This is a genomic window from Curtobacterium sp. YC1 (assembly GCF_016267665.1).
Lineage (GTDB): Bacteria > Actinomycetota > Actinomycetes > Actinomycetales > Microbacteriaceae > Curtobacterium.
Map to the genome: position 1 here is coordinate 3,142,759 of NZ_CP066341.1, position 111,818 is coordinate 3,254,576.

General features: G+C 72.5%; 117 protein-coding genes (2 of these 117 only partly in view). 44 read left to right on the top strand and 73 right to left on the bottom strand.

Going from position 1 to position 111,818, the window contains the following annotated elements; all coding sequences use genetic code 11:
- The 3 genes from I8920_RS14860 to I8920_RS14870 form a co-directional block, all read right to left on the bottom strand.
- Positions 1-1,418, bottom strand: the 5' portion of a protein-coding gene (locus tag I8920_RS14860; protein WP_198657036.1) for an APC family permease. The gene continues 58 nt to the left of window position 1, outside the view; 1,418 of the gene's 1,476 nt are visible here — the first part of the coding sequence; the start codon lies at positions 1,416-1,418; its stop codon lies off the left edge, out of view.
- 256 nt (positions 1,419-1,674) lie between these two features.
- Positions 1,675-2,547 (bottom strand): hypothetical protein, encoded by an 873-nt coding sequence (locus I8920_RS14865; RefSeq protein WP_198657037.1) that lies wholly within the window; start codon positions 2,545-2,547, stop codon positions 1,675-1,677.
- An 18-nt stretch (positions 2,548-2,565) separates the two neighbouring features.
- Positions 2,566-3,387, bottom strand: coding sequence for an alpha/beta fold hydrolase (locus tag I8920_RS14870; RefSeq protein WP_198657038.1), 822 nt, complete (start codon positions 3,385-3,387; stop codon positions 2,566-2,568).
- A 201-nt stretch (positions 3,388-3,588) separates the two neighbouring features.
- Here I8920_RS14870 and I8920_RS14875 point away from each other — a divergent pair, with 201 nt between their 5' ends.
- Positions 3,589-4,158: a hypothetical protein gene (locus tag I8920_RS14875; protein ID WP_198657039.1), complete on the top strand. Its 570-nt coding sequence runs from the start codon at positions 3,589-3,591 to the stop codon at positions 4,156-4,158.
- Positions 4,159-4,167: 9 nt separating this feature from the next.
- Entirely contained in the window at positions 4,168-4,761 is a 594-nt protein-coding gene (locus I8920_RS14880) for a TetR/AcrR family transcriptional regulator (protein ID WP_198657040.1), read from the top strand.
- A gap of 9 nt (positions 4,762-4,770) precedes the next feature.
- Here I8920_RS14880 and I8920_RS14885 read toward each other — a convergent pair whose 3' ends face one another.
- From I8920_RS14885 to I8920_RS14900, 4 genes are read right to left on the bottom strand one after another with little or no spacing between them, the layout of a single operon-like run.
- The gene (locus I8920_RS14885; protein WP_198657041.1) at positions 4,771-5,031 is read right to left on the bottom strand and encodes a type II toxin-antitoxin system RelE family toxin; all 261 of its coding nucleotides are present in this window, start codon (positions 5,029-5,031) and stop codon (positions 4,771-4,773) included.
- A complete protein-coding gene (locus tag I8920_RS14890; protein ID WP_225558252.1) occupies positions 5,028-5,288 on the bottom strand; it encodes a type II toxin-antitoxin system prevent-host-death family antitoxin in 261 nt (86 codons plus the stop codon). The genes I8920_RS14885 and I8920_RS14890 overlap by 4 nt, the downstream gene beginning before the upstream one ends.
- 28 nt (positions 5,289-5,316) lie before the next feature.
- On the bottom strand, positions 5,317-5,829 hold the full coding sequence (locus I8920_RS14895; RefSeq protein WP_198657042.1) for a methylated-DNA--[protein]-cysteine S-methyltransferase: 513 nt from the start codon (positions 5,827-5,829) through the stop codon (positions 5,317-5,319).
- Positions 5,826-7,406, bottom strand: a complete 1,581-nt coding sequence (locus I8920_RS14900; RefSeq protein WP_198657043.1) for an AlkA N-terminal domain-containing protein — start codon at positions 7,404-7,406, stop codon at positions 5,826-5,828. Before I8920_RS14900 ends, I8920_RS14895 begins: the two co-directional genes overlap by 4 nt.
- Before the next feature lie 226 nt (positions 7,407-7,632).
- Here I8920_RS14900 and I8920_RS14905 point away from each other — a divergent pair, with 226 nt between their 5' ends.
- Positions 7,633-8,211, top strand: a complete 579-nt coding sequence (locus tag I8920_RS14905) for a molybdenum cofactor biosysynthesis protein (RefSeq protein WP_232832759.1) — start codon at positions 7,633-7,635, stop codon at positions 8,209-8,211.
- Positions 8,212-8,324: 113 nt separating this feature from the next.
- Here the strand turns inward: I8920_RS14905 and I8920_RS14910 are convergent, their stop codons facing one another.
- The 5 genes from I8920_RS14910 to folE form a co-directional block, all read right to left on the bottom strand.
- Complete coding sequence (locus tag I8920_RS14910) at positions 8,325-8,867, bottom strand: type 1 glutamine amidotransferase domain-containing protein (RefSeq protein WP_198657044.1); 543 nt, start codon at positions 8,865-8,867, stop codon at positions 8,325-8,327.
- 88 nt (positions 8,868-8,955) lie between these two features.
- Positions 8,956-9,609, bottom strand: a complete 654-nt coding sequence (locus I8920_RS14915) for an HAD-IA family hydrolase (RefSeq protein WP_198657045.1) — start codon at positions 9,607-9,609, stop codon at positions 8,956-8,958.
- 72 nt (positions 9,610-9,681) lie between these two features.
- A complete protein-coding gene (locus tag I8920_RS14920) occupies positions 9,682-10,431 on the bottom strand; it encodes a pyrimidine reductase family protein (RefSeq protein ID WP_232832760.1) in 750 nt (249 codons plus the stop codon).
- The gene (folP, locus tag I8920_RS14925) at positions 10,428-11,345 is read right to left on the bottom strand and encodes a dihydropteroate synthase (RefSeq protein WP_198657046.1); all 918 of its coding nucleotides are present in this window, start codon (positions 11,343-11,345) and stop codon (positions 10,428-10,430) included. The genes I8920_RS14920 and folP overlap by 4 nt, the downstream gene beginning before the upstream one ends.
- Positions 11,342-11,953, bottom strand: a complete 612-nt coding sequence (folE, locus tag I8920_RS14930; RefSeq protein WP_198658789.1) for a GTP cyclohydrolase I — start codon at positions 11,951-11,953, stop codon at positions 11,342-11,344. Before folE ends, folP begins: the two co-directional genes overlap by 4 nt.
- A 157-nt stretch (positions 11,954-12,110) precedes the next feature.
- Between folE and I8920_RS14935 the strand changes: the two genes are divergently transcribed.
- Complete coding sequence (locus tag I8920_RS14935) at positions 12,111-13,586, top strand: NCS2 family permease (protein ID WP_198657047.1); 1,476 nt, start codon at positions 12,111-12,113, stop codon at positions 13,584-13,586.
- Positions 13,587-13,852: 266 nt separating this feature from the next.
- On the opposite strand, the gene I8920_RS14940 is transcribed toward I8920_RS14935, so the two are convergent.
- Complete coding sequence (locus I8920_RS14940; protein WP_198657048.1) at positions 13,853-14,305, bottom strand: hypothetical protein; 453 nt, start codon at positions 14,303-14,305, stop codon at positions 13,853-13,855.
- Between the two features lie 134 nt (positions 14,306-14,439).
- On the opposite strand from I8920_RS14940, the gene I8920_RS14945 reads away from it, so the two are divergent.
- Positions 14,440-14,703 carry a hypothetical protein gene (locus I8920_RS14945; protein WP_198657049.1) on the top strand — a complete coding sequence of 88 codons (264 nt, stop codon included), beginning with the start codon at positions 14,440-14,442 and terminating at the stop codon, positions 14,701-14,703.
- A gap of 58 nt (positions 14,704-14,761) precedes the next feature.
- Here I8920_RS14945 and I8920_RS14950 read toward each other — a convergent pair whose 3' ends face one another.
- Both I8920_RS14950 and I8920_RS14955 read right to left on the bottom strand, forming a co-directional pair.
- Positions 14,762-16,006, bottom strand: coding sequence for an MFS transporter (locus tag I8920_RS14950; protein WP_198657050.1), 1,245 nt, complete (start codon positions 16,004-16,006; stop codon positions 14,762-14,764).
- Positions 16,003-16,575 carry an ArsR/SmtB family transcription factor gene (locus tag I8920_RS14955; protein ID WP_198657051.1) on the bottom strand — a complete coding sequence of 191 codons (573 nt, stop codon included), beginning with the start codon at positions 16,573-16,575 and terminating at the stop codon, positions 16,003-16,005. The genes I8920_RS14950 and I8920_RS14955 overlap by 4 nt, the downstream gene beginning before the upstream one ends.
- Positions 16,576-16,661: 86 nt before the next feature.
- Here I8920_RS14955 and I8920_RS14960 point away from each other — a divergent pair, with 86 nt between their 5' ends.
- The gene (locus I8920_RS14960; protein WP_198657052.1) at positions 16,662-17,177 is read left to right on the top strand and encodes a DUF1697 domain-containing protein; all 516 of its coding nucleotides are present in this window, start codon (positions 16,662-16,664) and stop codon (positions 17,175-17,177) included.
- The gene (locus I8920_RS14965; RefSeq protein ID WP_198657053.1) at positions 17,174-17,560 is read left to right on the top strand and encodes a VOC family protein; all 387 of its coding nucleotides are present in this window, start codon (positions 17,174-17,176) and stop codon (positions 17,558-17,560) included. The genes I8920_RS14960 and I8920_RS14965 overlap by 4 nt, the downstream gene beginning before the upstream one ends.
- Before the next feature lie 50 nt (positions 17,561-17,610).
- On the opposite strand, the gene I8920_RS14970 is transcribed toward I8920_RS14965, so the two are convergent.
- From I8920_RS14970 to I8920_RS14980, 3 genes are all read right to left on the bottom strand, one after another.
- Positions 17,611-18,378 (bottom strand): SDR family NAD(P)-dependent oxidoreductase, encoded by a 768-nt coding sequence (locus I8920_RS14970; RefSeq protein ID WP_198657054.1) that lies wholly within the window; start codon positions 18,376-18,378, stop codon positions 17,611-17,613.
- Positions 18,379-18,558: 180 nt separating this feature from the next.
- Positions 18,559-21,069, bottom strand: coding sequence for a glycoside hydrolase family 65 protein (locus I8920_RS14975; protein ID WP_198657055.1), 2,511 nt, complete (start codon positions 21,067-21,069; stop codon positions 18,559-18,561).
- Between the two features lie 52 nt (positions 21,070-21,121).
- On the bottom strand, positions 21,122-21,883 hold the full coding sequence (locus tag I8920_RS14980; RefSeq protein WP_198657056.1) for an HAD family hydrolase: 762 nt from the start codon (positions 21,881-21,883) through the stop codon (positions 21,122-21,124).
- Positions 21,884-22,085: 202 nt separating this feature from the next.
- On the opposite strand from I8920_RS14980, the gene I8920_RS14985 reads away from it, so the two are divergent.
- Positions 22,086-23,441, top strand: coding sequence for an APC family permease (locus I8920_RS14985; protein ID WP_198657057.1), 1,356 nt, complete (start codon positions 22,086-22,088; stop codon positions 23,439-23,441).
- 72 nt (positions 23,442-23,513) lie between these two features.
- Here the strand turns inward: I8920_RS14985 and I8920_RS14990 are convergent, their stop codons facing one another.
- From I8920_RS14990 to hxlB, 4 genes are all read right to left on the bottom strand, one after another.
- Complete coding sequence (locus I8920_RS14990) at positions 23,514-24,236, bottom strand: alpha/beta hydrolase (protein WP_198657058.1); 723 nt, start codon at positions 24,234-24,236, stop codon at positions 23,514-23,516.
- Positions 24,233-25,321, bottom strand: a complete 1,089-nt coding sequence (locus tag I8920_RS14995; RefSeq protein ID WP_198657059.1) for a bifunctional GNAT family N-acetyltransferase/class I SAM-dependent methyltransferase — start codon at positions 25,319-25,321, stop codon at positions 24,233-24,235. The genes I8920_RS14990 and I8920_RS14995 overlap by 4 nt, the downstream gene beginning before the upstream one ends.
- Positions 25,322-25,457: 136 nt before the next feature.
- Entirely contained in the window at positions 25,458-26,081 is a 624-nt protein-coding gene (hxlA, locus tag I8920_RS15000; RefSeq protein ID WP_198657060.1) for a 3-hexulose-6-phosphate synthase, read from the bottom strand.
- An 11-nt stretch (positions 26,082-26,092) separates the two neighbouring features.
- A complete protein-coding gene (hxlB, locus tag I8920_RS15005; RefSeq protein ID WP_056072118.1) occupies positions 26,093-26,656 on the bottom strand; it encodes a 6-phospho-3-hexuloisomerase in 564 nt (187 codons plus the stop codon).
- Between the two features lie 111 nt (positions 26,657-26,767).
- Between hxlB and I8920_RS15010 the strand changes: the two genes are divergently transcribed.
- On the top strand, positions 26,768-27,613 hold the full coding sequence (locus tag I8920_RS15010) for a helix-turn-helix transcriptional regulator (protein ID WP_198657061.1): 846 nt from the start codon (positions 26,768-26,770) through the stop codon (positions 27,611-27,613).
- Here I8920_RS15010 and I8920_RS15015 read toward each other — a convergent pair.
- The 8 genes from I8920_RS15015 to I8920_RS15045 all read right to left on the bottom strand — a co-directional run bounded on the left by I8920_RS15015 (position 27,597) and on the right by I8920_RS15045 (position 36,589).
- Positions 27,597-28,295, bottom strand: coding sequence for a response regulator (locus I8920_RS15015; protein ID WP_198657062.1), 699 nt, complete (start codon positions 28,293-28,295; stop codon positions 27,597-27,599). The two genes, I8920_RS15010 and I8920_RS15015, sit on opposite strands and share 17 nt — an antisense overlap.
- Positions 28,292-30,784: an ATP-binding protein gene (locus I8920_RS15020; RefSeq protein WP_225558274.1), complete on the bottom strand. Its 2,493-nt coding sequence runs from the start codon at positions 30,782-30,784 to the stop codon at positions 28,292-28,294. The genes I8920_RS15015 and I8920_RS15020 overlap by 4 nt, the downstream gene beginning before the upstream one ends.
- Before the next feature lie 130 nt (positions 30,785-30,914).
- The gene (kdpC, locus tag I8920_RS15025) at positions 30,915-31,511 is read right to left on the bottom strand and encodes a potassium-transporting ATPase subunit KdpC (RefSeq protein WP_198657064.1); all 597 of its coding nucleotides are present in this window, start codon (positions 31,509-31,511) and stop codon (positions 30,915-30,917) included.
- Complete coding sequence (kdpB, locus tag I8920_RS15030) at positions 31,508-33,607, bottom strand: potassium-transporting ATPase subunit KdpB (RefSeq protein ID WP_198657065.1); 2,100 nt, start codon at positions 33,605-33,607, stop codon at positions 31,508-31,510. The genes kdpC and kdpB overlap by 4 nt, the downstream gene beginning before the upstream one ends.
- Positions 33,604-35,295, bottom strand: coding sequence for a potassium-transporting ATPase subunit KdpA (kdpA, locus tag I8920_RS15035; protein WP_198657066.1), 1,692 nt, complete (start codon positions 35,293-35,295; stop codon positions 33,604-33,606). Before kdpA ends, kdpB begins: the two co-directional genes overlap by 4 nt.
- Positions 35,296-35,303: 8 nt before the next feature.
- Positions 35,304-35,393 (bottom strand): potassium-transporting ATPase subunit F, encoded by a 90-nt coding sequence (locus I8920_RS15040; protein ID WP_017887940.1) that lies wholly within the window; start codon positions 35,391-35,393, stop codon positions 35,304-35,306.
- Positions 35,390-35,515: a hypothetical protein gene (locus I8920_RS16310; RefSeq protein ID WP_263867284.1), complete on the bottom strand. Its 126-nt coding sequence runs from the start codon at positions 35,513-35,515 to the stop codon at positions 35,390-35,392. Before I8920_RS16310 ends, I8920_RS15040 begins: the two co-directional genes overlap by 4 nt.
- Before the next feature lie 129 nt (positions 35,516-35,644).
- Entirely contained in the window at positions 35,645-36,589 is a 945-nt protein-coding gene (locus I8920_RS15045) for a helix-turn-helix transcriptional regulator (protein WP_198657067.1), read from the bottom strand.
- A 62-nt stretch (positions 36,590-36,651) separates the two neighbouring features.
- Between I8920_RS15045 and I8920_RS15050 the strand changes: the two genes are divergently transcribed.
- The gene (locus I8920_RS15050) at positions 36,652-37,071 is read left to right on the top strand and encodes a VOC family protein (protein WP_198657068.1); all 420 of its coding nucleotides are present in this window, start codon (positions 36,652-36,654) and stop codon (positions 37,069-37,071) included.
- A 19-nt stretch (positions 37,072-37,090) separates the two neighbouring features.
- On the opposite strand, the gene I8920_RS15055 is transcribed toward I8920_RS15050, so the two are convergent.
- Complete coding sequence (locus I8920_RS15055; protein ID WP_198657069.1) at positions 37,091-38,128, bottom strand: putative RNA methyltransferase; 1,038 nt, start codon at positions 38,126-38,128, stop codon at positions 37,091-37,093.
- A 34-nt stretch (positions 38,129-38,162) separates the two neighbouring features.
- On the opposite strand from I8920_RS15055, the gene I8920_RS15060 reads away from it, so the two are divergent.
- The 3 genes from I8920_RS15060 to I8920_RS15070 are packed head-to-tail and all read left to right on the top strand — an operon-like array spanning position 38,163 to position 40,578.
- On the top strand, positions 38,163-38,918 hold the full coding sequence (locus I8920_RS15060) for an SDR family NAD(P)-dependent oxidoreductase (RefSeq protein ID WP_198657070.1): 756 nt from the start codon (positions 38,163-38,165) through the stop codon (positions 38,916-38,918).
- 49 nt (positions 38,919-38,967) lie between these two features.
- Positions 38,968-39,588, top strand: a complete 621-nt coding sequence (locus I8920_RS15065; protein ID WP_198657071.1) for a CG0192-related protein — start codon at positions 38,968-38,970, stop codon at positions 39,586-39,588.
- A gap of 51 nt (positions 39,589-39,639) precedes the next feature.
- Positions 39,640-40,578 carry an aldo/keto reductase gene (locus tag I8920_RS15070; RefSeq protein WP_198657072.1) on the top strand — a complete coding sequence of 313 codons (939 nt, stop codon included), beginning with the start codon at positions 39,640-39,642 and terminating at the stop codon, positions 40,576-40,578.
- 126 nt (positions 40,579-40,704) lie between these two features.
- On the opposite strand, the gene I8920_RS15075 is transcribed toward I8920_RS15070, so the two are convergent.
- The 5 genes from I8920_RS15075 to I8920_RS15095 all read right to left on the bottom strand — a co-directional run bounded on the left by I8920_RS15075 (position 40,705) and on the right by I8920_RS15095 (position 47,041).
- A complete protein-coding gene (locus I8920_RS15075; RefSeq protein WP_198657073.1) occupies positions 40,705-40,914 on the bottom strand; it encodes a hypothetical protein in 210 nt (69 codons plus the stop codon).
- A gap of 59 nt (positions 40,915-40,973) precedes the next feature.
- The gene (locus tag I8920_RS15080; protein WP_198657074.1) at positions 40,974-41,210 is read right to left on the bottom strand and encodes a hypothetical protein; all 237 of its coding nucleotides are present in this window, start codon (positions 41,208-41,210) and stop codon (positions 40,974-40,976) included.
- Positions 41,211-41,244: 34 nt separating this feature from the next.
- A complete protein-coding gene (locus tag I8920_RS15085; protein WP_232832761.1) occupies positions 41,245-44,391 on the bottom strand; it encodes a GH92 family glycosyl hydrolase in 3,147 nt (1,048 codons plus the stop codon).
- A 46-nt stretch (positions 44,392-44,437) separates the two neighbouring features.
- The gene (locus I8920_RS15090; protein ID WP_198657075.1) at positions 44,438-46,060 is read right to left on the bottom strand and encodes a serine/threonine-protein kinase; all 1,623 of its coding nucleotides are present in this window, start codon (positions 46,058-46,060) and stop codon (positions 44,438-44,440) included.
- Between the two features lie 162 nt (positions 46,061-46,222).
- On the bottom strand, positions 46,223-47,041 hold the full coding sequence (locus I8920_RS15095; protein WP_198657076.1) for a phosphatase PAP2 family protein: 819 nt from the start codon (positions 47,039-47,041) through the stop codon (positions 46,223-46,225).
- 103 nt (positions 47,042-47,144) lie between these two features.
- On the opposite strand from I8920_RS15095, the gene I8920_RS15100 reads away from it, so the two are divergent.
- Positions 47,145-47,690, top strand: a complete 546-nt coding sequence (locus I8920_RS15100) for a hypothetical protein (RefSeq protein ID WP_198657077.1) — start codon at positions 47,145-47,147, stop codon at positions 47,688-47,690.
- An 84-nt stretch (positions 47,691-47,774) separates the two neighbouring features.
- Here the strand turns inward: I8920_RS15100 and I8920_RS15105 are convergent, their stop codons facing one another.
- The 9 genes from I8920_RS15105 to I8920_RS15145 form a co-directional block, all read right to left on the bottom strand.
- Positions 47,775-48,044 (bottom strand): hypothetical protein, encoded by a 270-nt coding sequence (locus I8920_RS15105; protein ID WP_198657078.1) that lies wholly within the window; start codon positions 48,042-48,044, stop codon positions 47,775-47,777.
- Between the two features lie 23 nt (positions 48,045-48,067).
- Complete coding sequence (locus I8920_RS15110) at positions 48,068-49,753, bottom strand: bifunctional 3'-5' exonuclease/DNA polymerase (RefSeq protein WP_198657079.1); 1,686 nt, start codon at positions 49,751-49,753, stop codon at positions 48,068-48,070.
- Between the two features lie 53 nt (positions 49,754-49,806).
- Positions 49,807-50,001, bottom strand: coding sequence for a hypothetical protein (locus I8920_RS15115; protein ID WP_017887924.1), 195 nt, complete (start codon positions 49,999-50,001; stop codon positions 49,807-49,809).
- Positions 50,002-50,066: 65 nt separating this feature from the next.
- Complete coding sequence (locus I8920_RS15120) at positions 50,067-50,807, bottom strand: hypothetical protein (RefSeq protein WP_198657080.1); 741 nt, start codon at positions 50,805-50,807, stop codon at positions 50,067-50,069.
- Positions 50,804-51,712, bottom strand: a complete 909-nt coding sequence (locus tag I8920_RS15125; protein ID WP_232832762.1) for a carbohydrate ABC transporter permease — start codon at positions 51,710-51,712, stop codon at positions 50,804-50,806. The genes I8920_RS15120 and I8920_RS15125 overlap by 4 nt, the downstream gene beginning before the upstream one ends.
- Entirely contained in the window at positions 51,709-52,659 is a 951-nt protein-coding gene (locus I8920_RS15130; protein ID WP_198657081.1) for a carbohydrate ABC transporter permease, read from the bottom strand. The genes I8920_RS15125 and I8920_RS15130 overlap by 4 nt, the downstream gene beginning before the upstream one ends.
- 117 nt (positions 52,660-52,776) lie before the next feature.
- Positions 52,777-54,081 (bottom strand): ABC transporter substrate-binding protein, encoded by a 1,305-nt coding sequence (locus I8920_RS15135; protein ID WP_198657082.1) that lies wholly within the window; start codon positions 54,079-54,081, stop codon positions 52,777-52,779.
- A 23-nt stretch (positions 54,082-54,104) separates the two neighbouring features.
- Positions 54,105-55,325 carry a Gfo/Idh/MocA family protein gene (locus tag I8920_RS15140; protein ID WP_198657083.1) on the bottom strand — a complete coding sequence of 407 codons (1,221 nt, stop codon included), beginning with the start codon at positions 55,323-55,325 and terminating at the stop codon, positions 54,105-54,107.
- A gap of 212 nt (positions 55,326-55,537) precedes the next feature.
- On the bottom strand, positions 55,538-56,326 hold the full coding sequence (locus tag I8920_RS15145; protein WP_225558822.1) for a DeoR/GlpR family DNA-binding transcription regulator: 789 nt from the start codon (positions 56,324-56,326) through the stop codon (positions 55,538-55,540).
- A 132-nt stretch (positions 56,327-56,458) separates the two neighbouring features.
- Between I8920_RS15145 and I8920_RS15150 the strand changes: the two genes are divergently transcribed.
- The 5 genes from I8920_RS15150 to I8920_RS15170 are packed head-to-tail and all read left to right on the top strand — an operon-like array spanning position 56,459 to position 61,188.
- On the top strand, positions 56,459-57,337 hold the full coding sequence (locus I8920_RS15150; RefSeq protein WP_198657085.1) for an SIS domain-containing protein: 879 nt from the start codon (positions 56,459-56,461) through the stop codon (positions 57,335-57,337).
- Entirely contained in the window at positions 57,337-58,242 is a 906-nt protein-coding gene (locus I8920_RS15155) for an ROK family protein (RefSeq protein WP_198657086.1), read from the top strand. The genes I8920_RS15150 and I8920_RS15155 overlap by 1 nt, the downstream gene beginning before the upstream one ends.
- On the top strand, positions 58,239-59,360 hold the full coding sequence (locus tag I8920_RS15160) for an N-acetylglucosamine-6-phosphate deacetylase (RefSeq protein ID WP_198657087.1): 1,122 nt from the start codon (positions 58,239-58,241) through the stop codon (positions 59,358-59,360). The genes I8920_RS15155 and I8920_RS15160 overlap by 4 nt, the downstream gene beginning before the upstream one ends.
- The gene (locus tag I8920_RS15165; protein WP_198657088.1) at positions 59,357-60,355 is read left to right on the top strand and encodes a 1-phosphofructokinase family hexose kinase; all 999 of its coding nucleotides are present in this window, start codon (positions 59,357-59,359) and stop codon (positions 60,353-60,355) included. The genes I8920_RS15160 and I8920_RS15165 overlap by 4 nt, the downstream gene beginning before the upstream one ends.
- Complete coding sequence (locus I8920_RS15170; protein ID WP_198657089.1) at positions 60,352-61,188, top strand: class II fructose-bisphosphate aldolase; 837 nt, start codon at positions 60,352-60,354, stop codon at positions 61,186-61,188. The genes I8920_RS15165 and I8920_RS15170 overlap by 4 nt, the downstream gene beginning before the upstream one ends.
- 127 nt (positions 61,189-61,315) lie before the next feature.
- On the opposite strand, the gene I8920_RS15175 is transcribed toward I8920_RS15170, so the two are convergent.
- Both I8920_RS15175 and I8920_RS15180 read right to left on the bottom strand, forming a co-directional pair.
- Positions 61,316-62,722, bottom strand: coding sequence for an L-serine ammonia-lyase (locus tag I8920_RS15175; RefSeq protein ID WP_198657090.1), 1,407 nt, complete (start codon positions 62,720-62,722; stop codon positions 61,316-61,318).
- Between the two features lie 51 nt (positions 62,723-62,773).
- The gene (locus I8920_RS15180; protein ID WP_225558816.1) at positions 62,774-63,700 is read right to left on the bottom strand and encodes an NADP-dependent oxidoreductase; all 927 of its coding nucleotides are present in this window, start codon (positions 63,698-63,700) and stop codon (positions 62,774-62,776) included.
- A gap of 93 nt (positions 63,701-63,793) precedes the next feature.
- On the opposite strand from I8920_RS15180, the gene I8920_RS15185 reads away from it, so the two are divergent.
- The gene (locus I8920_RS15185; protein WP_198657091.1) at positions 63,794-64,612 is read left to right on the top strand and encodes a shikimate 5-dehydrogenase; all 819 of its coding nucleotides are present in this window, start codon (positions 63,794-63,796) and stop codon (positions 64,610-64,612) included.
- Positions 64,613-64,685: 73 nt separating this feature from the next.
- Here the strand turns inward: I8920_RS15185 and I8920_RS15190 are convergent, their stop codons facing one another.
- The 3 genes from I8920_RS15190 to I8920_RS15200 are packed head-to-tail and all read right to left on the bottom strand — an operon-like array spanning position 64,686 to position 67,288.
- Positions 64,686-65,129, bottom strand: coding sequence for an SRPBCC family protein (locus I8920_RS15190; RefSeq protein WP_198657092.1), 444 nt, complete (start codon positions 65,127-65,129; stop codon positions 64,686-64,688).
- 5 nt (positions 65,130-65,134) lie between these two features.
- Positions 65,135-66,580 (bottom strand): phytoene desaturase family protein, encoded by a 1,446-nt coding sequence (locus I8920_RS15195; RefSeq protein WP_198657093.1) that lies wholly within the window; start codon positions 66,578-66,580, stop codon positions 65,135-65,137.
- A gap of 39 nt (positions 66,581-66,619) precedes the next feature.
- Positions 66,620-67,288: a hypothetical protein gene (locus I8920_RS15200; protein WP_198657094.1), complete on the bottom strand. Its 669-nt coding sequence runs from the start codon at positions 67,286-67,288 to the stop codon at positions 66,620-66,622.
- 103 nt (positions 67,289-67,391) lie between these two features.
- On the opposite strand from I8920_RS15200, the gene I8920_RS15205 reads away from it, so the two are divergent.
- A complete protein-coding gene (locus I8920_RS15205) occupies positions 67,392-67,667 on the top strand; it encodes a hypothetical protein (RefSeq protein WP_198657095.1) in 276 nt (91 codons plus the stop codon).
- A 32-nt stretch (positions 67,668-67,699) separates the two neighbouring features.
- On the opposite strand, the gene I8920_RS15210 is transcribed toward I8920_RS15205, so the two are convergent.
- From I8920_RS15210 to I8920_RS15245, 8 genes are all read right to left on the bottom strand, one after another.
- A complete protein-coding gene (locus I8920_RS15210; protein WP_198657096.1) occupies positions 67,700-68,977 on the bottom strand; it encodes an ABC transporter permease in 1,278 nt (425 codons plus the stop codon).
- Positions 68,974-69,702 (bottom strand): ABC transporter ATP-binding protein, encoded by a 729-nt coding sequence (locus I8920_RS15215; protein ID WP_198657097.1) that lies wholly within the window; start codon positions 69,700-69,702, stop codon positions 68,974-68,976. The genes I8920_RS15210 and I8920_RS15215 overlap by 4 nt, the downstream gene beginning before the upstream one ends.
- A 156-nt stretch (positions 69,703-69,858) precedes the next feature.
- The gene (locus I8920_RS15220; protein WP_198657098.1) at positions 69,859-70,875 is read right to left on the bottom strand and encodes a glycine betaine ABC transporter substrate-binding protein; all 1,017 of its coding nucleotides are present in this window, start codon (positions 70,873-70,875) and stop codon (positions 69,859-69,861) included.
- Positions 70,872-71,636 carry an ABC transporter permease gene (locus I8920_RS15225; protein ID WP_198657099.1) on the bottom strand — a complete coding sequence of 255 codons (765 nt, stop codon included), beginning with the start codon at positions 71,634-71,636 and terminating at the stop codon, positions 70,872-70,874. Before I8920_RS15225 ends, I8920_RS15220 begins: the two co-directional genes overlap by 4 nt.
- Positions 71,633-72,904 (bottom strand): ABC transporter ATP-binding protein, encoded by a 1,272-nt coding sequence (locus I8920_RS15230; protein WP_198657100.1) that lies wholly within the window; start codon positions 72,902-72,904, stop codon positions 71,633-71,635. The genes I8920_RS15225 and I8920_RS15230 overlap by 4 nt, the downstream gene beginning before the upstream one ends.
- Positions 72,891-73,538: an ABC transporter permease gene (locus tag I8920_RS15235; protein ID WP_198657101.1), complete on the bottom strand. Its 648-nt coding sequence runs from the start codon at positions 73,536-73,538 to the stop codon at positions 72,891-72,893. Before I8920_RS15235 ends, I8920_RS15230 begins: the two co-directional genes overlap by 14 nt.
- Positions 73,539-73,746: 208 nt before the next feature.
- On the bottom strand, positions 73,747-74,352 hold the full coding sequence (locus I8920_RS15240) for a DUF6197 family protein (RefSeq protein ID WP_198657102.1): 606 nt from the start codon (positions 74,350-74,352) through the stop codon (positions 73,747-73,749).
- A gap of 37 nt (positions 74,353-74,389) precedes the next feature.
- Positions 74,390-75,289: a phosphotransferase gene (locus I8920_RS15245; RefSeq protein ID WP_198657103.1), complete on the bottom strand. Its 900-nt coding sequence runs from the start codon at positions 75,287-75,289 to the stop codon at positions 74,390-74,392.
- Positions 75,290-75,484: 195 nt separating this feature from the next.
- On the opposite strand from I8920_RS15245, the gene I8920_RS15250 reads away from it, so the two are divergent.
- Positions 75,485-75,928, top strand: coding sequence for a hypothetical protein (locus tag I8920_RS15250; protein ID WP_198657104.1), 444 nt, complete (start codon positions 75,485-75,487; stop codon positions 75,926-75,928).
- Between the two features lie 29 nt (positions 75,929-75,957).
- On the opposite strand, the gene I8920_RS15255 is transcribed toward I8920_RS15250, so the two are convergent.
- Together I8920_RS15255 and I8920_RS15260 are read right to left on the bottom strand one after the other, a co-directional pair.
- Positions 75,958-77,115, bottom strand: a complete 1,158-nt coding sequence (locus tag I8920_RS15255; RefSeq protein WP_198657105.1) for a GAF domain-containing protein — start codon at positions 77,113-77,115, stop codon at positions 75,958-75,960.
- The gene (locus I8920_RS15260; protein ID WP_232832763.1) at positions 77,112-77,888 is read right to left on the bottom strand and encodes a ThuA domain-containing protein; all 777 of its coding nucleotides are present in this window, start codon (positions 77,886-77,888) and stop codon (positions 77,112-77,114) included. Before I8920_RS15260 ends, I8920_RS15255 begins: the two co-directional genes overlap by 4 nt.
- A gap of 141 nt (positions 77,889-78,029) precedes the next feature.
- On the opposite strand from I8920_RS15260, the gene I8920_RS15265 reads away from it, so the two are divergent.
- Positions 78,030-79,472, top strand: a complete 1,443-nt coding sequence (locus I8920_RS15265; RefSeq protein WP_198657106.1) for a DUF4832 domain-containing protein — start codon at positions 78,030-78,032, stop codon at positions 79,470-79,472.
- Between the two features lie 79 nt (positions 79,473-79,551).
- Positions 79,552-80,007, top strand: a complete 456-nt coding sequence (locus I8920_RS15270) for a DUF3817 domain-containing protein (protein ID WP_198657107.1) — start codon at positions 79,552-79,554, stop codon at positions 80,005-80,007.
- Between the two features lie 182 nt (positions 80,008-80,189).
- Here the strand turns inward: I8920_RS15270 and I8920_RS15275 are convergent, their stop codons facing one another.
- On the bottom strand, positions 80,190-82,400 hold the full coding sequence (locus I8920_RS15275) for an NADP-dependent isocitrate dehydrogenase (protein WP_198657108.1): 2,211 nt from the start codon (positions 82,398-82,400) through the stop codon (positions 80,190-80,192).
- A gap of 177 nt (positions 82,401-82,577) precedes the next feature.
- Complete coding sequence (locus I8920_RS15280) at positions 82,578-83,072, bottom strand: hypothetical protein (protein WP_198657109.1); 495 nt, start codon at positions 83,070-83,072, stop codon at positions 82,578-82,580.
- A gap of 161 nt (positions 83,073-83,233) precedes the next feature.
- On the opposite strand from I8920_RS15280, the gene I8920_RS15285 reads away from it, so the two are divergent.
- The 5 genes from I8920_RS15285 to I8920_RS15305 all read left to right on the top strand — a co-directional run bounded on the left by I8920_RS15285 (position 83,234) and on the right by I8920_RS15305 (position 88,184).
- Positions 83,234-84,346, top strand: coding sequence for a M23 family metallopeptidase (locus I8920_RS15285; protein WP_198657110.1), 1,113 nt, complete (start codon positions 83,234-83,236; stop codon positions 84,344-84,346).
- A 144-nt stretch (positions 84,347-84,490) separates the two neighbouring features.
- Positions 84,491-85,765: a hemolysin family protein gene (locus I8920_RS15290; RefSeq protein ID WP_198657111.1), complete on the top strand. Its 1,275-nt coding sequence runs from the start codon at positions 84,491-84,493 to the stop codon at positions 85,763-85,765.
- Between the two features lie 91 nt (positions 85,766-85,856).
- Complete coding sequence (locus I8920_RS15295) at positions 85,857-86,768, top strand: helix-turn-helix transcriptional regulator (protein ID WP_198657112.1); 912 nt, start codon at positions 85,857-85,859, stop codon at positions 86,766-86,768.
- Positions 86,769-86,799: 31 nt separating this feature from the next.
- Positions 86,800-87,504, top strand: a complete 705-nt coding sequence (locus I8920_RS15300) for a class I SAM-dependent methyltransferase (RefSeq protein ID WP_198657113.1) — start codon at positions 86,800-86,802, stop codon at positions 87,502-87,504.
- Positions 87,505-87,701: 197 nt separating this feature from the next.
- A complete protein-coding gene (locus tag I8920_RS15305) occupies positions 87,702-88,184 on the top strand; it encodes an FBP domain-containing protein (RefSeq protein WP_198657114.1) in 483 nt (160 codons plus the stop codon).
- A 164-nt stretch (positions 88,185-88,348) separates the two neighbouring features.
- On the opposite strand, the gene I8920_RS15310 is transcribed toward I8920_RS15305, so the two are convergent.
- Positions 88,349-89,335, bottom strand: coding sequence for an aldo/keto reductase (locus tag I8920_RS15310; RefSeq protein ID WP_198657115.1), 987 nt, complete (start codon positions 89,333-89,335; stop codon positions 88,349-88,351).
- A gap of 110 nt (positions 89,336-89,445) precedes the next feature.
- On the opposite strand from I8920_RS15310, the gene I8920_RS15315 reads away from it, so the two are divergent.
- The 7 genes from I8920_RS15315 (at position 89,446) to I8920_RS15345 (ending at position 96,231) form a co-directional block, all read left to right on the top strand.
- Positions 89,446-89,679: a hypothetical protein gene (locus I8920_RS15315; RefSeq protein WP_198657116.1), complete on the top strand. Its 234-nt coding sequence runs from the start codon at positions 89,446-89,448 to the stop codon at positions 89,677-89,679.
- A 130-nt stretch (positions 89,680-89,809) separates the two neighbouring features.
- Positions 89,810-90,346 (top strand): acyl-CoA thioesterase, encoded by a 537-nt coding sequence (locus I8920_RS15320; protein WP_198657117.1) that lies wholly within the window; start codon positions 89,810-89,812, stop codon positions 90,344-90,346.
- 65 nt (positions 90,347-90,411) lie between these two features.
- The gene (locus tag I8920_RS15325; protein ID WP_198657118.1) at positions 90,412-90,999 is read left to right on the top strand and encodes a YdeI/OmpD-associated family protein; all 588 of its coding nucleotides are present in this window, start codon (positions 90,412-90,414) and stop codon (positions 90,997-90,999) included.
- A 74-nt stretch (positions 91,000-91,073) separates the two neighbouring features.
- Complete coding sequence (locus I8920_RS15330) at positions 91,074-91,955, top strand: aldo/keto reductase (protein ID WP_198657119.1); 882 nt, start codon at positions 91,074-91,076, stop codon at positions 91,953-91,955.
- Between the two features lie 150 nt (positions 91,956-92,105).
- A complete protein-coding gene (locus tag I8920_RS15335; RefSeq protein ID WP_225558797.1) occupies positions 92,106-92,690 on the top strand; it encodes a PadR family transcriptional regulator in 585 nt (194 codons plus the stop codon).
- The gene (locus tag I8920_RS15340; RefSeq protein ID WP_198657120.1) at positions 92,687-93,415 is read left to right on the top strand and encodes an ABC transporter ATP-binding protein; all 729 of its coding nucleotides are present in this window, start codon (positions 92,687-92,689) and stop codon (positions 93,413-93,415) included. The genes I8920_RS15335 and I8920_RS15340 overlap by 4 nt, the downstream gene beginning before the upstream one ends.
- Complete coding sequence (locus I8920_RS15345; protein ID WP_198657121.1) at positions 93,412-96,231, top strand: ABC transporter permease; 2,820 nt, start codon at positions 93,412-93,414, stop codon at positions 96,229-96,231. The genes I8920_RS15340 and I8920_RS15345 overlap by 4 nt, the downstream gene beginning before the upstream one ends.
- Before the next feature lie 88 nt (positions 96,232-96,319).
- Here the strand turns inward: I8920_RS15345 and I8920_RS15350 are convergent, their stop codons facing one another.
- Both I8920_RS15350 and I8920_RS15355 read right to left on the bottom strand, forming a co-directional pair.
- Positions 96,320-96,961 carry a hypothetical protein gene (locus I8920_RS15350; RefSeq protein ID WP_198657122.1) on the bottom strand — a complete coding sequence of 214 codons (642 nt, stop codon included), beginning with the start codon at positions 96,959-96,961 and terminating at the stop codon, positions 96,320-96,322.
- A gap of 178 nt (positions 96,962-97,139) precedes the next feature.
- The gene (locus I8920_RS15355) at positions 97,140-97,811 is read right to left on the bottom strand and encodes an SDR family NAD(P)-dependent oxidoreductase (RefSeq protein WP_198657123.1); all 672 of its coding nucleotides are present in this window, start codon (positions 97,809-97,811) and stop codon (positions 97,140-97,142) included.
- Positions 97,812-97,936: 125 nt separating this feature from the next.
- On the opposite strand from I8920_RS15355, the gene I8920_RS15360 reads away from it, so the two are divergent.
- The 4 genes from I8920_RS15360 (at position 97,937) to I8920_RS15375 (ending at position 101,594) form a co-directional block, all read left to right on the top strand.
- The gene (locus tag I8920_RS15360) at positions 97,937-99,094 is read left to right on the top strand and encodes a PQQ-dependent sugar dehydrogenase (protein WP_198657124.1); all 1,158 of its coding nucleotides are present in this window, start codon (positions 97,937-97,939) and stop codon (positions 99,092-99,094) included.
- 55 nt (positions 99,095-99,149) lie between these two features.
- Positions 99,150-100,028 (top strand): helix-turn-helix transcriptional regulator, encoded by an 879-nt coding sequence (locus I8920_RS15365; protein ID WP_198657125.1) that lies wholly within the window; start codon positions 99,150-99,152, stop codon positions 100,026-100,028.
- A gap of 133 nt (positions 100,029-100,161) precedes the next feature.
- Positions 100,162-100,404 carry a hypothetical protein gene (locus I8920_RS15370; RefSeq protein ID WP_198657126.1) on the top strand — a complete coding sequence of 81 codons (243 nt, stop codon included), beginning with the start codon at positions 100,162-100,164 and terminating at the stop codon, positions 100,402-100,404.
- A complete protein-coding gene (locus I8920_RS15375) occupies positions 100,401-101,594 on the top strand; it encodes an MFS transporter (RefSeq protein WP_198657127.1) in 1,194 nt (397 codons plus the stop codon). The genes I8920_RS15370 and I8920_RS15375 overlap by 4 nt, the downstream gene beginning before the upstream one ends.
- Positions 101,595-101,605: 11 nt before the next feature.
- Here I8920_RS15375 and I8920_RS15380 read toward each other — a convergent pair whose 3' ends face one another.
- Entirely contained in the window at positions 101,606-102,577 is a 972-nt protein-coding gene (locus tag I8920_RS15380) for an NAD-dependent epimerase/dehydratase family protein (protein WP_198657128.1), read from the bottom strand.
- A gap of 110 nt (positions 102,578-102,687) precedes the next feature.
- Positions 102,688-103,173, bottom strand: coding sequence for a DUF4126 family protein (locus tag I8920_RS15385; RefSeq protein ID WP_198657129.1), 486 nt, complete (start codon positions 103,171-103,173; stop codon positions 102,688-102,690).
- A 175-nt stretch (positions 103,174-103,348) separates the two neighbouring features.
- On the opposite strand from I8920_RS15385, the gene I8920_RS15390 reads away from it, so the two are divergent.
- Positions 103,349-103,999 carry an NAD(P)H-binding protein gene (locus tag I8920_RS15390; protein ID WP_198657130.1) on the top strand — a complete coding sequence of 217 codons (651 nt, stop codon included), beginning with the start codon at positions 103,349-103,351 and terminating at the stop codon, positions 103,997-103,999.
- Between the two features lie 77 nt (positions 104,000-104,076).
- On the opposite strand, the gene I8920_RS15395 is transcribed toward I8920_RS15390, so the two are convergent.
- On the bottom strand, positions 104,077-105,099 hold the full coding sequence (locus I8920_RS15395) for a matrixin family metalloprotease (RefSeq protein ID WP_198657131.1): 1,023 nt from the start codon (positions 105,097-105,099) through the stop codon (positions 104,077-104,079).
- 120 nt (positions 105,100-105,219) lie between these two features.
- Positions 105,220-105,921 carry an SDR family oxidoreductase gene (locus I8920_RS15400; protein WP_198657132.1) on the bottom strand — a complete coding sequence of 234 codons (702 nt, stop codon included), beginning with the start codon at positions 105,919-105,921 and terminating at the stop codon, positions 105,220-105,222.
- Positions 105,922-105,985: 64 nt separating this feature from the next.
- Between I8920_RS15400 and I8920_RS15405 the strand changes: the two genes are divergently transcribed.
- The gene (locus I8920_RS15405; protein ID WP_225558786.1) at positions 105,986-106,414 is read left to right on the top strand and encodes a MerR family transcriptional regulator; all 429 of its coding nucleotides are present in this window, start codon (positions 105,986-105,988) and stop codon (positions 106,412-106,414) included.
- Between the two features lie 82 nt (positions 106,415-106,496).
- Here I8920_RS15405 and I8920_RS15410 read toward each other — a convergent pair whose 3' ends face one another.
- From I8920_RS15410 to I8920_RS15425, 4 genes are all read right to left on the bottom strand, one after another.
- Positions 106,497-107,141: a response regulator transcription factor gene (locus I8920_RS15410; RefSeq protein WP_198657133.1), complete on the bottom strand. Its 645-nt coding sequence runs from the start codon at positions 107,139-107,141 to the stop codon at positions 106,497-106,499.
- A complete protein-coding gene (locus tag I8920_RS15415; RefSeq protein ID WP_198657134.1) occupies positions 107,138-108,481 on the bottom strand; it encodes a sensor histidine kinase in 1,344 nt (447 codons plus the stop codon). The genes I8920_RS15410 and I8920_RS15415 overlap by 4 nt, the downstream gene beginning before the upstream one ends.
- A gap of 129 nt (positions 108,482-108,610) precedes the next feature.
- A complete protein-coding gene (locus I8920_RS15420) occupies positions 108,611-109,303 on the bottom strand; it encodes a DUF6766 family protein (protein WP_225558783.1) in 693 nt (230 codons plus the stop codon).
- A gap of 97 nt (positions 109,304-109,400) precedes the next feature.
- Positions 109,401-110,123 (bottom strand): SDR family NAD(P)-dependent oxidoreductase, encoded by a 723-nt coding sequence (locus I8920_RS15425; RefSeq protein WP_198657135.1) that lies wholly within the window; start codon positions 110,121-110,123, stop codon positions 109,401-109,403.
- 134 nt (positions 110,124-110,257) lie between these two features.
- Here I8920_RS15425 and I8920_RS15430 point away from each other — a divergent pair, with 134 nt between their 5' ends.
- A complete protein-coding gene (locus tag I8920_RS15430; protein WP_198657136.1) occupies positions 110,258-111,652 on the top strand; it encodes a hypothetical protein in 1,395 nt (464 codons plus the stop codon).
- A gap of 129 nt (positions 111,653-111,781) precedes the next feature.
- A protein-coding gene (locus tag I8920_RS15435) for a DUF4190 domain-containing protein (protein ID WP_198657137.1) crosses the window boundary here: on the top strand, positions 111,782-111,818 show its start. The gene runs 287 nt beyond the window's last position; 37 of the gene's 324 nt are visible here — the first part of the coding sequence; the start codon lies at positions 111,782-111,784; its stop codon lies off the right edge, out of view.

Below are 111,818 nucleotides of genomic sequence, written 5' to 3' on the forward strand. Positions count from 1 at the left end.
AAGCCGATGGCCAGCCAGACGACGAACCGCAGCCAGGTCTCGACCTCGAGGTTCAGCATGAGCCAGAAGCACAGCACGGCCGAGATGATCGGCAGCACCGGCGACCACGGCACCCGGAAGGCACGCGGGGCGTCCGGCCGCGAGCGGCGCAGCACGATGATCCCGATCGACACCAGGACGAACGCCGACAGCGTGCCGATGTTGATCATGCCCTCGAGCTTGTCGACCGCGGTGAAGCCGGCGAGCAGCGCCACGACGACCCCGGCGACGACCTGGACGCGCACCGGGGTCTGGGTCTTCGGGTTCGTCTTCGAGAACCAGCGCGGCAGCAGGCCGTCGCGGCTCATCGAGAACACGATGCGCGACAGACCGAGCAGCAGCACCATGACGACCGTGGTCAGGCCGATCAGGGAGCCGATGGCGATGATGCCGGCGGCCCACGGCAGCCCGACGATGTCGAATGCCGACGCCAGAGACGGCGCCTTCTCCTCTGCCAGGCGCTGGTAGGAGACCATGCCGGTGATGACGATGCTGACGCCGACGTAGAGCAGCGTCACGATGCCGAGCCCGATGAAGATGCCGCGGGGCAGGGTCTTCTGCGGGTTCTCGGTCTCCTCGGCGCTGGTCGCGACGACGTCGAAGCCGATGAACGCGAAGAACACCAGGGACGCCGCGGCGAGCAGGCCGAAGACGCCGTACTGGGCGGGCTCCGCACCGGTGAACCACGACACGAGCGACTGGGTCCACACGCTGCCCTCGGCACCCTTGGTGGGCTCGGCCGGCGGGATGAAGGGGGTGAAGTTCGCGGCCTTGACGAAGAACGCACCGGCGACGATGACGAACACGACGATCGCGACCTTGATGATCGTGATGACGGCCGACACCCGCGACGACAGACGGGTGCCGAACGCGAGCAGCACGGTGAAGATGCCGACGATGAGCACCGGGCCCCAGGTGAAGGGGATCGGGCCGAGCTGGATCGTGCTCGGCAGGGTCACGCCGAAGACGTCGAACGCGGTGCTGAGGTAGATGCCCCAGTACTTCGCGATCACGGCGCTGGCGGTGAGGGTCTCGAGGATGAGGTCCCACCCGACGATCCAGGCGAGCAGCTCGCCCATCGTGGCGTAGGTGAACGTGTAGGCCGAACCGGCGACGGGGATCGTCGACGCGAACTCGGCGTAGCACATGATCGCCAGGCCGCAGGTGACGGCGGCGAGCAGGAACGAGACGATGACGCCCGGTCCGGCGAAGTTCGCGGCGGCGTTCGCGCCCACCGAGAAGATGCCGGCACCGACGGCGACGGCGATGCCCATCGCGGCGATGTCGAACGTCTTGAGCGAGCGTTTCAGGGAGCGACCCTGCTCCTCGGAGTCGGCCAGTGAGGCCTCGATCGACTTGATGCGGATCTTGCTTGCCATGGGGTGGATCCCGTCATCGGCTGGCGGCGGACCTCGGAAGAGTACTGGTGTACCACCGCGTCACGCAAAGCGTCCGCCCGGACGGTGGTCCGGTCGGGTGCCGGACGGGAGGCGCGGTGCGGGTCCGGCGTGTGCCGCCCGTCCGGCGGCTGGGCGGGTCGGTGGGCTGCTGCTCGCGTCAGCGCGCTGCTGCTCGCGTCAGCGCGCTGCTGCTTGCGTCGGCGTGCGCTGCTCGCGTCGGCGCGCGCTGCGCGGGTCAGCGCGCTGCGCGCCAGTCCGCCAGGAACCGGGCGCCCGCCTCGTCGTGGATCACGCCGTCGGGAGCGGTGAGCACCGGGTACGGGGTCGCCGGCACACCGTCGGCCGGGCGGACGTCGACGTGCGCGACGTCGTGCCCGTTCGCGTGCAGCCAGTCCGCCATCGCGTAGTCGCTGCGGGAGTCCCCCACGGTGCGCCAGGTGACCGGGAGCGCACCGTCGTGCCCGAGGAGCTCGAGCGAGCGCTCGGCGCCGAGGTCCTTGCCGCTGCGGTCGGACTCCACGTCGGTCGAGATGATCGTGGGGTCGATGCGCCACTGCACCGCACCGTCGGCGTCGGGCCGGACGTCGTCGAGACGGCGGACACCGAGGCCCCGGCGCTCGAGCGCGGCCATCGCCTTCGCGTCGAACTCCGCCTGGCGGGCCAGGTAGGTGGCGTTCGGCACCTCGACGCGCTGCTCGATCGACACCATGGCGCGCTTCGTCTCGTCGAAGAACACCAGGTCGGCGTACTCGTCGCGGACGAGCTCGCGCATCTCGTCGGCGAAGTCGCGCGGGAGCGCCAGGTCGTCGGCGACGGTGAGCTCACCCATGCCGCCGTCGTACTGCGGGCCGATCGAGCACCAGACCGCGCCCTTCTCGCAGACCGCGTGCACCCGGCCGCCCTCGGCGAGACCGCCGGCGAGCAGCGGACCCACCACCTCGCTCCGGATGAACGCGTCGCTGCGTCCGGTGTTGAAGACGATCGGGATGCCCTCGGCGGCGAGCGCGACGAGGTCCGCCACGATGCTCGGGATCGCGATGGTGCGGGAGACGGGGCTCGCGATGGGCCCGTCGACGTCGAGCAGGAGGCCGAGACGAGGTGCGTTCACCCGCCCATCCTCTCGCAGTCAGCCGCGGGGCGAGACGGCGTGGGTGCGGACGCGGTCGACCAGGGCGAGCAGGGTGTCCGGGTCGGGCACGTGCCCCTGCCCCGGGATCTCGGCGAACTCCGAGCCGGGGACGGCGTCGGCGACGGCTGCGGCGGCCAGGCGCATCCACTCCAGGCTGTCACTGCCGGCCCCGACGAGCACGGGGACGCCGACGGCTGCCGCGACACGTTCGGGCACCGCCAGGCCGTTCATCACCCGGACCTCGCGGCCGAGCACGTCCGCGTTGGCGACGAGTGCCCGCCAGAGCACCGTCTTCAGCCGCAGCGCCGTGGCCTGCCCCATCGGCACGCCGAGCACCTGCGTCAGGAACGCGCGGACGGCCTGGGCGCGACGGCCGGCTGCGACGTGCTCGTCGAGCAGGTCGGCGAAGACGACGTCGTCGGCGTGCGGGTCGACCGATGCGCGGTACGGCGGCTCCCACAGGACCGCTCCGTCGGCACGGAGGCCCGTGGCGAGTGCCTGCAGGACCACCCCGGCGCCGACGCAGATGCCCACGACGGTGACGGGGGCGCCGACGCTCTCGACGACGGCACGCAGGTCGTCGACCTCGCGCTCGATCGCCCACGGAGCCGTGTCCCCGCTCGCACCACGACCGCGGCGGTCGTAGGTCACGACGCGGTGGGCCGCCCCGAGTCCGGTGGACACGCTGTCCAGGTAGGGCGTGCCGCGGTGGTCGAACGCGCCGCCCACGACGACGACCGCAGGACCGTCCCCCGCCTCGGACACGGCGAGGGCGGTGCCGTCGGAGGAGACGACCGTTCGGTCGACGAGAGGGAGCATGGGGTCCTTCGAGAGGTGGTCGACGGCGTTGCGTCGAGGCCTCGGGCAGGCCGTGCGGGTACCGGTCCCCCGAGTGTCCCAGTGCCGGTGGTCCGTGTCTCCCCCCGGTTCCAGGGGCAGAACCGTCCGAGTCCCCCTCGACAGGGCACTTCCGCATGCCCTACGTTGAGTACACCTGTACTCACAAAACTGGAGGAAGACGTGACGTTGATCGCCATCGTCGCCTGTGAGGTCGCGTTCTGGATCGCGATCCTCGGCGGCCTGACCACCCGGTACCTCCTGCGACGGCCGCGCCTCGGCGCCGCGCTGTTCGTGGCGGCACCGCTCATCGACGTGCTCCTGCTCGCGCTCGTCACGGTCGACCTGCTCGGCGGCGGGACGGCGTCGTGGCACCACGGGCTCGCCGCGATCTACATCGGCGTCTCGATCGCCTACGGGCACCGGATGATCGCGTGGGCCGACGCCCGGTTCGCCCACCGGTTCGCCGACGGGCCGGCTCCGGAACGGCTGTCCGGGTGGCGGTACACGGCCCGCTGCTGGGGCGACGTGCTGCGGACCACCGCCGCCGTCCTCATCGCGGGCGGGATCATCGGTGGACTCGTGCTCGTCGTCGGCGACCCGGACCGCACGGCCGAACTGCAGGGCACGGTCGCGGTGCTCGGGGTGATCCTGGGCATCGACCTGCTCTGGGCGATCAGCTACACGATCTGGCCGCGCAAGACCGCCGCCGCTGCGGTCGGTGGGCCGGCCGGACAGCCGGGCCGGTCGTAGGCTGAGCCGGTGCCCCGCCGCGTCGACCTCGAGGAACGAGGAGCCCTGGTGACCGCAGCCTGCCTGCGGATCCTGGAACGGGACGGCCTGGGCGCTCTGTCGGTGCGGAACGTCGCGGACGAGGCCGGCATCGCCCCCGCGTCGTTCCGACGCATGTTCCCGACGCAGGACGCGCTGCGCGAGCACTGCCTGACCGTCGTCGAGGAACGGGTGACCGCGCGGATCTCCGCGCTGCGCTCCACCGGCCGCGCGCTGGCGTTGGACACCCTGGCCCAGGTGCTGCCGCTCGACGCCGAGCGCACCGCGGAGATCCTGGCGCAGGTGCAACTCGGCGTGCTCTCGCGCACCGACGAGCACCTGGCCACCCGGGCCCGTCGCCTGAACGACGGGGTCCGTCGGGTGTGTTCCCGGGCGCTCGAGGTCCTGCGCGAGGACGGCCGCCTCGGTGCCGGTCGGGACCCGGACGACGAGGCCGACCGGCTGCATGCGCTGGTCGACGGACTCGCGGTCGGGCACACCTGGGACCCGGCCGCCCGGAGCCCGGAGCGGGTCCTGGCGCTCGTCGAGCTGCACGTGGACAGCCTGCGCGGCCCGGTCGGCTGATCGTTCCCGTCAGCGGTCCCGGTAGACCTCGCGCCGGTGCCCCGCGTCGACGACCACCACGATGAGCTTCCCGTCGTCGATCCGGTAGATCAGTCGGTAGTCGCCGGAACGGACGCGCCACCCGGGGCGGTTCACGAGCTTGCGGGCAGCGGGCGGGCGTGGTTGCTCGGCGAGGATCGCGAGGAGCCCCTCGATCCGCCGCCGCCCGTCGAGCGGCAGCTTGCGGATGACGCGTTGTGCAGCCGGGATGACCTCGACCGAGTAGCTCACCCGAGACCGAGTTCGCGCTTGAGGTCGTCCCACTTGACGTTGTCGCCGCCGATGCGCGCGCTCTCGGCAACGGCTTCGTCGTAGGCGACCAGGTCATCCAGGTCCTCCGCTGCCTCGAGCAACCGGTCGAGGACGGCTGCGTCGACCACGGCCGCGACGCGCTTGTTGCGCCGGGTCAGGTAGACGGGTTCGCGTCGGGCATCGTCGATGATCGACGCCAGTCGCCCGCGTGCTTCAGAGATCGACACTTCGCTCACCTGTACATTCTAGAGCGTTTTGTACAAGTCAGACGAGTGCCGTGGTGCCGACCGACTCCCGTTCGAGCAGCGACCGCTTGACGTCGAGCCCCCACGCGAACCCGCCGAGCGTGCCGTCGGAGCGCAGCACCCGGTGGCACGGCACGAACAGCGCCGGAGCGTTGCGGGCGCACACGCTCGCCGCCGCCCGCACGGCGTCGGGACGGCCCATCGCCGCCGCGAAGCCGGTGTAGGTCAACGTGCTGCCGGCCGGGATCCGGCGGAGCTGGCGCCACCCCTCGGTGAAGAGCTCCGTGCCGAACTGCCGCACCGGGACCTGGGCGGCGTGCTCCACCTCGCCCGAGTAGAAGGCGTCCACCGCGTCGGCCGATGCGACCGTCCCGTCGAGCACGCGGTCGGGCCGGTGCCGGTCGGCCAGGCGGGCGAGGATCCGCTCGGCGGAGTCGGTCCACCCCGAGGCGAGCACACGGCCCTCGCCGTCCTCGAGCACGGTGAACGGCCCGTCTGGGGTGTCCAGGGTCTGGATGGTTGCGTCGGTCATCGGTCGTCCTTCCGGGGGTCGTCGGTTGCACGGTGCGTCCGGGCTCCGGCGGTCGCGGCCATCGCGCGGTCGATGATCGGTCGCCAGCAGTGCATCGTGAGGTAGCTCCGCCAGGGCGCCACCTGCTCCGACCATAGGGAGAGCGCACGCGCCGCTCCGGGCAGTCCGAGTTCCTGTGCACCGTTGCGCACGGCGAGGTCGCTGTGCAGGAACACGTCGGGGTGGTGGCGCACCCGCAGCGCGACGTAGTCGGCCGTCCAGGGGCCGATGCCCTTCACCGCGAGGAGCCCGGCCCGCAGATCGTCGAGGGACTGCGCGCCGTCGACCACGAGGGACCCGTCGGCGAGCGCCGCAGCCACGCGCAGGATCGTGTCCACCCGCGCCGCCGGACCACGCAGGACCTCGTGCCCGCGGGCCGCGATCACCGCCGCGGTCGGGAACAGCAGCCCGCCGGGGCGGATCGCGTCGGGCACCGGCGCGCCGAGTGCCGCGACGAGCCGGGTCTGCGCGGTCCGGGCCGCGGCCACCGACACCTGCTGGCCGATGAGGGTGCGGAACACGATCTCGTGCGCGTCCACCGCTCCGGGCAGTCGGAGGCCGGGGACCCGGGCGACGTGCTCGGCCAGCTCCGGCACGGCACCCAGGACGGCGTCGACGGCGACCGGGTCGGCGTCGAGGTCGAAGAGCGCGCGGACCCTCGCCACGAGCGTCGGCAGGTCCGACAGGTCGGTGACCCGCACCCGCAGGTCGATCCCGGCGCCCCGACCGGCCACGTCGGGGACGGCGGCCGACGCGCTGAACCAGCCCGGGCCTCCAGGCAGGGAGACCAGGCGTCCGTACGAGGTGACGCGCCCGTCGGCGTCCGTGTCCACCTGTTCCGTGGCGGGCAGCGCGTGCAGCGCGTGCCAGTCGAGCAGCCCCTGCGCGTCGAACGGAGCGCGCGCCGGCAGGTGCACGCGCAGCCAGCCGTCCGCGTGCCCACCGGGTGCTCCGCGCCGACCGCCCCGGCGCGCGCGGAGTTCGGTCGGGGTGACGGCGAAGACCTCGCGCACGGTGTCGTTGAACTGTCGGACGCTCGCGAACCCCGCGGCGAAGGCGACGTCCGCGACGGGCAGGTCCGACGACGTCAGCAGCGTGCGCGCGGTCTGCGCCCGGTGCGCCCGGCTGAGCGCCTTCGGTCCGGCGCCGAGCTCGGCCGTCATGATGCGGTTCAGCTGGCGCTCGGAGTAGCCGACCCGCGCGGCGAGACCGGGCACGCCGTCCCGCTCGACGACGCCGTCGAGCACGAGGCGCATGGCACGGCCCGCGACGTCCTCGCGGACGTCCCACTCGGGGCTGCCGGGGGTCGCCTCGGGCAGGCAGCGCTTGCAGGCGCGGAAGCCGGCCAGGTGCGCCGCCGCGCTCGTGCGGAAGAAGGTGACGCCGTCGACCCTGGGTGTCCGGGCCGGGCAGCTCGGTCGGCAGTAGATGCCGGTGGAGTGCACGGCGGTGACGAACTGACCGTCGAACCGAGCGTCGCGCGACGCGACCGCGCGGTGCCGTTCGGCGTGCAGCGCGTCGGTCTCGGAGGTGTCCATGCGCTCAGCCTGACACGCACCGCCGACGCCGACTGGCGGGAATCGGACGGCGCAGTGCACGGCCTGTCGATACGCCGGCGTCGCGGCGAAACGCCTCTTCCCGCTCGAGACGCCGCCGGATCCGGCGGCGTCTCGCGGAGGACGCGGCGTCCCGGCGACACGACGGCGTCACGCCGCAGGCGGACGCAGCAGTGGACGGACGGGAGGCCCGGCTAGCGTTGGGTGCGTGACCAGCGTCGACGACGTGGCCGGCCTCGCGGACCTGCCGTTCCGGACCGAGGTCGAGATCGCGCTCCTGCTCGTCTCGCCGCGGCACCGGTACGAGGGACGCCCGGCCGACGGTGCCCTGCCGGTGCGAGCGGACGATCCGGAGGAGTCACGGGAGCGGATCGCGCTCCGCGCCGGGCTCGGCATCGTCGGCGACCGCTACTTCGCCGCCCGGGCGCACGTGCACGCCTCGGTGACGGTCATCGGGCTCGAGGGGCTCGAAGCCGTGGCGGAGGGACTCGGCGTCGTCGTCGACCCCGCCGCGACCCGGCGCAACGTGTTCCTGCGCGGCGCCGACGTCGAGGCCCTGCGCGGCGAGCCGTTCTCGTTGACGAGCCTCGACGGCGGGTCCGGTCCGGTCCGGTTCCGCGGGTACCGACCGGCGAACCCGTGCGCGTGGATGGACCACGAGGTGGCGCCGGGTGCGTTCCGGGCGATGCGCGGACGGGGCGGGGTGCGGTGCGATCCGGAGTCCGACGGTGTGCTCACCCTCGGTCCCGCGGTGCTCCGCACGGCCCGCCCCGTGGCGCTCGGCTGACGCGGGCGGGGCCGCGCGGCGACGCCGTCGCTCGCGGCGCCCCCGCTCGCGGCGGTCGCGCTCGCGGCGGTCGCTCTCGGCGGACCCGCCGCGACCTGGCCGTCCGGGCCGGATCAGGCCGTCAGCGCCCGCTCGATCGCGTCGACGAAGGCCGGCAGGTCGTCCGGGGTGCGCGAGGTGATGAAGCCGCCGTCGACCTGGACCTCCTGGTCGACCCACTCGGCGCCGGCGTTGCGGACGTCGGTCTGCAGCGACGGGAACGACGTGATCGTCCTGCCGGGCAGCACACCGGCCTCGACGAGCGCCCACGGGCCGTGGCAGATCGCCGCGACGGGCTTGTTCGCCTCGGCGAAGGCCGTGACCAGCGAGATCGCCGAGCGGTCCTGACGCAGGGTGTCGGCGTTGATGGTGCCACCGGGGATGACGAGGGCGTCGAAGCCGCTCACGTTGACACCGGCGATGGTGGTGTCCGGCTCGAGGGACGTGCCCGGGTCCTTGTCGCCGACCAGGGTGTCGATCGACCCGGACTGCTGCGCCGCCACGGTCACCGTCGCACCGCGCTCACGCAGCTGCTCGGTGGGGACGACGATCTCGTCCTGCTCCACGCCGTAGTTCGTCGCGATGACGAGGACCTTCTTGCCGTCGAGGGTTGCCATGATCGCTCCTTCCGCGGCCCGGTGCTTCCGGCCGCAGCGACCAGGATCGTCCGCCGCCGCTGGACGCGCGTGCAGACGGCGGGGACGATCATCCCCGGATGCGGAAGGCGTCCCCGTCGCGCTCGACCGACAGGCCGGTGTAGTCGGACACCCGGTGCAGCCCGACGGTGACCGGTGCCTCGAGCGGGCCGACGACGACCGTGGTGGCACCCGAGGCGACGGCGGACTCGAGCCCGGCCGGGGCGTCCTCGAAGGCGACGCAGTGCGCGGGGTCGACCCCGAGCAGCGCCGCGCCGCGCAGGTACCCCTCGGGGTGCGGCTTGCCGCGCTCCATGTCCTCCGACGGGACGAAGGCCTCGGGCAGGTCGAGGCCGGCCGCCGCCATCCGCCCGGCGGCGAGCTCGCGCGGCGCGCTCGTCACCAGGGCGACCGGCACGCCGAGCTCGGCGAGCCGCTGCACGAACGCGATGGCTCCGGGGAGCGCGAGGATCCCGTCGGTGGCGGCGGTCTCGCGGGCGACCAGCGCGGCGACGATCCGCTGCTGCTCGTCGGCGGCCAGGTCGGGCAGGAAGCGCCGCACCGTGTCGATCGCCTGGCGGCCGTGCGAGAACGCCAGGATCTCGTCCGGGTCGACGCCGTGCTCGTGCCCGAAGTCGGTCCACGTGGCCTCGACCACCGCCGTCGAGTCGACGAGGGTGCCGTCCATGTCGAAGAGGACCCCGGACGCCACGATGTCGATCACGCCGCCGACCCTAGTCGACCGCCCCGGGTGTCGCCGGGCCCGAGCGACCCGACCCCGCCGGCCGCCCCGGGTTCACCGGGCCCGCACGTACCGTGTGAGCAGCACGTCGCCGGCCCCGCGCAGCACGTGCGTCGGCCGCATCCGCCGGAGCTCCGGGGACGAACCACGGGCGATCCGCGGGCCCTCGCCGCCCTCGAGCGTCGGGTCGATCGTCAGGGTCAGCTCGTCGACCGCGTCCGCCGCGACGAGCGCCCCGAGGAACGACGGCCCGCCCTCGCAGTGGACGGTCCGCAGCCCGCGGGCGACCAGGGCCGCCCGGATCGTGCCCACGTCCACGGTGTCCGGGTGCTCGTCCGTGCTGCAGGACACCACGTCGGCGACCTCGGCGAGCGCCCGACCCCGCTCCGAGGCGGCGCCTACGGCCGAGGTCAGCACGACCGGGCGCACCGGCGCCTCGGTGAACACCCGCGAGGACGGGTCGAGCGAGCCCGACCCCGTCACGATCGCGAACACCGGGTGGTCGGGCAGGCCGTGCGCGCGCCGCCAGGTCACGTCGGCGTCGTGCAGGACCATCGGCCCGTAGCCCTCGTCGCGGACCGTGCCGGCGGCGACGAGCACGACGTCGGCCACCCGACGCAGCAGGTCGAAGACACGCAGGTCGTCGTCGCCCCCGAGCGCTCCGGACACCCCGGCGGCCGAGGCGGAGCCGTCCAGCGTCGCGACGAAGTTCACCCGCAGCCAGGGGTCCCCGGCGTCGGCGGTGTAGAGCGCGATGAGGTCGTCGTCGGACAGCTCCGCGATCGACGGGGGCAGGACGTTCACGTGTTGTGCCTCGATTCCACGGGGGTGCGCCACCCGAGCGTCGCCTCGACCATGCGCATCGCGTCGACGCTCTCGGCCACGTCGTGCATGCGGACGATCCGCGCGCCGAGCATCGCGCTCACGGTCGCGACGGCGAGCGACCCGGACAGCCGCTCGCCGCGAGGGCGCCCGAGCGACTCCCCCACGAAGTCCTTGTTCGACACCGCGGCGAGCACCGGGTACCCGAGGGCGACGACCTCGGGCAGCCGTCGGGTCAGCTCCAGGGTGTGCACCGTGTTCTTGTGCAGGTCGTGCCCGGGGTCGACGATGATCCGCGACTCCGGGACGCCCGCGGCGAGCGCCCGGTCGACCCGTTCGCGCAGGAAGGCCACGACCGACGCGGTGACGTCGGGGTACTGCGGCGGTGCTGGCAGGGGCCGCCGCGGTTCGGCGAGGGAGTGCGTGATGACGACGGTGGCGTCGCAGTCCGCGACGACGGCGGCCACACGTGGGTCGGACAGCCCGGTCGTGTCGTTGATCACGCTCGCGCCCGCGGCGATCGCGGCCGCCGCGACCTCGGGCCGGAACGTGTCGACCGAGATGACGACGTCGGACTCGTCCGCGAGCTGGGACACGACGGGGACCACGCGCTCGATCTCGTCGGCCGCGGGCAGCTCCGGACCGGGGGCGAACTTCACGCCGCCGATGTCGACCCAGTCGGCGCCCTGCTCGGCGGCCCGGACCGAGGCGGCGACGGCGCGGTCGAGCTCGAAGGTCGCACCGCGGTCGTGGAACGAGTCCGGCGTGCGGTTCACGATCGCCATGACGGCGATCCGGTGGTCGAAGTCGATGGTGCGGCGGCCGATCGTGCGCACCGGGTGGCGCAGCTCCGGGACGACCCAGCCGGGTCCTCCCGCGGACGGGAGGCCCGTCATGCGTCCGCCCCGGCACTCGCGTCGTGCCCGGCGTCGGTCGCACGCCCCGTGCCGATGAGCGCGATGGCCTCGGCGCGGCCGGCGGCCTCGGCGAGCGAGCCGGTGGCGGCCACCGTGACGGTCGTCGAGCCGGTCTGCCGCTCCCCACGCGTCGTGACGCACTGGTGCTGCGCATCGAGGACCACGAGGACCCCCTCGGCGCCGAGCCCCTCGGCGATGGTCGCGGCGACCTGTTCACCCAGGCGTTCCTGCAGCTGCGGCCGCGAGGCCACCGCGTCGAGCACCCGTGCCAGCGTGCCGAGCCCGATCAACCGGTCCCCCGGTGCGTACGCCAGGTGGGCGACCCCGAGGAACGGCAGCAGGTGGTGCTCGCAGACAGAACGGAACTTGACGTCGCGGACGATCACGAGCCGGCCGCGTTCGCCGTCCTCGGCGTGCACCGTGCCGTCCCGGGCGATGGCGACGGCGTCGGTGCCGATGCCCGCGAAGAACTCGGCGTACGAGTCCGCGACGCGGGCGGGGGTGCGGGTGAGTTCCGGGCGGTCAGGGTCCTCGCCGATGGCGAGCAGCAGCTCGCGCACGGCGGCCTCCACACGGGCACGGTCCATGCGTGACGTCACCCGCTCATCCAACACCAGTCCTGGCCGCAGAACGCGAGCGGATGCCCAGCGCGAGGTGCGCGCACGACGCGGGGCGGGCCTCCCGGCCGGTGCAACCTGTGAGACCGGTGTGACACGCCCGAAACCCAGCGTCCTCTAAACTCTCGTGGTGAGCGCCCCGCAGACCGACACCACGCCCCGGAACCGCTTCGCGACCGGCCTCGACCGATTCTTCGCCATCACGCAACGCGGGTCGTCGATCCCCCGCGAGGTCCGTGGTGGGGTCGTGTCCTTCGTGACGATGGCGTACATCGTCATCCTCAACCCCCTGATCCTGGGTGGGTTCAGCGCCGACCAGGCCGCCAGGGACGTCGACGGCGGATGGCTCGAGAACGCTCAGGTGGCCGCGGCGACCGGCCTCGTCGCCGGTGTCATGACCATCGCGATGGGCATCATCGCGAACCTGCCGTTCGGCATCGCGGCGGGACTCGGGATCAACTCGTTCCTGGCCGTCAGCGTCGTGCAGCAGGTCACCTGGGCCGAGGCGATGGGTCTGGTCGTCATCAACGGCGTGGTCATCGTGGTCCTGGCGTTGACCGGGATCCGGACGATGATCTTCACCGCCGTGCCGGCCCAGCTCAAGGCCGCGATCACCGTCGGCATCGGCCTGTTCATCGCGTTCATCGGGCTCGTCGACTCCGGGTTCGTGCGGTCCTCCGGCATGGCGTCGCCGCCGCTGCAGCTCGGTGAGGACGGCTCCGTCGGCGCCCTGCCGACCATCGTGTTCCTGATCGGTCTGGTCATCATCGGCACGCTCATGGCCCGCCGGGTGAAGGGTGCGCTGCTCATCGGCATCGTCGCGACGACGATCATCGCGATCATCCTGCAGGCGATCTTCCAGGTGCCGACCTCGGTGGACTCGAAGACCGGCTGGAACCTCAACGCCCCCGGCCTGCCGAGCGCGCTGTTCGCCGTGCCGGACCTGTCGCTCGTCGGTCACGCCGACGTCTTCGGCGCCTTCACCCGCATCGGTCCGCTCGCCGCGTCGATGCTCGTCTTCACCCTCGTCTTCACGAACTTCTTCGACGCCATGGGCACCATGACCGGCCTGGCCAAGGCCGCCGGCGTCGCGCAGCCCGACGGCACGTTCCCCCGCCTGAAGTCGGCGCTCGTCGTCGAGGGCGTCGGCGCGATCGCCGGCGGTGGCGCCTCGGTGTCGTCGAACACGGTCTTCATCGACTCGGCCTCCGGCATCGGCGAGGGCGCCCGCACGGGCATGGCCTCCGTCGTCACCGGCCTGCTGTTCCTGGCGTCGATGTTCCTCACGCCGCTGACCCAGGTCGTCCCGCTCGAGGTCGCCGCCGCCGGACTCGTCGTCGTCGGTGCGCTCATGGTCGCGCAGGTCGCCGACATCTCGTGGACGGACTTCGGCGCAGCCCTGCCGGCGTTCCTGACGATCGTCGTGATGCCGCTGACCTACTCGATCGCGAACGGCATCGGCGCCGGCTTCGTCAGCTGGGTGCTCATCAAGCTGCTGTCCGGCCGCGGGCGTGAGGTCTCGTGGCTGCTCTACGTCGTCGCCGCGGGCTTCCTGCTGTACTTCGCGCGCGGGCCGCTGGAGGCGCTGCTCGGCGTCGGCTGACGCGGTCCGGGCGGGCCCGCTGGGCGGGCTTGGCTGGGCTGGGCCTGGCTGGGTCGGGCCTGGCTGAGCCGGGCCGGGCCTGGCTGGGTCGGGCCTGGCTGGGTCGGGCCTGGCTGGGCCTGGCGGAAGACGCCGTCGTGTCATCGAGACGCCGCCGGGATCGGCGGCGTCTCGACGTCCCCGGGGCGTCTTCCGCTGACGCCGGCGTCTTCCGCTGGCGCGTCGGTCGCGTTCGCGCGTCGGCGCGTCGGCTTGGAGGCGCGGTGTCAGTCCGGCAGGTCGCTCGGCGTCGCCTCGTGGTGGCGCTGGGCCTGGGTGCGACGGTCTTCCTTCATGCTCGCCTCGAACAGGTGGCGGCGGCCCTGCACGAGCTCGTCGCGCGCGGTGCGCTCGAGCTCCTTGGCCAGGGCGTAGTAGCCGTCGTCGTAGTCCTCGACGATCTGGAACGTCCAGCGCCCCTCGATGACGTTGCGGCCCACGAGCTCGGTGTCGATGCGGTCGGCGAGCTCGGTGTGCCCGGCCTTCCGCAGCTGCTCGACGGCCTCGCCGATGTTCAGGTCGGCGGTGCCGGTCAGCCGGTGGAAGCCGTAGAGCAGGCCGCGGGCGTGCTCGATGACCTCGACCGCGGCGGACAGCGTGCCGAGCGCCTCGACCGTGGCCTCGGACACCCCCTCGGGGACCTGGTGGCGTGCGTCGGGACCCTGTGCGTCGTTCGTCATGGCACCCGTCTACACGACGGCGTCTGCGACCGACGGGGGCTTCGTCCGCGACCCGCCGACGTGCGCCACCACCGCTTGCGACGTCAGGGGTCGGCACCTACCATTCGAACACACGTTCGAACGAGGAGAGCCCGATGCTGATCACCGACACGACCGCCACGGTGTGGTGGTCCCACGCGACGCCGACCCGGATGGTGTGGGCCGGACGACGATGGCGGGTGAGCGACACCCCCACCCGACTGACCGTGACCCGTGCCGAACTGCCGACCGCGATCACCCACGCGCCGGAACGGACGGTGGGGTGGCGGTTCCAGGCCACCGCCGAGGACGGCGAGTCGCTCGTGGTGGACATCGTGCCCGAGGGTGACGGGTGGGGTGTCGCCCGGACGTGGACGTGAGCGGCGCCGGCGGGGGCGGCACCAGGGCGGCTGCGGGCTGCAGCGGTGTCGGGGGCCGCTAGGCAGCGACCCGGTCCGCCGCCGCCGGTCGCTCCATCAGCCGCCAGGCGCCCCCGGTGAGCGGCGCGAGCGTCACCACGGTGTAGAGCACGAGGACCACGCCGAACGTCGCCTGCACCCCGGCGCCGTCGGCAGCGAACCCGGCGAGCAGCCCGCCGATCGGGATCCCCGCCCAGGATCCGGCGCCCAGCAGCCCGAACACGCGTGCACGCATGTGCTCCGGGATGCGCTCGAGCTCCACCGCGCCGAGGATCGGGTTGAGTGATCCCGCCGCCAGCCCCGACACCGCGGCCCCGGCGAGCATCCACGGCAGCCCGAGACCGAGGGCCGGCACCAGGAGCGACGGCCCGCCGGCGAGCACGAAGCACAGCACGAACGTGATCCGCCGAGGAACACGGTGTGCAACGTAGCCGAAGGCCACCGACCCGAGGAACGCGGCGCCGCCGAACGTCCCCGAGACGAACCCGAGCGCCTGCGCACCGCCGAGGACGTCGTCGGCGTACAGCGGGAGCAGCGTGGTCGACCGGGCCGCGTCGAGCAGGTTGGTGACGAGCACGAGGGCCACCACGAGCCGGAAGAACGGGTCGCGGACGCAGAACCGGAACCCCTCGGCGATGTCCTGCCAGTAGCCGGAGCGCGGGGCCGCACCGGCGCCCTCGGCGGACGCCCCCTCTGCCTGTCGCACCAGGACCGCCGCGAGCAGCGCCGCCGTCGCGAACGCCGCTGCCGTGCAGGCGAGTGCCGCCATCGGTCCGGCAGCCGCGACGAGCAGCCCACCGACCGGGGCTCCGATGAGGACCGACAGGCGCTGTGACGCCTCGAAGTGCCCGACCGCCCGTTCGAGCGGCACCCCGGCCGCCCTCGCCAGCCCCGGCAGCAGGACCCGCCGTGCGGACTCCCCCGGCAGATCGAACAACCCGCTGACGAAGACGAGCGCCAGGAGCGCCCAGAAGGGCAATCCCACGGTCCACGCGAGCACCGGCATCGCGAGGAGGGTCGCACCGCTGATGACGTCCGACGCGACGCTGGACCGGACGAAGCCGACCCGTTCGACGAGCGCCCCGCCGAAGGGACCGCCGAGGACGATCGGCACCGTGGCGGCGAACGCGGCGATCCCGACGTCCGTCGCCGACCCGCCCCTCGCGAGGACGGCGAACGGGACGGCCACCGTCGTGACCACGTTGCCGGTCCGCGACACGACCTGCACCGCGAGCAGCGCCCCCAGGCTGGCACGGGCACTCACCGTCCCACCAGGCGGTAGCTCTGCGTGACGGCCATGATGCGCTCGGAGCCGTCCCCCGGCGCGTGCGCGTCACTGACGGGGACCCACCGGTCGAGCACGGTGCGGAGTTCGACGCCGAGCGCGGCGAGTTCGTCGGGGGTGAGCCGGAGGACCTCGTCGGAACTGGTCGATGCCGTCACCCAGTCGCGCCCCAGCGCCGGTGCCTGTACGAGGAACCGCTCGTACTCCGCCGCGTACGCCTGGGCGACGGTCTGGCCCAGCGCCGTGGCGGCGAGCATCCGCTCCGGGTCGTCGAACGTGTCGGCGAGCGCCCACGAGGTGCGGTCGTCCGTGGCGCGCCACCAACGTTCCCGTCGGTCCGCACCGAGCTCTGGGGCGGGCTCGATGAAACCGGCCTCTGCAAGGCGCCGACAGTGGTAGCTGATGGTCCCCGGGGCCTCGTCGATCTCGTCCCCGAGCATCGCCGCGGTCTGGGGCCCTCCTGTGCGCAGGAGGCCGACGATCCGCAGTCGGGTCGGGTGGGCGAGGGCGCGCATGTGCGCGGCGTCGTCGAGTTCACGGGTGGTCACGGACCGACAGTAACTGCACAAGACACGTTGCGCAACAGTTCTTGTGGACCGTGGAGGTCGATCCAGATCAGCGCTACGGTTCCCGCATGACCAAGTGGATCGCCCTGCTGCGCGGGGTCAACGTGAACGGCATCACGATCCGGAGCGCCGAGCTGGCCGAACTGTTCCGCGAACTCGGACTCCAGGACGTCCGGACCGTGCTCGCCTCGGGCAACGTCGTGTTCTCCGCCGACGTGCCCGCGGACGAGCTGAAGACGTCGATCGAGCGGGCGCTGCGCGAGCGCTTCGGGTACGACGCGTGGATCGTGCTCGTCCCGCACCATGACCTCGCCGCGATCGTCGACGGGTTCCCGTTCGAGGCGTCCGAGGACCGGCACGACTACGTGGTGTTCGGCTCGGACGACGGCGCCCTCGATGCGCTGCTCGCGGACCTCGAGCTCGACGACTCCGTCGAGCGGGTCGCGCGCGGGTCGGGCGTCGTCTACTGGTCCTGCCCCAGGGGCTCGAGCACGGACACCCCGTTCGCGAAGCGGGTCGGCGCCGCGCGGTTCAAGCGCACGACGACGACCCGCAACGCGAACACGCTCCGGAAGCTGCTGTGAGCGCAGGCGGACTCCACCACGTGGAGCTCCGGACCGCCGACCTCCGGGCCGCGGTCGGCTCGTGGGGCTGGCTGCTCGAGACCCTCGGGTACGAGCCGTTCCAGCAGTGGGACCACGGTCGGAGTTGGCGGCTCGGAAGCCTGTACGTCGTGCTCGAATCGGCACCGGTGCCCGGGACGCACGACCGCCGCCAGCCGGGACTCAGTCACCTGGCGTTCCATGCCGGCGACGCGGCGACCGTCGAGCGCATCTGGGCCGAGGCGCCGGAGCACGGGTGGTCGCGCCTGTACGAGGACCGCCACCCCTTCGCCGGCGGCCCGGACCACCGTGCTGCGTTCCTCGAGGACGCCGAGCGGTTCAAGGTCGAGCTCGTCGCGGACTGACCGGGCCGGCCGGGCGGTGACCGCAACCGACCAGCCCGGGCCGTCTCTCCCTACGCCTGCGGCGGCTGCCCGTTGCTCGCCATGGTGCCGCCGTCGACCGGCAGAACGGCACCGGTGACGAACGACGCGCTGTCGCTCGCCAGGAAGAGGATGGCGGCGGCGACCTCGTCGGAGCGGCCTCCGCGGCCGAGTGCGACGCGCTCGGCGAACTTCGCCTGCAGTTCCTCGTCCTCGGCCTGCTGCTGGGTCAGGTCCGTCCAGATGAGCCCCGGCGCGACCGCGTTCACCCGGACGCCGAACTGCCCGTTGTCGAGCGCCGCGGCCTTGGTGAAGTTCGTGACCCCGCCCTTCGCCGCGTTGTACGGGCTCATCCGCCAGTCGGCGTCCTCACCGGAGACCGACGAGGTGTTGACGATCGAGCCCTTCGTCTCGCGCAGGAACGGCAGCGCCGCCCGTGTGCCGTAGAACACCCCGGACAGGTCGGTCTCGATCACCCGGCGCCACTCGGCGGTGCTGATGTCGGTGATGTCGCCGGAGCTGAACGTGCCGGCGTTGTTCACCAGGACGTCGAGCCGGTCGAAGCGGTCGATCGCCGCGGCCACGACGGGCTCCCAGTCCTCGGGGCTGGCGACGTCCGCGCGCAGCACCACCACGCGGTCGGTCGGCAGCGAGTCACCGACCGCGCGGACCTTCTCCTCGACGCTGTCGGTGAGCACGACCGAGGCGCCTTCGTCGATGAACGCCCGTGCGGTCGCCTCGCCGATGCCGGAACCGGCGCCCGTGACGATCGCGACCTTGCCGTCGAACCTGTTGCCCATGGTGTCTCCTCTTCGTTGCACGATCCGTGCCCGGGGAGACGCCGTCGGCCCGACGGGCACACCACGACCGTGCCCCCGGGCGGCTGAGCGCGTTCGGAGGTGACGGGCCCGAGATCGCACTCCGCCCCGGCACCGCGAGGCGGAACCGGGGCGGAGTGCGATCTCAGCGGGGTGAAGGCGTCAGCCGGTCGAGTCGTCGAGGTCGAAGTCGCGCTCGAGCGAGATCGTCGGGATCGACGCCGTGATCACCGAGCCGTCCGCGCGCAGCGTGCCCTGGATGTCGCTCGTGGTCGGGGCGTGCCCGGTCATCCGCGGCCCCTGGTGCGGCAGCTCGACGACGGTCGGCGCGCCGGCCTCGACGTCGTACTGCTGGTTGTGCACCCACACGGTGACGCCCGAACCGGTCTCCACCGTGAACGTCATGGTGTCCTGCTCCAGGTCGACCCGGACCCGCGACCCGTGCACCGTCAGGCGGTAGGTCAGGCGGTCCCAGTGGCGCGGCAGCCGCGGGTTGAACGTCATCCGTCCCCCGTGGTCGCGCATGCCGCCGAAGCCGTTGACGAGCGCACCCCAGATGCCGCCGGTCGATGCGATGTGCACGCCGTCCGAGGTGTTGCCGTGCAGGTCCGCCAGGTCGACGTAGAGCGCGGTCTGGAAGTACTGGTCGGCGAGGTCGTGGTACCCGACCTCGGCCGCCATGATCGACTGCACGACCGCCGACAGGGTCGAGTCACCCGTGGTGAGCGCGTCGTAGTAGTCGAAGTCGCGACGCTTCTCGGCCGCCGTGAACTCGTGTCCCTGCAGGAACAGTGCCAGCACGACGTCCGCCTGCTTGAGCACCTGGAACCGGTAGATCACCAGCGGGTGGTAGTGGAGCAGCAGCGGGCGCTTGGAGTCCGGGGTGTTCTCGAGGTCCCAGAGTTCCTTGTCGAGGAACTGGGCGTCCTGCGGGTGGATGCCGCGGTGCGGGTCGAAGGGGATCTCCATCGACTCGGCGGCGTGCTCCCACTCGACCAGCTCGTCCGCACGCAGACCGGTCCGCCGCACCATGCGGTCGTACTCCTCGGTGTCGTCGGCGGCGAGCTCGCGGCAGGCGTTGACGGCGAACCACAGGTTCGCCCGCGCCATCACGTTCGTGTAGAGGTTGTCGTCGACGACGGTCGTGTACTCGTCCGGCCCGGTGACACCGTCGATGTGGAACTTCTTGTCGCCGTTCGACCGCCAGAAGCCCAGGTCGGCCCACAGGCGCGCGGTCTCGACCAGCACGTCGATGGCACCGCGCTTCAGGAACTCCCGGTCGCCCGAGGCCCGCACGTACTGCATGAGGGCATGCGCGATGTCCGCGTCGATGTGGTACTGCGCGGTGCCGGCCGCGTAGTACGCGCTGGACTCCTCGCCGTTGATCGTCCGCCACGGGAACAGGGCTCCGCGCTGGTTCAGCTCACGCGCCCGGGCCCGCGCCGCGTCGAGCATGTTGTAGCGGAAGCGCAGCGCGTTCCGCGCGACGATCGGCGCCGTGTACGACAGGAACGGCAGGACGTAGATCTCCATGTCCCAGAAGTAGTGACCGCCGTACCCGGAGCCGGTGACGCCCTTGGCGGCGATGCCGTGGCCGTCGGTGCGTGCGGTGGCCTGGGCGAGCTGGAACAGGTTCCAGCGGACGGCCTGCTGGATCGCGGGCTGTCCGGCGATCTCGACGTCGCTGCGGGCCCAGTAGTCGTCGAGCCACTCGCGCTGCTTGGCGAAGGTCTCGTCGACGTTCTCGGCGTGCGCGCGGTCGAGGGTCCGGTCGCAGCGGTCGGCGAGTTCCCGCACCGGCACGCCGCGCGACGTGTGGTAGACCACGTGCTTCACGAGCCGGATCGGCTGCCCGGCGCGCGCCTGCACGCGGTACACGTGCTTCGCCAGGTCGTCCTCGATGGACGAGGACTCGTCCCAGCTGTTCTCGGTCTCCAGGTGGTGCTCGACCCCAACGCAGATCGTCATGCCGGAGCTCGACGCCTGGTACCCGAGCACCGAACGGCCGCCGGTGCTGCGCTTCAGCTTGGGCTCGAGCACCCGGTCGGTGAACGCCTCGGCCTTGCGGGGGTCGAAGGCGTTCGCCGCCGCCCGCATGCCCGCGTGGTACTCGTCCTGCACGTCCTGGCGGTTGAGGATCTGGCTGGACAGCAGGATCGAGGCGTCGGCGTCGAGCACCGTGACCTCGTAGTCGAGGACGGCCAGGTGCCGGTCGGTGAAGGACACCAGGCGACGCGAGCGGATGAGCACACGCTTGCCCGACGGCGTCGACCACTCGGTCTCGCGGAACAGGTAGCCGCCGCGGAACTCGAGCCGCCGCGTGTGGCGGAGGATGTCGGCCTCGGCGAGCACGAGCGGCTCGTCGTCGACGTAGAGCCGGACGACCTTGGCGTCGGGGGCGTTGATGATCGTCTGCCCGGTCTTCGCGAAGCCGAAGGCGTCCTCGGCGTGCCGGATCGGCCAGGTCTCGTGGAACCCGTTGATGTAGGTGCCGTACTGCACACCGCCGCGCCCCTCGTCGAGGTTGCCGCGCAGGCCGAGGTACCCGTTGCCGACGGCGAAGTTCGTCTCGGCGACGCCCTGCTCGTCGGGGGCGTACTCGGTCTCGACGAGCGCCCACTCGTCGATCGGGTAACGGACGCGGTCGAGCGGGTCCGAGGTGATGGGGTTCATGCTGCTCCGTGGGGATGGAGGGAAGTGGGGTGCGTCGGTCCGGCTGCTCGGCCTACGTCGTGGTGGGCGCGGGCAGCTCGTCGAGCAGGTCGGCGAGGTCGGTCACGACGACGTCGGCACCGTGCTCGCGCAGGGCGTCGGCACCGGCACCGCGGTCGACACCGATCACCAGGCCGAACGCCCCGTTCCGGCCGGCCTCGACCCCGCTGGTGGCGTCCTCGACGACGACGCACTCCGCCGCCGTCAGGCCGAACCGACCGGCTGCATCGAGGTAGGTGTCGGGAGCGGGCTTGCCGGTCAGGCCGTCCTGTCGCGCGACGAGCCCGTCGACGACGACCGGGAAGCGGTCGAGGATGCCGGCCGTCCGGAGCACCGAGGTGGCGTTCGCCGAGCTGGAGACGACCGCGACGGACATCCCCGCGGCGATGGCGGCGGTGAGGAACCGCAGTGACCCCGGGTACGGCTCGACCCCGTGCTCGTCGAGTTCGGCGGTGAACTCCGCGTTCTTGCGGTTGCCGAGACCGCACACGGTGTCCGCGGTCGGGTCGTCGTCGGGGGTGCCCTCGGGCAGCACGATGCCGCGCGACGCGAGCAGGGTGCGGACGCCGTCGTACCGCGGCTTGCCGTCGATCGAGTCGAAGTAGTCCTGCTCCGTGTAGGGCGCGACGCCGTGAGCGGCGAGGTAGGGCGTGAAGAGTCGGCTCCACGCGCGCATGTGCACGTCGGCGGTCGGGGTGAGCACCCCGTCCAGGTCGAACAGGAGCGCTCGCTGGTCGGCGAGTCGCGCGGGGGTGCGCTGGTCCTGCGTCGTCATCTGCGGTCCTCCGGGGGACTGGTGGTGGACGTGTGGCTCCCGACGAGTCTAGGACCGCTCCAGGTGGCACGCTGCGGCGCGCCGACAGCCTGTGGAGCGCACCGGCGACCGGCCGGGTGTGGAGGACCACCGCGTTCACCGGCTCTCCTGTGCATCCACCGATGACCGGACCGGCACGCTGTCCCGGACGGAAGGCACCACCATGACCAGCGACACCGCGGCACCGCCGCACGACGGCTCCCCGTCGAAGCTCCGCCAGGCGATCACCGGACCGCTGCTGTACCTCTTCATCCTCGGCGACGTGCTCGGCGCCGGGATCTATGCCCTGATGGGCACCCTGGCGAAGGACGTCGGCGGGGCGCTCTGGGCACCGCTCGTCCTCGCGCTCCTGCTCGCCCTGCTCACCGCGGGCTCCTACGCCGAGCTCGTGACGAAGTACCCGAAGGCGGGTGGCGCCGCCGTGTTCGCCGAGCGGGCGTACAAGACCCCGATCGTCTCGTTTCTGGTCGGGTTCAGCATGCTCGCCGCCGGTGTCACGAGCGCCGCGGGCCTGTCGCTCGCGTTCGCCGGCGACTACCTCGGCACCTTCGTCGACCTGCCCCCGGTGCCGACCGCGATCGTGTTCCTCGCGCTGATCGCCTGCCTGAACGCCCGCGGCATCTCGGACTCGCTCAGGAGCAACGTCGTGATGACGATCATCGAGGTCTCCGGCCTGGTCATCGTCATCGTGGTCGTCGCCGTGATGCTCGGTGGCGGTGGCGGTGACGTGTCGCGCATCGGTGCCTTCCCGGCCGAGGCGAACCCCGCGCTCGCCACCCTGAGCGCCGCGATCGTCGCGTACTACTCGTTCGTCGGCTTCGAGACCTCGGCGAACATCGCGGAGGAGGTCCGCGAGCCCCGCCGGGTCTACCCGAAGGCCCTGTTCGGCGCCCTCGCCACCGCCGGCGTCGTCTACGTCCTCGTCGCCCTCGCCAGCGCGATCGCCCTGCCGGCCTCGGAGCTGACCGAGTCGAGCGGCCCGCTGCTCGCCGTCGTCTCCGCCACCGGAGTCCCGATCCCGGACTGGGTGTTCAGCCTCATCGCCCTGGTCGCCGTCGCGAACGGCGCGCTGCTCACGATGATCATGGCGAGCCGTGTCACCTACGGCATGGCCGAACAGCGGCTCCTGCCCGCCCTGCTCGCGAAGGTCCTGCCGAACCGCAAGACCCCGTGGACCGCGATCGTCGCGACCACCGTCGTCGCGATGCTCCTCACCCTGGTCGGTGACGTGGGTGTGCTGGCGGAGACCGTCGTGCTCCTGCTGCTCTTCGTGTTCATCAGCACGAACGTCGCCGTCCTGGTGCTCCGCCGCGACCGCGTCGAGCACGACCACTTCAAGGTCTGGACCTTCGTGCCCGTGCTCGGCGTACTGTCGTGCATCCTGCTGCTCACGCAGCAGAGCGGTCAGGTCTGGCTGTACGCGGCGATCCTGCTGGCCGTCGGTGTGGTGCTGTACTTCGTCGCTCGGTTCACCGGGCGCCGTTCCGGACGCGACCACGAGGCGGGCGTGATCCGCTGACGCGCACGCACCACGGGCCTCCAGGCAGACGGTCTGGAGGCCCGTGGTGCGTCCGCCGGTCGTCGCGGCTGATCAGCGCAGGTCGCGCACCCAGACCTCGATGGCGTCCGAGATCTGCTGGCGGGCATCAGCAGGGCTGATGGCCGCCGTCCGGTCGCCCGGCTGGTCGCCGTAGGCGCCGAAGTCGGCGTGGTTCGCCCCCTGGACCTCGGTCGTGGTCGCGGTGGACGGCAGCCGGTGCCGCGCCGCGTCGACCTTCGCCGGGGTCGAGAGCCCGTCGCGTGAGCCCGACACGCTCAGCACGTCGACGTACGAACGGCTGATGTCGTCGGCGCAGTAGCTGCCGAGCAGGAGCAGGCCGTCGGCGTCCTGGGCGAGCTGGCACGCGCGGACCCCGCCGAGGGAGTGTCCGCCCACCGCCCAGCGGGCGACCTCGGGCGCGTGCGCCTGGAACGTCGACAGCGGACGGGTGTCGAAGAACGCGAGGTTGAGCGTCGGCTTCGTGATGACGACGGTCGTGCCGCTCGCGACCACCTGGCGGAACGTCGCCATGTAGGCGTACGGGTCGACCTTCGCGCCCGGGATGAAGACGATCCCGACGCCGTCGGCCTGCCCGGTCGGCGTCATCACGACCGAGTCCCCCGCGTCCCGCACCGCGACCCGGTCGTCGCGCCAGACCTGCAGGGCCGCGCTGCGGGTGCCCTGCATGACGATGTGCGCCCAGACGAGGAACACCACCGCGAGCAGCACGAGCACGGCGACGATCCAGGTGCTCACGCGCAGTGCTCGGTTCACGGCGTCCCTGCTTCCCGGGGGCGCCGTGCGACGACGGTGAGCCACCGCTCGTCGGCCTCCGGACGCGTCGTCTCGCGGACGTCGACGTCGGCCCACCCGGAGCGGGCGACGAGCTCGGCGAGGGGCTCTGGCGCCCAGTAGGTGAAGTGCCGGGCGTGGTCGAGCTTCCGGGTGCTCCACGCATCGCCGTCGCCGTGCTTCACGGTCGCGGCCAGCACGCCGTCTGGCTGCACGGCCTCACGGAGGCGAGCGAGGAGGTCCCCGAGCTCCGTCCGTGCGACATGCAGGAGCACCGCGTTCGCGAACACGGCGTCGTACGGGCCGCCGAACGCGTCCGAGCGCACGTCGAGCAGGCGTGCCTCGTGCCCCTGCTTCCGCAGCGTCTCGACGAACGACCGCGCGCCGTCCGTTCGGTCGACCACGAGCCCGGCGGCCTCGAGCGCGAGGGCGCCCCGCCCCGGGCCGGACCCGAGCTCGAGCACCCGCGCCCCGACGGGGACGAGCGCGAGCAGGTCGTCGACGAGGCCGGCGCGGTGGTCGTCCGTGCGATCCGTGTAGCGATCGGCCGCGCGTTCGTAGGCGTCGAGCGTGCGCTCGGCGGTGAGGTCACGGCGCATCACGACCTCGCGCCGCCCGCCAGGCAGGGCGTCCCCAGGCTCGTCGACCGCGGTGAAGCCGCAGCGCTCGTACGTGCGGCGGGCCGCGGTGTTGTCCGACGCAACCGACAGCTCGAGGTGGTGCGCTCCGGTGCTGGCAGCCCAGGTTGCGACGGCACGGATGAGCGCAGCGGCGATCCCACGGCCCCGGGCGGCTGGGTCGACCCACATCGAGATCAGTCCAGCGGTACCTGGGTCCTCGCCCGTCACCCCGCTCACCATGCCGACGACGGAACCGTCCTCGGTCTGGGCGAGCAGGTCGAGCGCTCCGGGCATCGAGAGCCGGGCCCGCCGCCGGTGCGATGGAGCGTCTGCCCAGTCGGCGAGCGTCGAGCCGAAGGCTCCCGGGGAGTCGGCGAGCGCCGCGAGTCGGACCGGCCGCCAGGTCTCCCAGTCGTCCGGCGTCACCCGGCGCAGTGTGATCGTCACACGCCGACGCTACCGCTCGGCAGGCGCGGTGTTGCGGGCACCCGACACAGCGAGAGAGCAGAAGACGCCGGGTGCGGTGGTCGCACTCGACGTCTTCTGCTCACTCGGTGTCGCCCGGACGGGCGACCGTGACGCGCTACTTGATCGCGGCGCGAATCTCGGCGGCGGCTGCGCCGACGTCCGACGCGCTGTAGATCGCACTGCCGGCGACGGCGATGCGGGCACCGGCCTCCTGGACCGAGGCGACCGACGACGCGTTCACGCCGCCAGCGATCGAGAACGGCACACCCGACTCCTTGCCGGCGTCGAGCAGCGTCGAGAACGTGAAGCCCTCCTCCGCCTGCTCGTCGAGCCCGGCGTGGACCTCGACGAACTCGGCGCCGAGCTCGACGACCTCGCGGGCACGGGCGGCCTTGTCGGAGACGCCGATCAGGTCGACGACGATGCCCTTGCCGTGCTTCTTGGCGGCCTTCACCGCGCCGGCGATCGTCGAGTCCCCGGCCACACCGAGCACGGTGACCAGGTCGGCACCGGCCGAGAACGCGATGTCGGCCTCGAGCTCACCGGCGTCCATCGTCTTGAGGTCGGCGAACACGATCTTGTCGGGGTGGGCCTCCTTGATCGCGGTGACGGCGGACAGGCCGGCGCTCTTGATCAGGGGCGTGCCGAGCTCGAGGACGTCGACGTGCGGCGCGGCCGCGGCGGCGAGCTCGAGGGCGGCTTCGGTGGTCAGGGTGTCCATGGCGAACTGGAGCTGCATGGGGATGCCTTTCATTCGAGGTTGGCGTGGCGGGGCCAGAGGTCGTCGGCGGACTGCCCGCCTCGGGTCCACAGGGCGTGGAACACGGCGTCGCCCACCAGGGCGACCGCCTGTTCGAAGAGGCCACCGGCGTACTGGGCCGAGGCCGTTCCGGAGCGGTCGGTCTTGGTCGCGGCGGGGAGCACGATCGTGACGTCGGCGAGCTCGGAGAGCGGGGAGTCGTCGGTGGTCGAGAGCGCCACGACGGATGCGCCGACCTCGTGCGCGGTCCGCGCGGCCTGGACGATGCCGGTGGTCGTGCCCGAGCCGCTCGCGACGAGGAGCAGGTCACCCTGACGGATGGCCGGAGTGGTGACCTCGCCGACGACGTGTGCATCGAGCCCGAGGTGCATGAGGCGCATCGCCGTCATGCGGAGGGCGAGTCCGGAGCGCCCGGCGCCGTGCACGAACACCCGGTCCGCACCCTCGATCAGGTCGAGGGCACGCTGCGCGGGAGCGTCGTCGAGGCGTGCCGCCAGGTCGCCGACCTCGCGGACGACCAGGTCGAGCGCTGCGGAGACGGTGGTTGCTGCCATGCCGTCGATCCTCCCGTCGCGGGCTCCGCCGCACCGCTACCCGCGTCGGCGGGCTGCCCGTCCGATCGGGTGGGCCTGTCCGCACGGGTGGGACGGGTAGGTTCGGCTCCCATGGACGCACCAGCACCCGACCTGGAGGCGCGGGACGGGTCCGCCGGTCGGCTCGCCGCCGCCGACCACGCCAGGACCGTCGCCGAGCAGGCCGACCGGCACGCCCTGACGCTCGAGTCCGTGCTGGCCGTCCTGCGGTCCTCGCGGGTGTCCGACGCTGCCGCCCGCGCCGAGGCCGTCGAGATCGCCTCCGCCGCACTCGTCGACCTGCGCACCGAGACGGACCACCAGCGCAGCACCCTGCTCGAGCCCGTCACCGGGGCGTTCTCGCGGCTCCGTGCCGACCTGCGGCCCCTCGTCCGGTTCGGCGACCTCGACGTGCAGTTCGTCGAGCCGCCCGCGACCGGTCGTGCCCTGCCCGGCGACGTCGCCCACGCGGCCCGGGCGATCGTCCGCACCGCCGTGCTCGCGCTCGTCGACGACGGTGCGGCGGACCGGGTACGGATCCAGTGGGACTGCGACGGCCGGAACCTGCTCATGCAGCTCCGCGACGACGGCTCCGGCACCCTCGACGTGCACGACGACGCGATGCGGCCGATCGCCGAACGGGTCGTCACGCTCGACGGCCGGGTGCAGGTGGCGAGCACACCGGGGTGGGGGTCCGTGCTCGACATCACGCTGCCGCTCGACCCCCGCCCGACCGAGGTGGACGCGGCCGACGACGGTGACCTGACCCCGCGGGAGCGCGAGGTGCTCCGACTCGTCGCGACGGGTGTCGGCAACCGGGAGATCGCCGACGGACTCGGCATCAGCGTCAACACCGTCAAGTACCACGTGGCGAACCTGCTCCGGAAGCACGGTGCCCGGACCCGGGCGGAGCTCGCGGCCTTCAGTTCCCGGGCGTGACGCCTGCGGAGGCGAAGCGGTAGCCCATGCCGGACTCGGTGACCAGGTAGCGGGGGTGCGCGGGATCGGGCTCGAGCTTCCGCCGCAGCTGGGCCATGTAGAGCCGCAGGTACCCGGAGTCGTTGCCGTGCGTCGGACCCCAGACCTCGGTCAGGAGCATCTCGCGGGTCATCAGGCGGTCCGGGTTCGTCACGAGGACCTCGAGCAGGCGCCACTCGGTGGGCGTCAGTCGGATGGCGGGCCCCTCGGCCGGGGTCACCTGCTTCGCGACGAGGTCCACGAGCAGCGAGCCGATCGCGATGGTCGGGGTCTCCTCGGACGCCACCACCCGCCGCCGCCCGAGTGCCCGGAGCCGGGCGAGCAGCTCGTCCATCTGGAACGGCTTCGTCACGTAGTCGTCGGCCCCGGCGTCGAGCGCGTCGACCTTGTCCGACGAGTCGGTCCGGCCGGAGAGCACCAGGACCGGCACCTGCGACCAGGCACGGACGCCCTCGAGCACACCGATGCCGTCGAGCCGGGGCATCCCGAGGTCGAGCAGCACCAGGTCGGGGCGTTCCGTGATGACGGCGTCGATGGCCTCGCGTCCGTCCCTGGCGGTGACGACGTCGTACCCCCGTGCCGCGAGCGTGACGGCGAGCGCCCGGACGAGCTGCGCGTCGTCGTCGGCGATCAGGACCTTCATCGGACCTCCACTCCCACGTGCCCGGCGATCGGCAGGCGCACCACCACGGTGAGCCCACCGCCCGGGGTGTCGTCGACCTCGATCGTGCCGCCCATGCCCTCGGTGAACCCGCGCGCGAGCGCCAGCCCGAGTCCCAGCCCGGTGTCGTTGTCCGTGTCACCCAGGCGCTGGAACGGTTGGAACACCTCGCCGCGGCGGTCCTCCGGGATGCCGGGGCCGTGGTCGGCGACACGGAGTTCGACCCCGCCGGCGAAGGCGCTCGCCGCGACCCGGACGTGGGTGCCGTCGGGCGCGTACCGCGCGGCGTTCGCGAGCAGGTTCACGACGACCCGCTGCAGCAGCACCGGGTCGGCGAGCACCGGCGGCAGGTCGGCGGGCAGGTCGAGGTCCACGTCGTCGGGGCCGAGCTCGAGCTCGTCGAGTGCGGGGGCGACCACCGTCTCGAGCGCGATCGACGCGGGGGTGACCGCGAGGACACCGGCCTGGACACGACTGACGTCGAGCAGGTCGGCCAACAGCACCGCCAGCTGACCGAGGCTCTCGTCGGCGGTCGCGAGCAGCGCCTCCCGGTCGGGTCGCGACAGCTCGATGTCGGGCGCACGCAGCGTCTGGACGGCGGCGGAGGCCGCTGCGATGGGTCGGCGCACGTCGTGGCCGACGGCCGCGAGCAGCGCGCTGCGGACGCGGTCCGCGGCGGCGATGCGCTCGGCGCCCACGGCCGTCCGCGTCAGCTCGCGGTGCTCAACGGCCGCGTCGAGCTGCTGCTCGACGACGCGCAGCAGACGGCGCTGGGTGGGGTCGTCGGGCGCGCCTGCGAACTCCAGGACGGCGCCGGACGGGAGGCTCGTGGTCGCGTCCGGCGTCGCACCGAACGTCCCGGACGTGGCCGGCACCTCGTCGCCCTGGCGGATCCGGACCCCGGCGAAGCCGAAGGCCTCTCGGGTGCGGTCGAGCAGGGCCTGCAGGGCGTCGTCGCCGCGGAGCACGCTGCCGGCGATGCCCATCAGCAGCCCGGACTCGGCCGATGCCCGACGTGCCGCACGCGACCGCCGGGCGGACCGGTCGACCACGAAGCTGACGAGCACCGCACTGATCACGTACATCACCAGGGCGAACAGGTGCCACGGCTGCTGGACGGTGACCATGTAGAGGGGTTGCACGAAGAAGTAGTCGAGGCTCAGGCCGGACAGCACCGCCGTGAAGACCGCCGGCCACATCCCGCCGACGAGTGCCACGACGAGCACGAGCAGCTGGTACGCCAGCACGTCCACGGTGATGGCGTCCGGGTCGCTGCCGAACGACAGCGCCCACGTGAGCAGCGGGCCGACCAGGAGCGAGAGCACGAACGCGGCGACGATCCGGCCGCGCGACAGGCTGCCGCCGAGCTTGGGCAGGGTGATCCCACCGCCGGCCCGCTCGTGCGTGACGACGTGCACGTCGATGTCGCCGGACTCACGGATGACGGTGTTGCCGATGCCGGGACCGGTCATGGCGGCCGCCAGACGACTGCGGCGGCTCACGCCGATCACGATCTGGGTGGCGTCGATCGAGCGGGCGAACCGGACGAGGGTGCTCGGCACGTCGTCGCCGACGACCTGGTGGTACGTGCCACCGAGCTGTTCGAGCAGGGTGCGCTGGGTGCCGAGGGCACCCGGGTGCCGTTCGCGCAACCCGTCGTTCGTGGTGACGTGCACGGCGGCGAGCTCACCACCGGCGCTCCGGGCGGCGATGCGCGCCCCGCGGCGGAGCAGGGTCTCGCCCTCGGGGCCGCCGGTCAGGGCGACGAGCACCCGCTCGCGGGTCTCCCACCGGTGCTCGATGCCGTGCTCGGCGCGGTAGGCCTTGAGCGCGTCGTCGACCTCGTCGGCGAGCCAGAGCAGGGCGATCTCGCGCAGGGCGGTGAGGTTGCCGAGTCGGAAGTAGTTCGACAGCGCGGCGTCGATCCGGGCCGCCGGGTACACGAGCCCGTCGGAGAGCCGCTCGCGCAGGGCCGCCGGGGCGAGGTCCACGACCTCGATCTGGTCGGCCGCACGCACCACGGCGTCGGGGACGGTCTCGCGCTGCACGGTGCCGGTGATCTCGCGCACGACGTCACCGAGGGACTGCATGTGCTGCACGTTGACGGTGCTCACCACGGAGATCCCGGCGGCGAGGAGCGCCTCGACGTCCTGCCAGCGCTTCTCGTGCCGGCCACCGGGGGCGTTCGTGTGCGCGAGTTCGTCGACGAGGGCGATCTCGGGTGCCCGGGCGATGACGGCGTCCAGGTCGAGGTCGTCGAGTTCGACCCCGCGGTGCACGACGGTGCGGCGTGGCACGACCTCGAGCCCGTCCACCAGCGCTGCGGTGGCGGCGCGCTCGTGCGTCTCGACGACGGCCACGACCACGTCGCGACCCTCGTCGAGCAGCCGACGCCCCTCTTCGAGCATCGTGTAGGTCTTGCCGACACCGGGCGCCGCACCGAGCAGGACCCGCAGCTTCCCGCGCTTCACGTGCTCATCCTCTCGCGTCGGCGGGCCGGCGCGGGGGCTGCGCACAACCAAAGTGGATCCGCGCCGTGCGATCCCGCGGTTCCGCGCGACTTCGGTTGTGCGCAGCGCACCCGCGCCGGGCCGCCCACGATCAGGACGCCTCGGCCAGCGCCAGGTTCAGGGCGAGCACGTTCACGACGGGCTCGCCGAGGACCCCGAGCTGCCGCGACGCCGTGTGCGACTCGACGAGCGCACGGACGTCGGCCTCCGACAGCCCCCGCGCGGCAGCCACCCGCGCCACCTGCTGCGCCGCGTACTCGGGGCTGATGTGCGGGTCGAGGCCCGAACCGGACGCCGTCACCGCGTCGGCGGGGACGTCGGCGACCGGCACCCCGTCGGCCTCCGCGACGGCGGCACGACGCTCCTGCACGGCCTGGAGCAGGTCGGGGTTGTTCGGCCCGAGGTTCGAGCCGGACGAGCTCTGCACGTCGTACCCGTCCCCCGCGGCGGAGGGGCGCGACTGGAACCAGCGGTCGGCCTGTTCCCCGGCGAACGACTGGCCGACCAACGACGAGCCGACGACCTCGCCGGAGGAGTCCCGGACCATCGAGCCGTTCGCCTGGTCGTGGAACACGCCCTGACCGACCCCCCAGACGGCGAGCGGGTAGCCGACGCCCAGGACGACGGTGGCGAGCAGGGTGAGGCGGACCGCCACACCGGCGGATCGGACGGTGGAACGAAGTGTCATGACGAGAACCCCGGGATGAGACCGACCACGAGGTCGATGAGCTTGATGCCGATGAAGGGGACGACCACGCCGCCCAGCCCGTAGACGAGCAGGTTGCGGCCGAGGATCGACGACGCTGCGGCGGCGCGGTACTTGACGCCACGCAGGGACAGCGGGATGAGCGCCACGATGACGAGCGCGTTGAAGATGACCGCCGACAGGATCGCGGACGACGGGCTGTGCAGGCCCATGATGTTGAGCGCCGCGAGCCCGGGGAACGCCGCCTGGAACATCGCCGGGATGATCGCGAAGTACTTTGCGACGTCGTTGGCGATGGAGAAGGTGGTCAAGGCACCGCGGGTGATGAGCAGCTGCTTGCCGATGCGGACGACGTCGATGAGCTTGGTCGGGTCGGAGTCGAGATCGACCATGTTGCCCGCCTCCTTCGCCGCCGTCGTGCCCGTGTTCATCGCGACGCCGACGTCCGCCTGCGCCAGGGCCGGGGCGTCGTTGGTGCCGTCACCGGTCATGGCGACGAGGTTGCCGCCCTCCTGCTCCCGCTTGATGTAGGCGAGCTTGTCCTCCGGGGTGGCCTCGGCCAGGAAGTCGTCGACGCCGGCCTCCTTCGCGATGGCCGCGGCGGTGCGGGGGTTGTCGCCGGTGATCATCACCGTGCGGATCCCCATCTCGCGCAACGACGCGAAGCGGGATGCCATGCCGTCCTTGACGACGTCCTTCAGGTGCACGACGCCGAGCAGCTCGACCGTGCCCGACGCGTTCCGCCGACCGACGACGAGCGGTGTCCCGCCCTGGTCGGAGATCTCGGCGACGCTGGCGTCGATCGCACTGACCAGACCGGCTTCGGAGGTCTCCGCCCAGGCGAGCACTGCGGCAGCGGCACCCTTGCGGATCTGCGAGCCGTCCGGCAGGTCGAGCCCCGACATGCGGGTCTGCGCCGTGAACGGCACCTCGACCGCGCCGGCCGGCAGGTCCGGCGTCACGCCGGCGTCCGCGGCGAGCGACACGATCGAGCGACCCTCGGGCGTCCCGTCGGCGGCACTCGACAGCGCGGCGGCCTCCATCAGGGAGGACTCGCTCACGCCCGGGACGGGCACGACGCGCGACGCCCGGCGGTTGCCGTACGTGATCGTGCCGGTCTTGTCGAGCAGCAGCGTCGTGATGTCCCCGGCAGCCTCGACCGCACGGCCCGACATCGCGAGCACGTTGTGCTGCACGAGCCGGTCCATGCCGGCGATGCCGATCGCCGAGAGCAGGGCCCCGATGGTGGTCGGGATGAGGCAGACGAGCAGGGCGATGAGCACCGGCACGCTGACGGTCGCGCCGACGAGCCCCGCGATGGGCTGCATGGTCAGGCAGACGATCACGAAGACGATCGACAACGAGGCCAGCAGGATGTTCAGCGCGATCTCGTTCGGCGTCTTCTGCCGTGCCGCACCCTCGACCAGACGGATCATCCGGTCGATGAAGGTCTCACCCGGGGTCGACGTGATGCGCACCACGATCCGGTCGGACAGCACGCGGGTGCCGCCGGTGACGGCGCTGCGGTCACCGCCGGACTCGCGGATGACCGGAGCGGACTCACCCGTGACGGCCGACTCGTCGACCGACGCGATGCCGTCCACGACGTCGCCGTCACCGGGGATCACCTCGCCCGCGACCACGACGACCACGTCGCCCTTGGCCAGGTCGACGGATGCGACCTCCTCGGTCTCGTTCGCCGTCGCGGCCGCATCGGCCTGCGAGTACCCGACCACCCGGCGGGCGCTCGTGGTCGAGCGGGTCTTCCGCAGGGTGTCGGCCTGCGCCTTGCCCCGGCCCTCGGCCACCGACTCCGCCAGGTTGGCGAAGAGGACGGTGAGCCAGAGCCACACGGCGATGGCGATCGTGAAGGCGGACGGCTCGACGACGGCCGCCGCCGTCGTCAGCGCCGCGCCGACCTCGACGATGAACATGACGGGGTTCCGCCACATCAGTCGCGGGTCCAGCTTCCGCAGCGCGCCCGGGAGGCCCGCCACCAGTTGGCGGGGTCCGAATGCGGACGAGCGGGTGGCCGGCTCCACAGCGGTGCGCGGTTCCGGCTCGGTGGTCACGGTCATGACAGTCCTTCTGCGAGCGGGCCCAGTGCGAGCACCGGGAAGTAGGTGAGTGCGGTGACGATGACGGCGACGCCGCCGAGCAGCCCGATGAACAGCGGGCGGTGGGTGGGCAGCGTGCCGGTGGTCTCGGGCACCCGGTCCTGGGCGGCGAGGGACCCGGCGAGCGCCAGGACGAACACCATCGGGACGAAGCGACCGAGCAGCATCACGACGCCGAGCGCGGAGTTCATCCACGTGGTGTTCGCGGTGAGCCCACCGAAGGCCGAGCCGTTGTTGTTCGCGCCCGAGGTGAACGCGTAGAGCAGCTCGGACAGGCCGTGGTTGCCGGGGTTGAAGATCGACGTGCCGAGCACCTGTTCGCGGACGCCCGGGATCACGAGCGACAGACCGGTGCCCAGGAGCACCAGGCTCGGGGTGACGAGGATGTACAGCGCCGCGAAGGTCATCTCCTTGGCGCGGATCTTCTTGCCGAGGTACTCCGGCGTGCGGCCGACGAGCAGGCCGCCGATGAACACCGTGATGACCGCGAGCACGAGCATCCCGTACAGGCCGGATCCGACACCGCCCGGGGTGACCTCGCCGAGCATCATGTTGAGCATCGCCATCATCCCGCCGATCGGCGTGAAGCTGTCGAACATGCCGTTCACCGCACCGGTCGAGGTGGCGGTCGACGTGGTGCCGAACAGCGTCGTGCCGAGGATCCCGAACCGGGTCTCCTTGCCCTCCATCGCCGCGCCGGCGGCCTGCGTCGCGACCCCGGCTCCGCCGAGTTCCGCGATCGACATGACCGAGAGCGACACGAGGAAGATCGCGCCCATCACGGCGAGGATCGCGTACCCCTGCCGGTCGTCGCCGACCAGCCGACCGAAGGTGCGCGGCAGCGAGAACGGGATGACGAGCATGAGGAAGACCTCGACCAGGTTCGTCCACGCCTGCGGGTTCTCGAACGGGTGCGCCGAGTTCGCGTTGAAGTAGCCGCCACCGTTCGTGCCGAGCTCCTTGATCGCCTCCTGCGAGGCGACGAAGCCGTCCGGGATGTGCTGCGTGCCGCCGAGCAGCGTGGTGACGTCGGTGCCGCTCCCCCACGACTGCACGACACCACCGGCGACGAGCACGATCGCGAAGACGAACGCACCGGGCAGCAGCAGCCGGCCGACACCGCGGACGACGTCCACCCAGACGTTGCCGAGCGTGCCCGACTTGCGGCGTGCGAAGCCGCGCACCAGGGCGACGGCGACCGCCAGGCCGACGGCGGCGGACAGGAAGTTCTGCACCGCGAGGCCGGCCATCTGCACGGTGTAGCCGACCGTGACCTCGGGCGAGTACGACTGCCAGTTCGTGTTCGCGACGAACGACGCCGCGGTGTTGAACGCGAGCGACGGTCCGACGGCGGGGAGTCCGAGGTCGCCGGGCAGGACGACCTGGATGCGCTGCAGCAGGTACACGAGCAGGAGCCCGGTGGCGCTGAAGAGCAGGACGCCCCGCAGGTACACCGGCCACGACTGCTCGGCGTCCGGGTCGACCCCGATCAGCCGGTAGACCCCGCGCTCCACCCGGTTGTGCCGGACGGGCGTGTACACGCGGGCCATCCAGTCGCCGAGGGGGCGGTACGCGACGACGAGCAGCAGGACGAGCGTGGCGACCTGGGCGATGCCCGCCCAGACGTCCCCGGCGCCCGACGCGCTCACGGCGCCCACTAGAAGCGCTCCGGACGCACGAGCGCCCAGACGAGGTACACGACTGCGGCGATGCCGAGGACGGCGGCCGCGATGGTGATGCCGATCACAGCCGTTCCACCCCCTTGGCGAGCAGTGCCACCACACCGAACACGGCGAGGACACCGGCGACGACGAACACGTCGAACACGAAGGACTCCAGAAGGTCTGCGGTACCCGCGCCGGGCGGCACGGGACGGCACCACGAGTGGTGCCGAACCGATGCTGGGTCCTGCGCCGGGCCTCCAGGCCGCCCCTAACGGTTCCCTCACGCCGCCCTGACGGACGCATGCGCCGCCCTAACGCGTGCGGTGGCCCCAGCTCAACCGGCCGCGATCACGAGACGCCTCGACAGCTCGAGGACCGCACCACGCAGCTCGTCCGGCCCCTCGACACGCACCGGCACGATCAACCCCGCGACCACGCCAGCGAGCCCGTCCCACGACCACGAACCGAGGGTGATGCGGCAGCGGTCGCCGTCGATCTGCTCGACCACGGCGTCCTCGGGCAGGTAGGGCGCGATGGTCTGTGCGTCGTCCACCGTGGTGGTCACCGAACCGGTGCACGGCCAGACGTCGTCGACCGCCGAGCCCTTGAAGCGCGCGGACACGAACGCGGCCGCGTCACCCCCGGGGATCGGCGTCGGCGTGAACGGGACACGGGTGCGCATCCGCGGCGTGATCCGGTCGATGCGGTGCGTGCGCCAGTCGTCACGGTCGAGGTCCCGGTCGAGCAGGTACCACCGACCGTTCCGGGCGACGACGGCGTGGGGCTCCACCCGGTGCGGGGTCTCGTCCTCGCCGTACCCGAAGCGGAGGACCTCGCGCAGGTGGACGGCCTCGCTCACCGCGACGAGGACGTCAGGATCGGTGCGCGTCCCGCTGCGCCCGGTGACGGCCTGGACCGCGTCGACCCGGGCTCGCAGCCGCGCGGGCATGACCTGGCGGACCGTCGCGAGCGCGCGGGCAGCAGACTCGGCGAGGTCCGCGCCCGAAGCCGGGGCCACGGCGAGCGCCAGGGCGATCGCGGTCGCCTGGTCGTCGTCGAAGAGCAGTGGCGGCAGGTCCGAACCGGCCTCGAGCCGGTAGCCCCCGGCCGGTCCACGGAGCGCCTCGACCCGGTACCCGAGGCCACGGAGCCGATCGACGTCGCGCCGGACGGTGCGGGGGCTGACCTCGAGCCGCCCGGCCAGCTCGTCACCCGGCCAGTCGCGGTGCACCTGCAGCAGGGAGAGCAGCGCGAGCATGCGTGCGGAGGGTCCGGCCATGTCGTCCATCTTCGTCCGAGAAGCGGACACGATCTGACCGCATTGCCCGTCATCCTCGTCCCATGAGCATCGAAACGACAACCCACCTCAACTTCGACGGCGACGCCCGCGCGGCGCTCGACTTCTACGCATCGGTCTTCGGCGGCGACGTCACGGCCGCGACCTACGGGCAGATGGGCGCCCTGGGCGACCCGGCCTGGGCCGACCGCATCGTCTTCGGCCAGGTGTCCACCGACGCCGGCTTCCGGATCATGGCCTTCGACGTCTGGCCCGGTCAGCCCTACGACCAGGGCTCGAACGCGTTCTACGTGTTCGTGCACGGCGACGACCCCGCCGAGATCGAGCGGTACTGGGCCACCCTGTCGGACGGCGCCGAGGTCCGGCAGCCCCTCGAGCCCTCGGCCTGGGCACCGTTGGCCGGCCAGCTGCGCGACCGCTTCGGTGTCGTGTGGCAGCTCGACGTCGCTCCCGCTGGCGACTGATCCGTCCTGACGGCCGCGGTCAGCGCGTCGGCGTCCACGTCGACACGGTGACCGCGGCCGTCACCGTCGCCGGCGCGAACACGGCGTCGGCCGCGACGTGGTGGTGGCTCGGCCCCATGTGCACGACGTCGTGGACGTCCTCTGCCGACAACTCCATCGTCCACGTCAGGTCCTCGGAGGACCGCAGCGCGAACGACGGCGTCAGGGAGTCGTGCAACCGCCGCTCCTTCTCCGGGTCCACGCTGATCGTCGCCGCGGCGAGCTCCGCCAGGTGGCCGGTCCGCGGGGTCACCACGGCGAGCACACCGTCCGGGTGCAGGACGCGGGCGTACTCGGTCTGGTTGCGGGGTGCGAAGACGTCCAGCAGGACGGCGGCAGCGCCGTCGACGATCGGGAGGCGCTCGGTCACGTCCCCGACGACGGCCCCCGCCCGCTCGTGGGCGCGTGCCGCACGCCGGATCGCGACGGCCGACAGGTCCAACGCCACCCCCAGTCGTCGAGTCAGCTGACGGCCGACAGGTGCAAGCGCGTCCGGCGCCACCCCCAGTCGTCGAGTCGGCTGACGGCCGACAGGTGCAAGCGCGTCCGGCGCCACCCCCAGTCGTCGAGTCGGCTGACGGCCGACAGGTGCAAGCGCGTCCGGCGCGACCCCGAGCCGTGGACCCGGCCGGCCGCCGGCCGGCGCAGGTGCGTCCGGCGCGCCCACGCGCCTCCCGTCCGGAGCGTCCGCTGCGTCCAGCGCATGCGCCAGGTACGTCCCCGGGCCGGAACCGACGTCGAGCACGATGCCCGGCGCGGTCACGTCCGCGACGATCGCGGCGAGCGCCCGCTCGACGGGCGCGTAGTGCCCACGCCCCAGGAACCGCAGCCGCGCGTCGACCATCTCGGGGGTGTCCGCGGTGAGTGCCCGCCGCTTCGCGGGCAGGAGCGTCAGGTGGCCCTGCTTCGCCTCGTCGAACCGGTGTCCGTTCGAGCAGCCGACCTGACCGCCGTCGACGCGACCGAGGGGCGCGGCGCACACGGGGCAGGCGAGCATCGGCAGCAGGTCGTCACGCACCGGCCCAGCGTACGGGCCTCGGTAGCCTGGCTGGATGTCGCTGCAGCAGCTCTTCGGCCTCGACGGACGCACCGCACTCGTGACGGGAGGCAGCTCCGGCATCGGCCGCGCCATCGCCACCGCACTCGCGGACGCGGGTGCCCACGTGCTCGTTGCCGCCCGGACGTCCGCCACCATCGACGACGCCGTCGCAGGTATCCGTAAGGCGGGCGGTTCGGCCGACGGCATCGTCGCGGACCTGTCCTCACGTGCCGGCGCACACGCACTCGCCGACGCCGCCGGAGACGTGGACGTCCTGGTGAACTCCGCCGGGATCAACCTGCGACCGCCGATGCCGGACCTCGACGAGGCCACCTGGGACGCCACGATGGCCGTCAACCTCGACGCCCCCTTCGTGCTCGGCCAGCGGCTCGCGCCCGGCATGGCCGCGCGCGGCCACGGCCGGATCGTGTCCATCAGCTCGCAGCAGGCCCACCGCCCCTTCGCCGCCAGCGGCGCGTACGGAGTCTCCAAGGCCGGTCTGGAGGCACTGGCCCGGTCCCAGGCAGAGGCGTGGTCCGCGCATGGGGTCACCTCGAACGTCCTCGTCCCCGGTTTCGTGCGCACCCCGCTCAACGAGCGGCTCGCGTCGGACCCGGCTGCCGTGTCGGCCCTGGCGGCACGGACACTGGTCGGCCGGAACGGGCTCGCCTCGGACTTCGCCGCGGCGGCCGTGTTCCTCGCCGGACCCGGGTCGGCGTACGTCACCGGGCAGTCGATCGCGGTCGACGGCGGGTTCTCCGTGCACTGAGGCCGTCACGCACGGACGGTGGGGTGCTGGGCAGCAGTACGGTCGGGACATGGCAGTCATCGAGCAGGCAACGCTGCGCCCCTCCAAGGCCGAGGCGCTCGCCGCCTGGCTCCCCGACCAGGCGTGGAGCGGCGTCGTCGCGGGAGCACCGCTCGAGGTCGTCGGGCAGTTCCGGTTCGACGACCCCGCAGGCGAGGTCGGCGTCGAAGTGCTGCTCGTCCGCACCGAGGACGGCCGGGTCCTGCAGGCGCCACTGACCTACCGGGACGCACCACTGCCCGGCACCGACGCGTTCCTGGTCATCGAGATGGACCACTCCGTGCTCGGGCGACGGTGGGTGTACGACGCGGTGGGCGATCCGGTCCATGCCGACGTGCTGCGCCGAGCGATCGTCACCGGCGGGCACGAAGCGGAGCTCGTGTTGGCCAACGGTGCCGGACAGCGGCCGAAGGACGCCTGGGCCAGCGGCAGCGGATCCGAACCCGACTCCCCCAGCGTCACCTCGGTGCGAGTGACCACCACGGATGAGGTGACGTCGATCGCGACCGACCACGGCACGATCGTCATCGCACGGGTCGTCGGCACGGCCCTGCCCGAGGGCGAGACGCTGACCGGGACGTGGACGGACGGCTCCGGGGTGCTCGCCGTCCTGCTGCCCGACCACGCCTGAGGTACTGGCAGGGCCTGCCTGCACCGGGGTCCGGCTGGCAGGATCGACTGCGTGAAGACACTGGAGTTGCCACAGACGGACCTCACCGCCTCCGACGTCGTCGTCGGACTGATGCGGATCAACGACATGAGCGACGAGGACATCCGCTCGCTGTACGGCGCCTCGCGCGACGCGGGCGTGACCATGTTCGACCACGCCGCGGTGTACGGCGAGTGGCACGGCTGCGAGGAGCGGTTCGGCGCGGCCGTCACGCTGTCTCCGGCCGAGCGCGCCGAGATCGTGCTGCAGACCAAGGTCGGCATCCGGCCGACGCCGAACGGCGCGTACTTCGACTTCTCGTACGAGCACATCCTCGAGTCCGTGCACGAGTCGCTCGAGGCACTGCGCACCGACTACGTCGACGTGCTGCTGCTGCACCGGCCCGACGCCCTGGTCGAGCCGGAAGAGGTCGCGAAGGCCTTCGACGAGCTGCACGCCGCCGGCAAGGTGCACCACTTCGGCGTCTCGAACCACACCCCCGGCCAGGTCGACCTGCTCAAGAAGCACGTCCGCCAGCCGCTCGCGTTCAACCAGGTGCAGCTGAGCATCACCCACGCCAACGTGATCTCGCAGGGCCTCACCGCGAACATGGGCGGCCTCGACCAGTCGGTCGACCGCGACAACGACATCCTCAACTACTCGCGCATCAACGACATCACGCTGCAGGCCTGGTCGCCGTTCCAGAAGGGCTTCTTCGACGGCGTCTTCCTGGGCGACCGCGAGCAGTACGCCGACTTGAACGACGTGCTCGACGAGGTCGCAGCAGCCCACGGCGTCACCCCGACCGGGATCGCGGTCGCGTGGATCACCCGCCACCCCGCGCACTTCCAGGTCGTCCTCGGCACGACGAACCCGCAGCGCGTGCGCGACTCGGCGGCCGGCTCGGACGTCGAACTGTCGCGCGAGGAGTGGTACCGGATCTTCACCGCGGCCGGACACACCGTTCCCTGAGCCGGAACGGCCCGGTCACCCCCGTCGCTCGAGCTGCGTGGGACGGCGCACAACCAAAGTGACCTCGCACCGCGCTTCCGCGCGGCGCGAGGTCACTCTGGTTGTGCGAACCGGTCCCGAACCGCGCTAGACGCCGGGACGCTCCTCGGGGCTCGGCTCCGGCACGCGCACGTCCACCGGGGACACCGCGGCGGGGTCGGCAGAGGCACCGCCCACGACGTCGAACGAGATCCCCAGCATCGCCGGGTCCTCGTCGAGCTCCAGCCCGTTCTCGCTCGTCTGGTCCTCGGGGATCGCACGGCCGCCGGACGGATCGAACGAGTTCGCAATCGACATGCGGACGAGCATGCCGGTCGCAGGTGAACGGGGCCTCTGAACCACCCCGGCATCACCGGTCAGTCGGCGAGGTCCTCCGGGTGCAGGCGGTCGCCGGCTTCCGGGCGCCGGAACACCGGGCCGCCGCCGGCCTCGTCCTCGTCCTCGTGCCCCACGGGCGAGACGCCCGGGGCGGCGGAGTCGGGGCCGACGTCGGCACCGCGGTCCTCCTCCACCTCGAGCTCGGACTCGTCACTGCCGTCCACGGGGGTGGACCGGCCCTGCTGTTCGGGATCGAACGGTGCGCTCATCGACATGGGCCGAGCATGCTCCCGCTCGGTGAACGCCGGGTCAACGTTGTCCGTCGGCCGCGATGAGCTCGAGCTGCGTCAGCGCAAGGTCGGTGCCGGCCGTGATGGTGAACGACGACCCGCCGCCGATGATCCGGAACACCCGGGTCTGGCCGGCCCAGGCGAACTCGGCACCGTCGACGGCGGTGACGGCGTCGTCGAGGGCGACCTGCCACGAGTAGGACCCTGGCGAGGCGACGGTCACGGTGTACAGCGAGGCGGCGGGGCACGACACGTCGAAGGACACGGACTCCCCCACGGCGAGCGCCGTGACGGTGCGGCCGGTGTCGTCGGTCAGCGCCGAGGCCCCGACGGGCAGGACGTCCACCGGGGCGTCCCGGTACCCGTGCACGTCGGAGGCCGAGACGGGGCGGGTGTCCGATGCCCAGCCCCGGGGTTCGTCGGACAGGGTGAACTCGATCCGCGACGCTGCGACGACCACGCTGTGCGGGATGGTGACCGAGGTCCAGGGCGAGCCGTCGACCGTCACCGACGCGATGTAGGCACCCGTGGAACCGTCGGCGACCTCGATGACCGTGGGCGGGCCTCCCCCTGCCGACACGGGCTGCTGCAGCACCGTCCGGCGGACCGACGGCGGCACGAGCACGTAGGTGCCGGTCGACGGCGCCAGCGGGTACAGGCCGATCGTCGCGAAGACGTACCAGGCGCTCATCTCGCCGTTGTCCTCGTCGCCGGGGTACCCCTGCCCCAGGTCCGAGCCGACGAACAGGCGCTCGAGCGATTCCCGGACGATGCGGTGCGCGTCGTCGTGCCGCCCGGTGAACATCGGGAAGAACGGGATGTGGTGCGCCGGCTGGTTCGACAGGCCGAGCATGCCCATCCGCACGTCGCGGGCCTCGGTCATCTCGTGGATGGGGAACCCGTACGAGCCGGACCGCGCCACGGCACCGGTCTCGGGGGTGGCGAAGAACGCGTCGATGGCCGCGTCGAACCGCTCGGGTCCGCCGTGCAGGTCGACGATGCCGGCCCCGTCGTGCGGGGCGGTGAACGCGGTGCCCCACGCGTTGGTCTCGGTGTAGTCCTCGCCCCAGTCGCGCGGGTCGAACTCGGTGCCGACCCGCCACGAGCCGTCGGGGTCGCGGCCGATGAAGAACCCGCGCTCCGGGTCGAACACGTGCCGGTACTGCAGGGACCGTCGGGCGAACCACTCGGCCTCGGCCTCGTAGCGCGACAGGTCGGCGGGCGTCTCCGCCCGCGACGCGAGCAGACCGGCCATCACGGCGAGCCCCCAGTCGTTGATGGCGGCGTCGAGGGTCCAGGACATCCCCTCGGACGTCGCCGTGTCGACGTGGCCGCGGAAGGCGCCCGGGAGGCTCCCCTTGCGTCCGACGCGCTCGTCACGCGGCGGGACGGTCGCGTTCCGCACCGCGCTCCGGTACGCCTGGGCGAGGTCGAAGCCGCGCACGCCCTTCGCGGCGAGGTCGGCGAAGACGGTGTCGCTCGTGGTGCCCGTCATGCAGTCCTCGGCCCCGGGCGCACTCCACCGCGGGGTCCACCCGCCGTCGTGGTGGTGCTCGACGAAGCCCTGTGCGAGCTCGCCCGCGGTGTCCGGGGTGAGGAGCCCGAGCAGCGGCCACGCCGTCCGGTACGTGTCCCAGAACCCGTTCGTCGTGGTGAACGGACCGTCGACGACCTCGGGCCCCGGCTCGTCGCGGATCGGCTCGGCCAGCACGTCGCCGTACGGGGAGCGGTGCCGCGGGCTGCCGGTCAGCGCGGTCTCGCCCGCTCGGTTCGGGTAGAGGAACAGCCGGTAGAGCCCGGAGTACAGGCTGGTCAGCTGGTCGGGCGTCGCCCCCTCGAACGACAGCGTCGCCAGCTCCTCGGTCCACAGCTGCTCCGCGCGGGCGCGCATGGCGTCGAACGGTCCGGCGGCGTCGAGGTTCGCGCGGGCGTCCTCGATCGACACCGTCGAGATGCCGAGCAGGACGTCGACGTCCCCGTCGACCGTGAGCCATCCGCGCAGCTCGTGCTCCCCGACGCTCGTGTGGTCGGCGGTGACCCGTGGGATGCGCACGTGCACGTGGTGCGGCGGCGTGCCCGGCCGGTCGTCGAGCAGGCACTCGACCACGGCCGTGCCGCCGGCGACCGTCACCGAGACGTCGGACACCCGGCCGTGGTGGTCGAGCACGACGGACCTGGTGCCGGTGAAGCGGAAGCCCAGCGCAAACTCCCCCGCGGTCACCTCCGCCGTCACGCCGTGGTCCAGGGCCACGCGGTACCGGTGCGGACCGTCCTGCTCGTCGTCGTGGTCGAACCCGAGCGCACGGGCCGCTCGGTCGACGTCGGGGGTGTCGAGCGGCGACGGCATCACCTGGAACACCCCGCGGTCCCCCATCCACGGCGACGGGATGTGGCTCGTCGCGAATGCCTGGATCGCCGGGCGCAGGCGGCCCTCGGTGTCGAGGCGGTCGTGCTCCTGGTACGCGTAGGGCCAGCGGTTGCTCGAGGCGTCGGTCATCGGCAGGCCGAAGACCCCGCCGTGCGGGATGCCGACGAGCGGGGCGTTGTTGCCGCGGGAGAACCGGGAGGACGCCTGGGTGCCGCGCGTGGTGCGGACGTGGTCGAGCGGGCTCGCCGGGGTCGGCCGCGCGGGCTCGATGCGGACGGCGTCGAGCCAGCCGCGCAGTGCGGGACGCTCCCCGTCGGAGCCCGCAGCCGGCGCATCGGAGCCGAGCCGGGCCTCCAGGCGGTCGACGACCAGCCCCGCGAACGGCGAGAGGTCCACCGCGCGCCGGTTCCACTGGTCGACCCACTGCTTGCGGGCGGCGTCCTGCGCCGCCGGGGTGAGCGCGTCACCGTACTGGTCGCGAGCCCCGGCGTGCTCGCTCAGGCGGGTGCCGTCGGCGAAGACGACGTCGAGTGCGAACGCGGTGGCGTCCCAGAAGTGCGGCAGGTCCGCCTCGGACGGTTCCGTCGCACCGTCGGAAAGGGTGCGCTCGGGGAACCACACCCACGACAGCTCGTCGCCGGGCTGGACTGCCAGGCCGGCGAACCCGGGGACGACCGCCTCGGCCGTGGCGTCACCCGCTGCTCGCTCGACGAGCCACCCCTCGGCGGATCCGAAGCCGACACCGTTCCGCGCCGCGACGGCCGTCGTCGGCCCACCGCTCCGTTGCAGTTCTCGCACCGTCCGAGCCTATTTGTTCCAGTCGCTGGATGAAACCTCCGGCGTGTCAGCCCTGGTCCGGGGTCCCGTCCTGCCCCTTGGTGTGCCCGGGCGCGCTCCCGGACCGGCCCGGACCGGAGTCCGACGCCGGGTCGACCGCACCCGCCCCGCCCTGCGGTGCCTGCACCGGGTTCGACGCGGGGGTGCTCGGCTCCGGACCGACCGGGGCTTCCTCGCTGGGCTCCGCCGGCTCGCTCGGCTCCTCGGCGGGCTGGCTCGGCTGCTCGGCGGGCTGGGACGGCTGCTGCTCCGGCTGCGAGGGCTGCTGCTCGGCCGGCTCGCTGGGCTGCTGCTGGTCGCTCGGCTCGTCGTCGGGCTGCTCGCTCGGCTGCTGCTCGGTCGGGGCCGTCGAGGTGGTGTCCGTCGGCGCCGGGGTGCCGTCGTCGTCGCCACCGAGGGCGAACACCGCGACCCCGATGCCGACGAGCACCAGGACGACCACGATGATCGCCGCGATGAGCGGGCCGCGCTTCTTCCGCTCCGGCTCGTCCGCGGGAGCCGGGGTCGGTCGGACCGGGGCGGCGGGGTCCGGCGTGGGCACCGGGCCACCCGCGCCCGTCGCACCGCGGTCGTTCGCCTGGGCGCCGAGCACGGTCGTCGAGACGTCGTCGGCAGGGTTCGGGCGCTGGGTGTCGAGCAGCCGGGTGGCCTCGTCGCCGGCGGGCCGCGCTCCGCCGTCCGGCAGCTCGCTCGCCGGCATCGCCTGCGTCCGGTCGTCAGCAGCAGCGGCGGCACCGGCACCGGCGGCAGCCGCGACGCCGGCGGCACCGGCCGCGGCGGTCACCGCACCGGGCGCCCCGGGCAGCAGCTGCGTGGCGTTCGTCGGTTCGTCGCGACCCAGGGCGCGGAGCCGCTCGGCCGCCTCGGCCGCGGTCGGACGGTCGGCCGGGTCCTGCGCCGTCATCACGTGCAGCAGGGTGCGCCAGGCCGTCGGCAGGTGCTGGTCGATCTCGGGCGAGCGGGTCAGGCGCGCGGTCGCCGACTCGATCGCGCTGCCGGGGAAGGGCTGTCGGCCGGTCATCGCCTCGAGCAGCACGAGCCCGAGCGAGTAGACGTCGGCCTTGCCGGTGATCTCCTTCGCCAGGACCTGCTCGGGTGCCAGGTAGGCGGCCGTCCCCATCACGGTCCCGGTGCCCGTCACGCGCGAGGCGTCGCGGAGCAGGGCGATCCCGAAGTCGGCGAGCTTGACGTGCCGGCCGTCGCGCTCGAGCAGGACGTTGGCGGGCTTCACGTCCCGGTGCACGATCCCCTGCGCGTGCACGGCACTCAGGCCGTCGGCGACCTGCGCACCCAGCCGGGCGGCGGTCGCGGGGTCGAGCGGGCCCTCGCGCAGACGGGTCGCGAGGTCGCTGCCCGGCACGAGTTCCATGACGAGGTACGAGTCACCGTCGACGTCGTCGAGTGCGGCGTCGTAGAGGGTGACGAGCTCGGGTGCCCGCAGCGTCGCGAGGGTCTGGATCTCCGCCTCGGCGCGGGCGCGTTCGCCGCGGTCGACCGGGCCGATGCGGAACACCTTGACCGCGACCTCGCGACCGAGCTGCTCGTCGACCGCCCGGTACACGGACGCCATGCCACCGTGTCCGAGCGTGCCCGTGACGCGGTACCTGCCGCCGAAGACCCGTTCTTCCATGACCGCAACCTACCGGTCCGCGCTGACGGGGCCTCCCATCCGGAGCGCCGGAGGTGCTCGTCCCGGCGCGGGCCAGCGAGTGCGGTCGAGTGGCGTCGAGTGAGCAGACGATGTCGGGTGCCCGGGCACGACCCGACGTCTTCTGCTCGCCGGGTGCCCTGGTCAGGAACGCCCGAGGGCCCCCGGCTCGGGCTCGGCACCGCGGTGGAGCGCCGTCAGGTACAACCGGTGGGCCGTGATCACCAGGGCGAGCCACGCCAGCCCGAGCGCCCACGCCGCCAGCACGTCGGTGAGCCAGTGGTGCCCGAGGAACACCCGCGACGCACCCACCGACAGGACGAACAGCGTGCCGACGACGATCGTCCACACCCGGGTCACCACCCGCGACTGCCGCAGGAGCAGCAGGTACACGATCGTGCCCACGATCACCGTCGCGTTGAGCGTGTGCCCGGACGGGAACGACGGCGACGACTCGTACGGCGGCACCGCGTCGGACAGCGGCGGACGCGCCCGGCCGATCAGGTCCTTGCCCGCGATGGTCATGAGCAGCGACCCCCCGCTCGCCGCGACGAGGAGCACCAGCGGCGTCCACGCCCGGCGCTGGACCGTGAAGCCGACCAGGAACCCGAGGGCGACGATCGGCATGCCGATGGTGCCGGCGATGTCCGTCCACCACGTGACCAGTCGGTCGCCCGTCGGGGACCGGAGCGTCAGCGCCCAGTCGAGCACGGGTCGGTCGAGCACGGCGACGTCGTCGGCTTCACGGACGGCGTCGTAGACCTCGGAGGCGATCCAGGTCGCGAGGACGGCGATGCCGACCCCGACGGCGAGGGTGAGGAGCAGGAGGGGCATCGCCCCGTACCGCTTGCCGAGCGCAGCCCACGCTCCGGCGATCCTGCGGCCGGCCCGGGACCGCCAGTGGGTCAGGTCGACGTCGCCGACGTGCCGGTCGGCGGCGGCGGCGCTGCGTTCGGTGTGCATCGGTCCACAGTGCCCGAACCGCCAGGGAGCCGTCCGGGCAGCGTGCATCGACTGCCAGTATCTGACATGCTACGTTGCAACCTCGAAGAGATGGAGGATGAACATGCGGTCAACGAATCTGCGCGGGGTCACCGTCGCGTGCGGGGTGCTCCTTGCAACTATCGTCAGTGTGAGCATCACGGCACCAGCGAACGCGTCGGCTACGAAGGCCGTCCAGACCTACGGGCTCGACGGCATCACCGTGCAAGGCCTCCCGAGGTTCACGAACGAGGCGGCGCTCCTCGACTACGTCGCGACGAACGCGGTCAGTACTCGGCTCGACGCGGAGACCGGCAGGATCATCTCGGTCGCACCTGTCACGCCCGCTAAGCAACAGGCGAGGGTGTCCGTGCGGAACACCTGCAAGTCCGGAGATGCGTACTGGGCAGCCGCTGCGACGCCGTACACGAACAACTGCTTCTACGGCTCCGCCGGGACCTACACGTTCCCGAGGGGAGGCACGTTCTCGAGGAAGTTCTACATGGGGAGCCACACGGCGCGCGGCGGTTGGAAGTACGGCGGCAAGCAGAACCACACTCCGAAGCAGGGGCCAGGATCGGTTGCGACGCTCGACGCCGTGACACAGATCAACCGCGGCCAGCTCTACTGACCGTGCCCGCTCGGGTGCCCGAACCGCCCGGGAGCCGTCCCGGCAGCCGCCTGGCGGAGCGGGCGTCACCGACCCGGGGCCGCGTCACGCCCCGCTCGAGCGCCCCGCCCGGACAGCCCGCCGCGACCGCTGCAGGACGACGAGCCCCACCGTCAGGCCGACGGCGGCGATGAACGGTGTCGCGAACCACCCGAGGACGATCGGCACGGCCCGTTCCTCCGGAGCATCCACACGGAGCATCAGCGACCACGCGTACAGGGGCAGCGCGACGGTGGCGGCCCAGGCGACCACCACCAGGACGGTGAGCAGCACGGCGGCCCCTCGGTGGTCGGAGCGTCGGGGGGTGTTCGTCACGAGCCCAGGGAACCAGACGCGGCTCAGTCCTTCGCGTCGGAGTACGCGCCCACGACCGCGACCGACAGCGGGAACGTCACCGGGAAGTCCTGGAACAGCAGCCGCCCGGCGTCCACCGCGGCCTCGCGGATCTGCGTCGCCACCCACTCCGCGTGCTCCGCCGGCGCGTGCACCACGATCTCGTCGTGCACGAAGAACACCAGGTGCGGCCCGTCGGTCACGGCCCCGGGGAACCGGGCGAGCAACCGCGACCGCAGTGACCCCATCCACGCGAGCGCCCACTCCGCCGCGGTCCCCTGCACCACGAAGTTGCGCGTGAACCGCCCCCAACTGCGGGCACGGGACTCCACCGCACGCTGCATAGCCGGGGTGCCCTCGACCGTGTACGCCTGGTTGCGGGCCTCGAACCACGCGTCCTCCGGCACCGGGGACGTCCGCCCGAGCAGCGTCGTCACGGGTTCGCCGCGCTCCCCCGCACGCGCGGCCCGTTCGACCAGGTCGAGTGCCTGCGGGAACGCCCGCACCAGGCGTGGCACGAGGCGTCCGCCCTCGCCCTGCGTCGCCCCGTACATCGCACCGAGCATCGCCAGCTTGGCCTGCTGCCGGGTCTCGACCGCCCCCGAGGCCACCACCCCGTCGTACAGGTCGCGCCCGTCACCGGCCGCGGCCATCGCCCGGTCGCCGGACATCGCCGCGAGCACGCGCGGCTCGAGCTGGGCGGCGTCCGCCACCACGAGCTTCCACCCGGGATCGGCGACGACGGCGCCGCGGATGCCCTTCGGCAGCTGCATCGCGCCTCCACCGTCGGCCGCCCACCGCCCGGTGACGACGCCGCCGACCACGTACTTCGGGTGGAACCGGCCGTCGCGGATCCAGTCGTCGAGCCACGTCCAGCCGTTCGCGGTGAGCAGCCGGGCCAGGCGCTTGTACTCGAGCAGCGGCTCGATGACCGGGTGGTCGATCTCCTGCAGCTCCCACTTCCGCGTGCTCGTGACCATCAGGCCGGTACGGCGGAGTGCCTTCAGGACGTCGGCGGGCGAGTCCGGGTTCAGGCCCGGGTCGCCGAGGCGGTCGCGCACGACGGCGGCGATCTCCTCGAGGCGTCGGGGCCGGACGCCGTACGGCACGCGCGGCCCGAGGGCGTCCTCGAGCAGGCGCTCGTGCACGTCGGCACGCCACGGCAGCCCGGCGTGCAGGATCTCGGCCGCGACGAGCGCGCCGGCCGACTCGGCGGTGAGCAGGAGCCGCAGCGCACCGGGAGCGTTCGAACCGGCGACGGCGGCGAGCTGCGCGCGGAACTCGGCGACCGGATCGACCTCGTCGTCGGGCACCGAGGCGGTGAACAGGGCGTCGTCGAAGAGCTGCGCCTGCGTCGGCCGGACGACCCGGGCCTCCGCCACGGGTGCGTCGAGGGCGTCGGCGGGCGCCCCGGCCAGCGCGGAACCGCGCGCGGCGAGCGCGCTGCGCAGGACGCGACGGCCGAGCCGCAGGTCGACACAGCGACCGACCCGTCCGCCCGCGGCGAGCACGGCCGGGTACCAGCGTGTGGTGTCGTCCCACACCCAGCGCACGCCCGGTGCGTCGTGGGCCGCGACGAAGGCCGGGAGGCCCGGCTCGTCCAGGCGGACCGGCTCGCCCCCGGCGGCCCCCGCGTCGGTCAGGGGCGTCGCGAGGACGCCGCCGTCGACACGGCGCAGGACGAGGTGCACGACACGATCATGCCGTGCCCCACCGACCCCGGCGGACCGGGGTCGGTGGGAGGTCACTCGCCGGGTCGGACCGCGGCGGTGTCGGCGACGTCGATGCGGACGTCGCCGTCCTCGGCACGGGACACCTCGACCCGCGGGTCGGCGTCGTGCTCGTCGGAACCGGACATGCGGCGGAACGTGTCCTGCCGGCGTTCCTCGAACGTCATGTCGACACCGTCGTCCAGGTGGTCGTGGTCGGGCTTCGTCATGCCGTGCACGGTACGCGGCCGGGGCTGCGCGGGTCAGGCGACGGGAGCCGTGCCGGTCCGTTCGGTCACGCGCCGCCGCGAGCCCACCGGTCGAGCACGGCCGTGCGGAGTCGTCCGGCCGGCGCCGACGAACGGGCCGTCGCCAGCGGGACCCCGAACACGAACTTCGCCGCACTGGCGTCCCCCTCGGTGCCGTCGTGCGGTCCGGGCGGTGTGAGACGGAACCGGCGGGCGAACCGCACGAGGTTCGCGTCCGGCCCCAGGACGGCCGGCAGCCCGGGGTCGAGCATCCACGACCGGCACTGCCACCACCGGGCGGCGCGGTCCGGGGCGAGTCGGCGGAGCACCTCGGGTGCCGTCGCGAAGGCGAGGTCGCAGGCCGCCGGGTCGAGCGGCCCGCCCTCGGGCACGTGCACGTGCCAGGCCGGTGTGCCGTCCGCCAGGTGGTCGCCGACCTCGAACTGGAGGCGCCCCACCGCGACCACGCGGCCGGTCACCACCGCGACGAGCCAGTCGAGTCCGGCCCCGTCCAGCCCGTACCGTGCCAGCTTCCGCTCGACGTCGGCGACGGTCCCCTCCGCCAGCGCCCGCGGGAGCCCGCGGGCCTCCAGGGCGGCGGCGTTGCCCGGCGCGGCGGCGCGGAGCGCGGCGACCAGGAGGGTCTCCCGCGCCACCGGCGGCACGTCGGCGACGGTCGCGGCGAGCGCCGTCGCCACCGTCGCGGCGTCGTCCGGCGACCCGACGGCGGCGGCGAGGACCGCGACGGACGCGGGACGGGCCTCCAGGCCGGGGACGCCGGCCGTCACTTCAGGCCGGACGACGCGAGCCCGTCCATCACCCGCCGCTGGAGCACGACGAACATGATGAGCACCGGGGCCATGGCCATCAGGCTGGCCGCCATGAGCACCGGGTAGTCGATCGTCCGGTCGCTGGACAGCGTGGCGAGCCCGGCCGCCAGGGGCATGTCCTCGGCGCGGGTGGACACCACGAGCGGCCAGAGCAGCTCGTTCCACGACCACAGCACCGTCGTGATCGCGAGGACGCTGATCGACGGACGGGCCAACGGCAGCATGATCCGCCAGAACGTCTGGAACGGGTTCGCGCCGTCCATGCGCGCGGCCTCCTCGAGCTCCGGCGGCATGTTGAGGAACGCGGTGCGCATCAGGAACGTCCCGAACGCGCTGAACAGGCCCGGAGCGACGATGCCGGCGAGGGTGTCGAGCCAGCCGAGGCCCTGCACGATCTGGTACTGGGAGATGAGGTACACCTGCGACGGCACCAGCAGGATCGACAGCACGATCCCGAGGATGAGGCCGCGTCCGCGGAACCGCATGCGGGCGAACGCGTACCCGGCGAGGGTGCACAGCACGATCTGCGCGAGCGTGCGGATGAGGGTGACCCAGACGGACGTCGCGAGCTGGTCCAGGAACGGCAGGCGGTCGAAGACCTGCGCGTAGTTCTGCCACTGCAGCTCCCCCGGCCAGAAGACCGGCGTGACCGACTGCACCTGTGCGTTCGTGGACAGCGACATGATGATCTGCCAGAGGAACGGGAACGCCATCACGAACCCGCCGACGCCGAGCACGACGTGGATCCACCAGTGGCTGCCCTGCCGCCGACGGGGGCGGACGCCCGACCGGCTGCGGATCCCGGTGGTCGTCGTGGTCGGGGCAGCGGTCTCCGGGCGACGCGCTGCGATGGTGCCGGTCATGACTGGACCCACTTCTTCTGGACACGGAACTGGACGACCGTGATGATGCCGATGAGCAGGAAGATCACCATCGCGATCGCGGCCGCGAAGCCCTTGTCGCCGTCGACGAACCCGGCGTTGTAGAAGTAGAAGACGAGGGACATCGTCTTCGGGATCACCGGGTTGAGGGGCCCGAGGATCGCGTAGAGCAGATCGAACAGCTGGAAGCTCGAGATCGTCGTGACGATGAGCACGAAGAAGATGCTCGGGCTGAGGAGCGGGACGGTGACCGAGCGGAACTGCCGCCACCGGCTGGCACCGTCGAGCTCGGCTGCTTCGTAGAGCTCCGGCGGGATGTCCTTGAGCCCGGCGCCGAGGATGATCATCGAGAAGCCGAGCGACGACCACAGTCCGACCAGGGACACCGCCACGAGCGCGAAGCCCGGGGTGGAGATCCAGAACGGGCCGTCGATGCCGAACAGGCCGAGGAACGAGTTCACGATGCCGAAGTCGCCGTTGAACATGATGCGCCAGACCAGGGCGATCGCAGCAGGCATCGCGACGTAGGGCAGGAAGAAGAGCACGCGGTAGAACTGGGCGAACCGCAGGCCCGGGGTGTTCAGCAGGCTGGCGAGCCAGACCGCGATCGGGATGCCGAGCAGGACGATCGCCGTGTAGACGATCGTGTTGAGCAGCGACTGGTAGAGCTGCGGGTCGGAGACCAGGCGGACGTAGTTCGCGATCCCGCTGAAGCTCGCTCCGCCGAAGACCCCCCAACTGGTGAACGAGTACCAGAACGTCTGGAGGATCGGCCAGATGAAGAACGTGCCGACGCCGATGAGCAGCGGCAGGACGAACAGCCACGGCCAGAGGCCGTCGGTGCGCGCTGCACCGCCGCGGCGGGCTCCGGGCGTCGTCGGGGGCGGAGACGCCTGTGCGGCGTCACGGTGCGGGGTGGTGGTCGTCATCAGGTCGCTCCTCGGCCAGGGCGGTCGGATCGGGTGCGACGCCCGGGCGTCGCGTGCGGGTGGGTCGCGGAACGGCCGACCGGCCGGGGATCAGGCCCGGCCGGTCGACCGGGCTCGTCACTCCTTGGCGAGTGCCGCGTCCATCTTCGCGGCCAGCTCCTCGGCGACCTCGTCGACCGGCTCCGAGCCGTCGAAGGCGCTCGGGAGCAGGTTCGTCTCGAGGGTGTTCCACGTGGCGGTGTTCTTCGACACGGGCAGCGGCTTCGCGTACTCCACCGCGTCGAGGAACACCTGCAGGTCGGCGTCCGGCATGGTCTTCGTGAACGCGTCCTGCGTCCCCGTGTACGCGGGGATGATCGCGCCCATGTCGCCCTGCTGCTGCTGGGCCGGCTTCGACGCCATGTAGGCCTGCAGCGCCTGCGCCGCCGCCTTGTTCTTCGAGCCCTCGGCCACGACGTTCGAGACACCGTGGATGACCGTGGCCTGCTCCTTGCCCTTCGGCAGGGGGTAGGCGACGACGTCCTGCTCGATGTCGCTGCCGATCAGCGCCGAACGGAACCAGCTGCCGCCCTGGTACATCGCGACCTTGCCGGAGGTGAACCACTGGTCGGCGGTGGTGTCGGTCAGCTGCTGCATCGTGGGCGACGCCCCGGACTCGATGAGGTCGGCCCAGAAGGCCAGCCCGGCTTCGGCCGCCTCGGAGTCGTACGCCGACTCCTTGCCGTCGATGACGGAGCCGCCGGCCTGGAAGATCGTGTCGTAGTAGGTGGTCTGGCCGTCCATGCCCGCGGCGGCGCCGTACGCACCCTTGCTCTTCAGCTTCTCGGAGAGCTCGGCACCGGTCTGCTGGAAGTCGTCCCAGGTCCAGTCCTTCGGCGGCATCGGGACGCCGGCCTGCTCGAACAGCGACTTGTTCATCCAGACGCCGATGGTGTCGAAGTCCTTCGGGACGCCGTACTGGGTGCCGTCGTACGTGTAGAGCTTGTTGAGCGCGGACGAGTAGTTCGCCGGGTCGATGGCGCCCGACTCGACCGAGTCGGTGATCGGGGCGAGCTTGCCGTTGGCTGCGTACAGCTGGAAGTTCGGGCCGTTCATCCAGAACAGGTCGGGCAGCGTGTTGCTCGAGCCCTGCGTCTGCAGCTTGGTGAAGTAGCTGGCGTACGGCGTGACGTCGACGTTGACCTTGATGTCGGGGTACTCCTCGTTGAACCCGGCGATGTTGGCCTTGATGGCCTTCACCTGGTTCTGGTCCCAGACGGCGTACGTCAGGTCCGCCTTGGTGTCCTTCGCGACCTCGCCGGAGCCGGACGCCCCGGACGACGAGGAGCACCCGGCGAGGAGTGCGGCCGCACCGAGCGCGGCGACGGCGCCGAGGAGGGCGCGGCGCACGCCGGTTCCTCGGGCGGGGATGTGTGCGGTCATCGGGAGGTCCTTTCGCACGGCCGTCAGGAGACGACGGTCTGGGTGGCGGGGGTGACGGGGTGGGTGAAGTGCGCGATCGTTCCGGCCGGCAGGGGCGGGACGTCGATCGGGACGGAGCCGTTGCGCAGCGACCGGGTCGCGAGTGCGCCCGCGGCGACCGCGGCGCGGGCCGCGAGCGGGGAGAGCTCCGTGGGTTCACCGAAGGCGACGGACCGGAGGAACTCGGTCATGGTGAGCAGGTCGGCGTCGGCGTGGCCGTCCTCGACGCCGTCGACGGGGTACTCGCGGTCGCCCGCGGTGTCCCACCCGCGGCGGTGGTTCCAGACCTTCACGACCCCGCCGCCGGTGTCGCCGATGTTCTCGAGCCGTCCCTCGGTCCCGATGACGGTGTAGTTCCGCCAGTAGTCCGGGGTGAAGTGGCACTGCTCGTAGCTGGCCTGCACCCCGTTGTCGAGCGTCATCATGACCATCGAGACGTCCTCGACGTCGACGACGGGGTTGAGCCCGGTCTGCTCGAGCGGCGGCCAGTTGTCGAACGAGAACCAGTCCCCCATCAGCTCGCCGCTGCGGTCCCGTCGGTCCTGCACGTCGCCGTACACCGACAGCGACCCCATGCCGACGACCCGTGCGGTGTCGCCGCCGCCGAGGGCGTGGATGACGTCGAGGTCGTGGCTGGCCTTCTGCAGGAGCAGGGAGTTCACCTTCGAGCGGTCGGCGTGCCAGTCCTTGAAGTAGTAGTCGCCCCCGTTGCCGACGAAGTGCCGGCACCAGACCGCCTTCACCTCGCCGATCTCGCCGCGGTCGACGATGTCGCGCATCAGGCGGACCACCGCCGCGTGCCGGAAGTTGTGCCCCACGTAGAGGGGCGTGCCGGTCTCCGCAGCCGTGTTCAGCACCGCGTCGGCGTCCTCGACGGTGATGGCGAGGGGCTTCTCGAGGTAGACGGCGATGCCGGCACGGAGCAGGTCGATCGCGATCTCGGCGTGGGTCCAGTCCGGTGTCGTGACGATCGCCGCGTCCACGTGGCCCGTCAGGTCCCGGTGGTGCTCGGCGACCAGTGCGTCGGGGTACTCGGCGCGCCCACGCTCGCGGCCGGCGTCGGTGACGTCCGCCACGGCGACGATCCTGGCGCGGAGGGTCGGGTCGGCGGCGGTCGCCTCGGCGACGTGCCGTGCGATCGCGGACCGCTGGCCCATCCCGACCACCGCGATGCGGAGTTCTGCGTCATCAGCGCTCGTGCTCATCTCGCTCCCTTGCGTGATAGTGACGTCCATGATGCCGAATCGATCATGAATGCACAATAGGCGCTCAGGGATCGCTCACGGCAGGGGGTGCGGTCGGGTTTTACACGATCGAAACGTCATCGCAGCACCGGCGGTCGGTCGACGCTCCCACGGGACGGTCGAGGACGACGGGTCGATCGGACCCGAGCCGCGGCCTTCCACCCGGTCCGGCGTCAGTCGGCGACGACGAGCTCGACGCCGGCACTCGCCAGGTCGGCAGCGAAGCCCGAGGGCACGGGCTGGTCGGTCACCAGGACGTCGATGCGTTCGAGCGGGCAGATGCGCGCGAAGGTGGCGCGCTCGATCTTCGTCGAGTCGGCGACCACCACCACACGACGCCCCACCGACGCGAAGTGCCGGCTGACCTCTGCCTCACCCTCGTGCATCGTGGTGGCGCCGTACTGCCCGGTCAGGCCGTCGACGCCGAGCACGACCAGGTCGAGCGCGAACTCGTCGAGCGTGTCGCGCACCAGCGGCCCCACGAGCTCGTAGGACTGCCGCCGCGCCACGCCGCCGGTGACCACGATCTTGACGTTCGCGCGGACGGACAGCTCGTACCCGACGTTGAGGGCGTTGGTCACGATGGTGATGCCGAACTCGCCGTCGGCGCGGATGAAGCGCTCGCTCTTGCCGAGTTCGCGGGCGACCTCGGTCGTGGTCGTCCCGCCGTTCAGGCCGACGGTCTCACCCGGCTGCACGAGCTGGGCGGCGGCGCGGGCGATCGCGGTCTTCGCCTCGGCCTGCCGAGCGATCTTGTACTGCAGCGGGAGCTCGTACCCCGCGCCGAGTGCCGCCGCTCCCCCGTGCGTGCGCGTGACGAGCCGCTGGTCGGCCAGGGTCGCGAGGTCGCGTCGGGCCGTCGCCGCGGAGATCCCGAGCAGCTCGCCGATCTCGGCGATCGACACGTTGCCGCGTTCGCTCACCAGTTCGAGCAGGGCGTTCAGCCGCTGTTGGGGGGTCATGTCGGTCATCCTACGGCGTCCAGCGCGGCCGGTCATGATCGGGAATGACGTTTTGCTCTTCCGTCGCGCACGATCGCTCGCTACGCTTCCTGATCATCGATCACCGGGATCGATCCGGACCGGGAGGCCTCCATGACCGACACCTTCGTGAGCGCCGAGCTGGCGTCCCAACCGGAGACCTGGCGGACCGCGGCGGGCCTGCTGCCGACGTTCGCGGGCGCGCTCCCCCAGCCGGGCGAACGCGTCGCGGTGGTCGGCTGCGGCACGAGCTGGTTCGTCGCGATGAGCTACGCCGTCGCCCGCGAGCAGGCGGGCCTCGGGACCACCGACGCGTTCGCCGGCTCCGAGTACCCGGCGTCCCGCGAGTACGACCGCGTGGTCACCATCAGCCGGTCGGGCACGACGACCGAGATCGTCGACCTGCTCCGCGCCCTGCCGTCGCAGCGGACCGCCCTGATCACCGCCGTGCCGGACAGCCCGGCCGCGGCCGTCGCCGACGACGTCGTGGCCCTGCCCTTCGCCGACGAGCGGTCGGTCGTGCAGACCCGGTTCGCGACGACGACCCTCGCACTGCTGCGGGCGTCGATCGGTGACGACGTGGACGCCCTCGCCGCCCAGGCCGAGACCGCGCTGACGCTGCCGATCGACGACCTGCTCGACGCCGAGCAGGTCACGTTCGTCGGCCGCGGCGCCGCCGTCGGTCTGACCGCCGAGGCTGCGCTCAAGACGCGCGAGGCCGCGCAGTTCTGGGCGGAGTCCTACCCCGCCATGGACTACCGGCACGGGCCGATCGCCATCGCGCAGCCCGGTCGCCTGGTCTGGTCGCTCGGTGCCGCCCCGACGGGCCTCGCCGACGACGTCGCCGCCACCGGTGCCCGGTTCGTCCACCACGACCTCGACCCGATCGCCGGGCTCGTCGTCGTGCACCGGTTCGCCGTGGCCCTCGCCGAGCAGCGCGGGCTGGACCCGGACAACCCCCGGTCGCTCACCCGTTCGGTCATCCTCACCTGATGGCGTCCGCAGCGGCGGTGCTCGGGGTCGACGTCGGCGGCACGGGCATCAAGGCCCGGCTGACCGGCGCCGACGGGCTCGTCCTCGACGAGGTCCGGGTGCCGACGCCGCGCGACGACCCTCGGGCCGAGCAGCTGGCCGCGGTCGTCGGCGCGCTGGCGACGCAGGCCGCGGAGCGTGCACCGCTCGCGGCGGTCGGGCTCGTGACACCGGGTGTCGTCGACGAGACCACGGGCACCGTGGTCCTCGCGGTGAACCTCGGATGGCGCGACGTGCCGGTCGGTGACACCGTGCGGGCCGAGCTCCGACGTCGGGGGATCGACGCTCCGCTCGCCGTCGGCCACGACGTCCGTGCCGGTGCGCTGGCCGAGGTCCGCGCCGGTGGTCCGGCGCTGGCCCGCGGGTCGGTCGCCTTCGTGCCGGTCGGGACCGGGCTCGCGAGTGCGCTCGTGGTGGACGGTCACGTCGTGCCGGGCGGCGGTTGGGCGGGGGAGATCGGCCAGGTGCGGATCACGGCCGGGCCGCACGCCGGACTGCGCGTCGAGGAGATCGCGTCCGCCGGTGCGGTCGCGCGCCGGACCGGGACGGCCTCCGCGCTCGATGCGGTCCGCCGGGTGCACGCGGGCGACCCCGTCGCGACCGCCGTCTGGGACGACTGCGTGGCGGTGCTCGCCGATGCCCTCGCGTGGACCACGGCCGTCGCGGGCTGCCACACGGTCGTCGTCGGCGGGGGACTCGCCCTGGCCGGCGACCTGCTCTTCGACGGGCTCCGTGCCCGCCTGACCGAACGCCTCGTCGGCGTGCGCGTGCCGGCCGTCGTCCCGGCGCAGCACGGCGACGCCGCCGGTGCGATCGGCGCCGACGCGCTCGCACGACACCTGCTCGAGACCGGGGTGCTGGTGTGACGACGCTCGTCCGCGCCCCGCGCATCCTGACCGCCACCGACGACGTGCACGACGGCTGGCTCGTGGTCGACGAGGACGACGACACCGTCCAGGCCGTCGGGCGGGGGACGCCACCACCGACCGACACGGTGCGCACCCTCGACGGCACCGTCGTCCCCGGTTTCGTGGACCTGCACGCCCACGGTGCGCTGGGCCACGACTTCGCCATTTGCTCCGTCGACGGCGCCCGGACCGCGGTCGCGCACCACCGCTCACGGGGGACCAGCGTGCTCGTCGCCTCGGTGGCCACCGGAACGCCGACGGACACCGCCGCCGCACTCGCACGGCTCCGGTCGCTCGTGGCGGACGGCACGCTCGCCGGACTGCACCTCGAGGGGCCGTGGCTCGCTCCGGCCCGACGTGGTGCCCACCGAGCCGACCTGCTGCACGCACCGGCGCCGGCCGAGCTGGACGCCTACTGCGAGGCAGCCGACGGCGCGCTCCGCATCGTCACGCTCGCACCTGAGCTGCCGGGCGCCCTCGACGCCGTCGTACGCCTCACCGCCGCGGGGGTGGTCGTCGCGATCGGCCACACCGACGCCACCGCCGACCAGACCCGCCGCGCGATCGACGCCGGCGCCTCGCTGGTCACCCACCTGTTCAACGGCATGCCGCCGCTGCACCACCGCGCGCCCGGACCGGTCGGGGTCGCCCTGACCGACGACCGCGTGCTGCTCGAGTGCATCGTCGACGGGCACCACCTCGACCCCACGACGGTCGCGCTCGTCCAGCGGAGCGCCCCCGGCCGCACCGTCCTGGTCTCCGACGCGATGTCGGCGACCGGCTGCGCGGACGGCGAGCACACGGTGGCCGGTTCCGCGGTGTCGGTCCGCGACGGGATCGCCGTGCTGAGCGACGGCTCGTCGCTGGCGGGGAGCACGATCACCGTCGCCGACGCCGTCCGACGGCTCGTGGCCGCGGGCACACCGCTGCCCGAGATCGTCGCCGCCTCGGCCGGACGCGCGGCCGCCCTGCTCGGGCTGCCGGCGCCGCTCACGGTCGGCGCACCCGCCGACCTGCAGGTCCTGGACCCGGTGACCGGCGACGTGCACGACCTGCCGACGGAGGTGACCGCGTGATCCTCGTCGTCACCCCGAACCCCGCGGTCGACGTGACCTACCGGGTCGCCGAGCAGCGCATCGGCGAGACCCAGCGCGTGCTCGAGGTGCAGCGGCGCCCAGGCGGCAAGGGGTTGAACGTCGGTCGGGTCCTCGCCGCCCTCGACGTCCCGAGCCGAGCCGTCCTGCCGCTCGGGGGCACCGCGGGCCGGTGGATCGCGGACGCGCTCGACGCCCTCGGGCTCGCACACACCGACGTCGCCGTCGCGGGGGAGACCCGCACGACGGTCACGGTGGTCGACGACGCGGCCCACCCGACGATGTTCGGCGAACCCGGACCCGCGCTCGACCCCCTCGAGTGGGACGCGGTCGCCGCGGCCGTCGACGAGCTGCTCGACGGTGCGGACGTGCTCGTCGTGTCCGGTTCGCTGCCGGGCGGCACCGATCCCGCCGTCGTCGCGTGCTGGGTGACGGCCGCCCGTGCGCACGGCGTCCGCACGGTGGTCGACTGCTCCGGCCCGGCGCTCCTGGCGGCCGCGACCGCCGGCGTCACCGTCTGCAAGCCGAACCGCGAGGAACTGCTCGCCGCCACCGGCACCGACGACGAGCGGACGGGCGCGCTGCACCTGCTCGCCCGCGGAGCGGCCGTCGTCGTGGTCTCGCGGGGATCGGACGGCATCGCCGCCCACACCGCGGAGCACGTGCTCGAGGTCCCCGCGGTCCCGGGCGTCTCCGGCAACCCGACCGGTGCGGGAGACGCCGCGACCGCCGGGCTCGTCCGCGCCCTCGTGACCGACGAGGACGGCACAGCGCTCCACGAGCAGGACGACACGGGCCGCTACGGCGGCACACCCCTCGACGACGCCACCCTGCTCCGCGCTCTCCGGTCCGCCGCCGCGCACGGTGCCGCCGCCGTCCTGCAGCCGGTGGCCGGCGAGGTCGACCCGGCCGACGTGCACCGCTTCCTGTCCGGACCACCCGCCCCCACCTCCGACCGAACGAGGACCCCCGCATGATCACCGACCTCGCCCTCACGGGTCTGCTCGACACCGCCCGCACCGCCCACCGCGGGGTCGGCGCCTTCAACGTCGTCCTGCTCGAGCACGCCGAGGCCATCGTCGCCGGCGCCGAGTCGGCGGGCCTGCCGGTCGTCCTGCAGATCAGCGAGAACTGCGTCCGCTACCACGGCGGACTCGCGCCCATCACGACCGCGACCCAGGCCGTGGCCCGGGCCGCCGACGTCGACGTCCTCGTGCACCTCGACCACATCGAGGACCCGGACCTCGTCGCCGCGGGCATCGACCTGGGCGTCGACTCGGTCATGTACGACGGCTCCCACCTGGACTTCGCCGCCAACGTGGCCGCCACGCGCGCGCTCGCCGAGCGGTGCCACGACGCGGGGATCGCGATCGAGGCGGAGCTCGGCGAGGTCGGCGGCAAGGACGGCGTGCACGCGCCCGGCGTGCGGACCGACCCGACCGACGCCGCGGCCTTCGTGGCGGACACCGGGGTCGACGCGCTGGCCGTCGCGGTCGGGACCTCGCACGCCATGCAGACGCGCGAGGCCGCGGTGGACCGTGCCCTCGTCGAGCGCCTGCGGGCCGCGGTGCCCGTGCCGCTCGTGCTGCACGGGTCGTCCGGGTTGTCCGACGACGAACTGCGCGGCGCGGTCCGGGCCGGGATGACGAAGATCAACATCTCGACGCACCTGAACGGCCTGTTCACCCAGGCGCTGCGCTCCGTGCTCGACGAGCGTCCGGACGTCGTCGACCCGCGCAAGTACGTGGGGGCCGGGCGGGACGCCGTGGCCTCGGAGACGGCACGCCTCCTGACGCTCCTGCACGGCTGACACCGACGGCGCGGCTGCGGCGACGGCACAGGCAGCACGCGCGCCCGCGCCGACTGCTGCGGCGACGGCACAGGCAGCACGCACGCCCGCGCCCGCGCCGACTGCTGCGGCGCCGAGCCCGAAGGCCTCAGCAGAGCGGGACGTTCACCGCGAGCCCGCCCATCGCGGTCTCCTTGTACTTCGACGACATGTCGGCCCCGGTCTGCCGCATCGTCTCGACGACCTGGTCGAGCGACACGTGGTGCACCCCGTCGCCCCGCAGGGCCATCCGCGCGGCGTTGATCGCCTTGTTCGCGGCGATCGCGTTGCGTTCGATGCACGGGATCTGCACCAGGCCACCGATCGGGTCGCACGTCAGCCCGAGGTTGTGCTCCATCGCGATCTCGGCGGCGTTCTCGACCTGCTCGGGGGTGCCGCCGAGCACCTCGGCCAGGCCGGCCGCGGCCATCGACGCCGCGGATCCGACCTCGCCCTGGCACCCGACCTCGGCTCCGGAGATCGAGGCGCGTTCCTTGTAGATCGAGCCGATCGCCCCCGCCGTCAGCAGGAACCGCACGACGGCGTCGTCACGCTCCGCCGAGGACGCCCCGGCGACCGCCGGCACGTAGGTGAGCGCGTAGTACACGACCGCGGGGATGATGCCGGCCGCCCCGTTCGTCGGTGCGGTGACGACCCGGCCACCGGTGGCGTTCTCCTCGTTGACGGCCATGGCGACCAGGTTCACCCACTCCATCGCGAACAGCGGGTCGTGGTCGGGGTCCTCGCGCGTGAGCTGCTCGTGCCAGGTCGCGGCCCGCCGTCGGACGTCGAGCCCGCCGGGCAGGCAGCCGTCGCGCCGGACGGAGCGCTCGACGCAGGACTCCATCACGGCGTGGATGCCGAGCAGGCCCGACCGGACCTCGGACTCCGGACGGTGGACGGCCTCGTTGGCGAGCGCGACACCGCTGATCGGCAGACCCGAGCCCGTGCAGGCGGCGAGCAGCTCGGCGCCGCTCGAGAACGGGAACGGCACCGCGTCGTCGACCGGGATCGCGGCACCGGCGACGGCGGAGGGCGCGTCCACCGCGGGTTCGGTCGCCTCGTCCCGCGTGATGAACCCACCGCCGATCGAGTAGTAGGTCTCGTCGGCCAGGTCCACCCCGGCGGCGTCACGGGCGCGCAGTCGCATGGCGTTCGGGTGCCGCGGCAGCATCGTCAGGGGGTGCAGGACGATGTCGGTCAGGCGGAAGGGCACGCGGGCGCCGCCGTCGAGCTGCAGCACACCGTCACGCTGCAGGGCGTCGAGCGCAGCGGCCATCGCGTCGGGGTCCACCGTCTCGGGGTGGGACCCCATGAGTCCGGCGACGACCGCACCGAGGGTGCCGTGCCCCTGCCCGGTCGAGGCGAGCGAGCCGTACAGGTCGACGACCACGGTGTCGACCGGCAGGCCGCGGACGAGCGCGGCGAACTCGGCACCGGCCCGCATCGGCCCGACCGTGTGCGAGCTCGAGGGGCCGACACCGATGCTGAACAGATCGAAGACGGAGACCGGCACGCCGCCACACTAACCCGTCCGGACGGGTCGGGCCTCAGCGCTGCCGATCGGTCAGGGGACGAGCACGATCTTGCCGCGCGTGTGCCGCTGCTCGAGCTCCTCGTAGGCGTCCTGCACGCGCTCGAGCGGATAGGTGGCGGCGATCGGCACCTCGATCGCGCCGCTGGCGACCTGCATGGCGAGCGCGCCGAGGATCTCGGGGTCGGCGGTGTCGGCGCTGCCGGAGGCCTTCGCCCCGACCTCGGCCGCCTCGTCGAACGCGATGATCGTCTCGATGCGGTCGGCGGGCACGCCCAGGGCGATCCCGAGCCGGACGTACTCCGGCCCGTACGTGTCGATCACGGCGTCGACGCCGTTCGTCGCGAGTTCGGCGATGCGCTCCTGCAGCCCCTCGCCGTACGCGACGGGTCGGGCGTGCTTGGAGCGGAGCCACTCGTGGTTCGCCTCGGACGCGATCGCGATCACGTCGATGCCCTCGTTCGTCAGCATCTGCGTGACGAAGCCGCCCACGCCACCGGCGGCACCGGAGACCACGACGGTCTCACCGACGCGCGGGTCGACGGCCCGGACTGCCGCGGCCGCAGTGGTGGCGATCACGTCGAGCCCGCCCGCGACGGTCCAGTCGAGCAGGCGCGGCTTCTGCACCACCTGGCCGGCCGGCACCGAGACGTACTCGGCGTGGCTCGCACGGTCCCACGACCACCCGATGACCTCTTCGCCCTCGTCGACCCCGTCGACCTCGGGCCCGACGGCCACGACGATGCCCGCGAAGTCGGTGCCCTGCCCCGACGGCACGTCGCCGCCGACCAGACCCTGGCGGATGGCGGACTCACCGGGGTTGATGCCGGCAGCGCGGACCCGGACGAGCACCCGGCCGGGCGTCACCTCGGGCACGGGCACCTCGGCGACGTGCAGCACGGAGCGGTCGCCCCACTCGTCGAATCGGACAGCGCGCATGGTCTCCGGGATGGCAGTCATCGCGTCCGACGCTACCCCGCGCTCCAAGACTGGTCCGCGTGGACCGCTCCATCCGCACACCCGCGGGGAACGCGGCAGTGGGAGACTGTCGCCATGCCCATCCTGAACAAGGACATGCAGGTCTGCATGTCACTGGCCGCCCGCCCGAGCAACATCGGCACCCGGTTCCACAACTTCCTGTACGACGAGCTCGGTCTCAACTTCCTGTACAAGGCGTTCACGACGACCGACCTGCCCGGCGCCGTCACCGGCATCCGCGCGCTCGGCATCCGCGGCTGTTCCGTGTCGATGCCGTTCAAGGAGGCGATCATCCCGCTCGTCGACCACATCGAGGAGTCGGCGGCGGCGATCCAGTCCGTCAACACGGTCGTGAACGACGACGGGGTGCTCACGGCGTCGAACACCGACTACGAGGCGGTCGCCGCGCTGCTCGGCTCGCACGGCGTCGACCCGTCGTCCCGCGTGCTGCTCCGCGGTTCCGGCGGGATGGCGAAGGCGGTCACCGCGGCGTTCCGGGGCGCGGGCTTCGAGCAGCTGACGGTCGTCGCCCGCAACGAGCAGACCGGCCCGGCGCTCGCCGAGCAGTACGGCTTCGGGTGGGTCGCCGAGGAACGCGAGGCGGGGGAGACCGACGTCGTCGTGAACGTCACGCCGCTCGGCATGCGCGGCGACCAGCAGGACGCGCTCGCCTTCACGCCGGAACGGATCGAGGCCGCGGACACCGTCTTCGACGTGGTCGCGTTCCCGTCCGAGACCCCGCTCGTGCGGGCTGGCCGAGACGCCGGCAAGCACGTCGTCACCGGCGCCGAGGTCATCGCCCTGCAGGCGGCCCGTCAGTTCGAGCGCTACACGGGCGTCGCACTGACGGACGACCAGGTGGCGCGCGCCAGCGCCTTCTCGCGCGCCGAGTAGCCGGGACCCGGTGTCGGCCGGGAGGCCCGTGGCGGCGCCGCCACGGGCCTCCCGTCCGTCTGGTGGGGACGTCTCAGGCGTTCGCCGCGCGCCCGGCCGCGACCCAGCTGAGCCGGCGGATGCTCTCGCGGTTGCGGAACCAGATGCCCGGCTGCGCGATGAAGCCGGGGACGAGCGATCCGGGGCCCTCGACCGGGTTCTCCCGCAGGGTCACGCGGCAGCCGCGCGGGTGCGGTTCGACCTCGACCTCGACCCGGGCCTCACCGACCGGCCACCCACGCGCCTGGATGACCAGCCGCCGGGGCTCGTCACGCTCCAGGACGGTCGTGGTGTCGTTGATGACGAACGGCCAGACGCCGAACGAGTGGTGGATCCGGGTGCCCACGGCCGGCCATCCCGGGTCCGCACCACGCATCCGCGAGGCACCGACCACCCACGTCGGGTAGAGCCAGCCGTCGCGGAGGACGTCGAAGACGGCCTCGGGGGAGCAGTGGAAGATGCGGACGTTCTTCGCCATGGTGATCAGCCTTCCGGGGTGAGGTCGACGTCCTCCGGCAAGCCGAAGGTGTGCCGCAGGGCGCTCTTCGCGGCGTGCCAGCCGGCCATGCCGTGCACACCGGGGCCGGGCGCGGAGGACTCGGAGCACAGGTACATGCCGCCGCCCATCCGCCACGGGTCGCTCGACAGGACGGGGCGCTTGACGAGCTGCCAGAAGCTCGCGGCGCCGGCGGCGATGTCGCCACCGACGTAGTTCGGGTTGTACTCGCCCATCTGCACGGCGGTGCGGGAGCTCGACGCCAGGACGGTGTCGCGGAACCCGGGCGCGAAGCGCTCGATCTGCCGCGTGACGACCTCGGTCGGGTCGACGTCCGACCCGGCGGGGACGTGCGCGTAGGCCCAGAACACGTGCTTGCCCTCTGGTGCGCGCGACGGGTCCACCACCGTCGGCTCGGCCCCGAGGACGTACGGGCGCTCGGCGTGCTGCCCCTGAGCGACGGCACGTTCGGCATCGGCGATCTCGGCGCGCGTGCCACCGATGTGCACCGTCCCGGCCCGCCGGAGGTCCTCGTTGGTCCACGGCACCGCGTCGGACAGCGCGAAGTCGACCTTGGCCGCCGCGTTGCCGAACCGGAAGCGTCGGAGTGCCCCGCGCTTGGGCGTGGGGATCTGCTCCCCCGCGATCTGCAGCATGCCGGGCACGCTCGTGTCGAACAGCACCGCCTTGGCGGGGGTCAGGTCGCCGAGCGACCGGACCTCGTGCCCGGTGACGATGCGGCCGCCGTGCGCGACGAGGTCGGCGGCGAGCGCGTCGACGATCGCCTGGCTGCCGCCGATCGGCACCGGCCACCCGCGGGCGTGCGCGTACGAGCCGAGCGAGAGCGCCGCGGCGGCGGTGGACAGCGAGGGCAGGTGCTGGATCGAGTGCGCGGCGACACCGGACACCATCGCCGGCGCGGTGTCCCCGCGGAAGCGCAGGTTCCACGCGCTGGTGCCCTGCTCCAGGGCGCGCAGGCCGAACTGCAGGACGGTGAGCGGGTGGCGTGGGACGTGCAGCAGGGCGTCGGTCGCGAAGTCGGCGACATGGTCGGCGTGCCGGGACAGCGGTGCCATCAGGTGGCGGAAGGCCGCTCCGTCCACGCCGAGCCCCTCGGCGGTGCGGTCGATGTCCTGGTACGCGATGCCCGCACGGCCGCCGTCGAGCGGGTGGCCGTACTGCACCTCGGGCAGGCGGAGCTCGATGCGCTCCTCCATGCGGAACAGCCGGAAGAACTCGGACTGCAGTGCCATGGGGTGCACGGCGGAGCAGACGTCGTGCAGGAACCCGGGCAGGGTGAGCTCGGCCGTGCGGGCACCACCGCCGATCGTGTCGTTCCGTTCGACGACCTCGACCGACAGGCCGGCCCGGGCGAGCGTCACCGCCGCAGCGAGCCCGTTCGGTCCTGCTCCGACGACCACCGCATCAACCATGCACCGAGCCTAGGGACTCGCGACTGCGCGTGGTACCGGTCAGGGGCGGGCGGTGTCGGGGTCGGCGGGGTCGGACTCGTCCTGGTCGCCGTCGGCGTCGTCCGGCTCGTCGGCGTCGATCGCGGTGGAGCCGACGGGGTGCTCGGCGAGCAGGGCGGCGAAGTCCTCGTCGAGCATCTGCTGCAACCGGTCGTCGCGGCCGACCTCGTAGTCGTCTGCCGGTCGCTGGGCCCACCCGAGGCGTCCGACGACGGTGGTGCCGATGTCGTCCCAGGCGCGGGCCCGGGCCTGCAGCACGACCCGGTCGACGAAGTGCTGGTCGTCCCGACGCTTGTCGAGCATCGTGGCGAGCTGCTCGTAGGTGGCCTCGCGCATCCGGAGCTTCAGGTCGTCGCCGCGCCGGTAGTCGTGCTGGTGCCGGGAACGGCCCCCCTGCTTGCTCGACCGCGACCGGATCTCGCGCATCCGGGCGGCGTCGCCCCGCTGCTCCTCGGCCATGCGGTGCAGTTCCTCGCGAGCGGCCTGGGCGATGAGCGCGTGGTCGAAGTACCCCTGGTCGCGCAGGGCGTTCGTGATGATGCGGTTCGCCACGGCGATGGTGACCGCGGCCTGCGCGATGAGGAACCCCTCGTCCACCGCCCGCTTCAGTTCGACCTGGCTGATGGGTCGATCGCGCACGTCGTGGTTGCGTCGTCCGAACAGGGCCATGCTCCGACAGTACCGGCGACCGGTGTCCGTCCGTCTGCGGGTGGACGCCGGATCACGCCCGGGAGGGACGACCCGCCCGGTCCGCGCCCGTAGCGTCGGGTGCATGGTCACCACCTCGGAATCCCCCCGCACCGGGCTCGGCACGGCGAGCCTCGTCCTCGGCATCTGCTCGCTCCTGGCCGGCTGGACCTTCCTCGCGCCGGTGGTCGGCCTGTGCCTGGGGATCGCGTCGCGCGGCCGGGAGCCGTTCGCCCGCGGTCGGGCCGGCTGGGGGATCCTGCTCAACCTGGTGGCGCTGGCCGTGTGGATCCTGTTCGTCGTCCTCGCCGTGGTCGGCGGGGCGTTCGCCGTGTGGCAGCGCGCGGTGCACGGCGCCTGACGCCGGCGTGCGCCGACACGGCGCCGCCGCCGTCACTCGTACCGGAGCGCCTCGATCGGGTTCTGCCGGGCCGCCCGCCGCGCCGGCAGGGTGCCCGCCAGGAACGCGATGAACATCACCACGAGGATGATCGTCGCGACCGATCCCGGGGCGAACTGCATGATCTGCAGCCCCGGCAGGTCCTGCAGCAGGGTGTCCGCCAGCACGTTCGAGATCGCGGTGCCGAGCAGGATCGCGGCGAGGGCCCCGATGGCGCTGCCGAGGAACCCGATGAACACCGCCTCGAGCGAGAACAGCGTGTAGACCTTCCCGCCGCCCATGCCCATCGCCTTCATCAGGCCGATCTCGCGCGTGCGCTCCTGCACGCTCATGAGCAGGGTGTTGATGATCCCGAAGCCGGCCGCGACGAGCGCGATCACGGCGAAGGCGTTGAGCACGCCCACGATGCCGCCGATCACGGTCTGGAACTGGCCGAGCTGGTCCTCGATGGTCTGGCCGGTGAAGCCGTCGTCGGCCAGGGTCTGCTTGACCGTCGTCGCCGAGGCACCGGGGTCGAGGGTCGCGGTGACGCTGGCGTACGAGGTGGCGATCGAGTCCGGTTTGCCGGTCTCCTGCGCGGCCTGCATGGCGTCGGTCAGCGCGGCGTTCGCCCCGGCGCCGGCGCCGAACAGCGACTCGTTCTGCACGCCGACGACCGTGGCGGTGAGGGTGTGCTCCTCACCCTGGTAGTCGTCGACGGCGAAGGTGAGCTCCTTGCCGACGGCAGCGGAGGCGCTGCCGAGGCCCAGGTTCTCCAGGTGGTCCGTCGGCAGCATCACCTGGTTGCGGTCGGTCTCGTCGTCGAGTTGCTCGCCGCTGGCCAGGTCGGCGTCGAGTTCCCCGGCGTTGCCGGTCAGCGGGACGACGTACTTGCCCTCGTCGCGGTACTCGGCGTACTTCGGCGCGAGGGCGACCGCCGGACGGAGGCTCCGGATGCCGTCGGTCTGCTCGATCGCGTCGACGTCGGACTCCGACAGGTACGCGAACGACGCCGGCCCGCGGTCGACGCTCTGCCCGGAGGCCTCCGGGTCGTACTCGGCGGGGCCGCTGTCGGTCGAGCTGCCGTCGACGGCCTTCGTGACGACGAGCACCCCGTCGTCGCCGATCGACGAGACCTGGCTGTCGATGTAGTTGCTGACGCCGGTGCCGATCGCCGAGGTGAGCGTGATCGTGAAGGCGCCGATGAAGATCGCGATGACGGTCAGGGTGGTGCGGAGCTTCGAGCGGAAGGTGTTCGCGACCGCGGCCCGCAGGAGGTCGAGGACGTTCATGCGGAGTGCCTTCCGTGGGTGGCCGACGCGTCGACCACGTCGTCGGAGCCGTCGACGATCAGGCCGTCCCGGACGTGCACGCTGCGGTCGCAGCGCGCGGCGAGCTCGTCGTCGTGGGTGACCACCACGAGCGTGATCCCCCGCTCGCGCTGCAGGCCGAACAGCAGGTCCTCGACCGCCTGCCCGGTGTTCGTGTCGAGGTTGCCGGTCGGCTCGTCGGCGAAGATGACGCTCGGCTCGCCGACCAGTGCCCGGGCGATGACCACGCGCTGCTTCTGCCCGCCGGACAGGTCGTTGGCGTCGCTCTTCGCCTTGTCGGCCAGACCGAGGGCGTCGAGCGCCGCCATCCCCCGGCGCTTCCGCTCGGCACGGGGGACCCCGGCGATCGTGAGCGGGAGCACGACGTTCTCGAGCACCGAGGTCTTCGGCGTCAGGAAGAACTGCTGGAACACGAACCCGAAGGTGCTGTTGCGGGTGCGGTTGACCTGCCGTGCGCCGAGCGTGGCCGCGTCGGTGCCGTCGAGCAGCACCTGACCCGCCGACGGCGCGTCGAGCAGCGCGAGCAGGTGCATCAGCGTCGACTTGCCGGAGCCGGACTTGCCGACGATCGCCAGGCTCTCACCCTGGTGCACCGCGAGCGACACCCCCTTGAGCGCGTCGAAGCGCGTCGCGCCACGGCCGTAGGTCCTGGCGAGGCCACGGGCCTCGAGCACGGGAGTGGTCATGGGTTCACCGTAGTGAACCGGCGCGCGCCGGTGGGCTGCGGTCGCTCACGATCGGGTGACGTTCTGGTGGCGGCGGTGGCGGCACCGGGACGGACGGGAGGGACGGTGCCAGCTGGCACCGTCCCTCCCGTCCGGTCACGCGCGCGTCGCGAGGGGTCAGGGCTTCGTGATGAAGCCCTCCTCCACCATCCAGTCGAAGGCGACGTCGGCCGGCTCACGCCCCTCGACGTCGACCTGGCGGTTCAGCTCCTGCAGCACGGCGTCGGTGAGCTTCGGCGAGATCGCGTTGTAGATCCCCTCGAGCTGCGGGTACTCCTGCAGGGTGTCCGAGTCGAGCACCGGGGCGACGTTGTACGCGGGGAAGAACCCCTTGTCGTCCTCGAGCACGGTCAGACCGAGCGACTTGATGCGGCCGTCGGTGGTGAAGACCTCGCCGAAGTTGCACTTGCCGCGGTCGGTGGCCGTGTAGACCGTGCCGGTGTCGAGGATGCTGACGTTGCTGCTCGGCACCCCGTTCGCGCCGGACCCGCCGAGCTCCAACCCGTACTTCTCGAGCATCGGCTTGAAGCCGTCGGCACGCGAGTTGAACTCGGACTCGACGCAGAACGTGCGCTGGTCGACCGGCAGCTTCGTGACGTCGGAGAGCGTCGTGACGTCCCCGAGCTCCTTGACGGCCTCGTCGCGGACGGCGAAGGCGTAGGTGTTGTTCATCGGCGCGGGCTCGAGCCAGGTCAGCCCGTTGGCGGCGTCCTCCTGCTTCACCGCCGTCCACTGCTCGGTCTTGTCCGGGATCCCCTCGGCGTGGCCCATGAAGGTCAGCCAGGCGGTGCCGGTGTACTCGTACGTGAAGTCGGCGCTGTGCGAGGTCATGAGCTCGCGGACCGCGACGCTGCCGGGCACGTTCGTCTCGTCGGTGACGTCGAACCCGGCGGCCTTGGCGGCGAGCACGGCGATCTTGCCGAGCACGAGCTGCTCGGTGAAGTTCTTCGACGTCACGGTGATGTGGGCGTCGGCCGGCAGGTCGTCGATGCGCTCGATGGAGCCGGGCTGGGCCTCCGGGACGAACGAGGTCGCGGGCTGCAGACCGCAGCCGGTCAGGACGAGGGCGGTGGTGCCGGCGACGAACGCCGCGGCTCCGACCCGGGTGCGGGCGCGGCGGGTTCGGCGGGTCATCGGAGTCCCTTCGGTCGTGCGACCGTCTCGACCACGCGGCCGATCCAGTCGATGGAGAGGGCGAGCAGGGCGACCAGGAGCGCCCCGGACACGAGCACCTTCGGCAGGAACAGGTTGACCCCGGTGGTGATGAGCAGCCCGAGGCCGCCGGCACCGACGAAGGTCGCCAGGCTCGCGGTGCCGACGAGCAGCACGAGTGCCGTGCGGATGCCGGAGAGCATGACCGGGACCGCGAGCGGCAGCTCCACGCGCACGAGCACGCTGAACGCGCTCATGCCCATGCCCCGCCCGGCCTCGACCAGGCGGGCGTCCACGCTCTGCACGCCGATCATGGTGTTCCGGAGCACCGGCAGGATCGCGTAGAGCACGAGGGCGACGACCGCCGACCAGCTGTTCAGCCCGAGCCACGCGGCGAGCAGCACGATGAGGCCGACGGCGGGGGCCGCCTGCCCGAAGTTCGCGACGGCGAGCACGTACGGGCTCGCCCGGCGCAGCGGCCCGCGCGTGAGCACGATGCCGAGCGGGATGCCGATCACGAGCACCAGGACCGTCGACTGCAGGGTCAGCACGAGGTGCTGGCCGGTCAGGGCCAGGATGTCCGCCGGGTTGAGCGTCGTCCGCTCCGTCGGGGTCAGGTCCGCCGTGGCGAGCCAGACCGCGAACCCGGCCAGGACGACCAGGATCGCGATCGGCTGGAACAGCAGGCCCTTCCACGAGGTGCTGGTACCCGTGGCGGGGCCGGCAGCGGCGACTGCACTCACAGGTCTTCCCCCGTGGGCATGGTCGCTGCCGGTGACGCGGGCAGCGTCTCGATCTGGTTCGTGTTCGTGCCGACCGGCGTGTAGGCCTGGTCACCGGCGGCGGCCGTGCGCGAGCGGGTGATCGCCTCCATGACGGTCTCGACGGTGATGACCCCGCGGAACGCGTCGCGACGGCCGGTCACGAGCGCGGCACCCGCACTCGAGACGAGCATGGTGTCGAGCGCGTCGTTGAGGGTCGCGGCCTCGCCCACCACGGGCAGGTTCGACTCCACGCCGTCGGGGATGCGGTCGAGGCGCTCGAGCTGGCGACGCGACGGCCACCCGATCGGGCGCTGGCGGTGGTCGACGACGACGGCGTGCTGGTGCCCACCGGCCTCGTTCATCCGCTGCAGCACGGCCTTGACCTCTTCGCCGGGTGAGCAAGTCACGGCCGACTCGACCTCGACGTCGCGCACGCGGTTCAGCGTGAGCTGCTTGAGGCCGGCACCGGAGCCGATGAAGTTCTCGACGAACTCGTTCGCCGGCTCGGCCAGGATGCGCTCGGGGGTGTCGTACTGCACGATGTGCGCGCCCTCGGTGAAGATGACGATCCAGTCGCCGAGCTTCACGGCCTCGTCGAAGTCGTGCGTGACGATGACGATCGTCTTGTGCAGTTCCTCCTGGATGCGCAGGAGCTCGTCCTGCAGGCGCTGCCGCGTGATCGGGTCGACGGCGCCGAACGGCTCGTCCATGAGCAGGACGGGCGGGTCCGCGGCGAGCGCCCGGGCGACGCCGACTCGCTGCTGCTGGCCGCCGGACAGCTCGCGGGGGAACCGATCGCGGTAGGTGTCGGGGTCGAGCGAGACCAGGTCGAGCAGCTCGTCGACGCGGGCCGCGATCTTCTCCTTCGACCAGCCGAGCATCTTCGGCACGATCGCGATGTTCGCCGCGACGGTCATGTGCGGGAAGAGCCCGCCGGCCTGGATCACGTAGCCCATGCGGCGGCGCAGCTCGTCACCGTCGATGCCGGTCACGTCGTCGTCACCGACGACGATCCGACCCTCGGTGGGCTCGATCAGGCGGTTGATCATCTTGAGCGTCGTCGTCTTGCCGCAGCCGGACGGGCCGACGAGCATGACGATCTTGCCGGCCGGGATCTCGAGCGTGATGCCGTCGACGGCCGGCTTCGACTGGCCCGGGTACCGCTTGGTGACCTCGTCGAGCAGGATGCTGCGCCCGGTGACGTCGCCGTCGGGCGCGGTGGTGGTGGCGGAGTCAGTGCTGGACACGGATACCTCTCGAGATGGTCAGGCGGCCGAGGCCGATGAGGAGCAGGTCGAGGACGAGGGCGAGCAGGACGACGCCCACCACACCGACCACGACGGAGGACAAGGCGTTGGCGCCGCCCAGGCGCGACAGGCCGGAGAAGATGAAGCCGCCGAGGCCGGGGCCCAGGGCGTACGCGGCGATGGCAGCGATGCCCATCACCATCTGCGCGGAGACACGTACGCCGCTCAGGATGATCGGCCACGCCATCGGCAGCTCGACCTGCAGCAGGGTGCGGAACCGGCTCATGCCGATGCCGCGGGCGGACTCGACCACGGTGGGCGGGATCTCGGCGAGGCCGACGACCGCGTTGCGCAGGATCGGCAGCGCGGCGAAGAACACGACCGTCACGACGGACGGCAGGACCCCGAAGCCGAGCGGCACGATGAGCAGACCGATCACGGCGAAGGACGGCAGCGTGAGGCCGATGGCCGACACCCCGTTCGCGACCGAGGTCAGGCGGGGACTGCGGTAGACGAGTGTGGCGATCACCACGGCGATGACCGTGGCGAGCACCGTGCACTGGACGACCAGTGAGAAGTGCTGCCACGATGCGAACCAGATCTGGCTCCATCGCTCCACGACGTACTGGAACACGGGTGAGCGCTCCCTCTCCGGTCGGCCGAACTGCCCACGGATCGGGGCACGAGCTGCGCCAAAGCTACGCAGCACCCGCACGGGTTGTACAACGCGGATCGGCCGAGGGGAACGTTCCCCTGTCAGACGCTCACACGGTAACCCCCGGTCAGCGGCTGTTCACCACGGTGACCCTGGGAGAACGGTAACGATCGTTCAGGTGGACCGGCTACGCACGCGCCACCCGGAGCTCCTGCAGGCGCGCCGACTCGTGCACCGCCACCCGCTCCGCCGTCAGCAGCAGCGCCCCCACCTCGGGTGCGGTGCGGCTCCCGGCGTCGTTCCAGCTCGTCAGGTCACGCACGCGCCCCATCCGGATGTCCGGCGCCGGGCACCAGAGCACGGGCTCGCCCTCGTCGCGGGCGAGGGCGTGCCAGACGACGTCGAGCGCCTGCTGGACCCGGGGTCCGTGCACCGCGTGCGGCCCGCCGGCCGCCGAGACCACCGCGCCGACCAGGCACGCGCCGACGAGCGGCCGCCCCTGCACGTCCACCGCGGCGGCACTCGTGGCGGTGCGTTCCCGGCCGTGCTCGTCGACGTAGGCGAACCAGGCGTGCTGGATCCACCCGCGCTCGACGACCGCGCGGGCGTCGGACAGCAGGTGCACGAGCTCGTCGAGTTCGCGGAGCCGGTCGTCGACCCGTCGCGCGCGACGCGCGGCACGGCGTTCGGCGACCCGGTCGAGGACACCGCGCAGGCCGCGTCGGTCCGGACGGGCGGGGGCGGGGGAGGCGTCGGTGGCGACGTCGTGCGGGGCGCGGAGCTCGAGGGTCATGGTGGCCCCTCCGATCAGCTGTGCACGGATGGTGCGGTCACGATAGCCCCGGCGGGTCGTCGTCGTCCAGCACCGCGTCGATGCTCCGTCGGGCGACGCTCCGGAACGCCGGCTCGTCGGCCGTCGCCAGGGCGGAGGCCATCGCGACCACCCACCCGCGGGCGCGCCCCCAGGTGGTGTCCGGGGCGGTGACCCGGTCGCGGAACACGTGACGTGCCTCCCGGTCGAGCGTCAGCCAGGCACTCGCGAGGTCGACGGCGGGGTCCCCCGCGGTGACGTCGCCGAAGTCGACGACCGCCGACAGGCGTTCGTCGCCGTCCGGCGACCGGTCGACGAGCAGGTTGAACGGGTGCAGGTCGCCGTGCACCCAGACGGGAGGCCCGGCGTGCGTCGGCAACGCCGCCGCGGTCCGCCAGACCGCGGCCAGTTCACGGGCTCGCGGCACGTCGGCAGTGACGAGTCGCGTCAGGACGGCGTCGCTCCGCGCCGCGAGCGGCACCGCCCGGAACGGGTTCGCCGGTGCGTCCCCGGGCGCGGGGACGTGCAGCAGCTCGACGAAGTCCGCCAGCGCCTCGGCGACCCGGACCCCGGCGGCACGCGCGCCGACCGGCTCACCCGGCAGCCACCGCACGACGCTCCACGACCACGGGTAGCCGAGCGCGGGACGTCCGACGCGCACCGGCACGGGCACCGGCACCACCGGGGCGACCCGGGCGGCGATCCCCGGCAACCAGCGCTGCTCGTGCTCGACGAGCCGTGCGGCGAGCGCCCGACGCGGGGCACGGACGGCCAGGTCGTCGCCGAGCCGCAGCACCACGTTGTCCCAGCCGTTCGCGACCACCCGCAGCGGCAGGCCGGCCAGGTCGGGGTGCTGGTCGCGCAGCAGGGAGCGGACGAGGGGGACGTCGACGTCGACCTCGGCGGACGGGGTGGCCATCGCGACAGGCTAGTGGGCCGCCGGACACATGCCCGCGAACTGGGGCCGTCGGGCCGAGAGCTTCCTGGGTATCCTCGAGACGAGGTGACGTGGGTGTTTCCCTGGGGGGACCCGCGTCACTCCCAGGGCCCGCCACGTCGGCACCGCGACACGGCGTTCGGCCCGCGCTCGGCCAGGTGCCCTACGGTCTCGGCCATGGACGCATGGCGGAACCCCGCACGCTGGGCACGGACCGGACGCTGGCTGCTGCTGCCCATCGCGGTGCTCGACTGGGTCGCGCTCGCGCCGCAGACGGTCGTGGTCATCGCGTTCGCGCTCGCCGTCGTGGGGCTGGCCGGCATGGCCGCCGCCCTGGTGGTCCGCATGCTCGGCCGTTCGCGCGGGGCGATGGCCGCGGTCGGCGTCGTGCTCCTGCTCGGCGGCCTGGTGGTGTTCGGCCTCGACCCGTTCCCCGGGTCGTTCCCGCTGATCGACGGCTGGTGGCCGGAGTCGATCACGCAGCCGCAGCGCGTCGGCAGCGCGTACTGGCAGCTCGCCGGGCTCGGCATCGAGCTCGCCGGGTTCGCCCTGCTCGCCACCCTGCTCGTGGTCGCCCTCACCGGGGCCCCGCGGAGCCGTCAGGACCGCTTCCGCTCCTGATCCCCGCGGGTGCACACCGCCGATTGCGCTCAGCGCCGGGTGAGCACCACCACGGTGACGTCGACGGCCGCTCCCTCGGGCACCAGCTCGCGCACCCGCGCGACGGCGGCGGCACCGTCCGGTTCGTCACGCACGAGTGCGGCGAGGTCGTCCAGGTGCCGGAGCCCCCCGAGCGTGAGGGCACCCGGGGTGCACACCGCCAGCCGGTCTCCCGGCGCGAGGTCGATCGCACCTGGCGACCGCGGGATCGCCGCGGGCTGCAACCCCAGCGGCAGGTCGAGCGAGTGCAGCGAGCTGGTGGACCCGTCCGCACGGACGAGCACCGTCAAGCCGTGCCCGGCGTCACCGAAGTCGACGTGCCCCGTCGCCGGGTCGAGCCGCAGGTGGAAGAGCGAGCCGACGGCGGACGCGACGGACAGGTCGGCGGTGAGCTGCGCCTCCAGGCCGGCGACGGCGTCCTGCACCGCGGTCGCCGTGCGCGCGGCGACGGCACCGTGCACCCCGGCGGCGAGCAGGCCGGCGGCGGGGCCGGCGGCGGAGACCCGGCCGACGGTGACGTGCAGGGCGCCGTCCGGCGCGACCCGCCAGTCGGCGACGTCACCGCCGCCGTCGTCCTGCTGGGCGACGAGGGCGTCGAGGGTGTACCCGGGCAGGTCGACCGGCGCCGGCACGAGCCCGTCGAGCACGCGTCGGACCCGACCGCGGTCGATCGCGTGGCCGAGCTCACGCTCCGCCCACCGCGCCAGGTCCTGCAGCAGCGCGACGTCCTCGTCCGAGAACACGCGCGGCGCCGCGTCCATGATGCAGAGCGTCCCGACCCGGGTGCCGTCGACCATGGTCAGCGGCGCACCGGCGTAGAACCGGATGCCGTGCTCCGCCACGGCGGCGGTGTGCGCGAAACGCTCGTCGAGGGTCGTGTCCGGGATCACCATGGGTTCCGGTGTGAGCACCGTCGTCGCACAGAACTGCTCACTCGCCGGGACGCTCGATCCCTGGTGCCAGCCGAAGGTCGACTGGGTGGTGACGAGGTTGCTGTGGACGAGGTTGAGGAACGTGAGCGGCACCCCGAAGGCCTCGTGGGTCATGCGGGTGATGCGGTCGAAGCGCTCCTCTGGGCCTGACCCCAGGACGGCGAGCGCTTCGACCAGCGCGGTGCGGCGGTCCGCACCGTCGAGATGGTTGGTCACCCGTCCTGTCTACCCGCACCCTCCGTCAGGAACCAGTCCCGCGGGTGGGGGTCGGCCGTGAGCTCGCGTCGAGGGGACACGGGAGCGGCCCAGCCCGCGGCGTTGGCGAGCACCCGCTGGATGTCCGGGTGGTGGTAGACGGGGTACTCCTGGTCGCCGGGCGAGAAGTAGAAGACCCTGCCGAGGCCGCGGCGGTAGGCGACACCGGAGCGGAACACCTCGCCGCCGGCGAAGGTCGACAGGAAGACCTCCTCGTCGGGGCGCGGGATGTCGAAGTACTCGCCGTACATCTCCTGCCGGTCGATGACGATCGGGTGCGGCACACCGGCGGCGATCGGGTGCTCGGGCGTCACGGTCCAGACGAGTTCCCGCTCGCCGTCGTTCCGCCACTTCAGCGAGCAGGTCGTACCCATCAGCCGCTTGAACGGCTTGGAGTAGTGGCCCGAGTGCAGCACGACCAGGCCCATCCCGGCGTGCACGGCGTCGACGACCAGGTCGACGACGGCGTCGCTGACCTCGTCGTGGGCGGCGTGGCCCCACCAGAACAGGACGTCGGTCGTGGCGAGCCGCTCGGCGGTGATGCCGTGGTCGGGCTCCTGCAGGGTGGCGGTGGAGACGTCGGCCCCGGGGTGCAGCTGCCGGAGGGCCTCGGCGATCACGGTGTGCATGCCGTCGGGGTAGTGCCCGACGACCGTCGCGTCACCGCGGGTCTCATGGACGTTCTCGTTCCAGACGACGATGTTCAGGGGACGGTTCTCGGTCGGCGCTGACATGTCGTCCACGCTACCCGTGATCAGATCGCGCAGGCTCTGGCGTTTTCTGATCGTTTGACCTACCTTCGGATCACATCCGCGCAGGGCGGCGGCGCCAGGGGGCACCGATCACCGTCCGCGCCGAGGACAGGGGCTCGACCGATGCAGCACCGGACCATCTCCACCGTCGCACTCGCGGCGGTGCTGGCACTCGCCGTACCGACCACCGCGTGGGCGTCGTCGCCCGCCGGCCACGACCACCAGCCACGCACCGCGTCCACCTCGACCGTGACCTACACGGCGAGCGACGCGGTCATCCCGAACCCGTCACGCGGGTTCGACCACACCACCGAGACGCACTACCGCGCCGACGGCACCGGCTACACCCCGCTCGCCGCCACGCTCCGGGGCTACCGGGCCGAGGGCGTCACGCAGGTCGTCCGGGTGTTCTACATGGAGGCGTTCGCCCAGCAGCGGCAGCTCAGCCCGGCCTGGCTGGCGCTCCTGCAGCAGGACTACGACACCGCCCGCGCAGCCGGGGTCGGCGTGATCACCCGGTTCGCGTACGTGCAGGGCGGGGCCGGACCGTACACCGCGCCCTACGGCGACGCCGACCTGCCGACCGTGCTCGCGCACATCGAGCAGCTCACCCCGACGCTCCGCCGCAACGCCGACGTCATCCCGACCCTGCAGGGGGGCTTCATCGGGCTCTGGGGCGAGGGGTACTACACCGACCACTTCGCCAGCGACCCGGCGAACCCGGGCGTGCTGACCGAGGCGGACAAGGACGCCCGGCGCCAGGTGCTCGAGGCCGAACTCGCCGCGCTGCCGTCGAGCCGCTCGGTCCAGGTCCGCACCATGCAGATGAAGCAGGACGCGCTCCGCACCCCGTCCGGCACCGCCGGGGCCCTCACCCCGGCGCAGGCACACGACGGTTCCGCGGCGTCGCGCATCGGCCACCACCACGACTGCTTCCTCGCCTCACCGGACGACTTCGGCACGTTCCTGAGCAACCCGCTCTCGCTCGACCAGGACTACCTGGCGGCCGACTCGCGGTACGTCCCGGTCGGCGGTGAGACCTGCGCCGTGAACGCACCGCGGTCCGAGTACCCGTCCGCCTCGGCCGAGATGGCGAAGTACCACTACAGCTACCTCAACCTCGACTACAACAAGGACGTCCTGGCGAGCTGGGGCACGGCCGGCATGACCGACGCCGCGAAGAAGCTCGGCTACCGCTTCACGATGACCTCGAGCACCGTCACCTCTGGTGCCGAGCCGTCGGTGGCGGTGTCGGTGCGGAACGACGGCTGGGCGGCGCCGTACAACAGCCGCCCGGTGCAGCTCGTCCTGACCGACGGCGACCGTCGCGTGACCGTGCCGGTGGACGCCGACGCGTCGTCCTGGCAGCCGGGGCAGACCGTGACCGTGCAGGCCGCGTTGACCGACGTGCCGGACGGCAGCTGGAGCGTCGCACTCGCCCTGCCCGCGCCGGAGTCCTCCGTCGCCGCGGACCCCGCCTTCGCGATCCAGACGGCCAACACCGGCACGTGGGACGCGAGCACGGGCGTGAACCGCCTCGGCCAGACGGTGGTCGTGCAGCACTGACCGGACGTCGAGGGCGCCCCGGGTCGGCCGGCCCGGGGCGCTCTGCTGTCTGCCAACCTGGTCCGCCACCATGGACGTCATGACTCCCCGCTCCCTGTTCCGCGCCGCCGCGGTCGCCGAACTCGTGACCTGGACCATGCTCATCGCCGGGATGGTGCTCAAGTACGGACTCGACGCCGGCGACTGGGGGGTGCGCATCGGCGGCGGGGTGCACGGCTTCGTGTTCCTCGCCTACCTGGTCCTGACCACGGTCGTCGCGGTGAACCAGCGGTGGTCGTTCGGCGCCCTCGTGCTCGGCTGGGCCAGTGCCGTCGTGCCCTACGCCACCGTGCCGTTCGAGGTCGCGGTCGCCCGCCGGGGCATGCTCGACGGTGGCTGGCGCCGCTCGCCGGACGCCCGGTCGGGCGCGTGGGACCGCCTGCTGTTCGTCGTGGTGCGGCACCCCGCGCTCGCGGTCGGCGTCGGTGTCGCGGCCGTCGCCCTGGTCTTCGTGGTGCTGCTCGTCGTGGGTCCGCCCGTCCCGTCCCGCGGCTGACCCCCTGCGCGTCCCCCGGGTCTCCCCGGGTCCCCTCGCGCCACTTCGTGAGCAGGAATGGTCGGGTTCGTGGTGCGGACCCGACCATTCCTGCTCACGGAGCGCGCCGTGGTCGCGACCACGGAACGACGGGAGGCCCGGTGCCAGCTGGCACCGGGCCTCCCGTCCCGCTCCGGGCGCTGCTACAGCGCGGCGAGCGCCGCGTTCAGCGTCGCCGACGGGCGCATGACCGCGCTCGTCTTGGCATCGTCGGGGCGGTAGTAGCCACCGATGTCGGCCGGGTGACCCTGCACCGACACGAGCTCGTCGACGATGGTCCGCTCCTGCTCGCCGAGCTTCGCCGCGAGGTCCGCGAACGCCGCTGCGAGCTCGGTGTCCTGCGTCTGCGCGGCGAGCTCCTCGGCCCAGTACTTCGCCAGGTAGAAGTGGCTGCCGCGGTTGTCGATCGAGCCGAGCTTGCGGCCGGGGGACTTGTCCTGCTCGAGGAAGGTGCCGGTCGCACGGTCGAGGGTCTCGCCCAGGATCTTCGCCCGCTCGTTGCCCGTCACACCGGCCAGGTGCTCGAGGCTGACCGCCAGTGCGAGGAACTCGCCCAGGCTGTCCCAGCGCAGGTAGTTCTGCTGCACGAGCTGCTGCACGTGCTTCGGCGCGGAACCACCCGCACCGGTCTCGAACAGGCCGCCGCCGCCGAGCAGCGGGACGACGGAGAGCATCTTGGCCGAGGTGCCGAGCTCCATGATCGGGAACAGGTCGGTCAGGTAGTCGCGCAGGACGTTGCCCGTGACCGAGATGGTGTCCTCGCCACGGCGGATGCGCTCGAGCGAGAAGCGCATGGCGTCCTCGGGCGACAGGATCTCGATCTGCAGGCCCTCGGTGTCGTGCTCGCCCAGGTACGTGCGGACGAGCCCGATCAGGTTGGCGTCGTGCGCGCGGGTCTCGTCGAGCCAGAACACGGCGGGCGTGGCCGAGGCACGGGCGCGGGTGACGGCGAGCTTCACCCAGTCGCGCACGGCGACGTCCTTGGTCTGGCAGGCACGCCAGATGTCGCCGGGCTCCACGCGGTGCTCGATGACGACGTCGCCGGCTGCGGTGGTCACGCGGACCGTGCCGGCACCGGGGATCTCGAACGTCTTGTCGTGCGAGCCGTACTCCTCGGCCTTCTGCGCCATCAGGCCGACGTTCGGCACCGAGCCCATGGTCGCCGGGTCGAAGGCACCGTTGGCGCGGCAGTCGTCGAGCACGGCCTGGTAGATGCCGGCGTAGCTCGAGTCGGGGATGACGGCGAGGGTGTCGTGCTCGTCGCCGTCCGGACCCCACATGTGCCCCGAGGTGCGGATCATCGCGGGCATCGAGGCGTCGACGATGACGTCGCTCGGCACGTGCAGGTTCGTGATGCCCTTGTCCGAGTCGACCATGGCGAGCTCGGGACCGTCGGCGATGCCCTGCGTGAAGGCACGCTCGATGTCGGCGCCGTTCGGCAGCGCGGACAGCCCCGCGAGGATCGAGCCGAGGCCGTCGTTCGGGGTCAGGCCCGCTGCGGCGAGGTCGGCGCCGTAGCGCTCGAACACCGACGGGAAGAACGCCTTGATGACGTGCCCGAAGATGATCGGGTCGGAGACCTTCATCATCGTGGCCTTCAGGTGCACCGAGAACAGGACGTCCTGGCGCTTCGCCTCGGCGATCTGCTCGCGCAGGAACGTCTCGAGCGCGGCGACGTGCAGCACGGTGCCGTCGACGACCTCGCCCTGCAGCACGGGGATGGACTGCTTGAGGACCTGCTCGGTGCCGTCCTCCGCCACGAACGTGATCGTCAGGACGTCGTCGGCGGGGGCGATCCAGGACTGCTCGTTCGACCGGAAGTCGTCGACGCCCATGGTGCTGACGTTCGTCTTGGAGTCACGCGACCAGGCGCCCATGCGGTGCGGGTGCTTGCGGGCGTAGTTCTTCACCGACAGGGGAGCACGGCGGTCGGAGTTGCCCTCGCGCAGCACCGGGTTGACGGCGCTGCCCTTGACGCGGTCGTAGCGGGCGCGGACGTCGCGCTGCTCGTCGGTCGTGGCCTCGTCCGGGTAGTCGGGCAGGTCGTAGCCCTGCGCCTGCAGCTCGGCGATGGCGACCTTGAGCTGGGGGATCGACGCCGAGATGTTCGGCAGCTTGATGATGTTCGCCTCGGGGGTCTTCGCCAGGTCGCCGAGCTCGGCGAGGGCGTCGTCCAGGCGCTGCTCGTCGGTGAGCCGCTCCGGGAACTGGGCGATGATCCGGCCGGCGAGCGAGATGTCGCGGGTCTCGACGTCGACACCCGCGGTGCCGGCGAAGGCCTGGATGACCGGGAGGAACGAGTGGGTGGCGAGGAACGGTGCCTCGTCGGTGAGGGTGTAGATGATCTTGGCCATGCTGGCGGGTACTCCCTTGTTCGACCGTCGGTACGTCCACGGTACTCGTGGCGCAGGATGTCTCGACATCAAGATACATCGCGCCTCCGACGCGCGGCCGACGGCCTGGAGGCGCGGATCGGCCCCGGCACGTCGGCGCACCACGCGCGGGGCACCGGCAGGGCGGCCGACCGGCCCTCAGTCGCCGATCGCGATGCGGAACACCCGCACCCCGGCTGCCCGCAGTCCGGCCAGACCCAGGCGCATGCGGAGCGGACGGAACGGGCGCCGGAAGCCGGACGGCGCCGACGCCGCGTCGATCTGGTGCAGCACCTCGGAGGTCAGGGTGCGCTCGAGCTTCGGAGCGAGCCGGGTGAGCCCCGACACCGTGACGACGATGCGGACCGCGTGCGGCACGAGCAGCGGCGCGATGAGTTCGGCTGCCTCCTGCGCGCGGTGGAAGGCGGGGTCGTCACCCGGTCGGCGGATCGCGATGACGGCGAGCGCCGCGTCCCACGTCTCGCCGGGGTCGGGCAGGTCGTCCACGCCGACCACGCGCATCCGACCGGCGTCGATGCCGGCGCGGACCGCTGCGGCACGGAGCACCGGCAGGAGCTCCTGGGTGCCGGCCAGCACGACGTCGGCCGACGCCAGGTCGACCGTTCCGTACCGCTCACGCGGCGATCGGGCCATGGTGCGGGTCCTTCCGTCGCTCCCGTCGAACCTACCGACGGGGACGAGCCGGGGAACGGTGCCCGCGGGGGTCGTCAGGACCCTCCCAGCACATTCGGTAACGAAAAGATCACGAGAACCCCTGTACAACTCGACAGAGTCGTGCAGAATGGTTGGCGGCCATGACGACTGCACCCGAACCCGATCAGCACCCGGCGACCCCGGTGGTGCACCTGTCCCGTCGCGCTGCCCTCGAGGCCGAGCGCGCCGCGAAGGCAGCGAAGCCCACCAAGCCGGCCCGCGCCGCGAAGGCACCCAGGCCCGCCGCAGCCCCGGTCGCGGCGAAGGCTGCGAAGCCGGCGAAGACCGCGAAGCCGGCACGCGTGGCGAAGGCCGCGAAGCCCGCCGTCGTCGTCGCCTCGACGGCCTCCACCGCCGCGAGCACCACGCCGGCCGGCCGCCGCGCCACGGCAGCCCGCGCCACCACCGAGCACGTCGACAGCCGCATCCAGCGCGTCGTCCGCCGCCCCGCTCCGCGTGCTCCCCGCCCCGGCACCGCACCCCGCGCCTCCCGGTCGGGCCGTGCCGGGCGCATCACGCTCACCAGCGCCGCCGCCGCCATCGCGATGTTCGCGGCGTCGGCGATGCCCGCACACGCCAGCGCCGGCACGGCGATGGCCACCTCCACCATCGCCCCGATCGTCCGCACGCAGGACTACGCCGTCACCCAGGCCGTCACCGCCAGCGGGTTCGACCGCGACGGCTTCACCGTCGGCGGCGGCGCCCCCAAGACCGTGACCGCATCGTCGACGGCGAGCAACGCGACCGCCGACGAGGCCGACGGCGCGGTGTCGTTCGGCGGCGACGTGCGCTCCCCGTTCCCCGGGCCGGTGCAGATGAGCTCGGGCTTCGGCTACCGGGCGGCACCGTGTGGCGCGTGCTCGTCGCTGCACCAGGGCCTCGACTTCACGCCGGGCATGGGCACGCCGATCGGCGCGGTCGCCGCCGGGACCGTCCGGGTGTCCGGCACGTACTTCTCGTACGGCAACGCCGTCATCATCGACCACGTCGTCGACGGTCGCCAGGTCTCCACGCTCTACGGGCACATGATCCCCGGGTCGTCTCCGCTCAAGGTCGGCGACCAGGTCGGGGCGGGCCAGTTCATCGGCCTCGTCGGGTCGTCCGGTGTCTCGACCGGTGCCCACCTGCACCTCGAGGTCCTGATGGACGGCGTCACCCCGATCGACCCCGAGGCGTGGCTCGAAGCCCGCATCGGTCGCTCGCTCACGCTCTAGCGGTCCGCCCGACACCGACGCGAGACGCACAGTCCGCGTCGAGCACCGTCGCGGTGTCGTCCCAGCTGACCTGTGCAGACTCACAGGCATGGACGATCACCACAGACCGCCCGCCCGTCGTCGATCCGAGGCGGCTGCCCGCTGATGGGCGCTGACACCTGGATCGCCTTCGGGCTCGTCATCCTCTTCGTGCTGGTCGGCGGGGTGTTCGCCGCCGCCGAGATCGCACTCGTCTCCCTCCGTGAGTCGCAGTTGCAGCAGCTCGAGCGCCGGGGTCCCCGTGGCCTGCGGGTCGCCGAGCTCGGCCGCGACCCGAACCGGTTCCTCTCCGCCGTGCAGATCGGCGTGACGGTCGCCGGGTTCTTCTCCGCCGCGTACGGTGCGTCCTCGATCGCACCCGACGTCGCGCCGCTGTTCCGGGGCCTCAGGCTCGACCAGGGTGCGGCCGAGGCCGTCGCGCTCGTGCTGATGACCCTGGTCATCGCGTACCTGTCGCTCGTGTTCGGCGAGCTCGTGCCGAAGCGACTCGCCCTGCAGCGCGCCGAGGGCTTCTCGATGGCCGTCGCCCCGACGCTCGAACGCTTCGCCGTGCTCATGCGACCGGTGATCTGGCTGCTGTCGAGGTCGACCGACACCGTCGTGCGCCTGCTCGGCGGCGACCCGGACGCCCGCAGCGAGTCGATGAGCACCGAGGAGCTCCGCGGCCTGGTCGACGAGCACACCGGCGTCGACGAGCAGGGCCGCCGGATCGCCCGCAGTGCCCTGGACGCCGGCGGACGGATCCTGCGCGAGTCGATGCGCCCCTGGTACGACGTGTCCACCATCGACGCCGGGCTGACCGTCGCCGAGGCCACCGACCACGCGATCGACGCCGGGCACACCCGGTACCTCGTCACCTCGGGCGGGCGCGATGAGGTCACGGGCTTCGTGCACCTGCGCGACCTGCTCCGTCCGACCGACCCCGCGGCTCCCGTCGCCACGCTCGTGCGGCCGGTGCTCGCCCTGCCCGAGACGAAGTCGCTGTCGAGCGCGATCGCCGACATGCGCACCGACGGGCACCAGATCGCCCTGGTGGTCGACGAGTACGGCGGCAGCGCCGGGATGGTCACACTCGAGGCCCTGCTCGAGGACCTCGTCGGCCGCATCCGGGACGAGTGGGACACCGCCGAGCACGACGGGCCGGCACCGGACCTCGACGGCGTCGACGGGGCCACCGTGCTCGAGGACCTGGTCGCCGACGGCGGCCCGGCGCTGCCGGACGGCGACTACGAGACGGTCGGCGGGCTCGTGCAGGTGCACCTCGACCGCATCCCCGAGGTCGGTGACGTGGTGACGGCGGGCGACCACCGCCTCGAGGTGACCGCCATGGACGGTCACCGCGTCGCACGCGTGCGGATCTCGACGGACGCGACCGTCTGAGGACGGGAGGCCCGTGGCGGCGCCCGCCACGGGCCTCCCGTCCATCCCCGGTCCGGCTCGCACGCACGGCCGCGACACGTACGCTCTCCCCATGGGTATCGACGTGCGCAACGAGATCCGCGACTTCCTGTCCAGCCGGCGGGCGCGGCTCACCCCCGAGCAGGTCGGCATGCCGTCGTTCGGCGGCGGGGTGCGACGGGTCCCCGGGCTGCGTCGACACGAGGTCGCGATGCTCGCCGGCGTCAGCGTCGACTACTACACGCGGCTCGAACGCGGCTCGCTCAAGGGTGTCTCCGACAGCGTGCTCGACGGCCTCGCGACCGCGCTGCAGCTCGACGAGGACGAGCGTGTGCACCTGACCGACCTCGCGCGGCTGGCGAACTCCGGCGTCAAGGTGATGCACCGGGACGTGCCCACCCGGGTACGACCCGGCGTGCAGCGCCTGCTCGACGCGATCACCGGGGCACCGGCGTGGGTACGGAACGAGCGCGGGGACGTCGTCGCGACGAACGAGCTCGGTCGTGCCCTGTACGCCCCGATGTTCGCCGGCCCCGGGCGCCCGGTGAACACCGCCCGCTTCATCTTCCTCGACCCCGCTGCCCACGACTTCTTCCCCGAGTGGGCGCAGACCGCGAAGGACGCCGTCGCCGTCCTGCGGGCCGCTGCGGTGTCGAACCCCTGCGAGCCCGGCCTGATCACCCTGGTCGGGGAGCTGTCCACCCGCAGCGAGGAGTTCCGTGGCTGGTGGGCCGCGCACGACGTCCGGGTGCAGCGGACCGGCAGGAAGCGGATCGACCACCCGGTCGTCGGCGACCTGCAGCTGGCCTACGAGGCGCTCGAGCTGGTGGGAGACCCCGGGCTGACGATGTTCTCGTACTCCGCGGAACCGGGCAGCGAGTCGGAGCGGTCGCTCGCGTTGCTCGGCAGCTGGGCGGCGACGGAGCGGGTCGAGCAGTACGCGGCCCTGCGCGAGTCGGAGTCCGCGTCCGAGTCGGTCGACTGACCCCGCCGCTGGCCGTCCGGAAGGTGGAGACGTGACGAGGACGACGGACGGCTCGGCCGGCGACACCGACCACCGGCGGTACCGGCGGGCCGAACCCGCGTTCGCCCGCGCGGTCGCGAAGGCCGTCGGTGACGCCCGGAGCGTGCTCGACATCGGCACCGGCGTCGGCGGGTCGTACGCGCCGAGCGACCGCGAGGTGACGGCGGTGGCGCCCGCCCAGGACCTGCCCTTCGCCGACGACACCTTCGACGCCGCGGTGACGACCTTCTCGGTGCCCGAGTGGGACGACCTGGAACGCGGCCTCGCCGAGGTCCGCCGGGTCACCCGGGGTCCGATCGTGATCGTGACGTTCGACCCCGACCGGATCGGGCGCTCCTGGCTCGCCGAGTACGCCCCCGAGGTACTCGCCTCCGACGCCCGTCGCCACCCGGCACTGCCGCGGTTCGCCGATGCGCTCGGCGACGACACGGTGACCAGCACCCCGCTGCCGATCCCGTTCACGTGCGTGGACGGGTTCTCCGAGGCGTACTACGCCCGCCCCGAACGCCTGCTCGACCCCGGTGTGCGCCGGGCGGATCCGGCGTGGGGCCTGGTCGACGAGGTGACCGTCCGACGGTCGGTGGCCGCGCTCCGGACCGCGTTGGAGTCAGGGGAGTGGGACCGACGGCACGGGTCGCTCCGGATCCGCCCGACGTACGAGGGCTCGCTCGTCCTGGTCACGGCGACGCCGAACTGACCGCAGCCGGGCTTGACACCTGGTCGTAGGCTGATCGGGTGAGCTTCCAGGAGGTGGTCGGCGCCCGTATCGCCGACATCAGGGCGTGAGGCCCTCGGTCGTGCCCTCGGGCGCGGCCGCCCTCGTCGAACCCTGACCTCCTCTGCCCGGTGCGGTGTGCGTCCGCACGCCCCGGGTCCGTACGAAAGCGATCACCCATGCTCCCCATCGTGGAGAAGACCATCCGCACGTCCTTCGTCAACGCCTCGCGCAAGGAGGTGTCCGACCTCACCCTGCCCGCCGGCTTCGAGACCCTCGACTGGGACGCGCTCGACTACCTCGGCTGGCGCGACCCGAAGATCGGCCGGCGTGCGTACGCCGTCGTGCCGACCTTGGACGGCGAGCTGGTCGGCATCCTGTTCCGGCAGGCCGAGGCCTCGCCCCGTTCCCGCGCGCAGTGCTCGTGGTGCCAGGACGTCAAGCTGCCGAACGACGTCGCCTTCTACAGCGCGAAGCGGTCGGGTCCGGCCGGCCGGAACGGCAACACGGTCGGCACCCTGGTGTGCCAGGACTTCCAGTGCTCGCGGAACGTCCGGAAGCTGCCGCCGCCGGCGTACGAGGGCTACGACGTCGAGGCCGCGCGCCTGCAGCGCATCGAGGACCTGCAGCTCCGCGCCGCGTCCTTCGCCGCTGAGGTCTGAGACGCCGGCGTCCTCGGAAGACGCCGCCGAGTCAGCGAGACGCCGCCGGATCCGGAGGCGTCTCGTGCTGACGCCGGCGTCTCGCGTCCGCGGACGCGACCGACGACGGACTGGAGGCCCGTGACGGATCCGCCACGGGCCTCCAGGCCGTCAACCGGTCGCGTCTACCGGCCGATGGTCGACATGTCGGGGTAGCGGTCACCGGTCGGGACGGGCAGCGCCGACAGGCGCGCCAGCTGGTCCGCCGTGAGGGCCACCTCGGCTGCGCCGACGTTCTCCTCGAGGCGCGAGACGCGCTTCGTGCCGGGGATCGGGACGACGTCGTCGCCCTGGGCCAGCAGCCAGGCGAGCGAGACCTGTGCCGGGGTGGCACCGACCTCGGCCGCGATCTCCTTGACGGCGTCGACGATGCGCATGTTCTGCGCGAACGCCTCCTGCTGGAACCGCGGGTTCGCCAGACGGAAGTCGTCGGCGTCCAGGTCCGACGGCTTGGTGATCGCACCGGTCAGGAACCCGCGGCCGAGCGGCGAGTACGGCACCAGGCCGATGCCGAGCTCGCGCAGGGTGTCGAGCACGTCGCCCTCGGGGTCGCGCGTCCACAGCGAGTACTCGCTCTGCAGGGCCGTGATCGGGTGGACGGCGTGTGCCCGGCGGATCGTCGCGGCACTCGCCTCGGACATCCCGATGTGGCGGATCTTGCCCTCCTGCACGAAGCCGGCGAGCTGACCGATGACGTCCTCGATCGGCACCGCGGGGTCGACGCGGTGCTGGTAGTACAGGTCGATGTGGTCGGTGCCGAGTCGGCGGAGCGAGCCCTCGAGGGCCTCGCGCACGGACTCGGGCTGGCTGGAGATCCCGCGCTGCTGCGGCGGCGTCTCCTCGCCGGCCTCGTGTGTGTACAACCCAAACTTCGTCGCGATGACGACGTCGTCACGGCGACCCTCGAGCGCACGGCGCAGGAGTTCCTCGTTCGTGTAGGGGCCGTACGCCTCGGCGGTGTCGAACAGGGTGACGCCGAGGTCGATCGCGCGGTGGATGGTGCGGATCGACTCGTCGTCGTCGGTACCGGCGCCCGTGTAGAAGGCGCTCATGCCCATGGTTCCGAGGCCGATCGGTCCGACCTCGAGGTGTGCGAGCTTGCGTGTCTGCATGCTGCAGGTCTACTCCCGGGCGGCGGTCCGTCGGGAGGCACTGGCTGTACCCGCCTCGGCCGCGCTACGCTGCCGGTGACGGGGCAGGGGCCCCGGTCTGGGGGAAGATCATGACCGTCGTGTGGACCGTCATCGCCGTGGTCGTCGTCATCGCGGCACTGCTCACCGTGCTCGAGGTGCAGAACCGCCGTCGACGGCGCGCACTCGACCACCTGGACGCCGGTGACCCGGCGGCCGGCGGCCGTGCGCGCGCCGACGCAGAAGCAGCGCACGCCGTCACCGAGGGCCTCGCCAAGTCCGCCCACCCGGGCGTGACCGGTGCTGGCGGCGCGTTCCCCGGCTGATCGACCTCTTGGCTGGGCGTCCCGGTGCTTGTCGGGAGCAGTGCGTCGACGGCCGTACGGCCCGCTCGCACCTGGTGCGGTTCCTCCAACCCGCTGGCCCGGACCCGCGGAGCACTGGTGTGATCGTCCCGTGAACCTGTACCTCCGACTGTTCCTGCTGCAGGTGCGCGTGCGTCGTCGGCTCGGCGGGCGGAGGGCATCGCTGTGGGACGAGGTGCGCACGCCGTTCCGGGTCGTCCCCACGGACCTCGATCCGCTGCGGCACGTCAACAACGGCAAGTACCTGTCGATGCTCGACCTCGGTCGCCTCGACCTGATGCTCCGCTCCGGCTACTGGTCGGCCCTGTCCGAGCACGGCTGGTACCCGGTGGTGTCGGCGCAGACGATCACGTACAAGCGCTCCCTGACGCTGGGGCAGCGGTTCGACCTGCGCACCCGCGTGCTCGGGGTCGACGAGCGTGCGGTGTACCTCGAGCAGACGTTCGAGCGCGGCGGTGCCGTGGTGGCGCGGGCCGTGGTGCAGGCCCGGTTCCTGCGGCGTTCGGGCGGGACGGTCCCGACGGCGGACCTGCTCGCGGCAGCGGGTGCGCCGGACCGCGACCTGACGGTGCCGGACTGGGTGCACGAGTGGGCGACGGCGACCCGGATCAGCAGCAGCGCGAGCTGAGCCGGCCGCGGACTGTCCGTCGCCAACCGTGCGACCGCGTCCGCCGTCCGCTCTACGATGACCGCATGGACGTCGTCGACCTCGTGCTGCCCGATCCCGCGGCCTGGCGCGCCTGGCTCGACGACCACGAGGACGACTCCGACGGCGTCTGGCTCGTCCTCGCCAAGAAGGGCGTGACGGACCCGACGACCCTGACCTACGACGCCGCCCTCGACGAGGCGCTGTGCTCCGGCTGGATCGACGGCCAGCGGCGCGGCCGCGATGCGACGACGTTCCGCCAGCGCTTCACCCCACGCCGGAAGGCCTCGCTGTGGTCGCAGCGGAACCTCGGCCTGGTCGCGACCCTGATCGCCGACGGCCGGATGCGGGAGCGCGGGCACGCCGAGATCGAACGCGCCAAGGCCGACGGCCGGTGGGACCGCGCCTACGCCGGGGCGGCGACCGCCACCGTGCCCGTGGACCTGCAGGCCGCCCTCGACGCTGCGCCCGCGGCGGCGGCCCTGTTCGCCGAGCTCGACGCCACGAACCGGTACGCCGTCCTGCACCGGATCACCACCGCCCCGAACGCCACGGTGCGGACGAACCGACTCACCAAGCTCGTCGGCGGGCTCGAACGCGGCGAGACCCCGTACCCGCGGCCCGCCCGTCCGTAGACTCTGCGAGCACGCCAAGCCGTCGGGGGACACCCGCTCAGAGAGCAGCCACGCACCCGGCGTAGACCGGGGTCATGACCACAGGCACTGACACCACGAACCGTCCGGCCGCGTCCTCCGGCACCTTCCGCATCGGCGGCGACCTCGAGGTCAACCGCCTCGGCTACGGCACCATGCAGCTCACCGGCCCTGGCGTCTGGGGACCGCCGAAGGACCACGACGAGGCGATCCGCGTCCTCAAGCGTGCGGTCGAGCTCGGCGTGAACTTCTTCGACACCGCCGACTCGTACGGCCCCTACGTCGCCGAGGACCTCCTCAAGGAGGCCCTGCACCCCTACGGCGACGACGTCGTCATCGCCACGAAGGCCGGCCTGACCCGCACCGGCCCGAACGAGTGGCCGCCGGTCGGCCGCCCGGAGTACCTGCGGCAGGAGGCCGAGATGAGTCTCCGCCGCCTCGGCCTCGAGCGCATCGACCTGTTCCAGCTGCACCGCATCGACCCGAAGGTCCCGCTGGAGGACCAGGTCGGCGAGCTGAAGAAGCTGCAGGACGAGGGCAAGATCCGCCACATCGGCCTGTCCGAGGTCTCCGTCGACGAGGTCAAGGCCGCGCAGGAGATCGCCACGATCGTCTCCGTCCAGAACCTGTACAACCTGCAGAAGCGCGACGCCGAGGAACTGCTCGACTGGTCCGAGGAGCAGGGCATCGGCTTCATCCCGTGGTTCCCCCTGGCCACCGGTGGTCTGACCGGCGAGGACTCGCCGCTGACCGAGATCGCCGAGCGCAAGGGCGCCACCCCGGCACAGCTCGCGCTCGCCTGGCTGCTCAAGCGCTCCCCGGTGATGCTGCCGATCCCCGGCACGTCGAGCGTCGCGCACCTGGACGACAACCTCGCGGGTGCGACGGTCGAGCTGACCGACGACGAGTTCGAGGAGCTCGCGAAGCTGGGTCACTGACCCGACGCGACCAGCAGACGGGCGGGAGGCGCGGTGCCAGCTGGCACCGCGCCTCCCGTTCGTTCCTTTGCTGACCGGATCCCTGCTTGCGCCCACATACCGGGTATGTGCATACTCAGTATGTCCAGGAGGACGAGACGGGGGAGTGTCATGAGCGTTCGGATGGGCGTACTCGCGCTGCTGGTGGGGGGACCCGGATACGGGTACCAGCTCCGGGGGGAGTTCGAGCACCGCACCGGCGGGAGCTGGCCGCTGAACATCGGCCAGGTCTACACGACCCTCGACCGCCTGGAACGCGACGGCCTCGTGGCCCGCGGCGACGCCGACGACGACGGCCACGTCGTCTACACGGCGACCGACGCGGGTCGCGAGGAAGTGGCGCGCTGGTTCAGCGAGCCCGTACCGGCGAAGCGCGGTCGTGACGAGCTGGCGATCAAGTTCGCCCTGGCCGTCACGGTCCCCGGCGTCGACGTCGCCCGGCTCGTCCAGGTGCAGCGCGGAGCGGCGATCCGGAACCTGCAGGACCTGACCCGGCTGAAGCGCACGACGGACCCGGCAACCGACCTGGCGTGGTCGCTCGTGCTCGAGTCGATGGTGTTCCAGGCCGAGGCCGAGGTGCGTTGGCTCGACCACGTGGAGTCGAGTGTCGCGCGGTACCGGCCGGACGAGCACCCTGCGGCGCCTGCCAGTGCCGACGCGGCCGCTGCCGCTGCCGCTGCCCGGAGCGCACGGTGACCGCCGCCCCGCTCCTGCAGCTCGACGCCGTGAGCGTGCACTACGGCTCCGGTGCGAAGGCCGTCACGGCCCTGGCCGGCATCGACCTGCGGGTCGAGCGCGGCGAGATGGTGGCCGTGATGGGCACCTCCGGCTCGGGCAAGTCGACGCTGCTCGCCTGCGCCGGCACCCTGCTGCCGCCAACGAGCGGCGAGGTGCTCATCGACGGTGACTACGTGGCCGACCGTCCCGCCCGGGAACTCGCGGCCCTGCGTCGCCGACTCGTCGGGTTCGTGTTCCAGGACTTCAACCTCATCCCCTCGCTGACCGCGGTCGAGAACGTGGCGCTGCCGCTCGAGCTCGACGGCTGGAAGGCGTCGCAGGCCCGCCGTGCCGCGGAGCTCGCACTCGACAACGTCGAGCTGTCGCACCGCGCCGACGCCTACCCCGACGACCTGTCGGGCGGGCAGCAGCAGCGCGTCGCGATCGCCCGTGGGGTGGTCGGCGAGCGCCGGCTCGTGCTCGCTGACGAACCGACCGGCGCCCTCGACTCGCAGACCGGCGAGGTCGTGCTCCGCATGCTCCGGCGGCACGTCGACGCAGGGGCCGGTGCGCTCCTGGTGACCCACGACGCCCGGCACGCTGCCTGGGCGGACCGGATCGTGTTCCTGCGCGACGGTCGGGTGGTCGACGAGACCGTGTACTCGGGCGTCGAGGCGGCGCTGACGGACCGGACCGCCTCGTGAGCCGGGGTCGGCGTGCCGGGACCGGCCGGACGCCGTTCGCCCTGAGACCGGCGCTCCGACTGGGGCGTCGACTGGCGTTCGCGAAGACGGGGCGGGCGGCCCTGATCGTCGCCCTCATCGGCATCCCCACGGCGGGGTTCGCGGCCGTGGCCGTCGTGGTGCAGTCGACGCAGGCCACGGTCACCGAGCGGCTGGACTACGACCTCGGCCAGGCACGGGCGCAGATGCGCGTGTCTGGCCCGGACCTGCCCGGCATGGTGCAGGACCCGGTGCAGTGGGAGTTCACGGACTCGGAGCGGAACAGCCCCGTCACGGAGTCGGACGAGGACTCGCCCTTCGCGAACGTCCTGGCCCACGTACCCGACGGCGCACTGTCGATCCCGATCGGCAGCACGCCGGTCGTCGTGCAGGGGTCGGGGGGACCGGTCGGGTTGACCGCGGTCGAGGGCAGCGCCTGGGACCCGTCCCTCGAGGGGCACTGGCGCGTGCTCGATGGCGCCACGCCGACCGCGCGCGGGCAGCTGATGGTCACCCCCGCGACCCTCGAGCGGCTCGGCGCCCGGATCGGCGACACCGTGGACCTGACCGACCCGGTCACCAAGCGCTTCACGATCACCGGCACCATGGTCGACCTCGGTGCCGACCCCGACGCGCAGGGCGTGTTCCTGCCGTGGGGCACGACGCTGGCGACGACCGACACGACCGACGACGCCGGACTCTCCGACGTCACCGTCTACCTGCCGACCGATCCGCCCACCTGGTCGGAGATCCGGCAGCTCAACGCGCACGGCATCGTCGTGCAGTCACGACCCGTGGTGCTCGACCCGCCGGACGCCCGGTTGGCCGGTGCCGGGCAGGGGTTCTCGGTCGGTTGGTACCTCGGGGCGATGGCGTTGTTCGGCGTCTTCGCCATGTTCGAGGTCGCCCTGCTCGCCGGGGCCGCGTTCCTGGTCGGTACCCGCGCCGACACCCGTTCGTACGCCATCGTCACGAGCGTCGGCGGGGACAAGCGGTTCGTCCGCGCCGTCGTCGCAGGGTCCGGGCTCGTGCTCGGGGTCGTCGGAGCGGTCCTCGGGGTCGCCGTCGGCACCGGGCTCGGCGTGCTCGCGTTCCGCCTGGTCGACAACGGCAACGTGGTGTCCTTCCCCGGGCTGCACGTGCCGCCGCTCCTGCTGCTGTCCATCGCCGCCGCCGGGGTGCTCGCCGGACTCGTCTCCGCGCTCGTCGCGGCACGGTCGGCGACCCGGATCAACGTGCTCGCGGCACTGCGGGGCTCGCTCCGTCCGGTGCCCGTCAGCCGTCCGGCCCGTCGTCGTCGGCGCATCTGGGGACCGTTGCTCGTGGTCCTCGGCGCCGTGATGACGCTGGCCTGCGGGGTCGGCGTGCTCATGCTGAACGACCGACGGGTGCAGCAGGACCACTGGGCGTGGGTCGTCGGTGCCGGCGTCGCGATCGGGCCGTGCCTGATGCAGCTCGGCATCGCGATCTGCTCGCCGTGGCTGCTCGCCCTCGTCACGCGACTGACCGCACGCGCCGGACTGTCCGCGCGCCTGGCCGCCCGCGACGCCCGCCGGAACCCGGTGCGGACGGTCCCCGTGCTCGCGAGCGTGATGAGCGTCGTGTTCGTCGCGTCGGTCGTGATCACCTGGAGCGCCTCGAGCCACGCGCAGTACGTCCGCGGGTACGAGTACACGACGGCCGTCGGCGTCGCCACGTCCGAGGTGCAGGCCATGACCGAGGAGGGGTCGGCCGGGCAGCACGACGACGCACTCACCGCGCACGCGGCGAAGGTCGTCGCCGGCGTGTTCGACCAGGACCGCATCCGGGTGCTCGGCGTCACGAACGACTCGCTCGATGACACCCCCTCGACCATCACGGTGGCGCACCGTTGGACGCCGTACGACTGCCCGACGAACGACACCACGACGTGCTCGACCTACCTGGACCCGACCTACACCTCGACCCCGCACGTCTGGACGGGCACGGTGGACGACTACGCCGTGCTCACCGGGCACCGGCCGTCCGCAGCCGTCCGGGACGCGTTGGAGGGCGGCCGGGCGATCTCGCTGTGGCCCGAGTACGCCCACGACGGCACGGTCCGCATCGACACCTTCCACGACCGCACGTGGGAGAGCCCGACCATCACCGAGCGGACCCGGCCAGACACGAGCGTGACGATCCCGGCCGTGCTCGACGTCCAGACCCCGCGGATCCAGGTCGGCGTGTTCATGACGAAGGCCACCGCCGAGCGCTACGACGTGCCCGCGGTGGACGGCATGCTCGTCACGACGCTGCCCCACGACATCCAGCCGGCCCAGTGGGACGAGCTGAGCTCGGCGTGGCAGAGCTTCGGCGGCGACGACCGTGACCGGTGGGGCGGCCCGTCGTTCATCTACGAGACCGGTCCGGTCGACCACGGCGCGCTGGTCCGGGCGATCGTGCTGGCCCTGGCTGCCGCCGTGACGATCGGTGCGACGACGGTGGCGATCGGTCTCGCGCGGTCCGACGGGCGGCGGGACGACGAGGTGCTCGACGCGATCGGTGCCGCCCCGCGACTCCGACGCGGGGTGTCCACCTGGCAGGCGGCGATCCTGGCGACGGTCGGCTCGGTGATCGGGACGCTGCTCGGCCTGCTGCCCATCCGCGCCCTGACCCTGCGGTTCGCCCAGGGCCCGGATGCGGTGAACCACCTGCCGTTCGTGCCGGACTGGCCGGTGCTGGCGCTGCTCGCGATCGGCCTGCCCCTCGTGGTGACGGCCGGGGCGTGGCTGACCTCGAGGGGTCGGCGGCGCGTGGCGGTGCGACGGGCGCACTGACGCGCGCGGCGCGTTGCACGGCACCTCGTGCGCTGCGCTTCGTGAGCAGAAGATGTCGAGTCGCCTGCTCGGACTCGACGTCTTCTGCTCACGAAGTGACCGGCAAACCGCTCCCGGCGAACAGCGGCCCGACGGCCAGCGCCCCCACGAGCCAGGCGACCACGATCGCGTCGACGGGCCACGTGGAATCGGAGGACCGGTCGGCCCCTGGTGTCCCCGGGATCCGGCGACTTCCCAGGACCAGCGCCAGGGCCAGGCAGGCCCAACTCACCACCACGATCGGCAGTTCGATCAGGAGCGGCACGATCCCGAGACCGACGGCCCACCACGTCGCTGGTAGTGCCGATGCGACCGCCATGGCCAGGTACGACGTGACGACCAGGCGAGTCCCACATCGGTCGAGCTGGTCGTCGTGCAGCCGAGGACGGCGCAGCATCCACGCCGTCACCACGACGGCGTTGGCGCCGACTCCGATCCGCCCGAGGCCGAGCCCGACGAACTGCCCGAAGTCCCACCAGTTCAGTCCGGATCCGATTTCCGGTACTTCGTACCGGGTGTGACCGGCGGAGTGCAGGAGCACGAGTCCTCCCGCTACGCCGAGCAGGTACAGCGACCACGTCCACCGCGGGAGTCCGAGTCGCCGCAGTGCCGCGGCGACGAACAGCACCGACGTCGGCATGAGCAGCATCAGGGCTGCCCAGGCTGCACCGTCGAAGGACTGTGGTTCCACGGACCGACGCTAACGGGATCATCGAGCAGCACGGCGGATCGTCGTCGCGACTCCATCCGCAGACACATCCTTCCGCGGTTGTGGCAGCGCCGCCCCGGGCCTCCAGTCCGTCACGGAGTGAGCAGAAGGCGACGGGTCGCGTCTCCGGACCCGTCACGTTCTGCTCACTCGGTGCCGCTCACGCGAGCTCGGGCAGCGGCTCCGCGTACGTGCGGAAGTCGCCGCGCTCGGTGTGGATCGTCCACAGGCGGTCGGCGATGGACTCCCCGGAGTGCTCGGGCTGTCCGTCGTCGATGCCGAACGGGATGATGAGCTGGCCGACGTGCACGTCCTCGTCACGGACGGCATCGTGGAGCAGCTGGGCGTAGGCGCTCTCGCCGGCGAAGGCGACGGACGTTCCGGTGACGCGAGCGCCCGGACGGACCGCGCTGCCGCCGTTGACGAACAGGATCGTGCCGTGGCCGATCGCGCGCATGCCGGGGAGCACCTGGCGGACGGCGTTGACCGAGCCGTAGACCGAGAACTCGATCGGACCGACCAGGTCCTCCGCCGTGGTCTCGAGCACGGGACGCATGTACTCCTTGGCGGGGAGCGGGCTGTACTGCAGCACCTCGATGGGGCCGAGCTGCTCGGTGGCGCGTTCGAGTGCGGCGCGCAGGGAGTCCCCGTCGCGCACGTTCGCGGCGAACCCGGCGGCGGTGTGGCCGCGCTCGCGCAGCTCTGCCGCGAGGCCGTCCAGGCGGTCCTGGTTGCGGGAGATGAGGGCGACGGCGAAGCCCTCACGGGCGAAGCGCTCGGCGACGGCGAGGCCGAGGCCCTTGCCGGCCCCGACGATGGCGATGGTGGTCATGTGCTGGTCCTTCCGGGACGACGTGGTGCCGACCGTCGCCCACTGAACCAAGCCGGGCACCGCGGTCCCTCAGGCGTTTCCCGAACACAGCGAGTGTGATCGACCCACGACCCGGGAGGATCATCGTGGACACACCCGCCGGAACGCCCCGCAGCCGCCGCCTCTGGTCGGCGGCCGGCATCGCCGCCGTCGCCGCCCTGGCCCTCACCGGCTGCTCGAGCGGTGGCGGAACGGAGCAGGACGGATCCGACCGGGGCGGCTCGCCGTCGGCGCGCGCGACCGCCCCCGCCGACCTGTCGGCCGGTCAGGTAGGGCTCGACGGTGACACCAGCGACGTGGTCACCGGCCTGGAGGCCCCATGGTCGGTGGTCCTGACGGGTGACGACGGCGACGCGCTGGTCAGCGAGCGCGACTCGGCCCGGGTGCTCGAGCTGCGGTCCGACGGCACCACCCGCCAGGTCGGCACCGTCGACGGCGTCAGCCACGGCGGCGAGGGCGGGCTGCTCGGGCTCGCGCTGCACGACGACGACCTGTTCGTGTACTCCACGGCCGACGACGGCAACCGGATCCAGCGGTACGAGCTGACCGGGAGCGCCGGGTCGTGGGCGCTCGGCGACGCGACGACGATCATCGACGGGCTGCCGAAGAACACGTTCCACGACGGCGGCCGGATCGCGTTCGGTCCCGACGACATGCTCTACGCGAGCGTCGGGGACGCCGGCGCGAGCACGGACGCGCAGGACGAGGGATCGCTCGCGGGCAAGATCCTGCGGCTCACCCCGGACGGCGAGGTCCCCGAGGACAACCCGATCGAGGGGTCGCCGGTGTGGAGCCTCGGGCACCGCAACGTGCAGGGCATGGGGTGGTCGTCGGACGGCACGATGTTCGCGTCGGAGTTCGGTGAGGACGCGCACGACGAGCTCAACGTCATCGAGCCCGGGTCGAACTACGGCTGGCCCGAGGTCGAGGGCACCGGCGGCGAGGACCAGGGCTTCGTCGACCCCGTGCAGCAGTGGTCCACCGACGAGGCGTCCCCGAGCGGGCTCACCGTCGTCGACGACACGGTCTTCATCGCGAACCTGCAGGGCCGGGTCCTCCGCGCGGTCCCCGCCGACGAACCCGACACGGCGACCGAGTACTTCGCCGGCGACTTCGGTCGCATCCGCACGGTGCTCGAGGGCCCGTCGGACACCCTGTGGTTCGTGACGAACAACACCGACGGCCGCGGGACCCCGGCGGAGGGCGACGACCGGATCGTCTCGGTGCCGATCACCCGCACGTGAGAGGGGTTCCCACAGCCCCTCGCTCCCGCCGGACGCCGCGCCGTACGGTGACGGCATGAACCACCGCGACGAAGCGCGCGACTTCCTCTCCAGCCGTCGCGCCCGCATCACCCCCGAGCAGGCCGGCGTCGAGACCTTCGGCACGCGGCGCCGCGTCACCGGGCTGCGTCGTGAAGAGGTCGCGCGCCTGGCCGGCGTCAGCATCGACTACTACACGCGGCTCGAGCGCGGCAACCTGCAGGGGGTCTCGGACAGCGTGCTCGACGCCATCGGCCGGGCCCTGCAGCTCGACCCCGCCGAGCAGGAGCACCTGCGCGACCTGTCGCGGCACCAGAACGAGACGCCGCGCCGGGCCGGTCGCGTCGTGCCCGTCGCGGCGGTCCGACCCGAGCTGCAGTACCTGCTCGACGTCGTCACGGACGCCCCGGCGATCATCATCAACACCCGGCAGGACATCGTCGCCGCGAACGCGCTCGGCTTCGCGATGCACTCGGACATGGTCACGGCGCCGGCACGGCCGATGAACTTCTCGCGCTTCATCTTCCTCGACCCGCGGGCGCGGGACTTCTACCAGGACTGGCAGCGGGCAGCGCGGATCAACGTGGCGATCCTGCGCCGCGAAGCGGGCCGCACGCCGAACGACAAGGACCTCGCGGCGCTGATCGGCGAGCTGTCGATGCGGAGCGACGACTTCCGCGACCTCTGGGCGGCGCACGACGTCCGGCGCCACTACGCCGGCGTGAAGTCGTTCCGGCACCGCGTCGTCGGGCCGCTCGAACTGCACTTCCAGACGCTCGAACTCGCCGAGGACCCAGGGCTCGCGCTCACCATCTACCCGGCGACGCCGGGCAGCCCGACCGCGGACGCCCTGCGGGTACTGGCCTCGTGGGCGGCGACCGAGGGCATCGCGGAGCGGGCGCGCCAGCTCGCCTGACGCAGGTGGTCGCGACCGCTCGACGGCCGGGAGGCGCGGGGCGGGCCCGCACCGCGCCTCCCGGCCGTCACCACTCGCGTCACGCGCCGTGCCGGGTGTCCACAGTCACGAGAACGAAGTGAGTGATCAGCGCATGAACGACACCGAGTCCCTGCGGAACGCCGCCTCCGCGGCACCGCTCGGTCTCCTGCAGCGCCTGCGGTTCCGGCTGCGTGCGGAGCAGGAGATCCACGAGCTCACCCGTGACCGCGAGCTCGAGGAACGCGTCCGAGCCGAGGCGGCCGTGCGGCTCGTCCCAGGTCCGTGGCACCTGGGTGCGCTCTTCCGGCGACGGCAGAAGCTGGACGTCCCGGACGGAGGAGCGACCGACGCATGACCACGCATCACGAGATGTCGACCGGCAGGACCCTGTTGTTCGCCGTCGCCGGGGGAGCGGCGGTCGGCAACCTGTACTGGTCGCAACCGCTGCTCGACGACATCGCTTCGTCGCTCGGCACGTCGGCGTCGCTCGCCGGGCTGCTCGTCACGCTGACCCAGGTCGGCTACGCCCTCGGCATCCTGCTCGTCGTGCCGCTCGGGGACGTCCTCGATCGCCGACGGCTCATCCCGTGGGTGCTCGTCGCCTCCGCCGTCGCGCTGGTGCTCGCCGCGATCGCCCCGACGTTCACGACGCTCCTGGTCGCCCTGGCACTGGTCGGGCTCACCACGGTCGCCGGGCAGCTCCTCATCCCGCTGGCCGGGGACCTCGCCGACCCCGCACAGCGCGGACGCGTGGTCGGCACGATCGCGTCCGGGGTGCTCACCGGCATCCTGGTGTCGCGGACGATCAGCGGCGTGGTCGCTGACACGTTCGGGTGGCGTGCGATCTTCGTGCTCGCCGCCGTCGTCGCGGTCGTCCTCGCCCTGCTGCTGCGGCGGGCCGTCCCGGAGCTCAGAGCCCGCGACAGGGTGCCCTACCCGCAGCTCGTCCTGTCGGTGTTCCGCGCCGTCCGGACCCACCGGACCGTGCGGGTCACGCTGGTGATCAGCTCGTCGGTGTTCGCCGTGTTCACGATGTTCTGGACCGCGCTGACGTTCCTGCTGAGCAGCGCCCCCTACGACTTCTCCACCAGCGGCATCGGGCTGGTCGGTCTGGTGGGGCTCGCGGGCGCCGTGGCGGCGCAGCGGGTGGGACGACTGCACGACCGCGGCCTGTCGGTGCCGGTCACCGGGGGAGCGATCGTGCTCCTGCTCGTGTCCCTGGTCGTGGCCGGCATCGGTGCGCGATCGATCGTCGTGGTGCTGCTCGCCGTGCTCCTGCTCGACGTCGCGGTGCAGGCGGCGAACGTGCTCAACCAGACCCGGCTCTTCTCGGTCGACCCGGCGGCGCGGAGCCGGCTCAACACGGCCTTCGTCACCGCGAACTTCGTCGGCGGCGCGATCGGCTCGGCGCTGGCGTCGGTGCTGTGGAACGCCGGTGGTTGGACGGCGGTCACGGTCGGTGCTGCGGTGCTGACCGGGTTCGCTGCGACGGTCTGGGTCGTGCACCGGGACCGCGGGCTCGTGGTCGGATCTGCGCCGCGCTGACCGCGGCGGTGTCAGACGACGAGTGGGTTCGGTGGTTCGAGTTCTCCGTGCTCGACGAGCCAGCGCACGGCGTCCAGCACGGTCTCCTCGGCGGTGAACGCGGGCGCGTAGCCGAGCAGTCGAGCCGCCTTCTCGGTGCTGAACACCTGGCTGCGCGACAGGTGCTCCCAGCTGGCGTCCGCGTGTTCCGGGGCCGTGGTCTCGCGGAACCGGTCCCACGTGACGGAGTCGAGCCGGGCCTCCTGGCCGGACCACGACGCTGCCAGGTGGGCGTACCCGCGCGCGGTGAGCGCCGTCGCGGCCGTGATGAAGAAGTCCTCGCCAGCCGCCGCCTCGCGCTGTTCGACCGCGAGCTGGAACGCCTGTGCGACGTCGTCGGCGTGCACGTGGGCCATCGACTCGGCTCCGAGCCCGGGGACCTCGACGGTTCCGCCGGCGGACAGCCTGGTCAGCACCGAGGTGTCGAGGTTGCCGAGCGGACCGATCGGGATCCAGCCCGGACCGCTGATGTGGCCGGGGTGCAGCGAGGTCGTGGACAAACCCCCTGACGCGGTTTCATCCTGGAGCATCCGGGCGATGGCGTCCTTCTGCACGCCGTACTCGCCCGTCGGCGGGGTCGCGTTCTCCTCCGTGATCGGGAGCACGTGCGAGGCTCCCGCTCGCCAGATCGAACCGCAGTGCACCAGGTGCGTGCCGCTGCCGCGGAGTGCCTCGACGAGGGAGCGCGCGGAGTCGACGGTGAAGCAGACGAGGTCGACGACGGCGTCGGCTCCGAGTGCGGCGATGCGGTCGCCGAAGGTACCGTTGCGGTCCTCCTGCTCGCGATCGGCGGCCACCCGCTCGACCTGCTGCCACTCGGGGGCGTCTGCGTACGGCGTGCTCGTGCCGCGGCTGAGGGCCGTGACCCGGTGTCCGGCACGGACGAGACGGGGGACGAGGAAGGTCCCGATGTGGCCGGTGGCTCCGATGACGACGATGTGCATGGGGCCACCGTAGGCCCGGCCCCGCAGATGGTGAGCAGGAATGGTCGGGTGCGGCGGACCGACCCGACCATCCCTGCTCACGAAACGCTCGTGGGCAGAACGCCTGCGGCTCAGTCGCCGGTGATGACCTTCACCGAGCCGGCCACGGTGGCCGCGTCCTCGGCGAGCGCCACGACGGGGTCGGGCAGCCCGGTGGCGCCGACGGCCTTGCGCGCGGCCCAGCCGACGAAGCTGCCGACGATCGCGCCGACGCCGCCGAGGATCGCGCCCTCGATGCGCAGGTCACGCTTGCCGGTGGTGCCGAGGGCGGCACCGGCCAGCGCACCGGAGGCGACACGGCCGATCAGACCGGTGGGCGAGATGCGGTTCGGGGTCTTCGGCAGCTTGTCGCCGATGAGCTCCCCGACGGCGGACGCGACGAGCAGGCCGCGACCGAGCGGGGTGGCGAAGACCTTCCACTGCTGCCACGAGCCCTTCAGCGCGGACCGGTCGTGGTTGAGTGCCAGGACGGCGAGCGGGGTGGCGCTGCGGCCGCCGCTCAGGATGCCGAGTGCCAGGGTGCGGACCAGGGTGTGCTGCTCGTTGTTCGTGCTCATCGTGTCTCCTGTCGTGGTGACCCCGACCGTACGCACGCGAGCCGCGGGGACACCGAGGAACCGCGCCGCCGCCCGGGGCCACCACGCAGTGCGCGCCAGGCCCGCCGCGCCGCGCGCCCCGAGCCGCCACGCCGCGTGCCCCGGGTACCGAGCCGCCGCGAGTACCGTCCGGCGCATGAGCAACGTCATCGTCTTCGGCGGCCACGGCAAGGTCGCACTCCTGGCAACCCGCATCCTCAGCGACCGCGGCCACTCGGTCACCTCGGTCATCCGGGACGCCGACCAGTCCGACGAGGTCCGCGCCCACGGCGGCGAACCCCGCGTGGCGGACATCCAGCAGCAGTCCCTTTCCGACTTCGCCGACCTGGTGCGCGGGCACGACGCGGTGGTGTGGTCGGCCGGTGCCGGTGGCGGTTCCGCCGACCGCACCTGGGCCATCGACCGCGACGCCGCGGTGCTCTCGGTGCAGGGGGCGCAGCAGGCCGGTGTGGACCGGTACGTGATGGTGTCGTGGGCGGGCTCGCAGCTCGACCACGGGGTGCCGCAGGACCAGGACTTCTTCGCGTACGCGCAGTCGAAGATGATCGCCGACGCCGTGCTCCGCGACTCCGGACTGCAGTGGACGATCGTCGCCCCGAGCACCCTGACCGACGACGACCCGACGGGTTCCGTGGACTGGGACGGTTCGGCGGCCGAGGTGTCCCGCGGTGACGTCGCACACGTGGTCGCCGACGTGGTCGAGACCCCGGGCACCGCGGGCAACACGTTCCGGTTCAACGGGGGCTCGACGCCCGTCGCGGACTTCCTGCGCGCCGACGCCTCCTGACGGCCCACCGACAACCCGCAGACAGCACAGGCCCGGTCCCTCGTTCCGGAGGGGCCGGGCCTGTTGCGTGCGCCGGGTCAGTAGAGCGAGTCGATGCCCGTCATGTCGCCACGGCCGAGCGTGCGCGAGCTGAGCTGGCAGTACCCGCCGGACGGCTCCATGACCTGGCCGGTCCCGGTCTGCACGTGGTCGAGGCCGTACAGGTGGCCCCACTCGTGCGTCGCCACGACCTGGGTGTCGAACCGGGAGCCGGAGCAGGTCTCCGTCGAGCTCCACCGGAAGCCGGTGGCGTAGCGCTGGTCGGCCTCACGGGCGGTGCCGTTGCCGTCGAACCAGACGCAGGTCACGCCGAGCACGCCGCTCGGCAGCTTGCCCCACCCCATCACGTTGTAGCCGTTGTTCCGCGAGCAGCCGCCCTGGTCGGTCAGGTTCGGCTTCTGCGTCGCGAGGCGCAGGTAGGTGTTGCTCGCCGTCGACGTCACGGTGCGGTCGCACGCCGAGATCGTGCCCGTCCAGGCGTTCGCCCCCTTGCGCAGGGCCTTCTTGGCGTACGTCGACTTCTGGCCGGACTCGTTGTAGTACCACTTGACGGTGCTCGCCCAGCGGTAGCCGGTCGGCTCCCACGCCGCGCTCGTGCACTTCGTGCTGGCGGCGGTGGTGGCCGCCGGCGCGGCGGCTGCAGCGGACGAAGCAGCCGACGCTGCCGCACCCGACGTCGCCGGAGCGCTGTGCTCCGCACGCTCCTGCTCCACCGCCGGAGCCGACCCGCTCCACTCCTCGTCGACGCGCACCGCGACGCCCGCCGACCCGTTGTTCGCCACGACGACGTCGGGCAGCTCGCGCGCACCCGGGGCCGAGCTGCTGCTCGCCATCACGCTCTCACCCGGTGCGGGGATCGCGAAGGTCCGTCCGTCGGGCGTGACGACGGTCCCGGACGTGGTGGTGCACCCGCTCGCCAGCGCCTGCACCGACAGCGTCCCGGGAGCGCAGCTGGTGCCGACTCCCGCGGTCGCCGCCTGCGCCGGAGCGGCCGTGACGGTGAGGCCGGCGACGATCGTGACGACCCCGACGACGGTGAGCGCGTTCCTGACAGCACGCATGGTTCCCTTCCAGCGGCGGGCGCGGTGCCGGCCGTTCCTGATCCGGGTCCATGCTGACCGATGACCACCCACCCGGTCCAGGCCTGCGCTGTCGGGACACACCCCCAGGTCGGGGCGGGATCAGCCGAGCCGGGCGGCGAGCCACTCCGGCTCGTGGGCCAGCGAGTCCTTGACCAGCCGGCTCCAGTCGTCCGCCAGCACCTCGCTCACGCCGCGCTCGACGCCGTCCAGCGCGGCGCGTGCGACGTCGGCGGGGTCGAGCATCGGGCCGTCGTAGCCGGCCATCATGTCGGTGTCGGCCGCGCCCAGGTGCAGGCCCTGCACGCTGATCCCGCGGGCGAGGAGCTCCGGACGCACGGCGTTCGTCATGTTCCACTCCGCGGCCTTCGCCGCCGCGTACCCGCCGGCTCCGGGGGCGGCGAACCACGAGAGCGCCGAGAGCACGTTGACGACCGCGCCGCCGCCGTTGCGCTCGATGACCGGGGCGAAGGCGCGGATCATCGCCAGGGTGCCCCACAGGTGCGTGTCGACGGCGCGCCTGGCGCTGGCCAGGTCGTCGGTGAGCAGCGAGCCCTGTGACGAGACGCCCGCGTTGTTCACGAGCAGGGTGACGTCACCGGCGGCCGCGGCCGCGGCGTCGACGGACGCCTGGTCGGTGATGTCGAGGGGCAGGGTCACGACGCCCTCCAGGTCGACGAGCTCCGGGCGGCGGGCGGTGGCGTAGACCTTGGTGGCCCCGCGCTCGAGCAGCTCCAGGGCGAAGCGGCGTCCGATACCGCGGTTCGAGCCCGTCACGAGTGCGACCGATCCGGCGATGTCCATGGTGTCTCCTCCTGCCGTGCGGGCGTCTCCCGCGGCGGCTCGGCTACGGTAGGACCTCACATGGATGTCAGGGGCAAGCCCCGGATCGGAGCACGACGTGCGCATCGGCGACCTCGCGGCGGAGACGGGTGTCAGCGTCCGCTCGCTGCGGTACTACGAGGAACAGGGGATGCTCGCGGCCGACCGCACCGCGAGTGGACAGCGCGTCTACACCGCAGCGGCCGTCGAGCGGGTGCAGCTCGTGCAGCAGCTGTTCGCCGCGGGGCTGGCCAGCCGCACCATCGTGCAGCTGCTGCCGTGCGTCGACCGTGGCGAATCGACGCCGGAGTCGTTCGCCCTGCTGCTCGCCGAGCGCGACCGGATCACGGCGCAGCTCGCCGAACTCCAGGCGGTTCGCGGGCGACTGGACGAGGTCATCGCGATCACCGAGCACCCCACGGCCGAGCACTGCCCGGCGCTCCGCGACCGACCGGCGGAGCCGGTCGCGGCCTGAGACGCACGCGGGGACGGACGGGAGGCGCACCGGCGGCCCGCCACGGGCCTCCCGTCCGCCTCGGGACCGTCCAGGGCCCGGGTCAGCCCGCCAGGAACCGCAGGACCGCGAGCACCCGGCGGTTCTCGTTCGGCGTCGCCTCGAGCCCGAGCTTCGTGAACACGGCGGTGACGTGCTTCTCGACCGTGCCCCCGGACAGGAACAGCGTCTCCGCGATCGCGGCGTTCGACCGTCCTTCGGCCATCAGCCGCAGCACGTCCGTCTCGCGGGCGGTGAGCTGGTCGAGCGGACCGGCGACGGTGCGCGGCGCCTGCACCAGCGCGGCCGCGACCTCGGGGTCGAGCACGACGTTGCCGGCGGCGACCTGGTGCAGCGAGTCGATGAACGTGCCGACCTCGGCGACCCGGTCCTTGAGCAGGTAGCCGACGCCCACCGTCGCGACGTCGAGCAGGGCGCGGGCCCACTGTGCCTCGGCGTACTGCGAGAACAGGAGCACCCCCACCGCGGGCCGGGCGGCCTTGACCCGGACGGCGGCCCGCACGCCCTCGTCGGTGTGGGTGGGCGGCATGCGGATGTCCATCACCACGACGTCCACCTCGCCGCTCGCCGCCGCGACCACGGCGGCGTCGCCGTCCGACACCGGTACGACCTCGTGCCCGCGACCGCGGAGCAGCGACGTCAACCCCTCGCGCACGATCGTGTTGTCGTCGGCGACGACGATCCTCACCGCGTGGCCCCGCTCGGCACGCGCATGCGGACCCGGGTGGGCCCGCCGACCGGGCTCTCCACCTGCAGGTCGCCGTCGACGGCGCGCAGGCGCTCGAGCACACCGGCCAGCCCGGTGCCGTGGCCGTCCGGCGTGCCGAGGGCGACGTGCGCGCCACCGAGGCCGTCGTCCTCGACCTCGACGAGCAGGTCGTCGCCGAGCATGCCGACCCGCACCGCGGTCGTGGTGGCCGACGCGTGCTTGGCGACGTTCGTCAGCAGTTCGAGCACCCCGAAGTAGGCGATGCCCTCGACGACCCGGGACGGCCGCACCGGCAGGTCGACCGACAGCGCGACCGGGAACGGGGTCCGTGCGCACGCCGAGGTCAGCGCGGCCTCGAGCCCCGCGTCGAGCACGGGCGGGTGGATGCCGCTGGCCAGGGCACGGAGCTCGACCAGGGCCTCCTTCGTCGAGGCGTGCGCCCGGTCGACCAGGGCGGTGACCGTCTCGGTGTCGGCGCCGGTCTGCAGGCGGTCCCGGGCATCGCCGAGGGTCATCGCCAGCCCGACGAGTCGCGCCTGGGTGCCGTCGTGCAGCTCGCGCTCGATGCGCCGCAGGGTGGTGTCGGCGTCGAGCACGGCGGCGTCGCGCGAGGCCGTCACCTGGCGCAGACGCAGGTCGCGGGCGGTCGCACCGAGCAGGGCGCGGATCACGACACGCTGCAGCGCGGCGAGGCCGTGGTTCACGGCGGGCCAGAGGAACAGCACGATGAGCAGACCGAGCACGGCGAACGCGAGCTGCAGCGGCGGGGTGTCGACGAAGACACCGAGGAACTGCACGCCGCGGTGGAGCTCACCGTCCACGCCCTCCTGCGCCGGCAGGAAGTGCCCCCAGGTGACGTGCGTCACCGCCCCGACGCCGGTCAGCAGCACCGTGGTCGAGGCGGTGAACGTGATCGTGGTCAGCACGAACCCGACCAGCAGGTACGCGAACGCCCGCCACGTGGGGCCGTCTGCCAGCCGTGCGAAGGCGCTGCCGAGCGCCGACGATCCGCGACGGGGCCGAGCTGGCGCGACGACGGTCTGCCCGAGCAGCGACGCCGACATCCGGCGCGTGAGCGCGGCGAACCAGTGCGACCCGCTCAGCAGGAACGCTGCCACCACCAACCCGACCCAGGTGAGCGACACCGGGATCCCGACCGAGAGCACGATGACGAACCAGGCCAGCGCACCGATCGCGATCGGCAGGTGCGCGGCGTGGAACGCGAAGGCCCGCCAGGTGCTGCCGTCGACGACGGCGCGGAGGGGTCGGAACCGGGGGACGGTGGTGGGTTCGCCCGTGGTGGCGACGGCGGTGTACATGCGGACCTCTTCGTGTCGGTGACGAGCTTATTGCCCGACACCAGCCTCGCCGCGGGGGTCCGCCCGCACACCGGTGCTGCCCCCCGTGGTCGGTGGGGAAACCCCGCGATCGTCGTCAGCCGGGTCCGCTCAGGCGCGGGTCTGTTCCGTCGGTGCCGCCACGGGCTTCGACTGGCTCGACCCTCGTTGCCGCAGGGACACGGTGGCGATGACCATCACCGAGATGACCAGGAACTCCGACTGCCAGTTCTGCATCGACTCGAACCAGAACTGGCTCGTGCCCAGGTAGCCCCACGCCGAGACCACGCGGTCGCCGTGCTCGAGTTGCTCCTCGTTGTAGGCCGCAGCGCCACCGATCACGTGCCCGACGACACTGCCGAGGAAGAGCACCGCGAACAGGATCAGCAGGGAGTTCTCGTACATCACGAGCACGATCCCGCCCCGGCGCACCGGCCACGGGGCCTTCGGGTCGTCGGCGTGCTCGCGGGGGTCCTCGTCCTGCGGGCTCTGTTCGTCCAGGGGCTCGGACTCGCTCGACCCCTTCTGGAACAGGAACACCGTGAACACGATGTACGCGCCCATCTGCAGGAACTCGCTCTCCCAGTTCTCGAAGGTGGCCTCGGCGAAGTCACCGCTCGTCAGGAAGCCCCAGAGCGACACGGCCGCCTCGCCGTGCTGGAGGGCGTCCGCCGCGGACACCCGCCACCCGGCGAACACCATGCCGACGAAGCACACGACGAAGACAGCGACGTTCGCGAGGAGCAGGCCGTGCCGTCGCACGCGCTGCCACCCGCTCGATCCGTTGTGCAGGCCGAGGGTCACCGGGTCCTCCGTTCATCGTCTCGACGCCATCCTCGTCCGGGCGCGACGAACGCCTTCGCAGGAGCACCCGACCGGTCGCGGCGGTTCCGTCAGCGACTCAGAGCGTGATGCCGGTGGCCTCGGCGAGCGCGTCGAGCAGGTCGGTGCGGAACCGCTGGTCGGCGACCGCCGGGTGCGGTTCCTGTCGCTCTCCGTGGAACCAGTAACCACCCGTCACGGTTTGATCAGGGTCGGTCGCGAGCGTCTCCTGCGTGCGGTGTCCCAGCTCGAAGTCGTCCGGAGCGCCGGCCCCGCCCATCTTGGTCGCCACCCAGCCCGGGTCGACGGCGTTGCTCAGCACGCCCGGGCGTCGGAGCGGCACCTCGGCGGCGAGCGCCGTCACGAACAGCTTCGTGTCGGAGTACGAGTTCGTCTCGGAAGCGCCGGTCCAGTCGACGGTGTCCAGGCGCGGGCGGCCGCCCCGGTGCATCCCGCTGCTCAGGTACACGTGCCGCTCCGGCGAGCGCAGCAACGCGGTGAACAGGTACGGCGCCACGACGTTGACCGGCACCAGGGAGCGGCCCGAGATCACCCCGGCGTTGTGCACGACGGCGTCGAGCGGGGTGCCGGCGTCGAGTTCTCGGGCGGTGGCGATCACGGCGTCGCGGTCCGCCAGGTCGGCGACGACGAGTTCGACGCCGCGCTCCACCAGGTCGGCGACCGCCTCGGCGCGGGCCCGGTTGCGCGCGTGGACGACGACGTCGTGCCCGCTGCGGAGCAGCGAGTCGGCGGTTCCCCGCCCGAGGCCGTCGGTGGATCCGGTGACGAGGATGCGTGCCATCCGCCCATCATGCGCCGGGTGGCGGACGCGGGTCCGGCAGGTGCACCGGCACCGGACGGGAGGCGCGGTGCGGGCCCGCCACGGGCCTCCCGGCTGGTCACGGGCCGGCCAGAGGGCGGCGGTACGGTCACTGCATGAGCAGCTTCCTGGAGCCGGTCGACGCCGTCGACGTCGGCGACGCGACGATCGTTCCGGACGCCACGCGGCCGGTCGCGGCGGTCGTCACGGGTGACCATGTGCGGTGGGTGACGTGGCCGGACGCCCCGCTGCCGGACGGCGCGGTCGACGAGGTCGGGGTCCTCGCGACCGACGAGGGCGCATGGGTGGTCTACGGGACGCGTGAGGACATGGGCGACGACCTCGACGAGATGTCCCGGACCGCCGTGCACGTCACGCCGACCGGGGTGACGTGTGCCGTCGACCTCGGTGATCGACGCGTGCTCGGGGCGGACGTCGAGGGGCTGTGGATCGGCGACCCGCGTGACGCGTCGATGTGGATGGGTGAGGACGAGGGCCTCGAGGATCCGGAGGACGACGACGGGGACTCGGACGACCCGCTCGACGGCGTCGACCCGGGCACCCTGCCGTGGGCGCCGTCGGAGCCGTTCTGGCCGTCGCCGGAGGAGTGGGCGGCGACGCTGGCAGCGGGCGAGGAGCCGGAGGACGACGACCCCGAGCTGCTGGACGAGGACGGTGACGACGATGGTCCCCGGTACTTCTGGAGTGCCGGATCCGACGCCGACGAGGACGAGGACGACTTCGGTCGCCCGTCGGGACCACCGGCCGATCCCGCGCCGCCCCTGCCGACCCCGCCGACCGAGCTCGTGCTCGTCCGGACCGACGGCAGCCGGACGACGATCGCCGTCGACCACCTGGTCGAGGACGTCCGCCGTACCGGCACCGTGCTCACCATCCGGTACGCACCGAGTGGCCCACGACAGGAACCCCACCCGACGGGCGGTTGGAACGTCGTCTACGACTCCCGCGAGGTGGACCTCGACCTCGCTGCGGGCATGCCCGCCACCGTGACCACGACCGACCTGCCGTCCCGTGCCGCGGGCGACGAGGACGAGACATCGTGGGAAGACGAACAGGAGCGTCTGGAAGCAGCCCTCGCTCCGTGGACGGAGCGGTTCGACCTTAGCAGTGTCGAAGGCGCGCAGTGGCCGCTCCACGACCTGGACGACGCCGCACGGCAGCGGGCGGTCGCGGACCTCGTGGCAGTGTTCGAGGCCCTCGACCGGCCCGGCGTCCTGTGGACCCGCGACCACCCCGAACCCCGGCGGTCAGCGAGCGCGTACCGCGCCGTCGAGGTCATCGTCGAGGGCGAGTGGCCGGACACCGAGGTCGTGGTGTCGTTCGAGCACAGCGCCGTCCCGTACCTGCGGCTCCGCCGCCGCTACCGGGTGTTCGACGACGCCGGGCACGTGCAGGACTGGCAGTACGTCGGCGTGCACCTGGACGAGGACATCGACAGCGGGCACATCCCCGACCGGTCGCACGCGGTGGACGGGGTCCTCGACATCTGATCGGTGCCGTCCTGTCGGGATGGCCGTCAGGCCGTCGCCGTCAGACGATCCCATCACGGGTGACCGCGCGACCCTTCCATCCTGTACGTTTCCTGTGCAGACATCCCCGACCAGAGAGGACGCGGCGCCATGACCGACGGCACGCCCCAGCACCACCAGCAGAACC

Bases quoted from the DNA above. Each gene is read 5' to 3' on its own strand.
- I8920_RS15115 (WP_017887924.1), bottom strand. From the start codon at position 50,001: ATGACGAAGCCCGACCACGACCACCTGGACGACGGTGTCGACATGACG.
- I8920_RS15265 (WP_198657106.1), top strand. From the start codon at position 78,030: ATGCAGCACCGGACCATCTCCACCGTCGCACTCGCGGCGGTGCTGGCA.
- I8920_RS15355 (WP_198657123.1), bottom strand. From the start codon at position 97,811: ATGACCACCATCGCCATCGTCGGGGCCGGCAAGGGCCTCGGCCTCGCC.
- I8920_RS15145 (WP_225558822.1), bottom strand. From the start codon at position 56,326: ATGACCCCCCAACAGCGGCTGAACGCCCTGCTCGAACTGGTGAGCGAA.
- I8920_RS15415 (WP_198657134.1), bottom strand. From the start codon at position 108,481: ATGTACACCGCCGTCGCCACCACGGGCGAACCCACCACCGTCCCCCGG.
- I8920_RS15045 (WP_198657067.1), bottom strand. From the start codon at position 36,589: ATGGCCGGACCCTCCGCACGCATGCTCGCGCTGCTCTCCCTGCTGCAG.
- I8920_RS15430 (WP_198657136.1), top strand. From the start codon at position 110,258: ATGAGCAGCTTCCTGGAGCCGGTCGACGCCGTCGACGTCGGCGACGCG.
- I8920_RS14910 (WP_198657044.1), bottom strand. From the start codon at position 8,867: ATGGCAACCCTCGACGGCAAGAAGGTCCTCGTCATCGCGACGAACTAC.
- I8920_RS15015 (WP_198657062.1), bottom strand. From the start codon at position 28,295: ATGAAGGTCCTGATCGCCGACGACGACGCGCAGCTCGTCCGGGCGCTC.
- I8920_RS15280 (WP_198657109.1), bottom strand. From the start codon at position 83,072: ATGGCCCGATCGCCGCGTGAGCGGTACGGAACGGTCGACCTGGCGTCG.
- I8920_RS15370 (WP_198657126.1), top strand. From the start codon at position 100,162: ATGAACGACACCGAGTCCCTGCGGAACGCCGCCTCCGCGGCACCGCTC.
- I8920_RS15305 (WP_198657114.1), top strand. From the start codon at position 87,702: ATGCTCCCCATCGTGGAGAAGACCATCCGCACGTCCTTCGTCAACGCC.
- I8920_RS15205 (WP_198657095.1), top strand. From the start codon at position 67,392: ATGGTCACCACCTCGGAATCCCCCCGCACCGGGCTCGGCACGGCGAGC.
- I8920_RS15125 (WP_232832762.1), bottom strand. From the start codon at position 51,712: ATGACCGGCACCATCGCAGCGCGTCGCCCGGAGACCGCTGCCCCGACC.
- I8920_RS15380 (WP_198657128.1), bottom strand. From the start codon at position 102,577: ATGCACATCGTCGTCATCGGAGCCACCGGCCACATCGGGACCTTCCTC.
- I8920_RS15190 (WP_198657092.1), bottom strand. From the start codon at position 65,129: ATGGCGAAGAACGTCCGCATCTTCCACTGCTCCCCCGAGGCCGTCTTC.
- I8920_RS15220 (WP_198657098.1), bottom strand. From the start codon at position 70,875: ATGACCCGCCGAACCCGCCGCGCCCGCACCCGGGTCGGAGCCGCGGCG.
- kdpC (WP_198657064.1), bottom strand. From the start codon at position 31,511: ATGACACTTCGTTCCACCGTCCGATCCGCCGGTGTGGCGGTCCGCCTC.
- I8920_RS14985 (WP_198657057.1), top strand. From the start codon at position 22,086: ATGACCAGCGACACCGCGGCACCGCCGCACGACGGCTCCCCGTCGAAG.
- I8920_RS15180 (WP_225558816.1), bottom strand. From the start codon at position 63,700: ATGACTGCCATCCCGGAGACCATGCGCGCTGTCCGATTCGACGAGTGG.
- hxlB (WP_056072118.1), bottom strand. From the start codon at position 26,656: ATGGCAGCAACCACCGTCTCCGCAGCGCTCGACCTGGTCGTCCGCGAG.
- I8920_RS15060 (WP_198657070.1), top strand. From the start codon at position 38,163: ATGTCGCTGCAGCAGCTCTTCGGCCTCGACGGACGCACCGCACTCGTG.
- I8920_RS15275 (WP_198657108.1), bottom strand. From the start codon at position 82,400: ATGGCCAAGATCATCTACACCCTCACCGACGAGGCACCGTTCCTCGCC.
- I8920_RS15075 (WP_198657073.1), bottom strand. From the start codon at position 40,914: ATGTCGATTGCGAACTCGTTCGATCCGTCCGGCGGCCGTGCGATCCCC.
- I8920_RS15090 (WP_198657075.1), bottom strand. From the start codon at position 46,060: ATGGAAGAACGGGTCTTCGGCGGCAGGTACCGCGTCACGGGCACGCTC.
- I8920_RS15315 (WP_198657116.1), top strand. From the start codon at position 89,446: ATGACCGTCGTGTGGACCGTCATCGCCGTGGTCGTCGTCATCGCGGCA.
- I8920_RS15140 (WP_198657083.1), bottom strand. From the start codon at position 55,325: ATGAGCACGAGCGCTGATGACGCAGAACTCCGCATCGCGGTGGTCGGG.
- I8920_RS15155 (WP_198657086.1), top strand. From the start codon at position 57,337: ATGGCGTCCGCAGCGGCGGTGCTCGGGGTCGACGTCGGCGGCACGGGC.
- I8920_RS15050 (WP_198657068.1), top strand. From the start codon at position 36,652: ATGAGCATCGAAACGACAACCCACCTCAACTTCGACGGCGACGCCCGC.
- I8920_RS15080 (WP_198657074.1), bottom strand. From the start codon at position 41,210: ATGTCGATGAGCGCACCGTTCGATCCCGAACAGCAGGGCCGGTCCACC.
- I8920_RS15260 (WP_232832763.1), bottom strand. From the start codon at position 77,888: ATGTCAGCGCCGACCGAGAACCGTCCCCTGAACATCGTCGTCTGGAAC.
- I8920_RS14900 (WP_198657043.1), bottom strand. From the start codon at position 7,406: ATGGACACCTCCGAGACCGACGCGCTGCACGCCGAACGGCACCGCGCG.
- I8920_RS15245 (WP_198657103.1), bottom strand. From the start codon at position 75,289: ATGGCCACCCCGTCCGCCGAGGTCGACGTCGACGTCCCCCTCGTCCGC.
- I8920_RS15215 (WP_198657097.1), bottom strand. From the start codon at position 69,702: ATGACCACTCCCGTGCTCGAGGCCCGTGGCCTCGCCAGGACCTACGGC.
- I8920_RS15150 (WP_198657085.1), top strand. From the start codon at position 56,459: ATGACCGACACCTTCGTGAGCGCCGAGCTGGCGTCCCAACCGGAGACC.
- I8920_RS15295 (WP_198657112.1), top strand. From the start codon at position 85,857: ATGGGTATCGACGTGCGCAACGAGATCCGCGACTTCCTGTCCAGCCGG.
- I8920_RS15365 (WP_198657125.1), top strand. From the start codon at position 99,150: ATGAACCACCGCGACGAAGCGCGCGACTTCCTCTCCAGCCGTCGCGCC.
- I8920_RS15310 (WP_198657115.1), bottom strand. From the start codon at position 89,335: ATGCAGACACGCAAGCTCGCACACCTCGAGGTCGGACCGATCGGCCTC.
- I8920_RS14945 (WP_198657049.1), top strand. From the start codon at position 14,440: ATGCTGATCACCGACACGACCGCCACGGTGTGGTGGTCCCACGCGACG.
- I8920_RS15130 (WP_198657081.1), bottom strand. From the start codon at position 52,659: ATGACGACCACCACCCCGCACCGTGACGCCGCACAGGCGTCTCCGCCC.
- I8920_RS15095 (WP_198657076.1), bottom strand. From the start codon at position 47,041: ATGCACACCGAACGCAGCGCCGCCGCCGCCGACCGGCACGTCGGCGAC.
- I8920_RS15135 (WP_198657082.1), bottom strand. From the start codon at position 54,081: ATGACCGCACACATCCCCGCCCGAGGAACCGGCGTGCGCCGCGCCCTC.
- I8920_RS15385 (WP_198657129.1), bottom strand. From the start codon at position 103,173: ATGAGCACGAACAACGAGCAGCACACCCTGGTCCGCACCCTGGCACTC.
- kdpB (WP_198657065.1), bottom strand. From the start codon at position 33,607: ATGACCGTGACCACCGAGCCGGAACCGCGCACCGCTGTGGAGCCGGCC.
- I8920_RS14960 (WP_198657052.1), top strand. From the start codon at position 16,662: ATGACCAAGTGGATCGCCCTGCTGCGCGGGGTCAACGTGAACGGCATC.
- I8920_RS15400 (WP_198657132.1), bottom strand. From the start codon at position 105,921: ATGGACATCGCCGGATCGGTCGCACTCGTGACGGGCTCGAACCGCGGT.
- I8920_RS15425 (WP_198657135.1), bottom strand. From the start codon at position 110,123: ATGGCACGCATCCTCGTCACCGGATCCACCGACGGCCTCGGGCGGGGA.
- hxlA (WP_198657060.1), bottom strand. From the start codon at position 26,081: ATGCAGCTCCAGTTCGCCATGGACACCCTGACCACCGAAGCCGCCCTC.
- folP (WP_198657046.1), bottom strand. From the start codon at position 11,345: ATGACGGGCCTCCCGTCCGCGGGAGGACCCGGCTGGGTCGTCCCGGAG.
- I8920_RS15335 (WP_225558797.1), top strand. From the start codon at position 92,106: ATGAGCGTTCGGATGGGCGTACTCGCGCTGCTGGTGGGGGGACCCGGA.
- I8920_RS15100 (WP_198657077.1), top strand. From the start codon at position 47,145: ATGCGGTCAACGAATCTGCGCGGGGTCACCGTCGCGTGCGGGGTGCTC.
- I8920_RS14975 (WP_198657055.1), bottom strand. From the start codon at position 21,069: ATGAACCCCATCACCTCGGACCCGCTCGACCGCGTCCGTTACCCGATC.
- I8920_RS15240 (WP_198657102.1), bottom strand. From the start codon at position 74,352: ATGACCCTCGAGCTCCGCGCCCCGCACGACGTCGCCACCGACGCCTCC.
- I8920_RS14980 (WP_198657056.1), bottom strand. From the start codon at position 21,883: ATGACGACGCAGGACCAGCGCACCCCCGCGCGACTCGCCGACCAGCGA.
- I8920_RS15405 (WP_225558786.1), top strand. From the start codon at position 105,986: ATGTCAGGGGCAAGCCCCGGATCGGAGCACGACGTGCGCATCGGCGAC.
- I8920_RS15210 (WP_198657096.1), bottom strand. From the start codon at position 68,977: ATGAACGTCCTCGACCTCCTGCGGGCCGCGGTCGCGAACACCTTCCGC.
- I8920_RS15390 (WP_198657130.1), top strand. From the start codon at position 103,349: ATGAGCAACGTCATCGTCTTCGGCGGCCACGGCAAGGTCGCACTCCTG.
- I8920_RS15330 (WP_198657119.1), top strand. From the start codon at position 91,074: ATGACCACAGGCACTGACACCACGAACCGTCCGGCCGCGTCCTCCGGC.
- I8920_RS15200 (WP_198657094.1), bottom strand. From the start codon at position 67,288: ATGGCCCTGTTCGGACGACGCAACCACGACGTGCGCGATCGACCCATC.
- I8920_RS15250 (WP_198657104.1), top strand. From the start codon at position 75,485: ATGGACGCATGGCGGAACCCCGCACGCTGGGCACGGACCGGACGCTGG.
- I8920_RS14895 (WP_198657042.1), bottom strand. From the start codon at position 5,829: ATGACCGACGCAACCATCCAGACCCTGGACACCCCAGACGGGCCGTTC.
- I8920_RS15010 (WP_198657061.1), top strand. From the start codon at position 26,768: ATGGACGCACCAGCACCCGACCTGGAGGCGCGGGACGGGTCCGCCGGT.
- I8920_RS15285 (WP_198657110.1), top strand. From the start codon at position 83,234: ATGACGACTGCACCCGAACCCGATCAGCACCCGGCGACCCCGGTGGTG.
- I8920_RS15185 (WP_198657091.1), top strand. From the start codon at position 63,794: ATGCCCATCCTGAACAAGGACATGCAGGTCTGCATGTCACTGGCCGCC.
- I8920_RS14970 (WP_198657054.1), bottom strand. From the start codon at position 18,378: ATGGGCAACAGGTTCGACGGCAAGGTCGCGATCGTCACGGGCGCCGGT.
- folE (WP_198658789.1), bottom strand. From the start codon at position 11,953: ATGGACCGTGCCCGTGTGGAGGCCGCCGTGCGCGAGCTGCTGCTCGCC.
- I8920_RS15325 (WP_198657118.1), top strand. From the start codon at position 90,412: ATGGACGTCGTCGACCTCGTGCTGCCCGATCCCGCGGCCTGGCGCGCC.
- I8920_RS15290 (WP_198657111.1), top strand. From the start codon at position 84,491: ATGGGCGCTGACACCTGGATCGCCTTCGGGCTCGTCATCCTCTTCGTG.
- I8920_RS15395 (WP_198657131.1), bottom strand. From the start codon at position 105,099: ATGCGTGCTGTCAGGAACGCGCTCACCGTCGTCGGGGTCGTCACGATC.
- I8920_RS15195 (WP_198657093.1), bottom strand. From the start codon at position 66,580: ATGGTTGATGCGGTGGTCGTCGGAGCAGGACCGAACGGGCTCGCTGCG.
- I8920_RS14870 (WP_198657038.1), bottom strand. From the start codon at position 3,387: ATGCTCCCTCTCGTCGACCGAACGGTCGTCTCCTCCGACGGCACCGCC.
- I8920_RS15375 (WP_198657127.1), top strand. From the start codon at position 100,401: ATGACCACGCATCACGAGATGTCGACCGGCAGGACCCTGTTGTTCGCC.
- I8920_RS15065 (WP_198657071.1), top strand. From the start codon at position 38,968: ATGGCAGTCATCGAGCAGGCAACGCTGCGCCCCTCCAAGGCCGAGGCG.
- I8920_RS15170 (WP_198657089.1), top strand. From the start codon at position 60,352: ATGATCACCGACCTCGCCCTCACGGGTCTGCTCGACACCGCCCGCACC.
- I8920_RS14940 (WP_198657048.1), bottom strand. From the start codon at position 14,305: ATGACGAACGACGCACAGGGTCCCGACGCACGCCACCAGGTCCCCGAG.
- I8920_RS15270 (WP_198657107.1), top strand. From the start codon at position 79,552: ATGACTCCCCGCTCCCTGTTCCGCGCCGCCGCGGTCGCCGAACTCGTG.